General features: G+C 44.0%; 78 protein-coding genes. 24 read left to right on the forward strand and 54 right to left on the reverse strand.

Annotated features, from left to right (window positions below):
• Positions 1-290: 290 nt before the first annotated feature.
• Positions 291-2,261, reverse strand: coding sequence for a monovalent cation:proton antiporter-2 (CPA2) family protein (locus NO992_RS18775; protein ID WP_371379827.1), 1,971 nt, complete (start codon positions 2,259-2,261; stop codon positions 291-293).
• A gap of 153 nt (positions 2,262-2,414) precedes the next feature.
• Here NO992_RS18775 and NO992_RS18780 point away from each other — a divergent pair, with 153 nt between their 5' ends.
• Positions 2,415-3,311, forward strand: coding sequence for a GGDEF domain-containing protein (locus tag NO992_RS18780; RefSeq protein ID WP_010371382.1), 897 nt, complete (start codon positions 2,415-2,417; stop codon positions 3,309-3,311).
• Between the two features lie 32 nt (positions 3,312-3,343).
• Here the strand turns inward: NO992_RS18780 and NO992_RS18785 are convergent, their stop codons facing one another.
• From NO992_RS18785 to rpsB, 19 genes are all read right to left on the reverse strand, one after another.
• Complete coding sequence (locus NO992_RS18785; RefSeq protein ID WP_371379829.1) at positions 3,344-3,691, reverse strand: hypothetical protein; 348 nt, start codon at positions 3,689-3,691, stop codon at positions 3,344-3,346.
• Positions 3,684-4,991, reverse strand: a complete 1,308-nt coding sequence (gene tilS / locus NO992_RS18790; RefSeq protein ID WP_371379831.1) for a tRNA lysidine(34) synthetase TilS — start codon at positions 4,989-4,991, stop codon at positions 3,684-3,686. Before tilS ends, NO992_RS18785 begins: the two co-directional genes overlap by 8 nt.
• An 86-nt stretch (positions 4,992-5,077) precedes the next feature.
• The gene (accA, locus tag NO992_RS18795; RefSeq protein ID WP_010371368.1) at positions 5,078-6,034 is read right to left on the reverse strand and encodes an acetyl-CoA carboxylase carboxyl transferase subunit alpha; all 957 of its coding nucleotides are present in this window, start codon (positions 6,032-6,034) and stop codon (positions 5,078-5,080) included.
• Positions 6,035-6,050: 16 nt separating this feature from the next.
• Positions 6,051-9,542 (reverse strand): DNA polymerase III subunit alpha, encoded by a 3,492-nt coding sequence (gene dnaE / locus NO992_RS18800; protein ID WP_371379833.1) that lies wholly within the window; start codon positions 9,540-9,542, stop codon positions 6,051-6,053.
• A 2-nt stretch (positions 9,543-9,544) separates the two neighbouring features.
• Positions 9,545-10,138, reverse strand: coding sequence for a ribonuclease HII (rnhB, locus tag NO992_RS18805; RefSeq protein ID WP_371379835.1), 594 nt, complete (start codon positions 10,136-10,138; stop codon positions 9,545-9,547).
• Positions 10,128-11,282: a lipid-A-disaccharide synthase gene (gene lpxB, locus NO992_RS18810; RefSeq protein ID WP_305776404.1), complete on the reverse strand. Its 1,155-nt coding sequence runs from the start codon at positions 11,280-11,282 to the stop codon at positions 10,128-10,130. Before lpxB ends, rnhB begins: the two co-directional genes overlap by 11 nt.
• 72 nt (positions 11,283-11,354) lie before the next feature.
• A complete protein-coding gene (gene lpxA / locus NO992_RS18815; protein WP_017216085.1) occupies positions 11,355-12,128 on the reverse strand; it encodes an acyl-ACP--UDP-N-acetylglucosamine O-acyltransferase in 774 nt (257 codons plus the stop codon).
• Entirely contained in the window at positions 12,128-12,580 is a 453-nt protein-coding gene (gene fabZ / locus NO992_RS18820; protein WP_010371351.1) for a 3-hydroxyacyl-ACP dehydratase FabZ, read from the reverse strand. Before fabZ ends, lpxA begins: the two co-directional genes overlap by 1 nt.
• Positions 12,581-12,590: 10 nt before the next feature.
• The gene (gene lpxD, locus NO992_RS18825) at positions 12,591-13,634 is read right to left on the reverse strand and encodes a UDP-3-O-(3-hydroxymyristoyl)glucosamine N-acyltransferase (RefSeq protein ID WP_039497143.1); all 1,044 of its coding nucleotides are present in this window, start codon (positions 13,632-13,634) and stop codon (positions 12,591-12,593) included.
• Entirely contained in the window at positions 13,634-14,152 is a 519-nt protein-coding gene (locus tag NO992_RS18830) for an OmpH family outer membrane protein (RefSeq protein ID WP_010371344.1), read from the reverse strand. Before NO992_RS18830 ends, lpxD begins: the two co-directional genes overlap by 1 nt.
• An 11-nt stretch (positions 14,153-14,163) precedes the next feature.
• The gene (gene bamA, locus NO992_RS18835; RefSeq protein ID WP_253103294.1) at positions 14,164-16,635 is read right to left on the reverse strand and encodes an outer membrane protein assembly factor BamA; all 2,472 of its coding nucleotides are present in this window, start codon (positions 16,633-16,635) and stop codon (positions 14,164-14,166) included.
• Between the two features lie 166 nt (positions 16,636-16,801).
• Entirely contained in the window at positions 16,802-18,154 is a 1,353-nt protein-coding gene (gene rseP / locus NO992_RS18840) for a sigma E protease regulator RseP (protein WP_371379839.1), read from the reverse strand.
• Positions 18,155-18,156: 2 nt separating this feature from the next.
• Complete coding sequence (gene ispC / locus NO992_RS18845) at positions 18,157-19,347, reverse strand: 1-deoxy-D-xylulose-5-phosphate reductoisomerase (RefSeq protein WP_371379841.1); 1,191 nt, start codon at positions 19,345-19,347, stop codon at positions 18,157-18,159.
• A complete protein-coding gene (locus tag NO992_RS18850) occupies positions 19,344-20,210 on the reverse strand; it encodes a phosphatidate cytidylyltransferase (RefSeq protein ID WP_253103296.1) in 867 nt (288 codons plus the stop codon). Before NO992_RS18850 ends, ispC begins: the two co-directional genes overlap by 4 nt.
• 10 nt (positions 20,211-20,220) lie before the next feature.
• Positions 20,221-20,994, reverse strand: coding sequence for an isoprenyl transferase (locus NO992_RS18855; protein WP_017216092.1), 774 nt, complete (start codon positions 20,992-20,994; stop codon positions 20,221-20,223).
• Between the two features lie 171 nt (positions 20,995-21,165).
• A complete protein-coding gene (frr, locus tag NO992_RS18860) occupies positions 21,166-21,723 on the reverse strand; it encodes a ribosome recycling factor (protein ID WP_010371327.1) in 558 nt (185 codons plus the stop codon).
• 92 nt (positions 21,724-21,815) lie between these two features.
• Positions 21,816-22,553 (reverse strand): UMP kinase, encoded by a 738-nt coding sequence (pyrH, locus tag NO992_RS18865; RefSeq protein WP_010371324.1) that lies wholly within the window; start codon positions 22,551-22,553, stop codon positions 21,816-21,818.
• 139 nt (positions 22,554-22,692) lie between these two features.
• Positions 22,693-23,544, reverse strand: coding sequence for a translation elongation factor Ts (gene tsf / locus NO992_RS18870; RefSeq protein WP_010371321.1), 852 nt, complete (start codon positions 23,542-23,544; stop codon positions 22,693-22,695).
• A gap of 220 nt (positions 23,545-23,764) precedes the next feature.
• Positions 23,765-24,493, reverse strand: coding sequence for a 30S ribosomal protein S2 (gene rpsB / locus NO992_RS18875; protein ID WP_010371318.1), 729 nt, complete (start codon positions 24,491-24,493; stop codon positions 23,765-23,767).
• A 279-nt stretch (positions 24,494-24,772) separates the two neighbouring features.
• Between rpsB and map the strand changes: the two genes are divergently transcribed.
• The 3 genes from map (at position 24,773) to dapD (ending at position 29,237) form a co-directional block, all read left to right on the forward strand.
• Entirely contained in the window at positions 24,773-25,564 is a 792-nt protein-coding gene (map, locus tag NO992_RS18880) for a type I methionyl aminopeptidase (protein WP_045964223.1), read from the forward strand.
• A gap of 216 nt (positions 25,565-25,780) precedes the next feature.
• A complete protein-coding gene (gene glnD / locus NO992_RS18885; protein ID WP_010371310.1) occupies positions 25,781-28,399 on the forward strand; it encodes a [protein-PII] uridylyltransferase in 2,619 nt (872 codons plus the stop codon).
• A 10-nt stretch (positions 28,400-28,409) separates the two neighbouring features.
• Positions 28,410-29,237, forward strand: coding sequence for a 2,3,4,5-tetrahydropyridine-2,6-dicarboxylate N-succinyltransferase (gene dapD / locus NO992_RS18890; RefSeq protein WP_010371306.1), 828 nt, complete (start codon positions 28,410-28,412; stop codon positions 29,235-29,237).
• Positions 29,238-29,286: 49 nt separating this feature from the next.
• Here the strand turns inward: dapD and NO992_RS18895 are convergent, their stop codons facing one another.
• From NO992_RS18895 to rpoE, 11 genes are all read right to left on the reverse strand, one after another.
• Positions 29,287-31,341 carry a TonB-dependent receptor gene (locus tag NO992_RS18895; protein WP_371379847.1) on the reverse strand — a complete coding sequence of 685 codons (2,055 nt, stop codon included), beginning with the start codon at positions 31,339-31,341 and terminating at the stop codon, positions 29,287-29,289.
• An 81-nt stretch (positions 31,342-31,422) separates the two neighbouring features.
• Positions 31,423-32,157 carry a pyridoxine 5'-phosphate synthase gene (gene pdxJ / locus NO992_RS18900; RefSeq protein ID WP_371379849.1) on the reverse strand — a complete coding sequence of 245 codons (735 nt, stop codon included), beginning with the start codon at positions 32,155-32,157 and terminating at the stop codon, positions 31,423-31,425.
• Positions 32,158-32,250: 93 nt separating this feature from the next.
• Positions 32,251-32,943, reverse strand: a complete 693-nt coding sequence (gene recO / locus NO992_RS18905) for a DNA repair protein RecO (protein ID WP_010371297.1) — start codon at positions 32,941-32,943, stop codon at positions 32,251-32,253.
• Positions 32,944-33,843 (reverse strand): GTPase Era, encoded by a 900-nt coding sequence (gene era / locus NO992_RS18910; protein WP_010371295.1) that lies wholly within the window; start codon positions 33,841-33,843, stop codon positions 32,944-32,946.
• On the reverse strand, positions 33,833-34,510 hold the full coding sequence (gene rnc / locus NO992_RS18915) for a ribonuclease III (protein ID WP_010371291.1): 678 nt from the start codon (positions 34,508-34,510) through the stop codon (positions 33,833-33,835). Before rnc ends, era begins: the two co-directional genes overlap by 11 nt.
• Positions 34,511-34,512: 2 nt before the next feature.
• Positions 34,513-35,448, reverse strand: a complete 936-nt coding sequence (gene lepB / locus NO992_RS18920) for a signal peptidase I (protein ID WP_010371286.1) — start codon at positions 35,446-35,448, stop codon at positions 34,513-34,515.
• Positions 35,449-35,460: 12 nt separating this feature from the next.
• The gene (lepA, locus tag NO992_RS18925) at positions 35,461-37,248 is read right to left on the reverse strand and encodes a translation elongation factor 4 (RefSeq protein ID WP_017216097.1); all 1,788 of its coding nucleotides are present in this window, start codon (positions 37,246-37,248) and stop codon (positions 35,461-35,463) included.
• A 59-nt stretch (positions 37,249-37,307) separates the two neighbouring features.
• Positions 37,308-37,766, reverse strand: coding sequence for a SoxR reducing system RseC family protein (locus NO992_RS18930; protein WP_010371278.1), 459 nt, complete (start codon positions 37,764-37,766; stop codon positions 37,308-37,310).
• Positions 37,763-38,713: a MucB/RseB C-terminal domain-containing protein gene (locus NO992_RS18935; RefSeq protein WP_010371273.1), complete on the reverse strand. Its 951-nt coding sequence runs from the start codon at positions 38,711-38,713 to the stop codon at positions 37,763-37,765. The genes NO992_RS18930 and NO992_RS18935 overlap by 4 nt, the downstream gene beginning before the upstream one ends.
• Positions 38,714-39,325 carry a sigma-E factor negative regulatory protein gene (locus NO992_RS18940; protein WP_010371270.1) on the reverse strand — a complete coding sequence of 204 codons (612 nt, stop codon included), beginning with the start codon at positions 39,323-39,325 and terminating at the stop codon, positions 38,714-38,716.
• Between the two features lies 1 nt (position 39,326).
• Entirely contained in the window at positions 39,327-39,908 is a 582-nt protein-coding gene (gene rpoE, locus NO992_RS18945) for an RNA polymerase sigma factor RpoE (RefSeq protein ID WP_010371267.1), read from the reverse strand.
• A gap of 296 nt (positions 39,909-40,204) precedes the next feature.
• Here rpoE and nadB point away from each other — a divergent pair, with 296 nt between their 5' ends.
• The gene (gene nadB, locus NO992_RS18950; RefSeq protein WP_010371264.1) at positions 40,205-41,806 is read left to right on the forward strand and encodes an L-aspartate oxidase; all 1,602 of its coding nucleotides are present in this window, start codon (positions 40,205-40,207) and stop codon (positions 41,804-41,806) included.
• A gap of 57 nt (positions 41,807-41,863) precedes the next feature.
• On the opposite strand, the gene NO992_RS18955 is transcribed toward nadB, so the two are convergent.
• Together NO992_RS18955 and NO992_RS18960 are read right to left on the reverse strand one after the other, a co-directional pair.
• Positions 41,864-42,277 carry a protein YgfX gene (locus tag NO992_RS18955; RefSeq protein WP_371379854.1) on the reverse strand — a complete coding sequence of 138 codons (414 nt, stop codon included), beginning with the start codon at positions 42,275-42,277 and terminating at the stop codon, positions 41,864-41,866.
• Complete coding sequence (locus NO992_RS18960) at positions 42,258-42,509, reverse strand: succinate dehydrogenase assembly factor 2 (protein WP_010371260.1); 252 nt, start codon at positions 42,507-42,509, stop codon at positions 42,258-42,260. Before NO992_RS18960 ends, NO992_RS18955 begins: the two co-directional genes overlap by 20 nt.
• Positions 42,510-42,669: 160 nt before the next feature.
• Between NO992_RS18960 and ygfZ the strand changes: the two genes are divergently transcribed.
• The gene (gene ygfZ / locus NO992_RS18965; protein ID WP_371379857.1) at positions 42,670-43,581 is read left to right on the forward strand and encodes a tRNA-modifying protein YgfZ; all 912 of its coding nucleotides are present in this window, start codon (positions 42,670-42,672) and stop codon (positions 43,579-43,581) included.
• 11 nt (positions 43,582-43,592) lie between these two features.
• Positions 43,593-44,078, forward strand: a complete 486-nt coding sequence (locus tag NO992_RS18970; protein ID WP_010371256.1) for a peptidylprolyl isomerase — start codon at positions 43,593-43,595, stop codon at positions 44,076-44,078.
• A 31-nt stretch (positions 44,079-44,109) separates the two neighbouring features.
• On the opposite strand, the gene NO992_RS18975 is transcribed toward NO992_RS18970, so the two are convergent.
• Genes NO992_RS18975 through NO992_RS18985 form a run of 3 tightly spaced genes read right to left on the reverse strand, consistent with a single transcriptional unit; the run spans position 44,110 to position 45,733 of the window.
• The gene (locus NO992_RS18975) at positions 44,110-44,559 is read right to left on the reverse strand and encodes a hypothetical protein (protein WP_371379859.1); all 450 of its coding nucleotides are present in this window, start codon (positions 44,557-44,559) and stop codon (positions 44,110-44,112) included.
• An 11-nt stretch (positions 44,560-44,570) separates the two neighbouring features.
• Complete coding sequence (locus NO992_RS18980; protein WP_010371252.1) at positions 44,571-45,398, reverse strand: YdiY family protein; 828 nt, start codon at positions 45,396-45,398, stop codon at positions 44,571-44,573.
• A 17-nt stretch (positions 45,399-45,415) separates the two neighbouring features.
• On the reverse strand, positions 45,416-45,733 hold the full coding sequence (locus NO992_RS18985) for a DUF440 family protein (protein ID WP_010371248.1): 318 nt from the start codon (positions 45,731-45,733) through the stop codon (positions 45,416-45,418).
• Positions 45,734-45,925: 192 nt separating this feature from the next.
• Between NO992_RS18985 and NO992_RS18990 the strand changes: the two genes are divergently transcribed.
• From NO992_RS18990 to NO992_RS19005, 4 genes are all read left to right on the forward strand, one after another.
• The gene (locus NO992_RS18990) at positions 45,926-46,723 is read left to right on the forward strand and encodes a crotonase/enoyl-CoA hydratase family protein (RefSeq protein ID WP_371379861.1); all 798 of its coding nucleotides are present in this window, start codon (positions 45,926-45,928) and stop codon (positions 46,721-46,723) included.
• Between the two features lie 111 nt (positions 46,724-46,834).
• On the forward strand, positions 46,835-47,203 hold the full coding sequence (locus NO992_RS18995) for a CidA/LrgA family protein (RefSeq protein WP_010371242.1): 369 nt from the start codon (positions 46,835-46,837) through the stop codon (positions 47,201-47,203).
• A 1-nt stretch (position 47,204) separates the two neighbouring features.
• Complete coding sequence (locus tag NO992_RS19000; protein ID WP_248694142.1) at positions 47,205-47,885, forward strand: LrgB family protein; 681 nt, start codon at positions 47,205-47,207, stop codon at positions 47,883-47,885.
• Between the two features lie 17 nt (positions 47,886-47,902).
• Positions 47,903-48,724 carry a mechanosensitive ion channel family protein gene (locus tag NO992_RS19005; protein ID WP_130126045.1) on the forward strand — a complete coding sequence of 274 codons (822 nt, stop codon included), beginning with the start codon at positions 47,903-47,905 and terminating at the stop codon, positions 48,722-48,724.
• 42 nt (positions 48,725-48,766) lie between these two features.
• Here the strand turns inward: NO992_RS19005 and NO992_RS19010 are convergent, their stop codons facing one another.
• Positions 48,767-49,663, reverse strand: a complete 897-nt coding sequence (locus NO992_RS19010) for a mechanosensitive ion channel family protein (protein WP_010606748.1) — start codon at positions 49,661-49,663, stop codon at positions 48,767-48,769.
• Between the two features lie 180 nt (positions 49,664-49,843).
• Here NO992_RS19010 and NO992_RS19015 point away from each other — a divergent pair, with 180 nt between their 5' ends.
• Both NO992_RS19015 and NO992_RS19020 read left to right on the forward strand, forming a co-directional pair.
• Complete coding sequence (locus NO992_RS19015) at positions 49,844-50,368, forward strand: amidase family protein (RefSeq protein ID WP_371379864.1); 525 nt, start codon at positions 49,844-49,846, stop codon at positions 50,366-50,368.
• Complete coding sequence (locus NO992_RS19020) at positions 50,362-51,366, forward strand: amidase family protein (protein WP_371379866.1); 1,005 nt, start codon at positions 50,362-50,364, stop codon at positions 51,364-51,366. The genes NO992_RS19015 and NO992_RS19020 overlap by 7 nt, the downstream gene beginning before the upstream one ends.
• Positions 51,367-51,457: 91 nt before the next feature.
• Here the strand turns inward: NO992_RS19020 and cysS are convergent, their stop codons facing one another.
• Positions 51,458-52,837, reverse strand: a complete 1,380-nt coding sequence (gene cysS, locus NO992_RS19025; RefSeq protein WP_371379868.1) for a cysteine--tRNA ligase — start codon at positions 52,835-52,837, stop codon at positions 51,458-51,460.
• 199 nt (positions 52,838-53,036) lie between these two features.
• Here cysS and NO992_RS19030 point away from each other — a divergent pair, with 199 nt between their 5' ends.
• Both NO992_RS19030 and NO992_RS19035 read left to right on the forward strand, forming a co-directional pair.
• Positions 53,037-53,531, forward strand: a complete 495-nt coding sequence (locus NO992_RS19030; RefSeq protein ID WP_371379870.1) for a peptidylprolyl isomerase — start codon at positions 53,037-53,039, stop codon at positions 53,529-53,531.
• Positions 53,532-53,589: 58 nt separating this feature from the next.
• A complete protein-coding gene (locus tag NO992_RS19035) occupies positions 53,590-54,315 on the forward strand; it encodes a UDP-2,3-diacylglucosamine diphosphatase (RefSeq protein WP_371379872.1) in 726 nt (241 codons plus the stop codon).
• Positions 54,316-54,324: 9 nt separating this feature from the next.
• On the opposite strand, the gene NO992_RS19040 is transcribed toward NO992_RS19035, so the two are convergent.
• Positions 54,325-55,107, reverse strand: coding sequence for a tRNA-(ms[2]io[6]A)-hydroxylase (locus tag NO992_RS19040; protein ID WP_371379874.1), 783 nt, complete (start codon positions 55,105-55,107; stop codon positions 54,325-54,327).
• 209 nt (positions 55,108-55,316) lie between these two features.
• Between NO992_RS19040 and NO992_RS19045 the strand changes: the two genes are divergently transcribed.
• A complete protein-coding gene (locus tag NO992_RS19045) occupies positions 55,317-55,916 on the forward strand; it encodes a Yip1 family protein (RefSeq protein ID WP_010606742.1) in 600 nt (199 codons plus the stop codon).
• 257 nt (positions 55,917-56,173) lie between these two features.
• Here the strand turns inward: NO992_RS19045 and NO992_RS19050 are convergent, their stop codons facing one another.
• The 8 genes from NO992_RS19050 to pspA all read right to left on the reverse strand — a co-directional run bounded on the left by NO992_RS19050 (position 56,174) and on the right by pspA (position 62,799).
• The gene (locus NO992_RS19050; protein ID WP_371379876.1) at positions 56,174-56,515 is read right to left on the reverse strand and encodes a 4a-hydroxytetrahydrobiopterin dehydratase; all 342 of its coding nucleotides are present in this window, start codon (positions 56,513-56,515) and stop codon (positions 56,174-56,176) included.
• 10 nt (positions 56,516-56,525) lie between these two features.
• Positions 56,526-57,323, reverse strand: a complete 798-nt coding sequence (gene phhA / locus NO992_RS19055) for a phenylalanine 4-monooxygenase (RefSeq protein ID WP_010371198.1) — start codon at positions 57,321-57,323, stop codon at positions 56,526-56,528.
• A gap of 255 nt (positions 57,324-57,578) precedes the next feature.
• Positions 57,579-58,757 (reverse strand): PLP-dependent aspartate aminotransferase family protein, encoded by a 1,179-nt coding sequence (locus NO992_RS19060; RefSeq protein ID WP_206471052.1) that lies wholly within the window; start codon positions 58,755-58,757, stop codon positions 57,579-57,581.
• A 190-nt stretch (positions 58,758-58,947) separates the two neighbouring features.
• Positions 58,948-59,973, reverse strand: a complete 1,026-nt coding sequence (locus NO992_RS19065) for a TIGR01620 family protein (RefSeq protein ID WP_371379879.1) — start codon at positions 59,971-59,973, stop codon at positions 58,948-58,950.
• Complete coding sequence (locus NO992_RS19070; RefSeq protein WP_371379881.1) at positions 59,970-61,382, reverse strand: YcjX family protein; 1,413 nt, start codon at positions 61,380-61,382, stop codon at positions 59,970-59,972. The genes NO992_RS19065 and NO992_RS19070 overlap by 4 nt, the downstream gene beginning before the upstream one ends.
• A 48-nt stretch (positions 61,383-61,430) precedes the next feature.
• Positions 61,431-61,832, reverse strand: a complete 402-nt coding sequence (gene pspC, locus NO992_RS19075; RefSeq protein ID WP_371379883.1) for an envelope stress response membrane protein PspC — start codon at positions 61,830-61,832, stop codon at positions 61,431-61,433.
• Complete coding sequence (gene pspB / locus NO992_RS19080) at positions 61,829-62,062, reverse strand: envelope stress response membrane protein PspB (RefSeq protein ID WP_010371190.1); 234 nt, start codon at positions 62,060-62,062, stop codon at positions 61,829-61,831. The genes pspC and pspB overlap by 4 nt, the downstream gene beginning before the upstream one ends.
• 77 nt (positions 62,063-62,139) lie before the next feature.
• Positions 62,140-62,799, reverse strand: coding sequence for a phage shock protein PspA (gene pspA, locus NO992_RS19085; RefSeq protein ID WP_010371188.1), 660 nt, complete (start codon positions 62,797-62,799; stop codon positions 62,140-62,142).
• A 182-nt stretch (positions 62,800-62,981) separates the two neighbouring features.
• Here pspA and pspF point away from each other — a divergent pair, with 182 nt between their 5' ends.
• The 8 genes from pspF to NO992_RS19125 all read left to right on the forward strand — a co-directional run bounded on the left by pspF (position 62,982) and on the right by NO992_RS19125 (position 71,594).
• Positions 62,982-64,073, forward strand: a complete 1,092-nt coding sequence (gene pspF, locus NO992_RS19090; RefSeq protein ID WP_371379886.1) for a phage shock protein operon transcriptional activator — start codon at positions 62,982-62,984, stop codon at positions 64,071-64,073.
• A 2-nt stretch (positions 64,074-64,075) separates the two neighbouring features.
• Positions 64,076-65,683 carry an ABC transporter substrate-binding protein gene (locus tag NO992_RS19095; protein ID WP_371379888.1) on the forward strand — a complete coding sequence of 536 codons (1,608 nt, stop codon included), beginning with the start codon at positions 64,076-64,078 and terminating at the stop codon, positions 65,681-65,683.
• 1 nt (position 65,684) lies between these two features.
• The gene (locus tag NO992_RS19100) at positions 65,685-66,719 is read left to right on the forward strand and encodes an ABC transporter permease subunit (RefSeq protein WP_010371177.1); all 1,035 of its coding nucleotides are present in this window, start codon (positions 65,685-65,687) and stop codon (positions 66,717-66,719) included.
• The gene (locus NO992_RS19105; RefSeq protein WP_010371175.1) at positions 66,706-67,599 is read left to right on the forward strand and encodes an ABC transporter permease subunit; all 894 of its coding nucleotides are present in this window, start codon (positions 66,706-66,708) and stop codon (positions 67,597-67,599) included. Before NO992_RS19100 ends, NO992_RS19105 begins: the two co-directional genes overlap by 14 nt.
• Complete coding sequence (locus NO992_RS19110; RefSeq protein ID WP_010371173.1) at positions 67,599-68,606, forward strand: oligopeptide/dipeptide ABC transporter ATP-binding protein; 1,008 nt, start codon at positions 67,599-67,601, stop codon at positions 68,604-68,606. Before NO992_RS19105 ends, NO992_RS19110 begins: the two co-directional genes overlap by 1 nt.
• Positions 68,591-69,352 (forward strand): ATP-binding cassette domain-containing protein, encoded by a 762-nt coding sequence (locus NO992_RS19115; protein WP_010371169.1) that lies wholly within the window; start codon positions 68,591-68,593, stop codon positions 69,350-69,352. The genes NO992_RS19110 and NO992_RS19115 overlap by 16 nt, the downstream gene beginning before the upstream one ends.
• A 19-nt stretch (positions 69,353-69,371) precedes the next feature.
• Positions 69,372-70,400 (forward strand): helix-turn-helix domain-containing protein, encoded by a 1,029-nt coding sequence (locus tag NO992_RS19120; RefSeq protein WP_371379891.1) that lies wholly within the window; start codon positions 69,372-69,374, stop codon positions 70,398-70,400.
• A gap of 69 nt (positions 70,401-70,469) precedes the next feature.
• Complete coding sequence (locus NO992_RS19125) at positions 70,470-71,594, forward strand: nuclear transport factor 2 family protein (RefSeq protein WP_371379893.1); 1,125 nt, start codon at positions 70,470-70,472, stop codon at positions 71,592-71,594.
• Positions 71,595-71,697: 103 nt separating this feature from the next.
• Here the strand turns inward: NO992_RS19125 and NO992_RS19130 are convergent, their stop codons facing one another.
• The 7 genes from NO992_RS19130 to tig all read right to left on the reverse strand — a co-directional run bounded on the left by NO992_RS19130 (position 71,698) and on the right by tig (position 82,116).
• Positions 71,698-73,005: a polysaccharide deacetylase family protein gene (locus tag NO992_RS19130; protein WP_371379895.1), complete on the reverse strand. Its 1,308-nt coding sequence runs from the start codon at positions 73,003-73,005 to the stop codon at positions 71,698-71,700.
• Between the two features lie 226 nt (positions 73,006-73,231).
• Positions 73,232-75,142: a SurA N-terminal domain-containing protein gene (locus NO992_RS19135; protein ID WP_371379897.1), complete on the reverse strand. Its 1,911-nt coding sequence runs from the start codon at positions 75,140-75,142 to the stop codon at positions 73,232-73,234.
• Positions 75,143-75,315: 173 nt separating this feature from the next.
• Positions 75,316-75,588 carry a nucleoid-associated protein HU-beta gene (gene hupB, locus NO992_RS19140; RefSeq protein ID WP_010371157.1) on the reverse strand — a complete coding sequence of 91 codons (273 nt, stop codon included), beginning with the start codon at positions 75,586-75,588 and terminating at the stop codon, positions 75,316-75,318.
• 216 nt (positions 75,589-75,804) lie between these two features.
• Positions 75,805-78,162, reverse strand: a complete 2,358-nt coding sequence (gene lon, locus NO992_RS19145) for an endopeptidase La (protein WP_017216125.1) — start codon at positions 78,160-78,162, stop codon at positions 75,805-75,807.
• 293 nt (positions 78,163-78,455) lie between these two features.
• Positions 78,456-79,739 (reverse strand): ATP-dependent protease ATP-binding subunit ClpX, encoded by a 1,284-nt coding sequence (clpX, locus tag NO992_RS19150; RefSeq protein WP_010606725.1) that lies wholly within the window; start codon positions 79,737-79,739, stop codon positions 78,456-78,458.
• 122 nt (positions 79,740-79,861) lie between these two features.
• Complete coding sequence (gene clpP, locus NO992_RS19155) at positions 79,862-80,479, reverse strand: ATP-dependent Clp endopeptidase proteolytic subunit ClpP (protein WP_010371147.1); 618 nt, start codon at positions 80,477-80,479, stop codon at positions 79,862-79,864.
• 332 nt (positions 80,480-80,811) lie between these two features.
• Positions 80,812-82,116, reverse strand: coding sequence for a trigger factor (tig, locus tag NO992_RS19160; RefSeq protein WP_371379902.1), 1,305 nt, complete (start codon positions 82,114-82,116; stop codon positions 80,812-80,814).
• Positions 82,117-82,466: the final 350 nt, after the last annotated feature.

Genomic DNA, 82,466 nt, shown 5'->3' on the forward strand with positions numbered 1-82,466 from the left:
CAAGAGCCCGGATATAAGCACGCAATCACACTAATAATGCTAAAAGTGGCTTGTACAATTGGAGGAGTCCATATAAGACGCTTTACGCGGCGAGCAGTAACAACAAAAACAACACGCAAGATCGCAGGGCAAACCTGCTCCTACTCCGTGTTGTAGGAGGCGCTTTACGCGGCGAGCAGTGACAACAAAAAACAATACGCAAGATCGCAGGGTGAACCTGCTCCTACCCCGTGTCGTAGGAGACGCTTTACGCGGCGATCTGTTAAAAAAGTATAATTTAAGAAACTTAATTACGGCAGGCCATCGAGTAAAAACTGCTCCGCACGTTCAACGCGGCGGGGTTTCCCCTTTAACAGCAAAACATCATTAACGCGTAAAATGGTTTGCTCATCTGGTTGAGCAATTTCTTCGCCGTCCCGTCTTAATGCAGTAATATCAACGCGCTTAACCTTGAGCTCAAGCTCAGCGATTGACTTGTTAACGGCAAATGCATGGTCAGGCAAAGCAATGGCATGCAAATATTCTAGTCGCTCGCCTGTGACTTCATGCAGATCACTGCTGTCTCCAGCAAAAAAACCATGTAAATACGGATAACGATTTTCTCGCTCTTTACTGACGCGACGAAAAATCCTGCGCATTGGCACGCCAGACATGTACAGCACATGGGAAACCAGCATCAAACTTGCCTCTAAAGTTTCTGGCACAACTTCTGCGACGCCCATGGCTTTTAATTGCTCCATATAGCTGTCATCTTTCATGCGTACCAAGATCTTCACTTCGTGGGTACGCCGACGAATGGCGTCAACAACGACTTGCGTCTGTTCAAAGTCATCAAAGGTAATGATAACCAAGCGCGCTTTATCAATATTTGCTGACTTTAACAGCGTTTTTTGTGCCGCATGACCAAATAACACGGGCTCACCCGCAATTTGTGCGTCTTGTACAATTTGCGGGTTGCGCTCTACCGCAATATATGGAATAGCCTCTGGACGTAAAAATCGTGCGATAGTTTGACCAACACGCGCGTAGCCAAAAATCACAACATGATTTTTTAAATCAGCCGCGTTATAACCACTTGGCGCTTCGGGTTGCCAGTCTTTTTCTATTCCCAAGATATTGAGAATATGCGCGGTTTTACTAATAAGATAAGGCGTTAACGCCATAGACAACACGCCAAGCGTGATCAAGAAGGACACTTCATTCTTGTCTAATAATTGATGTTTACTGGCAAGAGCAACCAATACAAAGCCAAATTCCCCCATTTGCCAGATCAAAATACCAGCGCCCCAAGCGTCTTTTTTACGCTCTCCCATTAACTGCGCAACGCCAATGATGATCAACACTTTGATCACAAGCACAGCGCCAAGTGCTGCAACAATATAAATAAACTGGTCGAGCACATAAGGAATATCTAGTTGCATACCCACTGTGACAAAAAAGAGTCCCATTAAAATATCTCGAAATGGTCTAATTTCTGCCTCGAGCTGATGTCGATATTGGCTTTCCCCTAACATCATGCCCGCTAAAAATGCGCCGAGCGCCATTGAAAGTCCGAACGCATAAGTGAGCGAACCCGCGCACAGGGCTACAACCAAGGTAGATAAAACAAAGAGCTCATCTGTTCTTACTAATGCGATTTCGTTGAATATTCTAGGTAGTAACCACTTACCTATTGCCCATAAAACCAGACACACAACCGCTCCCTTGGCAAACGCAAAAAGAAGCGCTGACGCCAGCTCTGAATTACTCGCAGAGGAAATAAGCGGAAACGCGATGAGCAGTGGCACAACGGCAATATCTTGGAATAACAACATGCCAATACCGAGCTGACCATGGCGTGTGTTGAGCATCCCCAGCTCTTTTAACAGCTTAACCACAACCGCTGTAGAAGAGAGAGCAATGAGGCTCGCAATCACAAATGCCCCCACCCACTCATATTGCATAAAACGCAACACCAACATACCGATGATCGTGGTCACAATGACCTGCAAACTCCCTAAACCGAATACTACGTTTCGCATTGCCATTAATTTTGACACGGAAAATTCAAGCCCTAAACTGAACAGTAAGAACACAATCCCAAGCTCGGCCATAAAGTGAATTTCTTGGCTGTCACTCATCCATCCAATGCCGTGACTGCCCGCAATGACTCCAGTAAGCAAATAAGCCAGAATAGGCGGCAAGCCAATCCGCTTAAAGGACCAGACTAAAATCACTGCACATAACAGCAAGGCAAAAACCTGCGCGAAGATACTTTGCAATCTGCCTCCTGAGCGAAAAAATTGACGGGGAATAAAGGTGGATTTCTTTTTCTTTCTCTTAAATATAGCAAGCGTTTGTTTTTAAGCCAGTTTAAATTTTTGGCACAAAGTTCGCATATTAATCATGTATTGTTGTATTTAAGGGGAAGAAATATGGAAAATGTCCATATTTTGACACAGAGATTGCCGACCAGAGGCGATTACTTGCCGTTCAATTCTGAACAGTATAGTACGCAAGGCGGTGAACACTACGCGCGATTAGTCGACAAACTTCAGACAACACTCAACATTGAAGAGCTGTTGACTATTTACGCGGAGCATGTGGCAAGAATTTCAAAAATTTCGGGGCTCCAGTTCCACTGTAGCCTTGGCGTCTTTCAGATGAAGGACAGCGATAGCCAATTTCCGGCTAGCACATTTGATCTGGAGCTCGAAAAAGAGCACTTAGGCCAGCTGGTGTATTTCAGTGAGTTTCCATTTAGTGAAGCTATCAAGGCAAAATTGTCAAAATTACACGCCTGTTTAATTTACCCAATGCGTAACGCTTTGATGTATAACCGTGTGTTGCAACTAGCAACCAAGGACTCACTAACTGGACTTTACAATCGCAGTCAGTTTGCTGACAACTTAGAAGAAAAGCTTGAACGATGCCGTCGTCAACATCGTAATTTTAGCCTAATGCTTTTAGATTTAGACAACTTTAAGCAAGTGAATGATGTTCATGGTCATAAAGCCGGTGATGAAGTGTTGGTTGAGTTTTCACGTATTTTACAAACCTCAACACGCGCAACTGATTCGGTATTTAGGTTCGGTGGTGATGAGTTCGCCATTTTAATTGACGACCCTGCGTTTACGACCAACAAAGTGATCGCAGAAAGAATTATGGAAGCCGTAAGAAAGTCGAGCATGTTGGCTAAATATACGGTGACTACGAGCATTGGCTTTACGCTGGCATCGAGCCATGATACTGCCGACAATATATTTGCTCGTTCGGATAGCGGCTTATACCGCGCAAAAGCAGCCGGACGAAACTGCGCTCGCGCAGTATAAAAAACCACTTCCCCTTTGCTCGGCGTTATGCGTTAACGCTGAGCTCCTTTTCCTAAGTAAAGGTACGCCATTAGGGCAAGTGCCGAGCCGTTGAAAAATCCATTTATTACCCATGCAAGCGCAAGGAAATCGGGTAACTCTGAAAACATCACCGCAAGCATTGGCGCAAGTAGGCCAAGAATAAAATACATTCCGCCCTTACCATGCCAATACAATAGTAAAAACACGATACTGATAATGCCAGATGCAGAAGCAAATATTTGATTCAGCCACACCACTTCACTCGACATAAAGAGTACGATAAACACCACCACAGTGAACGCCACCGCATAAGGCGCTTTTTGCGCTAACTGTTGGCCAATCTTTTTACTTTCAGTCATCTTTTACTACCCAAATAATGCCATTGTCCTCTGCGTGCTCGGCACTCACAAACAGTCCGTTCACCGCAACCGGTGTATCATTGTAATAAACAACCGCAATAGAATCACGCTCCCAGCTTGGAATGTGTAAATCTTTTAGCCAATGTTTCAAGGTATTAGAGCCAGGTTTGCCCTGTGGTTTGATTTTATCTTTAAGTCTGCCGTAGCGAATGCTAACGATTTCGTCCGAGAAAGGTTTGCGGAGCCCCTTGCCCGTTTGCATAGCGACAGGTGTACTTTGCCCGCTGAGCTCGTTGAGATTAACGGTCTCAATATCATGCTTTTGGCTACTTTCCGTTACCCAATAAAGTGCATCACGATAACGCCTCACCGCGCCTTGCTTAAAACGTATTTCAAGTTGGCTATCTTGGCGTGATGAAAACGCCTGTTGTACAATTTCATCCAACTGTTTTTGACTCGGCATCTCTATGCCCTGCTTTGATAACCACAGTCTGATGACATTATCTCTTCTTGCACAAGAGAGCTGTTGTAAAGCCGTAATGTTTAGCGCCATCCGACAACGACACTTTTGCAAATCTTCTTCACTCACCTCATCAATTATGGTTTGTTGGCGCTGTAAAATATCGATGCTACGCAATGTACTACCCACGAAACCATTGAATCGAGATTTAAGTAACGGGATCACCTGATTGCGCAAAAAGTTACGGTCAAACGCATCGTCGGCGTTGGACTCATCGGTAATATGCTCAAGGCCAAACTGCTGTGCAAATGCTTCAATCTCGTCGCGACTAACGGCAAGTAACGGACGAATACAATATCGCCCAGATACCAGCTGAGTTGTCGCTCTCATCGCTCCAAGCCCGAGTAATCCAGAGCCGCGCTTTAATCTCAGTAAGAAAGTTTCTACTTGGTCATCGGCATGTTGCCCAAGTACGATTGCAAAACCTGCTTTGGCCGCGTCATCTAAAGCTTGATAGCGAGCTTCGCGTGCTTGCGCTTCAAGGCTAGTACGGGTTTGCCGAGTAATCGAAACCTGTTTTGCAACAAAGGGCACATTGAGTGTTTCGCAAAGTGATTGGCAGAATTGCTGCCACTGCGTAGCGTGCTGTGACAAGCCATGATTAACATAAACCGCTTGGAGTTTAATGTTATGCTTATTTGCATATTCTCGACAAAGATGGAGCAACACAACCGAATCCATACCACCAGATAAGGCAATACATAACCCTTTGGCGTCAATGCTGGAGCTCAATACCTTTAAACTTGACTCTACTTGTTGGTAAACTCGACTATTAATCATGTTTTCTGCAATCAATAAAAAAAGCCGCTCAATAGCGGCTTTTTAACTTAAATTAGCATTGATATCAATACGAGCGGAAACCCGTATTAACAATAACCAAATGACATCAGGCGCTTATAACGCTGATCTAACATCTCTTCGGTGCTTAGTGCTTCAAGATCAGCCAAGTCACGTTTAAGCTGCACTTTCAGGTTTTTCGCCATCGCATCGTAATTGCGGTGTGCGCCACCTAGCGGCTCTTCGATGATGTTATTGATAAGATCCAGCTCTTTTACGCGAGAGGCTGATACACCCATAGCTTCAGCGGCAAGTGACGCTTTGTCTGCACTTTTCCAAAGAATAGAAGCACAACCTTCAGGTGAAATTACAGAATACGTGCTGTATTGCAGCATGTTTACTCTGTCACCAACCCCGATAGCCAATGCGCCACCAGAGCCACCTTCACCAATTACGGTACAAATGGTTGGTACTTTTAGCGCCGCCATCACCTTAAGGTTACGTGCAATCGCTTCACTTTGACCGCGCTCTTCAGCGCCTACACCCGGATAGGCTCCCGGTGTATCGATAAAAGTAATGATTGGCATCTTAAAGCGTTCAGCCATTTCCATTAAGCGCAATGCTTTACGGTAGCCTTCAGGCTTTGGCATACCAAAGTTACGTTTGATTTTTTCAGCCGTGTCACGACCTTTTTGCTGACCGATAATCATTACTGGCTTGTCGTCAAGACGTGCAACACCACCAAGAATAGCCGGATCGTTAGCAAAAGTACGGTCGCCTGCGAACTCGTCAAACTCGGTAAAAATGCGTTCAATATAGTCACGAGTATATGGACGAAGCGGATGACGTGCTAATTGAGACACTTGCCAAGCGCCTAAACCGTCGAAAATTTTCTTTGTTTGCTCAACATTTTTGTCTTTTAAGCGGCTGATCTCTTCTTCAAGGCTAAGATCTAAATCGCCAGAGCGGCTAACGTTTTGTAATTCTTTGATCTTTGCTTCCAATTCAGCGATTGGAAGTTCAAATTCAAGATAATTGAGGCTCATGCTCTAAACTACCTGTTTAGTTAAATTCTAATTCTAATTCCTGCGCCGCCAACAGTGATAAACGAGTTAAAAGCTCATCACTTGGCGTCACACACCATTGTGTTCCTAATGTTAACTCTGCTAATGCATCAGGACGCTGATATTTAATTTTTACCGGACACGTTCCAAATTTATATGGTTCTAGCACTTTTTTGAAATTATCAAAGAAGTTCGCGTCAATTTGAGCCATATTTAGCGTCATTTTTATTGCACTAATACGCTTTTCTCGCGCCTGAGCAATGGTAGAGATTTCTCTTGCGGTCATTGTAATGCCACCAGAGAAGTTATCAAAGCTGACCTGTCCAGATATTACCAAGATTTGGTTAATTTGCAGCATTTCTTGGTACATTTCAAACTGTTCAGGAAATAAGCGTACATCAATTCGGGCACTTTTGTCATCTAAAGTGATAAGTCCCCAACGCGCTCCTTTTTTGTTTATCAAGGTACGAGCATTGATAACCAGTCCCGCCGCGGTTGCTACCGTATCACGATTACCGGGTTGTAAGTCAACTAACTTGCCAGAGGTATAATATTTTAATTCTTTGCGATATTGATTAATTGGGTGGCCTGTTAGATAAAGACCTAAGGTTTCTTTTTCCCCATTTAACCATTCGTTATCGCTAAGCGGCGTGGCTTTGATAAAGGCTTGTTCAACCTCCTCGGGCTCAACCGCTAGCAAACCAAATAAGTCGCTCTGTCCAAGTGATTCGGCTTTGTGGTGCTGCTCTGCCGACTTCATGGCATCCTTTAAGCTTGCCAGTAAAGTCGCGCGCCCTGGCTGATCTCTGTCAGGACCAAGCTTATCAAGCGCTCCTGCGTATATTAGCTTTTCAATCACGCGTTTATTTAGACGCTTTAAATCAACTCGCGCACAGAAGTCGAATAAATCTTTAAATTCTCCCCCTTCGGCTCGCGCTTCAAGGATCGCTTCAACTGGGCCTTCACCCACGCCTTTTATCGCCCCTATACCATAGACGATCTCACCTTGACGATTTACAGTAAATTTGTAAACACCGGCATTCACGTCTGGTGGTAGCAGCGTCAACTTCATGTTTTCGCATTCATCTACCAAGGTTACGATTTTGTCGGTGTTATCCATATCCGCTGACATTACCGCCGCCATAAACTCGGCAGGGAAATGGGTCTTCATCCATAGCGTTTGGTACGACACTAACGCGTAGGCTGCGGAGTGTGATTTGTTAAAGCCGTAACCCGCGAACTTTTCTACCAAGTCGAAGATTTTCATCGCAAGTTCGCCTTCGACGCCATTATCTTTGGCACCATCTTCGAACGTTGCACGTTGCTTAGCCATTTCTTCGGGCTTTTTCTTACCCATCGCACGACGAAGCAAGTCAGCGCCACCTAGGCTATAACCTGCAAGCACCTGCGCTATCTGCATTACCTGTTCTTGGTAAAGGATGATCCCGTAGGTCGGCTCCAGTATAGGTTGTAGACTTTCGTGCTGGTATTGCGCGTCTGGATACGATACTTCTTCACGACCATGCTTACGGTCGATAAAGTTATCTACCATGCCCGATTGCAAAGGACCCGGACGGAATAGCGCAACCAGTGCGATCATGTCTTCAAAGCAGTCTGGCTTCAAGCGACGGATCAAGTCTTTCATACCACGAGATTCCAACTGGAATACCGCAGTGGTTTGTGCGTCTAGTAACACTTTAAAACTTGCAGGGTCATCCAATGGGATCGCAGCGATATCAATCGGCTCACGACTTTCTCTGCCAAGGCGTTCGTTCGCCATGTCGAGCGCCCATTGCAAAATAGTTAGCGTTCGTAGACCGAGGAAGTCAAACTTAACCAGACCTGCGGTTTCTACGTCGTTCTTATCAAACTGGGTAACTGGGAACTTACCTTCTTCGTCGCAATACAGCGCTGCAAAGTCGGTAATGGTGGTAGGCGAGATAACAACACCACCGGCGTGCTTACCCGCGTTACGTGTACAGCCTTCAAGAATGCGACATTTATCAATCAGTTCACGAACTTCTTCATCGCTATCGTAAGCTTCTGGCAGGCGAGGTTCAACATCAAACGCTTTGGCAAGTGTCATACCAGGGTCACCAGGTACAAGCTTGGAAATCCTATCTACGAAGCCATAAGGGTGACCAAGCACACGACCAACGTCTCGAATTACCGCTTTTGCCGCCATCGTACCAAAGGTGATGATCTGAGATACTGCGTCTCGACCGTACAGTTTAGCAACGTGGTCAATTACCTCGTCTCGTCTATCCATACAGAAGTCGACGTCAAAGTCTGGCATCGAAACCCGTTCTGGGTTAAGGAATCGTTCGAATAGGAGATCGAATTCAAGTGGGTCAAGATCTGTGATCTTAAGCGCATATGCCACCAAAGAGCCGGCACCGGAACCACGACCAGGACCTACAGGGATGCCGTTATCCTTACTCCACTGAATGAACTCCATTACGATTAAGAAATAACCTGGGAATCCCATTTGGTTGATAACGTCGAGTTCAACCTGCAGACGGTCGTCATACTCACCACGCTTTTCTTTGCGGTCATTTTCATCAGGGAATAAGAACTGCAAACGTTCTTCTAGACCATCTCGCGATACTTTTACCAAGAAATCTTCAATCGCCAGATCGCCAGTTGGATAATCTGGTAGGAAGTAGGTGCCAAGCTGTACCGTCACGTTACAGCGCTTAGCGATTTCTACGGTGTTTTCTAAAGCTTCTGGAATGTCACTAAAGAGCGCTTGCATTTGCTCAGAAGTCTTTAAATATTGCTCTTTAGAAAAGCGCTTTGGTCGATTTTTGTCTTCTAATGTATAACCATCGTGTATAGCAACGCGAATTTCGTGGGCATCAAAGTCTTTTTCGTGTAAAAACACCACTTCATTCGTCGCCACAACCGGTATATTACGCGCAGCCGCAACCTCTACAGCACCATGGAGATATTCTTCTTCTTGTGCACGTGCAGTGCGTTGCAGCTCAATATAAAAATGGTCGCTAAAATGTTGCTCGTAAAACGCCAGCGTTTCTTCAATTAGCTTAGGATTGCCTTTTAAGATGGCCTTACCTAAGTCGCCATCTTTCGCGCCAGAGATAAGGATCAGCCCTTCTTTGTATTTTGCAAGCCACTCTTTATCAATTACAGGGCGATGGAATACATGACCACGAAGATACGCATCGGAGATCAACAAGGTGAGGTTTTTATACCCTTGATTGTTCTTAGCGAGAACGAGAATTCGGCTTGGTTCATCAGGAAATTGATCTGACTTTAGCCAAAAATCCGCACCAATTATTGGCTTGATCCCTGCCCCGTGTGCGCCACCATAAAAACGCACCAAACCACATAAGTTCATTTGATCGGTGATGGCAAGCGCAGGCATTGCAAGCTCTTCGGCCCTTGCCACAATTGGTTTGGTCTTCGCTAGACCATCCACCATTGAGAAGTCACTATGTACACGCAAATGGACAAACTGCGGGGCTGGCATGCTTACTCCTTCTCGGCCAAAATTCGTTGCACAGGCTTAAAGCTTGTACGATGATGCGGAGTAACACCATGTGCTTCGAGCGCGGCAAAGTGGGCTTTGGTTGGATAACCTTTGTGGCCTGCAAAACCAAACTCAGGATATTCCGCGTCGAGTGCTAGCATCTCATTGTCTCGGGTGACTTTCGCCAATATGGATGCCGCACTTATCTCGGCAACTAGGCTATCCCCTTTTACAACTGCAGTTGCAGAAACACTCAGCTTAGGTAAACGATTTCCATCAACAAATACATGATCAGGTTGAATTTCCAATCCTTCAACTGCGCGTGTCATCGCCAACATTGTTGCGTGAAGAATATTCAAATCATCAATTTCTGTAACTGACGCTCTCGCAATGCAGTAACATAATGCCTTTTCTTTTATTTCTTCTGCCAATGCAATGCGCTTTTTCTCTGACAGTTTTTTCGAGTCGGTTAACCCTACTATTGGTTTGGTTGGATCTAAAATGACGGCAGCGGTCACAACGTCACCCACCAACGGGCCACGTCCTACCTCGTCAACGCCTGCAATATACTGCACATCAGGACGTTCAATTTGCATCTATTAACTCCATTACAGCCTGAGCAGCTTGTTTGCTGGCATTTAGGCGAATGTTCTCATGTATCTCGTAAAACTTTCTAACAAGCTTGCTATTATTGCCTTTTAACATCGGGAAAAGTGCATCAGCGAGTGCGTCAGGATTACACTCTGCCTGTAAAAACTCAGGCACAAGTGGTGCGTCAGCTAATAAATTCGGCAAAGCAAAGTATTTGATGTTAAAGGTAAAAAAGGTATTAAAAATCCAATAACTTTTAGGATTTAACTTATACCCTACCACCATTGGCTTTTTATATAGCATCGCCTCAAGTGTAGCTGTACCCGAGGCCAGTAAAACGGTATCCGCTGCTTGCATTGCCAGTGCTGACTGACCGTCAAGCATAATTGGGTTCAATTCCGGCGCGACTTCTTGCAAGGCTTCCAAAAACTGTGCTCTGCGCTTTTCGTTTACCAAAGGCACGACTATTTTTAAGTTAGGAATTTTATCGACTAATTTTTTTGCAGTCGCAAGGTAAGTGCGGCTCAATAAGCCAACTTCAGAGCCCCGGCTACCAGGAAGCAGTGCTAAAACCGTATCATCTTGACTTAAGTTCAGCAGAGCACGTGCACCTGCAGTGTCCGGCTCAAGTGGAATTTCATCCGCTAGCGTATGACCCACAAATGTACAAGGCACTTCATGTTTATCATAAAAGGCTTTTTCGAATGGCAGCAAAGACAGCACTAAGTTAGTCGCTTCAGCAATCTTATGGATGCGTTTTTGACGCCACGCCCACACACTCGGGCTTACATACTGAATGGTTTTAATTCCTGCCGCTTTCAACGGTTTTTCAACACGCAAATTAAAATCCGGCGCATCGATACCGATGAATACATCAGGAGGATTATCAATAAAGTAGTTCACCAACTGCTTTTTAATTTTTAGCAAGCGAGGTAAGCGACCAAGCACTTCGACTAATCCCATGACAGCCAGTTCATCCATGTCAAACAGGCTTTTACAACCAGCTTGTTGCATTTTAGGACCACCTATCCCGACAAAATTGGCATTGGGGTAATGAAGTTTTAGCGCGTTTATGAGGCCTGCACCGAGTATATCGCCCGATAACTCTCCTGCGACCACGCCAATGGTGATATTTTTTTCGTTAGCCATTGTTATTTTTCAGTATAAAAAAACGCCATACAAAATGTATGGCGTAAGTATAACCTGTATTGCGGTTCAAGTTTAGCGGATCAAACCACGATTAGAAGTCGCAATAAAATCAATCATTTGCTGAACTGCTGCGAACTCAGAAGCATCTTCTTTTAGCGCTTCTAACGCATCTTCTAAACGCAGCCCCTTACGAAACAACGTTTTGTATGCGCGTCTTGTTGCCATGATTTCATCAGACTCAAAGCCGCGACGCTTTAAACCTTCAGTATTAATTGCAACGGGTCTCGCTGGCGTGCCGGTCGTTGTAACAAAAGGCGGCACGTCTTGGTTCACACCCGAGTACATACCAATAAAGGCATGTGAACCCACTTTACAAAATTGGTGTACACCAGAATTACCCGCAAGGATAACCCAGTCACCAATATGTACATGCCCGGCTACACTTGCATTGTTAGCGAAAATCACATTGCTGCCAATGACTGCGTCGTGTGCCACATGGGTGTAAGCCATAAATAGGTTGTTGCTACCAATTCGAGTGATCCCTTCGTCTTGAATTGTGCCACGATGGATAGTCGCACACTCACGAATAACGTTGTTATCACCAATAATTAGCTTGGTTGGTTCATCCTTGTACTTTTTATCTTGGCAGGCTTCCCCTACTGACGCGAATTGGAAAATGTGATTGCCTGAACCAATCTCAGATGGGCCTTTGATCACAACATGTGATTCAATCTTACAGTTATCACCAATGACTACGTCATTGCCAATATAACTATAAGGGCCTACAGAAACATTCTCGCCTAAACGCGCGCCTGATTCGATAATTGCGGTAGGATGAATAGCCATTAAAACTCTCTTCTAGCACACATAATTTCAGCTGAACACACAGTTTTGCCTTCTACTTTAGCTTCAGCACTGAATTTCCAGATGTTACGGCGTTCTTTTTCGAACTTAACGTGCAAATGCATCGTGTCACCCGGTAAAACAGGTTGTTTGAAACGTGCATTATCAATCGCTGCAAATAAGTATAGTTCATTCTCGCTGCGATTCTCGACCGTTTTAAAACCAAGTAAACCGGTTGCCTGAGCCATTGCTTCTAGGATCAACACACCTGGGAAAATAGGTTGTTCTGGAAAGTGACCCGTGAAAATAGGCTCATTAATCGTCACGTTTTTAATCGCGTGAAGATATTCGCCAGGCTTAAAATCTACCACTTTGTCAACAAGCAACATTGGGTAGCGGTGCGGAAGAAGTTTTAAAATCTCTTGGATATCAAAGCTGTTTAATTCGTTAGCCAAAATAGCTTCCTTATTCTACATCAGTATCTTTAAGCTGTGCTGTCAGCAGCTCAAGTGCCTTCAGGCGCGACTTAAAGTCAGATAAATTGCGTAAGTGTGCAATAGACTTACGCCACTCTTTATTCGTTTGGTGAGGTAAACCAGAAGAATAGATCCCTGGCTCAGTAATTCCTTTAGTAACCATGCTCATACCAGTAATGACAACCCCATCACAAATTTCGTTGTGACCATTGATTGCTGTCATGCCACCAATTTGGCAGTACTTGCCGATTTTAACACTGCCCGCCAGTACCGTGCAGCCTGCGATGGCTGTACCGTAACCAACTTCGACGTTATGGGCAATTTGGATCTGGTTATCTAAAATGACGTTGCTATGAATAATGGTGTCTTCTAGCGCACCTCTATCAATAGAAGTACTTGCGCCAACTTCGACACGGTCGCCAATAATTACGGTGCCAACTTGAGGGATTTTAACCCACTCGCCTTTCTCGTTGGCGTAGCCAAAACCATCACTTCCTATTACGGCACCAGACTGGAATAGACACTGTTCGCCTATCTGTACTTCATGATAGACGGTTACGTTTGCCCAGAGTTTAGTCTTTGCGCCTATTTTGGCATGTTTTCCAATGAAACAGCCTGGCCCTATCTCAACATCATCACCAATCACAGCGCCATCTTCAATTACAGCGTTCGCACCCACACTGACGTTTGCACCAAGTGTTGCGGTATCAGAGATAACTGCTGTACGATGAACTCCTGATGCTGCGCTAGGTGTTGAGTCTAGCTTCTGTGCAAGTTTTGCATAGGCTACATAAGGATCTGCGATAATGAGTTTATTACCCGCAAAATAATCCGCGTCTTTTTCACTCAAGATCACGGCCCCCGCAGTCGTGCTTTCAAGCTGACCACGGTATTTGCTGTTGGCTAAAAACGCGATTTGGTCGTCTTTTGCCTGTGCGAGAGTGGCGATATTTCGAATTGATTTATCGCCATCACCTTGCAGCTGAGCACCTAGATACTCAGCAAGTTGAGATAAGGTGTGAAGTTTTGTCATTACTTATTGCTAACCGCTTTTACCACTTCTTCAGAAAGGTCGGCTACTTTATCAGGATTGAAGTAAATTGTCGTATCTTTTACTTTAACTTCGTCAAACTTACCTTTTTTAGCAACAGACTCAATCGCATCTACGATTAGCTTTTGTACTTTAGCAAGCTCTTGGTTTTGACGAACTTTAATTTCTTGCTCTAGTGGACGACCTTTTTCAGCAAGTGTCTTTTGCATGCCTTGGATCTTTTCACGAAGCGCTTCTTTTTGCTCTTCACTCATTGTCGTTGCTTCGCGCTTAAATTTTTCAGCTTCGAAACGAATGTCACCTTGAATTTTTTCAAGTTCTTGACGACGCTCTGCGAACTCAGCTTGTAGTGTCTGTTCAATTTTCGCCATTTGTGGAATTTGCTTATACACTTCCTGCATGTCTACGATGCCTACTTTGTGTGCAAATGCGCTACCTGAAGCACCCATCATTAGTGCTGCTGTCATGGCTAGTGTTGATGATTTAATAAATTTTTTCACAATAAAACTCCTTAGAATGTATTACTGATATTGAAGCTGATCGTCTTCGTATCGTCTTCTTCTTCTTTTTTGAGTGGGTAAGCGAAACTGATCAGCATAGGTCCCATAGGCGAGATCCACTGAATCGATAAACCCGTTGATACTCTGAACCTTGATGGATCAGAGAAATCAGAAAGTAGATTGTATTGATCTTCTGGCAAGTTGTTATAACGGTCTACATCAAACTCAGTATCCCAAACGTTTGCCGCATCGACGAAGAAGCTCGTTCTTACTGAACTCGTGTTTTCTTCGTCTAGGAATGGCGTTGGCACGATAAGCTCAAGACCTGCTAGTGCTTTTGCGTTACCACCGATACGACCACCTAGATTTAGCGTATCAAATTGCTGATCGCCGCCAATACAGCTACCTGTTGTACCATCTGGTTTAGGTGTGCCCGGAATACACTTAGGCGCACGCTGTACCGCTCGAGGTAGAATTGTGTTTCGGTCAAAACCACGTAGTTCTTGCTCTGAAATACGGAAGAACTCTTGGAATGGCAACACTTGCTCAAAGCCATTAGTCTCGCCATAACCATTACCATAGCCTAAACCCGCTCTCGCTGAGAATACCCAACGATGGTCATTACTGATTGGCCAGTAAAAACGTGAATCGTAATTGATCTTGAAGAAATTAAGATCTGAGTTTGGTGTAGTAATACTTAAGTTCAAGCTTTGACGAGAACCTGCTGTTGGGAACATACCACGGTTAACCGTTACACGTGACCAACCTGCACTTAACTCATATTTAGTAAAGTCATAATCGGCATTTGGATCGCTTTCGTTTAAGAAGCTCTCACGAAGTACTCGTGTTTGCTCAAAGTCCGAGATTTGCGAAAGGCTTTCTTCAATCCAACGAATACCAAAGTTAACGCGGTTAATCGCATTGATTGGGAAACCAAAGTTGGTACCGATACCGTAGCTCGTCGATTTGTAATCTACAATCCCAAATTCACTCGCATCGAACTTACTGTAGAAGATACTGCTGCCTTGCGATACACCATCAGGCGTAAAGTAAGGATCGGTATAAGACACACTATAACGCTCAGAACCACGCGAAGTGTTGATATTGAAAGCAACTTGGTTACCAGATCCTAGGAAGTTTGACTCACTGACACCGATGTTAAACTGAAGGCCCGCATAAGAACCATAAGCAACACCTGCTTGGAAACTACCTGCTGGCTGTTCTTTTACTTTAAAGTCAACATCAACCTGATCTTCAACACCAGGAATTGGCTTGACTTCAAACTCTACTGATTCCATATATGGCAAACGTTGAATTTGAAGCTTTGAACGCTCTAGGTTTTGGTTAGACAACCAAGCACCTTCAAGCTGCGTCATTTCACGACGTAACACCTCGTCTGCTGTATTTTGGTTACCGTTCACCACGATACGACGTACATATACGCGCTTTCCAGGATCAACAGATAGTGTTAATTGTACTTCTTTGTTTTCATCATCGATTTCTGGAACAGTTCGTACTTCCGCATTGGCGTAACCAAAACGCGCCAAATAACTCTTAATGAAATCTTCCGTTGCCGTTACAACTGAGCCGTTGTAAAGCTCACCTGCGCGAAGCGGCACAATACCTTTAATTAAGTCTTCACGACCTAATAGGTCGCCAATGAAATCAAACCCTTTAACGGTATATTTTTCACCTTCGGTGATGTTTGCCGTAACATAAACTGATTCACGTTCAGGGCTTACTGAAACCTGTGTTGAATCGATGTTAAAACGTAAATAACCACGGTCTAGGTAAAAACTGCGGATCTTTTCTAAATCGCCTTCAATGGTTTGTTTTTGATAACGGTCATTAGAGAGGAAGCGCCACCAAGGCAAGTCCTGCTGAGATTCAATTAGGTTAAGAAGTTCTTCGTCCGAAAACAGCTCATTACCAACGAGGTTAATTTGACGTACAGAAGCGGCATCACCCTCTTCAAACTTCAGCATCAACTTCACACGGTTACGTGGCAATTCAACAATGCTCACCTCAACCTTAGCGTTGTATTTACCAATACTGTGGAAGAATTCCGTTAAGCCTTTTTCGATACTATCAAGTACCGTTCTGTCTAACGGTTCACCTTGGCGAATATTTTGCTGCTCTAAACTCTCGTTTAGCTGCTCGTCTTTGATGTCTTTGTTGCCATCAAATTCGATTGAGCTGATAGTTGGACGTTCTTTAACCTTAAAAATAATTTGATTACCATCACGGAATACCGCAATGTTGTCAAAGTGGCCAGACTTATATAACGCCTTGATGGTGCGTGAAATAGTAAACTGATCGACATTGTCACCAACGTTGATCGGAATATGTGTCAATGCAGCACCTAGTGCAACGCGCTGCAGCCCTTCTACTTTTAAATCTTCTACGATAAAGGAGTTTTGCCCTAAGGCAGCAAAACTAGCGCCCAGTAAACTGGTTACTGCAATGTGTTTTTTTATAGGCATTTTATTATCTTTATCCTTTACAACAATTTTGGCGCGATACGCTAAGGCCCATTACATCACAACATTCAAACGTTACAGCTTTTGTATTATGTTATCCGTTGTATGCTTGAACAAAAATGCAAACATTTAAATTGCATATAATGTGCGCTTTTTAGCACCGCACGGCTTAAAGCCGAGAAACATCATTAAATAGTGCAAAAAACGTTAAGGCAAGAAGAAGCGCTGCTCCAATCTTAAACCCAAACTCTTGTGTCTTTTCAGAGACTGGTTTTCTGCGAATTAGTTCAATTAAGTAATACATTAAATGCCCACCATCTAGGACAGGGAGCGGTAATAAGTTAAAAACTCCTAAATTCACGCTGATAAGCGCTAAGAAGCCTAAAAATGCAACTAATCCGTAACTAACACTATTTCCGGCACTAACCGCGATCCCCACAGGCCCGCTTAAGTTTTTTACCGAGACTTGGCCCGTGATTAAGTTGCCGATCATGTCGAAACTTAAGGCAATCAAGTCGTAAGTTTTACGAATGCCAAGCACCATACTATCTAGGATGCCGTATTGTCTAGTTTCAATATAACCATTTGGCCATTTTTCCATCACAGGCACAACGCCCAAGTAGCCTTGTACAACACCTTCTGGTGAAGTTTTTGCCTGAGGTGTTACCGTTAGAGTTTGTGGCTGACCATCGCGCAGAATATCAATGCTTATGGCTTGATTTGCAGATTTTTGAACTCGGCTCACCAGCTGTTGCCACGATGCCAATTTGTCACCATTTATCGCAACCAGCGTGTCTTCTACTTGTAAGCCACCTTTGTCGGCAGCTGCACCTTCTTCGATATAACCGAGTTGCAGCGTCAGCGGCGGCCTATATGGCGTAATGCCGACTGAGGTCAGTGGCGCTTCATCTTGCTTTTCCAGTTTCCAATCGCTCAAACGTAGCGTGCGAATCGCCAAACTACCTTTTTCATCTTGTACTTTGGCAACCAGAGATGGTTCACCTAAATGCGCCATCAATTCGAATGTGACGTCTTGCCATGAGTGCACTAACTCATCATTCAGTGCAATGATATGGTCGCCTGATTGAAATCCAGCATCCGCTGCGATACTGGTTGGTGTCACACCACCAACGACGGGTTTTACTGACTGAACCCCTACCATATACATTGCCGCTAACGCGACAATGGCAAACAAAAAGTTCGCAATGGGGCCAGCAGCTACCACAGCAATACGAGAGAGTACTGGCTTATTATTGAAGGCGAGGTGACGCTCCTGCTCTGGCACATCGTCAACGCGTTCATCGAGCATTTTGACATAGCCGCCAAGTGGAATTGCGGCTATAACGTATTCGGTTTGATGCTTGTCATACCACTTGACTAAAGGCTTACCAAAACCAATAGAAAAACGTAAGACCTTAACGCCAGCTTTTCTGGCTACCCAAAAATGGCCATATTCATGAACGGTAACTAAAATCCCTAAAGCAAGAATAAATGAGCCTAAGTGCCAGAAAAATTCAAACATGGTTACCTCAATGTGGCGATAATTTGCTGCGCTCGGTGGCGTGCCGCTCGGTCTGTTTCCATAATAGACTCAACGGATTCTAATACGCCAAGCTCACTTTGCTCAAGCGTTAAGGCATTGACTCGATAGATATCGCAAAACCCTATCTTACCCTCTAAAAATGCCGCAACAGCGATTTCATTTGCGGCATTCACTGTTGTTGTTGCAGCCTGACCACTACGACATGCGTCAATCGCTAATTTGAGGTTGGGATAACGGTTAAAATCTGGTTTGGTAAAAGTGAAATCGACAATCTGAGAAAAGTCTAATGGTTCAACGCCCGCGTCGATTCTTTCTGGGTAGGCAAGCCCATACGCAATCGGCGTTCGCATGTCTGGCTGCCCCATTTGTGCCAACACCGAGCCGTCGCGATACTGCACCATAGAGTGGATCATACTTTGTGGGTGGATCACCACTTCAATATCGTCAGCCGAGCAGTTAAATAACCACTTAGCTTCAATAAACTCTAGCCCTTTATTCATCATAGTTGCAGAATCGACAGAGATTTTTCTGCCCATGGACCAATTAGGATGCGCAACCGCTTCTTCGACTGTTACTGAAGTTAAGGTAGCCAATGAACGCTGCAAGAAAGGTCCACCAGAACCGGTTAATAAAATCTTACTAACACCGCTGTGACTTAGGTTTGAAGATTGTCCAGTTTGAATAGTCGCTGGTAGGCACTGATAAATAGCATTATGTTCACTGTCGATAGGGAGTAAAGTCGCACCATGCGCTTTTACTTTATCCATAAACAGCTGGCCACTCATTACTAACGACTCTTTGTTCGCCAGCAACACTTTTTTACCCGCTTCGACTGCCGCTAAAGTCGGTAACAACCCTGCTGCACCAACGATTGCGGACATCACGATATCCACATCCACATGGCGAGCCATCTCAGCCATTGCTTCAACGCCATGGAGTACTTCAGTGGTAGTGCCCGTCAAACGTTGAGAAAGTTGCTGAGCTGCGTGCTCAGAGCTCATAACCGCGTATTTAGGCTGATGACGTAAACAAAGCTCAGCCATCTTTTCCGCGTTTTGCCCTGCAACTAAGGCAAATACACGATATTGTTCTTTATTGCGGCTAACGACGTCTAAGGTTGATAGTCCAATAGAGCCTGTCGCTCCCAGTACTACCAAGTTTTGCTCGCTCATAGCACAACCGTCCAAGCGTAGCAAAAAGCAAAAATGGGTGCCGCAGCCGTTAAGCTATCAATGCGATCTAGGATACCGCCATGACCTGGCAAACAACGGCCTGAATCTTTAAGACCTACTTCGCGCTTAAACATACTTTCAAGCAAATCACCAACGGCAGAAAATAGCGCGATAATAATGGTCATTGCAGCGTAAATTGGCCACATATTGAGATCAATTGCGGCGAAGTGACAAAACACTAACACAAAAACAACCGCGGTGATCACGCCACCGACTAGACCTTCAATCGTTTTATTAGGACTCACTTTAGGCATAAGCTTATGCTTACCTAAATTCTTTCCAGCGAAGTAAGCGCCAATGTCCGCGCTCCACACTATACCCAATACTACCATGATAAGGACTGAGCCTATGTGCTCGCCATCTTCGTACCCTGCACTACGCATCACGTTTAACGCAAGCCACAGCGGGACTAACGTCAGTACTCCGGCGATGGAGCGCATCATGATCCCTTCATTCCAAGCACGAGCTGCTCGTGGGTATTTAATCACCAAGAAAGTAGCAACCAACCACCACGCAAAAGCGAGCGTAAATACGTAATTAGCATCAGCGACTAAACGCCCTTGCTGCCATAAATCCTGTATTGGCCAATGAGTGTTAAGCAATAGAATTAACACTGCCATAACGCCAACGAAAGTAAAACGCTGACGCTTTTGACAAAGGCCCGCAAGCGCCGACCATTCCCATGCACCAAGCAAAACGATTAGTGCGGCAATCGTACTAAACATTGCCAGCGGTGTATAAAACACCAAAAGTAGAGCCAGAGGTGCAAGCACCGCTGACGTTAGAATACGTTGTTTTAACAAATTTGAACCCTTAACTTGTTGCGTCTTTCTCTGCGAGGAGCTGCTTTATTTGCTCTCCTGTGCATCCGAAGCGTCGCTCTCTAGACACGTAACAAGCAATGGCTTCAGAGAATGCTTGCTCGTCAAAATCAGGCCAAAGCGTGTCGGTAAAATAGAGTTCGGCATACGCAGCTTGCCATAGCAAGAAGTTACTGATGCGGAAGTCGCCTCCCGTTCTGATCAGCAAGTCGAGATTCGCTTGATCGGCCATCGTCATCTGCTCTGTCAAGGCATCTTCGGTTATATCACTTGGTTGCAATTCACCTGCTGCAACTTGTTTTGCGAGGTGTTGTGCTGCCTGTGTGATATCCCAACGTCCACCGTAATTTGCTGCAATGTTTAAGTTAAGCCCTGTATTGTCCTGGGTCAATGTTTGAGCTTCATGAACACGCTTTTGGAGGCTGTCAGGAAAACGAGAAAGATCGCCAATAATGGTTAGCTTTACGTTGTTCTTATGTAATTTTTTAACTTCTTTAGACAGCACATAAATAAATAATTCCATTAACGTGCTGACTTCATCTTCTGGTCTACGCCAGTTTTCACTACTAAAGGCAAATAGCGTCAGAGACTCTATACCTAACTTGGAACAGAATTGTACAGCACTGCGAACCGAATCGACGCCCTTCTTGTGTCCGAAGGCGCGAGGACGCCTGCGAGCTTGAGCCCAACGACCGTTGCCATCCATTATTATCGCAACATGTTTTGGCAATGATTGCTGCGAAATAACCTCTGCTTCTAAAACCATAATTCCAATTTAAGTGAAAAAAAACGCCGCCTAGTATACCCTAGGCGGCGCTTCAAACCTAATAAATTTGTCAGTGTACCCAGCCCAAAAAACGCTAACTGCTCAGAAACAAAGCAGAATTTTCTGCAATACGTAAACAGTGCGTAAACATAAACGCTAGGACATAGACATTTAGATTTCCATCAACTCTGCTTCTTTCGCACTTAGTTGTGTATCCATTTCTTTGATGAACTTGTCAGTCAATTTTTGGATATCATCTTCAGCTTGACGCGCTTCGTCTTCAGAAATTTCTTTGTCTTTTAGCAATGATTTAATATCACCATTTGCATCACGGCGAATGTTACGTACTGCAACACGACCACCTTCAACTTCACCACGTACGATCTTGATGAGATCTTTACGACGCTCTTCAGTTAGTGGAGGAAGTGGAACACGGATCACAGTACCTGCAGACATTGGGTTTAAACCTAAGTCAGAAGACATGATTGCTTTTTCAACCGCCTGTGCAAGCGATTTGTCGAATACGCTGATAGCAAGTGTACGAGAGTCTTCCGTCGTTACGTTTGCTACTTGGTTTAGCGGTGTATCTGCACCGTAGTAAGAAACAGAAATACCATCTAGTAGCGCAGGGTGTGCACGACCTGTGCGGATTTTAGAAAGCTGGCTTCCAAGCGCAGCCACACTTTTTTTCATGCGCTCTTGAGCGTCTTTTTTAATATCTTCGATCACAATACTTTCCTAGTCTGTTCTTGTTATGCCAGATTATACTCGCAATTTAGAGATTCGCTACTTAACTACGAGTTGCTGAAATAGTCGTCAGATTATTCTGCTGCTTGAGAAGAGATAAGGGTACCTTCCTCTTCACCCATGATGACATTTTTCAATGCACCCGGTTTATTCATGTTGAATACGCTGATTGGCATATTGTGGTCACGTGCCAATGTAAATGCAGCTAAATCCATCACTTTCAATTCTTTGTCGATAACTTCGTTGTAAGTCAACGTGCGGTATAGCGTAGCATCTGGGTTTTTCACCGGATCGTCACTAAATACCCCTTCAACCTTAGTGGCTTTAATCACGGTATCCGCTTCAATCTCGATACCGCGCAAACATGCTGCTGAGTCCGTGGTAAAGAATGGGTTGCCCGTACCTGCAGAGAAAATAACAACACGGCCAGATTTTAATAGGCTAATTGCTTCCGCCCAATTGTAAGCATCACACACGCCATTTAGCGGGATAGCAGACATCAAACGTGCGTTTACAAAAGCACGGTGCAGCGCATCACGCATCGCAAGACCATTCATGACGGTCGCTAGCATGCCCATGTGGTCGCCCACAACTCGGTTCATGCCCGCTTCTGCAAGTGAACCACCACGTAAGAAGTTACCGCCACCGATAACCAAACCCACTTCTACGTCGAGCTCTACTAACTCTTTGATTTCTTGTGCCATACGATCCAATACTTTTGGATCGATACCAAAGCCTTCATCTCCCATTAAAGCTTCACCACTAAGCTTTAAAAGAACGCGTCTAAAAACAGGTTTTTTATTGATAGTCATAATATCCGGGCCAATTAAAAGTGAGGTAAAAAATAACCGCGCTTATGCTAGACATAAATGCGCGGTTATTTTAGAGAATTTTCAGCAATGACGCAAAGCTAATGTCAGCTTTTACGTCATTAGGCATCACAATAAGTGATTACTGGCCTTTTGCTGCAGCGATTTGTGCTGCAACTTCTGCTGCGAAGTCTTCTTCTTTCTTCTCGATACCTTCACCTACTTCTAGGCGAACGAATGAAGAAACAGATGCATTCTTCTCTTTAAGGTAGTCACCCACTGATTTCTTAGGTTCCATGATGAAAGCTTGACCAGTAAGAGAGATCTCACCAGTGAACTTCTTCATACGACCAACAACCATCTTCTCAGCGATTTCAGCTGGCTTACCTTCGTTCATTGCGATTTCAACTTGAACCGCTTTTTCTTTTTCAACTACTTCAGCAGGTACGTCTTCTGGGTTTAGGTAGTCTGGCTTAGAAGCAGCAACGTGCATTGCAACGTGCTTAAGTGTTTCTTCGTCAGCATCACCAGCTACAACAACACCGATACGCTCGCCGTGACGGTAAGCAACTAGCTTGTCACCTTGGATGTAAGAAACACGACGGATGTTCATGTTCTCACCGATTTTAGCTACTAGTGCAACACGAGTCTCTTCAAACTTAGCTTGTAAGTCTTCGATAGTTAGTTGCTCAGCTACAGCTGCGTCAGCAATTTCGTTAGCAAATGCAAGGAAGCTTGCATCTTTTGCTACGAAGTCAGTTTGACAGTTAACTTCTACTAGTGCAGCAAAACCTTCGCCTTGCTTGATGATGATTGTACCTTCAGCGGCGATGTTGCCTGCTTTTTTAGCAGCTTTAGCAGCACCACTTTTACGCATGTTTTCGATTGCTTGATCGATATCACCGCCAGTTTCTGTCAGTGCTTTTTTACAATCCATCATGCCAGCGCCAGTGCGCTCACGAAGTTCTTTTACTAGGGCAGCAGTTACAGCCATTAGAATATCCTCAAATCTGAATTCAGTTCTTGATAAAACCAACCTTAGGTTGGCTGAATATCAAATCAAGTACAGCTCGCCTCAATTTGATAAAAATCCGTTATCTTTCAAGGTCTGCTTGGCAAACAACGGGATAAGCAGTTAATCGCTTATAAAGAATATCAAGTCTTCACCAATAATTTGATGAAGACTTGATGACAGCTAATACCTAATCAGGTAATTACTCAGCTTCAACGAAGTCGTCGTTTTCTGCTTGAGCAACGATGTTGCTTTCACGACCTTCAGTGATAGCCGTCGCTACTGCACCAGTGTATAGCTGGATTGCACGGATAGCGTCGTCGTTACCTGGGATGATGAAATCAACACCATCTGGGTTTGAGTTAGTATCAACAACAGATACTACTGGGATACCTAGGTTGTTAGCTTCACGGATAGCGATGTGCTCGTGGTCAGCGTCGATAACGAAGATAGCGTCTGGAAGACCGCCCATATCTTTGATACCGCCAAGGCCTTTTTCAAGCTTTTGCATTTCACGAGTAAGCATTAGCGCTTCTTTCTTAGTAAGCTTCTCGAAAGTACCGTCTTGGCTTTGAGTCTCAAGCTCTTTAAGACGCTTGATTGATTGACGAACTGTTTTCCAGTTAGTCAACATACCACCTAACCAACGGTGATTTACGTAAAACTGCTCACTTTGGATAGCCGCTTCTTTAACTGCTTCGCTTGCAGCGCGCTTAGTACCTACGAAAAGGATTTTGCCTTTGTTAGATGCTACGTTCTGTAAGAACTTAAGTGCATCGTTGAACATAGGAACAGTTTTTTCTAGGTTGATGATATGAACGCGGTTACGTGCACCGAAGATGAACGGCTTCATCTTAGGGTTCCAGTAACGTGCTTGGTGACCGAAGTGAACACCAGCTTGAAGCATATCGCGCATTGAAACGTTTGCCATTGTATTTTTCCTCTAAAAGTTAGGGTTAGGCCTCCACATATCCCATAGCACCAACACGAAGTTTTTATAACTGCATGCACCCAAGTGTATGTGTCGATATGTGTGTGTGTTAATATTAATAAGTGTGTTGTCTTAACTACAAACATTCACTCTCATCGTGTGAGGAAGAATTATTTGTAAAAAGACGGCGCGCTTTATACCATATATAAAGAATTAACTCAATCTTATGCGTAAAATTTGTGCATAATAAATGTTCATCTAAATTGACTTGGAGTCTAAATGAGTGCTGTGATCAAAACCCCTGAAGAAATCGAAAAAATGCGTGTTGCCGGGCGTTTAGCCGCGGAAGTACTGGAAATGATCGAGCCGTATGTTAAGCCAGGGGTGACCACCGACGAATTAAACACCATTTGTCACAACTACATTGTTGATGAGCAAGGTGCTGTTCCTGCACCGCTAAATTATCACGGCTTTCCGAAGTCTATTTGTACCTCTGTTAACCACGTTATCTGTCACGGTATCCCAAACGATAAACCGCTAAAAGAAGGCGACATTATCAATATCGACATCACTGTGATCAAAGATGGTTATCATGGTGATACGTCAAAAATGTTTTACGTCGGTACACCAACTATCCAAGGTAAGCGCTTAAGCGAAATCACGCAAGAGAGCCTATACCTTGCGATAAAAATGGTAAAGCCGGGCGTGCGTTTGGGCGATATTGGCGCTGCAATTCAAAAGTATGCAGAAGGCTTTAACTACTCTATCGTGCGTGAATATTGTGGTCACGGCATTGGTAAAGAATTCCATGAAGAGCCACAAGTAATGCACTACGGCAAACCAGGTACTGGCGAGGTACTTAAAGCCGGTATGTGTTTAACTATCGAGCCTATGGTTAACGCAGGTAAGCGCCAATGTAAGCTACTAAAAGATGATTGGACTGTCGTTACCAAAGACCGTAGTCTTTCGGCGCAGTGGGAACACACGCTGCTTGTCACAGATAATGGCGTTGAGATTTTAACGCTGCGCAATGACGAAACGATAGACCGAGTTATTACGCATTCAGCTTAATTGCAAAAAGCATTTATCAAAGCCAGCCAGATTGCTGGCTTTTTTATTGCACAACTCACGCTACAGCGCTTACAACCCCCTTGTGTTTAGATATCAGTTACACGCGATGCTAGTTGCCCAATCCTTGACCCTTCACCTCCCCGTCACTCGCAATTCTTATTTATTTAGTGTAAAACAGGACTCTACTGTTTTTGCGCGCATGACACAGGATCCTAAGTGGCATTACCGAACAAAGTGAAGACGCTTCTTGATGAAGCACAAGAACTTACCGATTACCGTGATTGTCTTGCTTTTTTCTACAAATGGTTAAGCAATCAATTTGCCAAGCAACCCGTTAGAAATCTAATTAACTCTCGCGCTGAATTTATCGACCGATTGTTGATTAAACTGTTTAATGAAACTGGACTGGCGCATCAACCAGACTTGTCGTTAATCGCCATTGGTGGTTACGGCCGTGGTGAGTTACACCCGTTCTCTGATATCGATTTTTTGGTGCTGACCAAATCCGTTCCCTGTGAAAAAGTGACCAGCAGTTTAGAGCGTTTTGTCACTTATCTATGGGATTTAGGTCTAGATATCGGTCATAGCGTAAGAACCCATGAACAAGTCCTAGAACAAAAACAAAATGACGTTCATTTTGCCACTAGCCTGCTGGAAAGCCGCCTCATTTGTGGTAACCATATTGAATATGAACACCTCAAACGGCATATCGTTGAAACCCCAATTTGGCAATCTAGTGACTTTTTTATCGCTAAGGTCAATGAGCAGAATATTCGCCATAAAAAATGCCATGGTACCGCCTATAACCTTGAGCCTAATATTAAAGAAAACCCCGGTGGCCTGCGCGACCTGCAAACCATTTTTTGGGTCGCTAAAAAGCACTTCCGCGCTGAAACTTTGGAAGAGTTAATCAATCACGGTTATTTGACCCATGAAGAATATCAAGAGCTGTTAGAGTGCATCGAAAACCTGTGGAACATTCGCTTTGCACTACATTTGGCCGCTGGTCGCAGTGAGAACCGCTTACTGTTTGACCATCAACCACATGCCGCAGAGCTCCTCGGTTTCGGCTCTGAAGGTAAAGCTTCAGTTGAGCGTATGATGAAACGCTTATTTAGGATCATGAGCCGAGTGCGCGAAATGAACCAGATGCTGCTCTCCTATTTCGAACAAAGTATTCTTCCTGAGCAGTTGGAACAAGAAGCCGTGCCACTCGACAGAAACTTTGAGCGTATTGGCAATAAAATTCGCGTTAAGAACCCCTCGGTCTTTTTCCGTCGAGAGAATTTGTTTGTCCTCTTTGAACATATTGCAGACAACCCTAAAATCAATCAGATTGACCCAAGTACCATACGTACTATGCGCCAAGTCAGACGCCGTTTATTAGGCGATTTGCAAGATTACGCAGGCTGTCGTGACGCTTTTCTAAGGTTATTGAAACACCCTAATGGCATGGGGCGAGCGTTTACTCTGATGCATAAACACGGGATCATCGCCGCCTATTTACCGCAGTGGCGTAATATTTTTGGTCAAATGCAGTTCGATCTGTTTCACGCCTACACAGTGGATGAGCATACCCATAAGCTCATCAATAACATCTACCGCTATTTCGATAAAGAGCATATTAGTGAATTCCCGATTTGTTCTGAAATTGTTGCCCGCATGGACAAGCCCGAGCTACTTTACTTAGCGGGGATCTTTCACGATATTGCCAAAGGCCGAGGTGGCGACCATTCCGAGCTTGGCGCCGTTGACGCCATGGCATTTACCAAAATGCACGGCTTTACCGCATCCGACGCTAAATTAGTAGCTTGGCTGGTGCAAAATCACCTACTGATGTCTGTCACAGCCCAGCGTAAAGATATTAATGACCCCGATGTTATTGCTGAATTTGCACAAAAAGTGAAAAACGAACGTCAGCTAGATTATCTCTATTGCTTAACGGTTGCCGACATTCGTGCCACCAACGACAACCTTTGGAACGACTGGAAAAACACCCTCTTACGCGAGCTATATCTACATACTCAACGGGCATTGCGCTTGGGCCTTGAAAACCCAATGGATATGCGCGATCAGATCCGTGATAAGAAGCGCCAAGCCAAGCAACGGCTGATTAATTTGGGCTACTTCGAAGAGTACATTGACCTTATTTGGTCACGCTTTAAGGCCAATTATTTTACTGCCTTTAGTGAACAGCAGATCTCTTGGCATACTGAGCACTTATTACAGTCTGATGATTTAAGTCAGCCAAGCGTGATCGTCTCTGACAAGCCCATGCATGGCGGGACGCAAGTATTCGTATACAGTCCTTATGAATCTGCGTTATTCGCCAAATTGGTCAGTGTAATTGGTTCTAAAAAAGCACAGATCCAGCATGCTCAGGTCATGACCACAAAAGATGGCTATGTTGTCTTTAGTTTTGTTATCTTAGAAGTGAATGGCGACCCACTCAGTACTGGCCGTGCAGCTGGGATCAGAAAAGGCTTGGAAACTTTACTGAAAGATCCAAAAAGAAAGATCCGGGTTAAGAAAAACCGCTCACAGAAGTTTAAAGACTTTAATATCAAACCTAAAATTATACTGCGCCCGCATGCACGCGACGATCGCAGCCTAATTGAAATTCAGGCCATTGATATTCCGGGGTTACTGACTAAAATTGCTGAGGTATTTCAGGCCTATTCACTACATATTCATGCCGCGCGCATTACAACCGTCGGCGAACGCGCAGAAGACTTTTTCGTCGTCTCAAACAAAGATTACAAGGCACTGGATGAAGTACAAAAAGCTGAGCTTCATCGCGCCCTACTCAAAAAATTAAATGCAGAAACAGATTAACGAGGAATTTATGTCTGATTTAAAAACGACTATTGAAACCGCGTGGGAAAACCGCGATACCATTACCCCAACAGCGGTATCAGACGAAGTAAAACAAGCAATTGTCAATGCATTGGAAATGCTAGATTCAGGTGCAGCGCGTGTTGCTGAAAAAATTAGTGGTGAGTGGGTTGTACATCAATGGTTGAAAAAGGCGGTACTCCTGTCTTTTAGAATTCGTGACAACCAACCAATGAGCGATGGCGTTAACCAGTTTTACGACAAAGTACCATTAAAATTCTCAGACTACACGCCAGAGCAGTTCCAACAAGGGGGTATGCGCGTAGTACCAAACGCGGTAGCGCGTCAGGGCAGCTTTGTCGGTAAGAACGTGGTCCTTATGCCGTCTTACGTTAATATTGGTGCTTACGTCGACGAAGGCACTATGGTAGACACTTGGGCAACCGTGGGCTCGTGTGCACAGATCGGTAAAAACGTACACCTATCTGGCGGTGTGGGCATTGGTGGCGTATTAGAGCCATTACAAGCCAATCCAACGATTATTGAAGATAACTGTTTCATCGGCGCACGTTCTGAAATCGTAGAAGGTGTGATTGTTGAAGAAGGTGCGGTTATCTCCATGGGTGTCTATATTTCACAAAGTACTCGTATTTACGACCGTGAAACAGGCGAAACCCATTATGGTCGCGTACCAGCCGGTGCGGTGGTAGTACCAGGTTCACTACCAAGCAAAGATGGCTCTCATAGCCTGTATGCAGCAATTATTGTGAAAAGAGTAGATCAGCAAACCCGCGAAAAAGTTGGGATCAATGCACTACTTCGCTCGCTAGACGACTAAATATCACGATAGTTTCACAAAGGGAGCTTTCTGCTCCCTTTTTCATGTATTACCAGCGGTAGTCCAGTGACACTAGAATGTTTCTTGGTCTTCCAGGAAAGTACCTTTCACCACTAAATGAAGTGTAATCGGCACGTTCAGCATAATGTTCGTCGGTTAGATTTTTCACTCTCACTGTCAACGCCAAATGCGGATTTACCTGCCACTTTCCTCGTAAACTCAGTAAATCGTGACCAGAATAACGATGAAGATTTTCGGGGTCAGTAAAATACTCTCCTACATGATGCCAAGCTAAAGACCAACTGAGGTTATCCAGTGCTTGCCAGTGTAATTGGGCGTTAATGACGTTCCTTGGTGCTGAATCTAGATCGTTGCCGTTAATATTGATGCCACCAAGAATATTATCTTGTTCATAGGTATGCTTAGCACGCGTTGCGGCGAGATCTAGTTGCCAATGTGCTGTGAATGAATAACTCAGCTCCAACTCCACACCTCGGTGTCTTGAGCGACCATCGTTGATATAGAAAAAGTCACTATCTCGGAAGATCAAATTTTCTTTTTCCATGTCATAAATCGCGACCTGATAGCCAAGACTATCTGCACTCCCTTTTAGGCCAAGCTCGATATTGTCCGCCTTTTCTTCCTCTAGTGATGCTTTTACCTGCGCTCGCTGCAATTGGTAAAGCTCAGCAGTTTGTGGTGCGCGATAGCCTTTGGACACGTTAGCATAGGCAATATGCAGTTCAGTAAACGCGTAGCTTAAACCAAATTTTGGTGAAAAATGAGCAAAGCTATCTTTACCACTGGCTGGGCGACTATAACGACACCCGCCCATTGCACACTCCGAACCATCTTCTTTGGTGCGCCCATTAGGTAAAAAGTTGCGATAATCGTACTTCATTGACTCAAAACGACCGCCCAGTTCAACTAACCAGTTACCCTGTCGCCAACTGAGATTTGCAAAAGGCGCGAGTTGCCTTGCATCTACTTCATAGTCGTAGTGTTTTCCTGTGGGAATAGTTGAGCGTAAAAATGCAGAGCCTTCAGTCGGCGTAGGCTGATACTGCAACATTTCGCCTTGGGTATATTCCGCATCCATTCCCCAATCTAGTTGTATTGAGTCACTTAATTCAGTGTGTATAAGCGTTTGCAGCCCCACACCAGTTTGACCATTTTCTTCAAACGGCTTACCCGGCAAGAAATGCTTAACAAATTCCATCTCTTGCCAGCGGACATAAGGTTTTATCAGAACGGCGTTGCTTTCATCAAAGTGCCCCGTTATTTCTGTCCAAGCTCTAAATGACTCTGCCTTTCTAAATGCTTCAGGGTTTTCGTTTTGCTTTGCCAATTGCTTATTTTTATAGCTGTCCACTCCTGTTACATAACCTGCAGTTTGCTGATCTAAGTGGGTGTATGTCATTCCAGATACGACACCAAACTTCTCACCTTCATATTGGTGTTTGATGCTCAACTTTTGTTGCTCGACGCTTTCGTCGTCACGATAACCCGTATCTTTTGTGAGGGTTAACGCAGCGCCCAAGCCAAGGGCTTTATCACCAGCTTGCATCCGAGCTCGGCTATAACCATAGGAGCCGACATCTAATGCTACCCTAGGTGTCTTTTGAATGCTGTTTGAAGTGATCACATTAACCACTCCATGCACCGCATTGGAGCCATACAATACGCTGTTTGGTCCTTTTAGCACTTCTATACGCTCAGCGGCTTCAAAATGCGATTCAAAGAGTTCATTAATATTACAAAAGCCTGCGGCTCTGAGTGCAATACCATCTTCAGCCATTAAAATGCCGCCACATGCGCCTGCACCAGAGAGCACTTGTGAACGCAATGCAGGCAGATACTCTTGACCATTACCATGCTGTATATTTGCGCCAGCAACGAGCCTCAACGCCTTTTCGATATGTGTGACACCTATGTCATCTAATTGAGCTTCTGTGAGCGAAGAGAGGCTTACAGGGCGCTCTCCTGCCGTCTCAGCCAATCTAGATGCCGTAGTAGTGATGATTTCAAATTCGTTGTTCTCTGTCGCTTCGCTAAGTTGTGGTGCAAGGGCACAACTTGCAAAGACCAACACCATTTTTTTCATTTTGATACCAATTGTATTAGCCTGATTACAAGGCAAAAAGAAAGGGCTGCACAGCCCTTTCGTATCCTTTACCACTAAGCGTTATGCTTGTCTCGCCTCTAACATCAAACGCTTCATATCTCGTACTGCCTTTTCCAGTCCATCGATTGCCGCTCGAGCAACAATGGCATGACCAATGTTCAGTTCGTAGATTTCTGGCATTTGTGCAATCGGTTTAACGTTATGGTAATGCAAACCATGGCCAGCGTTGACAATAAGACCTAGGCCATGAGCATACTGAACGCCTTCACGAATGCGTTCAAGCTCAGCGGTCATTTCGGTGTCGTTCTCAGCATCAGCATAAGCACCGGTGTGGATCTCAATGTAAGGCGCACCGGTTTGCTTTGCAGCATCTAGCTGCTTTTTATCCGCGTCGATGAACAAGCTTACTTTGATACCTGCATCAGCTAGACGCTGAGTTGCCGCTGTGATCCTATCTAGATTACCCGCAACGTCTAAGCCACCTTCCGTGGTTAATTCTTCGCGCTTTTCTGGCACTAGGCAAACATATTCAGGTTTAACTTCGCAAGCGATGTCGAGCATTTCGTCAGTTACTGCGATTTCTAGATTCATACGTGTTTGGAGGGTTTTTGCCATCACGTAAACATCGCGATCTTGAATATGGCGACGGTCTTCGCGTAAGTGAATAGTAATGCCGTCGGCACCTGCGTGCTCAGCTACTGCAGCTGCATGTGCTGGATCAGGATAGCTAGTGCCACGCGCCTGACGAAGCGTTGCAATATGGTCTACGTTGACGCCAAGTAAAATATCTTTCATCGTTTATCCCTTGATAATATGACGTAGCAAGTGGATTACCCACTTATTACCGCGATACCAATTTACCGATTTATACTTTTGATTAAATTGGTATTATTTCTTTGAAATAAATAGTTCTCTACTTTTCAGCCCTTGCTTACCAACCAGCGGTGCCATTAATTTTCGTGTTAATAGCTTAGCCGCCTTTCTCACGGCAAGGTCTTGGAAATCTTGATTGGCAATGGCCAATAACATACTGCCCGGTATCGTATCAGGTTCACGACCGACTGCAATAAAACCGTACTCAGATACGTACTTATACGCGGCTTTTGGCCGCACTGGATTACCTTCAGCGTCAAACTCCAGTTCCACCCCGAAACCCAATTCACCCAACAATTGCAACTCAAAACTGCGTAAGATAGGTTCCACATCTTCATCTTGGGCCAAACGCATTAAATGTAGTTGATAGAGCGCAAAGATCTGCTCTAGCGGTTCGTTGGTGGGTACCACGCGTTGTGTTAGCTCATTGAGATACAAGCCACAATATAACTGCCGCCCAACGAGTTGGATTTGGTTGTCTGTGGGCTCAAAACGGTTTACATATTTAAAGTCGTATTTGCCTGCATATTGCAGTAAAAGTAATGAAAATGGCCGCAACTGAGCATTATGTTTGAGGGATTGCTTGCCCTTTACTCGGGCAAGCATTTTGAGTTGTCCAACGCCTTCGACCAGCACGTCAAGCAGTACCTGAGAATCGCTGTAAGGTCTGCGATGTAACAGATAGGCCTGTCGAAAGTCGCTATCCAATCAGTCTTCTCCGTACCCTAAGCTACGAAGAGCACGTTCGTCGTCTGCCCAGCCAGATTTCACTTTAACCCAGCATTCGAGATAGACTTTGTTGTCTAGCATATTTTCAAGATCTTTACGCGCTTCGCGACCGATCACTTTGAGCTTTTCGCCTTTGTTGCCGATCACCATGCGTTTTTGCGATTCGCGCTCAACAAGGATCAACGCGTTTATCTGCCAAACGCCGTTGTCTTGCCACTTAAACTGTTCGATCTCAACCGTCACCGAGTACGGTAGCTCATCGCCCATAAAGCGCATCAGCTTTTCACGCACGATCTCTGCCGCCATAAAACGCATTGAGCGATCGGTAACGTAATCTTCAGGGAAATAGAATTCACATGCAGGTAAACGCTTGTGCACTTCTTCTCTGATCATATCAACGTTCTTACCTTGCTTCGCAGAGATAGGTACGATCCCGATAAAATCACCCTGTTCACTCAACCACTGAATATGTGGCATCAACAAGTCTTTATCTTTTACCTGATCGGTTTTATTCATCACCACCAAGATAGGACGACCGCTGTCTTTAACTTTAGCCAGTACCATTTCGTCATCAGGCGTCCAATGCGTCCCTTCTACGACAAAAATAACCAGTTCAACATCGCCGATTGAGCTTGATGCTGCTCGGTTCATTAAGCGGTTAATTGCACGCTTTTCTTCAATATGAAGTCCTGGCGTATCAACGTACACCGCCTGATAGTTACCCTCTGTATGGATCCCCATGATGCGGTGACGAGTGGTTTGTGGTTTACGCGAGGTAATACTTACCTTTTGCTCAACCAATTTATTTAATAGTGTCGATTTACCTACGTTAGGTCTACCGACAATGGCAATCATGCCGCAATGTGTATCAAGCGTCATTCTTTAATATCTTAAGCGCTTTTTCGGCAGCTTTTTGCTCAGCTTTACGTCGCGAGCTGCCTACTGAAATTATACTTTCCATCCCTTCCACTATACATTCGACCGTGAATGTTTGGTTGTGAGCTTGCCCTTTGGTATCTATTACAGTGTAGCCCGGTAAAGGTAATTTTCGAGCTTGTAGATACTCCTGCAGCAGCGTCTTCGGGTCTTTTTGGTTATGACCAGGTGAAATCGCAGTTAAGCGTGATTCGTACCAACTTAGTACCAAATCTCTACACACGTCGATGTCAGAGTCTAAGAAAACGGCACCAATTATGGCTTCTACTGCATCTGCGAGCGTCGACTCACGGCGAAACCCGCCGCTCTTCAGCTCACCTGGTCCTAGGCGCAGATAATCACCCAGCGCGAATTCCACACCGAATTCGGCCAGCGTTTGACCACGCACTAACGTTGAACGCATGCGGCTTAAATCACCTTCACGCGCTTTTGGAAACTTGTGATACAAAGCATTTGCAATCACAAAGCTTAAAATAGAGTCGCCCAAAAATTCGAGACGCTCGTTGTGCTGGCCTTTGTGACTGCGATGCGTCAAAGCCTGCTCAAGCAGCGCCTTATCAGAGAAGTTGTACCCTATTTTATTATAAAGTTCTTCTACGTTTCTTTTCATTTTTACTGAATACTACCTAGGCGTTCAAAACGAACACCAGTTGGAACCCACCCTGGCAAAATGCTGTCTGGGCCATTATCAAAATCAAAACTTAACCAAATAAATACCGCTCTTCCAACCAAGTTTTCATCAGGTACAAAACCCCACATACGACTATCTTGGCTGTTATTACGGTTATCACCCATCGCAAAATAACTTCCCTCTGGTACTACCCACTCATCGCGGCGAGTACCTGGTTGTTGATAGTAGCGATCTGTTAACTCTAACACTTCAGGATTAATTAAAATATCATGTTCTACGTTTGGCAAATGCTCGGTTAGACGCACTAACTGCATTGGACCTTGCGTAAACTCGTCACGATTTACAATGTCTACATCAATCTTGTTATATTCGCCACACGTCAACCCGTTTGCTTCGCTCTGCCCGTCTTCACACTTAGGTTTAATGTAAAGCTGACGATTGCGATAAACAATGTGGTCGCCCGGTAAACCAACAATACGTTTGATGAAATCAATACGCTCGTCTAGCGGAAACTTGAACACCGCAATATCACCGCGCTCAGGGGTACCCGTTTCAACAATTTTGCTACGCCACACGGGGTCTTTAATCCCATAAGCATATTTTTCCACTAGAATAAAATCGCCATCCAATAAGGTTGGCATCATTGAGCCTGATGGAATTTGAAACGGTTCAAAAATAAACGACCGGAAAATCGTGATTGCGGCAATCATAGGAAAAATTGATTTCGCGTTTTCAACAATGGCAGGTTCAGGTGCGATTTCCGCAATGATGTCGGCATCCAACTGAGTGTCAGACGCACCTTGCGCAATAGCAAGCCTAGCTTGTCTTTTTGGTGCATACACCAAATGATCGATCAACCAAATAAGGCCTGAACCGACCGTGAGTAGCACCAATAAAATTGAAAAATAACCTGCCATTTGTATTTCCTGTTACTTACCTACTTTCAATATTGCTAAGAATGCGTCTTGTGGCACTTCAACATTACCAAGTTGCTTCATACGCTTCTTACCTTCTTTTTGCTTTTGCAGTAGCTTTTTCTTACGGCTCACGTCACCACCATAACATTTCGCGATTACGTTTTTACGTAACTGTTTAACTGTACTGCGCGCAATAACGTGATTACCAATTGCAGCTTGAATAGCAATATCAAACATTTGGCGAGGGATCAATTCTCTCAGCGCTTCAGCTAACTGACGGCCACGCGTTTGTGAACCATCGCGGTGAACAATTATTGCAAGCGCATCAACGCGGTCACCATTGATCAGAATATCCACACGCACCATGTCTGATGCTTCAAAACGCTTGAAGTTGTAATCTAGTGATGCAAAACCACGGCTGGTAGACTTCAACTTATCAAAGAAATCCATCACCACTTCCGACATCGGCAATTCATAGGTTAACGCAACTTGCTTACCGTGATAGGTCATCTTGGTCTGCATACCACGCTTTTCAACACACAGCGTGATCACGTTTCCTAAATATTCTTGCGGAACGAGAATATTTGCTTCAACGATTGGTTCACGAATTTCAATAATGTCGTTTACCGGTGGTAAATCCGATGGGTTATCGATTTTCACCACACCGTGCTTAGTTTCTACTTCATAGATTACCGTTGGAGCTGTGGTGATCAGATCCATGTCGTATTCACGTTCAAGGCGCTCTTGAATGATCTCCATGTGGAGCATACCAAGGAAGCCACAACGGAAACCAAAACCTAGTGCTGTTGAGTTCTCAGGCTCGAAGAATAGTGATGCATCGTTGAGGCTCAATTTATTAAGCGCATCGCGGAAGTTTTCGTAGTCATCAGATGAAATTGGGAACATTCCCGCGTATACCTGAGGCTTCACCTTTTGGAAACCAGGCAAACGGTCTGTTGCAGAATCACGAGCCATGGTAATGGTATCACCAACTGGTGCTCCATGGATGTCTTTGATACCTGCGATAACAAAACCTACTTCACCCGTTCTCAACACCCCGGTATTAGTCTGCTTCGGTGTAAAGATACCAACCTTATCTACTTGGTGAGCTTGCTCTGTAGACATGATCTTGATCTTCTCGCCCGCTCTTAATTCACCGTTTTTAATACGTACCAATGACACTACGCCTTGGTACGGGTCAAACCATGAATCGATAATCAGTGCCTGTAGTGGCGCATTTGGCTCACCTTCTGGTGGCGGAATATCACGTACGATCACTTCGAGCACTTCATCAATGCCGATCCCCGTTTTCGCACTACAACGAACCGCTTCTAATGCTTCAATACCAACGATATCTTCAATTTCTTCGGCAACGCGAAGTGGATCAGCCTGTGGTAAGTCAATTTTGTTCAGAACCGGAATAACTTCCAAGTCCATCTCAAGTGCAGTGTAACAGTTCGCTAGTGTTTGTGCTTCTACACCTTGACCCGCATCAACAACCAATAACGCACCTTCACAAGCGGCTAGAGAGCGCGAAACTTCATAAGTGAAGTCAACGTGTCCCGGTGTATCGATAAAGTTTAGCTGGTAGGTTTCGCCATCTTTTGCTTGATAGTTAAGCGTTACACTCTGTGCTTTGATGGTAATACCGCGCTCACGTTCGATGTCCATCGAATCCAGTACCTGCTGCTGCATTTCGCGGTCTGTTAAACCTCCACAAACTTGGATTAAGCGGTCTGATAGCGTCGATTTTCCATGGTCAATGTGGGCAATAATAGAAAAGTTACGGATATGCTTCATATACTGGATTCAATACTTCTGTTAGTCACAAATAGAGATTAAGGCCTCGATTTTACATTTTATTTAGTACAATCACCATCTATTTGCGTTATTGGTAGGCTAATTGGGTAAATTTTTATCACTTTTACCTGATGTTTGAGTTTATCCCCTTGGACTCTGGCGAAAAATAAACCGAGTGCAGCACTCGTAAATGCAATAAGTATCTGCAAAGGTTCATTAAGACCAAGTACGAGAGCTGCGATAAACATGCCGGCAAAAGCAAAAAGCAATGGCATCATGTAAACATAAAACGCATGTTTCACCACATTAGTGTCGTCTAATGCCAACTTAATTTTTTGGCCAATTTCGACAGATTCCGTCAAATCTACAGGGAATTGTTTTTTGTGGGTGCCAAAGAGTTTGGCAAATACTTGGGAGCCGCATTTGCCGTTACAGCCTTCACAAGCGGGTTTTGGCTGTGCTTCTAAGTAGACAGTTGCGCCTTTTATGGCGGCAACTGTCAGAGTTTGTTCTATCATAAAGGTCTTTTCACAGACTCAGCGATTGCTTTTGCGGTCATTGCTGGAATATTTCCAACTACGGATACGTCAAAGGCACCTGTGTTGTGTACGTACACCGTTGTCGCACCTGACGAAAGCGCTCCACTTGGGCGCTGGCCCGGTAAAGGACGTTGTACAAATACCGAAATATCGACAAGGCCGTCGGAAAACAAGTAGTAGTCTGCCAGCTCATTGTTTAAATCTAACTTATGTCTGTCAGATTTTAGCAGCTCAAAGCCCTGAGGTAACCAACCAATTTGCCAATTGTTTTTCGTGCCATTCTCAAGTGTCTTCAACAATCCAGATACGGCTTCAGGAAACTGCTTTTGGGAAAGTTCTAACAATTGCTCAGCTGGGGTTTCAGTCACGCTGATATGGGTAAGCTGAAGCTGTTCTAACAACTCGCCTTGTTGGTTTACATAAGCGGATTTTAGCAACAGAGATGACTCGGTATCGATCCACAACCAATAGTTGTATTTAGCGTCGTCCTTTGCTTCTAATCTGACAAGCTGAGCAGGTCTGTCAACAATCCGACCTTTACCACCTAAGACAAAATCATAACTTTCTTTGAGGCTGTCGATATTTTTGAATAAAACTTCGGGAATAGGGCCTGCTATCGAATCTGTTTGGATGGTGTAAGGCTCAGACTTTGGTTCAAAATAAGTCACTTTGTCACCAATGCGGATCATTTCAAGTCCAGCACCATTGAGCAAACTTAAAAGCTCAAATTCAGTCCCATCTTGGTTACCATGAAGCCAACGGTAAGGCTCCATAGATTTTCCTTTCACCACGACAAACGATGCATCAAAGTTTCTATGATGCACCGCTTCTGCCATGTCTTTTAGCAGTTGTTTGGCTGATACGCTTTCATTTGCCCACAGCCAACTAGAGAAAAATACACTTACTACAACTAACAGTGCTCTCATTTATTGCTCTTTTTCCTCTTGCTTTTCAGCTGTGTTGTTTTCACCAGATTGCTGCAGCGCATATGCCATGCGAGACTGCCTTTGATGCTCTAGCACCAATGCACCAATGCGTTGTTGCTGTAACTCTCTAATGCCTTTAGCCGCTGATTCAAGCGCAGGCTCAGTTGATAAGCTCACAGGAGAAACGCCTCCAGCAAAAGGAGTAGATTGCAACTGTAACGCATCGCCCGCAGGTAAAGTCGTGTCAGTGCTTAGCGTATTAACTCCAAGCACAGCAAACAATGACACACTTGCCGCGATAGCCACTTGTGCAAACGGCTTACGCCATGCACTTAGCTCAATCACATTGCTCTTCGGCGTCGTTTCTTTCACTTGCTCAACGGCCGGCTCACTATACGTTTGCTCTTGTTCAAGTGCCGCTGCAAAGCTGCTGGTGATATCAATGCAAGGTGTGTCTTGCTTTTGACTACGCATTACATCACCAATCAAGGCATACCGAGCAAACTTTTGTTCGTCTAAACGAACATCAGTTTCAGCGTTGAGTGACAGATCACCGTCAAAAATTTGCGATGTCGTTAAATCTTCTGTCACTTGTTTTTCAGCTTGTGCCATATTAAGACTCACCTATTAATGGGTTCAAATTGTTATCTATCGCTTCCCTTGCGCGAAAAATTCTCGAACGAACTGTACCAACCGGACAATCCATAATGACAGCTATTTCCTCGTAGCTCATGCCTTCGATTTCACGCAAAGTAATTGCGGTTTTTAAATCGTCAGGCAAGCGCTCGATAGTTTTGAAAATCACTGCTTTCACTTCGTCGCTTAACAATAGATTTTCCGGTGAAGCGTTCGATCTTAATTGGTCTGCACCATCATAAAACTCAGCTTCTTCCGCATCTACGTCGTTTGCTGGCGGCTTTCGACCAAGCGCCACCAAATAATTTTTTGAACAGTTAACCGCGATTCTATACAACCAAGTATAAAATGCGCTCTCGCCCCTAAAGTTAGGCAACGCTCGATAAGCTTTAATGAACGTTTCCTGTGCCACATCTGCCACATCGCCTTGATTCGCTACATAACGAGAAATTAGCGCTGCGACTTTATTTTGATACTTGGCAACTAACAGGTTGAATGCGTTTTTATCTCCCTGTTGAACGCGTTTAACTATATCTAGATCTAAATCCTGCTCGCTCATTCGAGCCGGTACTCCTCTTTTTGCTTTTCTAAATCGTATCTAGTTGCCATCATTCACAGCTACTCTGACTTAGTACTGAATAAAAAGTTCTGTTTTTTTGTATTTTTTTTTAAAATAAACGAATTCATCCATCTTTGCGTACTAGTTCTTGGCTGCTTTTTCGCATTATTCCATTAGCAGTCACACAAAATGTTCTAAATGATTCTCATTAAACGGAACAAACTCTCTGCCTTCTATGATAGCAGATGTGGTATAAATAGCAGAATTAAACGCAAAAACAGTAAAGATCTTCGAATATGAAAAATACGACTCACCACAATACTGATGTAGTCATTATTGGTAGTGGCGCTGCTGGACTCTCTCTTGCGCTTTCTTTGGCAAACCACTGTAAGGTTACCGTGATAAGCAAAGGGGCGTTAAAAGAAGGCTCCACACTTTATGCTCAAGGTGGCATTGCCGCAGTATTCGATAAGAAAAATGACAGTATTGAATCACATGTCGAAGACACACTTGCGGCAGGCGCTGGTTTGTGTGACCGCGATGCGGTGCACTACACCGCATCAAATGCAAAAAATTGCTTGAAGTGGCTGATTGAACAAGGCGTACCATTTGATATGGAAGTGGATAGCAAAGGGAAAGAGCGCTTTCATTTAACCCGCGAAGGTGGGCATTCACATCGTCGTATATTGCACGCAGCTGATGCAACGGGTAAAGCCGTTCAAACCACATTAATTAGCCAAGTGCAGTTACACCCAAAAATTAATATACTTGAGCAATACAACGCCATCGATCTCATCAAAGATAAACATGGCGACTCAAGCGATATCAAAGGCGTTTACGTCTATAATCGCAAAGCGGATAGAGTTGAGAGCATCTCGGCTAAGTTTGTCGCTTTAGCGACGGGTGGCGCAAGTAAAGTTTACTTGTATACCTCAAATCCAGATGTTTCTTCGGGTGACGGCATCGCAATGGCGTGGCGTGCGGGTTGTCGTGTGGCCAACATGGAGTTTAACCAATTTCATCCAACCAGCTTATACCACCCTGAGCTACAAAACTTTTTAATTACCGAAGCCATGCGCGGTGAAGGCGCGCTGCTTAAACGTCCTGACGGCACACGTTTTATGCCTGACTTCGATGAGCGCGAAGAACTCGCCCCTCGCGATGTGGTCGCCCGTGCCATTGATTATGAGATGAAACGATTGGGCGCAAATTGCGTCTATCTTGATATCTCACATAAAGACAAAGAGTTCATCATAGAGCACTTCCCTACGATTTATGCTAAGTGCTTAAGTGTTGGTTTAGATATCACCAAAGAGCCAATCCCCGTAGTGCCAGCGGCGCATTATACTTGCGGTGGTGTTATGACTGACTTTAACGGTCGTACTGACATCGACAATTTATATGCAATCGGCGAAGTGGCTTACACAGGTCTACACGGCGCAAACCGCATGGCGAGTAACTCGTTGTTAGAATGCATTGTGTTTGCCCACGCTGCCGCAAAAGATATTTTAGCTAAAATCGATAATCGTCCTGAGCCATCTAAGTTACCAGATTGGGACGAAAGCCGTGTCAGCGACTCGGACGAAGAAGTAGTGATTACCCACAACTGGCACGAACTTAGATTGTTTATGTGGGATTATGTTGGCATTGTTCGCTCAACTAAACGGTTAGAACGTGCGCTACGCCGCGTTGAGTTATTACAGCAAGAGATCCATGATTATTACGCCAACTTCAGAGTGAGTAACAACCTGCTTGAATTACGTAACTTAGTACAAGTAGCTGAACTGATTATTCGCAGCGCGTTAGAACGTAAAGAAAGTCGTGGACTGCACTATACCATTGACTTCCCAGACATGGCTGAAAACTCCACACCGACCGTTTTGTCACCGACAAAATAATAATATTTGCATGTAGAGCATGTGCTGATTTTTATCGCCATGCTCTGGTCGCTGTTTCTAATTGGCTTGCAGCGCAGTGCGACAGAGTAAACGCCAGTCCGCTTCTGGTATTGCCTGTCGAGTCAAAAATATCTGCTGCTTAGCTTGGTTCGCATCCATGATTGTTAGCGCTATTTGACTATCAAACCATATGGTCGCACCAATAAGCTGCCCTTTGCAATTTATCGTTTGCGACTGTATTTCAACAAAGTTTTCTTTTGGGAGCATGAGTATAGTACCCGCCTTTGGCGTACGAGATAGAACAGTTTGCCAACTGCAATAACCCGTTACGGCAAACACGATTGCCACTAACCACCACAGCGTAGGAAATAGCAGAAAAAGGATAAAAGCGAGGCAAGAAAAAAGAACCACAAAGAAGGCGTGGTTCTGAAGATTGTGTTGAAAGTCGATTCTATACGCGGATCCGATCAAGGATTAACTTAACCATGCGTTTTAGCTCTGGATCTGGACATTCTTCATGACCCATAAACCAAGCGAATAAATCTGGATCCTCACAGGTAACTAGACGCTGAAACACGTACTTACCTTCGTCGGATAGCGCGTCATAAGCCTGCTCAACAAACGGCTCCAAAATAACGTCCAGCTCTAACATGCCACGACGGCAAGCCCATTTAACTCGAGCTTTAGGCAGTAACTCAACCATAAACTGATTAACCCCTCATAAACTATTGAGAAAATTATACCCACTGTGCAGAACATATGCCATAAAACTTATAGAAATGGCACATTGAAATCGTCCGTCCCTATCTCCACTTATGATTTTACGGTAACATTACGAAAACACTTTAATAGGGATCAATATTATGTCAATTGCTCGTGCTTATGCGCTTCCGTTCAAGGTTATTCGCATTTCAGGACAAGATAAACTTAGCTATTTGCACGGTCAGGTTACTCAAGACATTAACCTTATCAAAGAAGATAATTTTATGTGGTCTGGGCATTGTAGCCCTAAAGGCAAGCTTTGGTCTGTGTCGCGCTTAACTCGCTATCAAGACGACTACTTAATGCTTGCTGGTGTAGCCGAAGCTGAAGCATCACTTCGTGAGCTAAAAAAGTACGGCGTTTTTGCCAAAGTTGACATTGATTTTGCTGACTGCGAAGTCTTTGGCTTAATGACTCAGGACAGTAAAGCGCTTGCTACTGCCTTTGGCGTTGAGCTTTCGTCTGACGCAAGTGCTGTGGATGTTGCCAACGGCAAGCTGCTAAAACTCGCAGACGAGCGCTTTGTTTTCATCGCGTTCGAAGGCGCAAGTTTACCCGCGGACGTGGAGCAACAAAGCAATCCAGCAGCGTTTATTGCGGCCAGCATTTTAGCAGGAGAGCCAAGTCTTGATGCAGATCACGTGGACGAATTTGTACCACAAATGGTTAACCTTCAAGCCCTTAACGGGATCAGCTTTAAGAAAGGTTGCTATACTGGTCAAGAAACCGTAGCTCGTATGCGCTATCTTGGTAAAAACAAACGTGCCATGTACATAGTGACAGGCAATACAGCAGAGCGCATCGAAGAGGCAGACATTGAGCTGCAGATTGAAGACAACTGGCGTCGTGGTGGCAAGGTTATTCAACAAACCTTTGATGCAAGCAGCGGCCGTTATTATGCGCTGGCTGTGATGCCAAATGACACACCACAAGACGCGGTGCTAAGAGCAAAAAATTCACCAGAGGTGAGTCTTACTATTCAACCTCTACCTTATTCTTTAGAAGACAACTAACGGGATCTTATATGATTATTGGCCCTAACTCGGTAGTGACAATCCACTACTCAGTTCAAGACAAAGACAACAACACGATTGATAGCACATTTGATGATGAGCCTGTGATAGCGATGCTTGGCTCAGGCTATCTGATCCCAGGTCTTGATGATGCCCTACAAGGCAAACAAGCTGGTGACACTTTCAGTGTGACCATCGAGCCACAAGAAGGCTATGGTGAACGCTTTGACGAACTGACTCAAGCCGTTCCTAAATCAATGTTTGAAGACATGGAAATCGAAGTGGGTATGCAATTTAGAGCTACCACCGACGAGGGCGACCAAATCGTTGTGATCATTGGTATCGAAGACGAAGAAGTCATTGTTGACGCGAACCACCCGCTTTCTGGGATCACGCTGAACTTTGACGTTGAAGTGCTTGAAGTACGTGAAGCTACAGCTGAAGAAGTTGCCCACGGCCATGTTCATGGCGAAGGCGGTTGTGGTCACGACCACTAAGATTAGTCGAGTTACTAATAGAAAGCGCTGATCATTCAGCGCTTTTTTCTTGTTTAAGTTTACTTTCCATTGCAGTAACCAAGTTGGCTTGGTCATTTGTACCTAAGCGATATTTAGTACCGTCCTTCATCACCACTTCGAGCGCCTTGAATCCAGCAACTGTGTATACCCAACCGTCTGTGCTGATCCGCATGCCAATACCATGACGTAGAGAATTAGTCACAGGCTGAACATAATCGATATCGTCAAACTTTAAGGTCATTTTGGCGACCGACGGTCCAAACCACCAGCTTAACGTCTGTTTTTCTTGGTTCACTTGAATGGTTAAGCCATAAAAAATAAACGCAACAAGCGCGAGGATCACCAAAAAGCTAACAAAGGCAAGATTGCTACCTGTTAGGAAAATTGCCAATATGGTAAAACTGGCGATAAAGGCTAGAAACAGCCATATAACCCATGCAAACTGTGTATTTTTATACATCGATAGTCTTCTTAATCAAAGCTGTAAACTAATGTAGCACCAAGTTCGGTGTCTACCTTTTCTTTTTCATTTTCTGGCTGCGAATTATAACGGTAAATAAACGCAAACTTCAGCGCAATACCACCAATCACTTGTGTGACTAGCGCAGACTCAGCAAACAATCGGGAGTTTAAACCTGACAGCGATTGCTCAAAACTGACGTCTTGATTAAAGCGGGTACGCTTTGAAACGTTTCTTTCCCACTGCAATGCCATACGCAAAAGCTGGCCTTGCTCGGTTCTATCTTCTTCCGGCTCAAGCTCGATTTCGTTGTCCACACGAGAGATAGACATACCGGGACCGATGTCGATATCTACCGTGTTCTTTCGTCCCTCATACACACGATTGCCATAACCTAGCGCAAATGTTGTGGTGTATTCCTTGCCATTAAACCTGTCACGCTCATAGTCGCCGTACATAAAGAACGAGGCGTTATCGTCCCCTAGTTTGTAGTTACCTTGCGCAGAGCCAAAGTAGCGCGACGCAGAGACATCCTCAACATCCGTTTCTGTATTGTGCTCGCGGCGATAAAGGCCATTGAATTTGAATTGATTACGCCACTTGGGGAAATCTTGGTAAAGATTACTTTTTAACTTAAATGACGTGTTTTGCGTATTACCTTTATTAACGATAAAGCCAAATTCAACGTCACCGTACAGCATTTCGCCCTTATGCTTTTGATGAATTTCGTCATCGGGCATTTTGCCATATTCGTGAAAATCTTCGAATGGATCCGTAGCTAAGCTTGGTAGCGAAACCAAGCCAATTGCAAATAAAGCGAAAGTTCTAAAAAACGGCACTGACAACTACTTTCCGGTTATTGCTTCCAAATGATATGACAAAACGGCGCATCTAAATCTCTGCTAATTAGGATCTTTGCGTACACCTGATCTGAGTCATCAAACTCGATACCGACCAAAACCTGAACGAAGTGCTCTGGTTCTGCTTCTTGTTCATAAGCAGTTATGCTCGACCAACTCTCGTCCGGCTCACTTTCTTCAATGAAACCACGATCTTCGCGATGTTCGTTGAACATATTGATATCGTGTTCTTCAAGATTATCAGGGGCCAACTCAAGGAAGATATCATATGCTTGGTGAGTGGCTTCTTCTATGCTACAAAGTCTTGCTGTCATGGACGCTAGCCTGTTGTTTTAAAATTGGCGCAATGATAGCAAAATGAGGTAAAACATAAATACATAGTCGCGATAATCAAACAGAAAATAACGCTAAATGGCGAACAAATTATCAGTAAAAGTTGAATGTTACGTCGCTTTTGAGTTATTACTCTAAAACTATCGCATAAAACCCGCAGGGAGCATCTCATCATGATTTCATTTTCCGAAGCGAACAACATCGCATTTGTGACCTTATCTCGGCCAGAAAAACAAAACGCGCTGTCTGTTGAAATGTTTGTTGGTTTAGATAATGCGATAAAGAAAATTAGAAAAAGCAAATCAATTAGAGCTGTTGTGATCCAAGGAGAAGGCGCACATTTTTGTGCTGGTCTAGATGTAAAAAGCGTACTGAATAAACCTTCTGGGATCATCAAGCTACTTAAAAAATGGTTACCTGGCAATGCTAACTTAGTACAAAGAGTCGTACTCGGCTGGCAAACTTTGCCTGTTCCTGTCATCGCCAAGATCACAGGCAATTGTTTAGGTGGAGGCTGTCATATTGCATTAGGCGCGGATATTCGTTTAGCCGACAGCAGTGCACAGTTTGCCATTATGGAAGCCAAATGGGGACTTTGCCCTGACATGGGTGGCAGCTTACTTTTGCCTGCCACAATGAACAAGGATAAGGCACTGCTGATGACAATCCATGCACAGCGAATAGATGCCCAAAAAGCACTAAAGGACGGTCTCATTACCGAGCTCTGTGATGATGTTGATGCAAGACTCTCAGAGTTACTCACTCAATTTACCGCACGCTCGCCCGATGCCATTGCAGCAATTAAGAAAGTGTATAATCGTGCCTACAACCAGCCCGCCCGTAAACTGTTATGGATAGAAACGTGGTCACAAATCAAATTGCTCGCCGCTAAAAATACCAAAATTGCGATGAAGAATGCCTCTGTAGCTGATGAGAATAAAAAGCCATTTTTGCCTCGCATGAAGTGGTAACGTTAGATTTAATGCTTGTTTGCCCAAAGTATAATGGCCATCGCAATACGAGAGCGTACAATGAGCCATCATACATGTTAGCGCCATTGCAGTGCTGAGGATTTACATTTAATGGTACACAGAGCGAAGTTGATATTACGATTTGCACTAGGCTTTGCCATCATTTTGGCGTGTCTCTTCAGCGCTAAATGGATAATTCAGCTTAGTGCTTTACAGATCCCAGCCGCCTTACTTGGCATGGTGTTTCTTGTCATACTCCTTGCCACAAAAATCATTAAAGTAGAATGGTTAGCCCCCGCAGCTGAGCCCATCTTAAAATATATGGCGCTGTTTTTTATTCCCGCCGGAGTGGGCTTGGTAGAGCATCTCAGTTTGTTTCAATCCCACTGGCTTATGCTGCTGTTATTGCTAGTTGGTGTTCCAACAATAAGTCTTGTATTGTTAAGCCCTATCGTTAAGAGCATAAAGTTTCGTGATTAATATGATTATGGCGTCAGCGCTCACTGTGCTGTTATTTTTTAGTGCACGCAAACTATATCAGCGTATCTCCTTACCGGTATTAAACCCTGTGCTGATCTGCATTTTGGCCATTTCGGCATTTCTACTATTCACGAAGTTCGACTACAAGATATATCAACAAGCAACGCTACCAATTCATTACTTGTTAGAACCAGCGGTCGTTGCACTCGCTTACCCTTTGTATAAACAATTTCACCAAATTAAACCGGTATTTTTTGCATTGTGCTTAACCAGTTGGTTGGGTGTTTCACTGTCTACGTTAAGCGCTTTTCTTATCTGTCAATTTTTTGCAGCCGATCCGCAGCTCTCAGCTTCAATGGCAGCTCTGTCGGTTACAACACCAATCACCCTACTCATTAGTGATTATCTCGGGGGGATCCCCGCTATTGCAGCGATTATGGTGATACTAATTGGTGTATTTGGTGGCGTGTTTGGACTACATATTTTGCACTGGTGTAAAGTTGACCATATGCAAGCGAAAGGCACTGCGCTTGGTGTTGCTTGCCATGCAATAGGCACAGCCGCAGCGATAGAGCATCATCCCATGGCTGGCGCTTTTGCTTCGGCGGCGATGACAATTACCGCCATGATAACTGCACTTTGGGTGCCTTTGTTTTATCATTGGTTGGCTACTCTAATTTAATAACTCGGGATACGACTGTGATCAATCAAGAAATCGAGCAAATAGAACACTATTACAACATTATTCGAGAGTATCTGGTGACGTACAGTTTCCAATTGCTCGCTGCGATATTCATCTTCCTTCTCGGTTTGTGGTTATCAAGAAAGCTGTCTAAAGCGACTGAAAACTTGATGCTAAAACACAATATCGATCCTGCTTTAACCAACTTTATTGGCAATGTGATAAAAGTCCTTATCATCGCCATGTTTGTGATTATTTCTCTTGGCAAGGTTGGCATAAGTATCACACCGTTTGTCGCCGCCATCGGGGCTGCGTCTCTAGGTGCAGGTCTTGCGCTGCAAGGTATGCTAGCAAACTACGGCGCTGGGCTTGCCATCATTGCTACCCGCCCATTTGTGATTGGCGATACCATCAGCATCAAAGGCGTTAACGGCCAAGTTAAAATGATTGAGCTTGGACATACCACGCTCATCAACGAAGACAAAGTAGAGATCACAATCCCAAATAAACATGTGGTGGGAGAAATTCTCCATAACTCGTTTGCAAACTCTTTGGTTAAAGGTGAAATAGGGATAGCCTATGATGCTGATTATCAAGGCGCATTAACACTTATCAATCAGGTACTCGCTGATAATGCTAAGGTCAGTCAAGACCCTAAGCCTCAGGTGGGGATTGAGGAATTTGCCGACAGTGCAGTGATATTGAGCTACCGCTACTGGGTGCCTACGACTTCACTTATCGAAACTAAATTAGAAGTGAATAGAGCGGTGTTTGCCGCGATTAAAAATGCGGAAATCGAAATTCCATTCCCGCAACGAGTGGTTAAAATCATTCAGTGAGTAAACTCAATAACGGCTAGCACCCTAGCCGTTATTCTACCCTCAGTTTTCATCAGGCTTTTCCATAGAAAAGCCACTGCGTAAATGAAGATCGCGCTGTGGAAACGGGATCTCGATTTGATATTTTCGAAAGGCATCATCGATAGCCCAGAGGTAATCAGAAACCAGCGCTGTTGGTCGCTTTACCTGCTCAGGTTGCACCCAAACTCCTAGCGTGAAATTCAAGCTACTATCACCAAACCCTGTCATCCATACCGTTGCTTCTCGCCCCGGCGTATTCAAGGTATATTGGACATTTTTGGCCGCTTCCAATGCGGCACGCTTCACCTTCTCTTTGTCGCTGCCGTAGGCCACCGAAAAAGGAATACGGAAACGACGATATTTATCCGACATTGTCCAATTGGTAATTGTATTTGACACCATTTCCGAGTTAGGAATAAGCAGGTCGACGTTGTCATTTGTACGGATCCAAGTTGAGCGCATGTGAATGGCTATCACTTCCCCAACCACCCCGTTGGTCAGCTCAACAAAGTCCCCAACTTTGACGGTTTTCTCTAGCAGTAACACTAGACCTGAGACAAAGTTATTCACCAGACCTTGTAGCCCCAAGCCAATCCCAACGCCGAGTGCACTGGCAACAAGCGCCAACTCAGTGATCTCTATTCCTAAGGCCGTCAGCGCAATAATAAGACCAATAAATAATACGATGTAGTGAATGATCCTGCCAATCACGTACGCTGAAGTATGCTGGATCACTCCTTGTCTTGACGCGAGACGATTAAATGCTAGTCGTAGGATCTTGGAGATCACCAAAGTTGCAACGATCACCGCGATAAATGAGAGTGCCTCTCCCACCTCTAATGAAAATTTACCTAATGAAAATAGCTTTTGATCAAGCCACGGAATATCTACTTCTATATCTATTGGTGCTTTTATCATGGTTATATTTTTTGTTATCTCGTGAAGTTAAGTGTGTGTGGCGAGCAGCAAAAATACAAGTTTTAAAAACGCCTAAATCATGCTTTGTTCAGGCTACTCGCTTGACCTTTTACAGGGCTCGTGACTAAATAAAGGACAAATAAATAACAATAATACTACTGCGGATTGGTAAAATACGTCATGAAAAAGTCCCTACTCGCTTTAACCACTTGTCTTGCGCTTGCATTGCCAGCTTATAGTCAATCGCTTGCGGACCTTACCACGCTCGAAGCACAAACCAAAATACAAAATCGAACTTTATCTGCAACGCAACTCACTGAGTTTTATTTAAAAAGGATTGCACAACTTGACGACAGTGGCCCTATGCTCAATGCCGTGATCACACTCAATCCCAACGCTTTACAAGACGCTAAAAAGCTTGATGCCGAAATACTCGCGGGAAAATACCGAGGGCCACTTCATGGCCTGCCAGTTATTGTTAAAGATAATATCGACACCAGAGCGCCAATGGCAACAACCGCAGGCGCGCTCGCCCTGCAACACAACGTCAAAACCCAAGCAGCACCACTTATCATCCAGTTAGAGCAAGCCGGCGCTATCATCCTTGGCAAAGCCAATTTAAGTGAATGGGCAAACTTTAAATCAAGTTTCAGCTCGAGCGGCTACAGCACGCTTGGGGCCAAACCAAGAACCCGTATGTGTTAGATAGAACACCATGTGGCTCAAGTTCAGGCTCTGCCGTTGCCGTCTCCGCAGGCCTTGCACTGCTCGCCATTGGTACGGAAACTGACGGCTCTATTGTTTGTCCTTCAGCACATAATGGCGTTGTAGGTATTAAACCGACTGTCGGTTTAGTTTCTGGTGAAGGCATTGTTCCTATCAGTCATAGTCAAGATAGCGCTGGCCCTATGGCAAAATCGGTGATGGGCGCCGCCTTATTACTCAATGCTATTGTTACCAATGCAAAACAGCCGATTGACTTTACCCAAGGCTTAAATACCGCCAGTTTCAAAGGCAAACGAATTGCTATCACCAGTCATCTAGGTCAATTTCCACCTGCAGTTCAAGCGGTATTTGCAAAAGCAGTTGCGACCATGAAAGCAAATGGCGCAGAAATAATTGAAGGGTTAGACTTACCTGAGCTGGAAGCTTTAGGCTCCGCCGAATTGGATATTTTGCTCTATGACTTTAAGCATGATCTCAATGCTTACCTTGCCAAGACACCAGAGCAAGTAAAAGTAAAAAACCTAAACCAGCTCATCCAATTCAACCAGCAACATCCCTCCACCATTAAGTACTTTGATCAATATTTGATAGAGGAAGCAGCAAAGAAAGGCGATATCACAGAACACCGATATCAAGAAGCCCAAGCTTTGGTTAAAGAATTTGCCCGTCGACAAGGCATTGATAAAATAATGCAAGAACATCGCCTTGACGCATTTATCGCGCCAACGAATACCCCAGCTTGGAGTATCGATATCATTAACGGTGATAATTTCTCCGCTTCCTCGTCATCTCCTGCCGCGATTGCAGGATATCCAAGCATTACAGTACCGATGGGTTTTCATCACGAGCTACCGCTGGGTATTTCTTTCTTCGCTGAGGCTTATAGCGAAGCGAAATTAATCAAGCTTGCCTATGCTTTCGAACAGTTGACTAATGCACGCAAAGCGCCTGAGTTTAAGGCAACATTAACGCCATAAAAATAATAGTAACGTTATTAAATAAAAATGCCTTCACATCGCTTGATATGAAGGCATTTTTTATTTGCGTATTTTGTTGGTACCAAGAAGGTTAAGCTTTACGCCAAGTTGTTTTGCCCGCGCTATCTTCTAACACAACGCCTAAGGCAGTTAGCGCATCACGCGCTTCATCCGCTGCAGCCCAATCTTTATTTTCGCGAGCGCTGCGACGCTTTTCAATCAATGCTTCGATTTGCGCCACTTCGTCGTCGTCTTGTTCGCCCTGTAAGAAAGATTCAGGGTCTTGCTGCGCAATACCTAAGACTTCCGCGAGTTTCACAAGAATAAACGCGTGCTCACCAGCAGCTTTTGCGTCACTATCTTTTAAGCGATTCACTTCTTTTGATAATTCAAAAATCACTGGCAGTGCTTCTGGCGTGTTGAAGTCGTCGTTCATTGCTGTCTCAAAACGTTCAGCGTAAGCATTACCTTTAAGCTCGACTTCCACCAGCTCAACGCCACGTAGCGCAGTGTAAATACGCTCAAGCGACGAACGTGCTTGTTCAAGGTTTTCTTGTGAATAGTTTAGCTGGCTTCGATAATGACCATTGATCAAGAAATAGCGTACTGTTTCTCTATCAAAAGCTTTTAGCACTTCACGTACGGTAAAGAAATTGCCAAGAGACTTAGACATTTTCTCTTTGTTAACTTGTACCATGCCGGTGTGGATCCAGGTGTTCACATAACGGCCGTTATTTGCGCAGCAAGATTGGGCAATCTCGTTTTCATGGTGCGGGAATTGCAGATCTGAACCCCCACCGTGAATATCAAAAAATTCACCCAAATGCTTTGAACTCATTGCGCTACACTCAATGTGCCAACCTGGTCGACCTTCGCCCCACGGAGATTGCCACGCAGGCTCACCCGATTTGGCTTTTTTCCACAATACAAAGTCAAGTGGATCATCTTTGTCTTGCGCTACTTCAACGCGTGCACCCGCTTGTAGCATTTCTAAATCTTGCTGAGATAACTGACCATATTGCTCAAACGTTGAAACATCAAACAATACATCCCCGTCCTTCGCAACGTAAGCATGGCCTTTTTCAATCAAGCGCGCGATCATCTCGATGATCTCGTCCATATGCCCAGTTACCGTCGGCTCAATATCCGCAGGCAGCATGTTCAACGCAGTAAAATCTTCATGCATGGCTTTGGTCATGCGAACGGTTAGATCATTAATCGACTCTTTGTTTTCCGCGGCGCGTTTAATGATCTTGTCATCCACGTCAGTAATATTACGAACATACGTGACGTCATAACCTAAATAACGTAAATAACGGTTCATTACGTCAAATGAAACGTAAGTGCGTGCGTGTCCTACATGACAGAAATCATAGATAGTGATACCACACACGTACATATCAACCTTGCCTTCTTTGAGCGGTTTAAAAGGGGCTTTTTGGCGAGTGAGTGTGTTGAAAATCTGCAACATGTAGTTTTCTTCCTAAGTACGGTTCATTTTTTAACAAAAGTGCTTTTAATCATACCACCTGCATAGCAGCGCCTCTAGATTTTAATAACGAATTACGGCAGTTTTTTGATTTTTTACGCTGATTTTTAAGGAATGCTTTTTCACAAAAGCCCAGTTGATATAAAATAGGGTTTTATCATTCAACACGATGGACACTAACATGGTTGTTTTAGAAACAAATCACGGCGAAATCCGTATTAATCTTTTCGCTGACAAAGCGCCTGAAACGGTAGCTAACTTCCTAAACTACGTAAACAGCGAGTTTTATAACGGTACTATTTTCCACCGTGTAATCGACGGCTTTATGGTTCAAGGTGGCGGATTCGCATCGGGTATGGAACAAAAACCAGTTGAAGCACCGATCAAAAACGAAGCAAACAACGGTGTTGCAAACAAAGTGGGTACTCTAGCAATGGCACGTACGCCAGATCCACACTCTGCAACTGCACAATTTTTTATCAATGTTAACGACAATGACTTCCTTAACTTCTCAAGCGAAACATCGCAAGCTTGGGGTTACTGTGTATTCGGTGAAGTTGTTGAAGGCATGGACGTAGTAAATAAGATTAAAGGTGTTGCTACTGGTTCTTCTGGTTTCCACCAAGACGTACCGCTTGAAGATGTGATCATCGAAAAAGCATACGTTGCTGAGTAATATCCTACTTTTTATTCAAGGCCAGTATTTATGCTGGCCTTATTAGTTTTGAGGTCCCATGGGTAAAACCTATTTTATCGCCGACTTGCATTTAACCGAGCACCGCACTGATATCACCGCCGCTTTTTTCGCTTTTCTCGACCATCATATGACCGCCGATGTCGACGCTTTATATATTTTGGGTGATTTTTTTGAAGTGTGGATTGGAGACGATGAAAAAGACCCCTACGCCCTAAGTATTGCACAAAAACTGCGAAGCTTGAGTCACCTTGGCATTCAAGTCTTTTTTATTCACGGTAACCGTGATTTTTTAATCAAACAAGCCTTTGCTGACGAATGCCAAATGACTTTGCTACCTGAACAAGCGGTGATAGATCTATACGGCACACCAACGGTGATTTTGCACGGCGACGAGATGTGTACACAAGACGAAGCCTATCAAAAGTTTCGCAGGAAAAGCCGCGGTTGGTGGTGGCCAAGGCTGATGCTTGCTATGCCACTTTGGTATCGTCGCAGAGTCGCTGCAAATGCAAGACGTAAGAGCATTGAAAACCAAAAAGGCAAGCCCCTCGAGATTCTAGATGTCACCGAAGAAGCAGTGGCAGACATGTTCGCAAAACATGGCGTAGACAATATGATCCACGGCCACACCCACAGACCAAAGGTGCACACATACCAAGGCGGTAAGGTACGCACTGTGCTTGGCGATTGGTATTCACAAAGTTCATATATCGTCGTTGATGACGGTGGCAAACAGCAGCTCCTTTGCCACCCTTTTGAATAAATTTAGTGCTTAAATAGGCGCACCTGAGTGGAACTTGAAATCAAGGTCCGGCGAGCGGATAAGCTCGTTTTCCACTTGCTGAAATAGTTGAATGCGCCCAGCTACATCACAGCGCTTAGGATTGGTTGCGTTGGCAACTTGATGCGCCAAATCAATATAGTCTTGGTAATGTCTGGCTTCAGAGCGCAATAGCGACACATAAAACTTCGCAATTTCTTGATCTAAGTGTGGCGCAAGTTTGGCGAAACGCTCACATGAACGAGCCTCAATGTAAGCACCAATGATCAGTTTATCAACCAGGGCTGCGGGTTCATAAGTGCGAATGTGTTTGATCATTCCAGACGCATAGCGAGATGCTTGTACGTACTCAACAGGAATGTCACGTGCCCTTATGATTTCTAGCACCTGTTCAAAGTGATGTAGCTCTTCTTTGATAAGCCTCACCATCTTACTCAAGATATCTTGATTGTAAGCATATTCAGGTCGTGCAGTTAACTCACCAATCAATTCATTTTTACTGCCTGAAAACTCGCCATCACCAACACTGCGATAAATAAAATCTTCGTAAGGTTGCAACCAACTTAACAATGTTTTTGCAGACGCATCATCTATTGCATATTTACGAATTAAGAAGGCCGCACTTTGCGCCGCTTTTAACTCACAATGCATATGATCGATAAGCAATAATGGTAAGTGCTCGCTTTGCTTTGCTTTTTCAATCCAAGCTTGCGGGGTTTCACAGCCCAAAAACTGGTTAATAGGCGTAAGTAAATCTGTGTACTTTTCTAACATAACAACAAAAGACTAATGTGTTTGCGCCATTTTATCATAACTTCTCGCTGCAAGGTGCACCACAAGGCTATTCCCCAAGAAGTTTTAGATCATTCTGAAAATAGTAATATTGCTATTCAACTACATTTTCTTGACAAAAATTAACTCATCTCTCATAACTTAATTGAATTGTACAAAAATAGTACAAACCTATATTTGAGGGGCTAACTATGATCTTTAATCATCTATGGGGCTTATATGCTCACCCGCACGAAGAGTGGCAAACAATTGATAACCGTCACGAAAGTATGTTTTACAGTTTGTCACATATTGCACTTGTTGCGCTGATCCCAAGCATTATGGGGTATTATTCTTCAGTCTACTTAGGCTGGAGTGTTGGTACAGGGGATGCTGTCTATTTAACTCATGAGTCGGCAATATTAATTGGTGTTGCAATGTACTGCGCATTAATTGCAGGCGTCTTTATTCTGGCATATCTCGCCCACTGGATGGCCATCACTTTTGGCTCAACGCCGACCTATACACAGACTCTAGAGTTATCAGCCTACACAGCAACGCCAATGTTTATGTCGGCATTTGCGGCATTTTATCCTGAACTTTGGTTTGTCGTATCGGTTGGAATGGTTGCACTGGCGTACTCCGTTTATCTGCTTTATACGGGCGTGCCTATTCTTATGCATATTCCTGAAGAGCGTGGGTTTATTTATGCCAGCTCGGTTGTGACTTGTGGCCTAGTATTGTTAGTCATCATTCTTGCTGCAACCGCTATTTTGTGGACTAATGGCATAATTAGCCCTACGTTTACGTAACCTGAGGGCGGGATAAGAAATAGATTAATCTATTTCTGCTAGCGTTAGTTGTATTTGGTTGGAAAACGAAAAGACAAAGCTTTGCTTGGCTTTTATCCTAAATGATGAATAAAAACGGCGCTTGTTCAGCGCCGTTTCTATTTTGTAGGTCGAAACATGGATTTGTCGACATTTACCTTAGCAATATTTGCCGACATTTACCTTCGCACTATTTGCCGACATCTACCTTACCGATATTTGTCGACATAAATGTCGACCTACTGTGCGAATACTTCGTCGGTTTTAGCAGCACAGATAAAATCGTTTTTATGAAGACCTTTAATAGTATGGCTCCACCACGTTACCGTCACTTTACCCCATTCGGTAAGTAAACCTGGGTGATGGCCTTCTTCTTCAGCCATATCACCCACCTTGTTTGTGAACGCAATTGCTTGTTTAAAGTTTTTAAACTTGTAAACACGCTCAAGCTGCATAATACCATCGCGTACTTCAGGTACCCAATCAGGGATCTGTTTGATTAGAACCGCTAGTTCTTCATCTGATACTTTAGGCGCATCCGCACGACACGCTTCACATTTTTGTGCACTTAAATCAGACATTGATAATTCCTTAACTTGCTAGTTTTTCTTTTGGCGGAAACTTAGGTTCAAATAACCCTAGCTCTTTTGCTTGTTCAACCTGCGACATGATATCCATTTTAGAGATCTCAAATAAGTCGTTGATTGAGTTAATTGTATAGTAAACAGGTTGCATAATGTCGATGCGATAAGGTGTACGTAACACATCTAACACTTTAAGCGGATTAATTTCTGGTTTGTCGGAGTAAACATATTGAGTCTCACCTGGGCTTGATAGCACACCGCCACCGTAGATACGTAGACCTTGCTCGGTTTGCATCAAGCCGAATTCGACGGTAAACCAGTATAAGCGTGCAAGGTATACGCGGTCTTTCTTCTCAGCGGCATAGCCTAGCTGACCATACTTGTGTGTAAACTCGGCGAATGCTGGATTCGTTAGCATTGCACAATGGCCAAAAATCTCATGGAAGATATCTGGTTCTTGCAGGTAATCAAACTCTTCTCTTGAGCGAATAAAGGTCGCTACAGGAAACTGTTTGTTGGCAAGTAATCGAAAGAACTCATCGAAATCAATCAATGCCGGCACTGGTGCTACCTGCCAACCCGTTTCTTTCGCTAGTGCTTCGTTTAACTCACTTAGTTGTGGAATGCGGTCTTTTGGTAAGTTAATTTTCTCAAGGCCCGCCAAATATTCATCACAGGCTTTGCCTTCGATACACGCTAGCTGACGTGCAACTAACTCTGACCAAATTTGATTCTCTTCATCTGTCCAAGCAATAACGCCATTTTCATCTGGCTGCTTAGATACATATTTACTTGCTTTAGCCATTTTACATTCTCACTTACTTCACCCCGAGTTTATGATCTTGCAATTTCAATTGCCGTCCTGTTGATGGTTCGGAGCGCTTCAACTTGTGACTTTGATACTAAGTAAAAGTGAAGGAAAGTTTAATAGTGAGCACGTTTATCACATTTCGCACAACAAGCATTTTCGTAAACTATAAAATACACATCTGTAAAATTAAAATTACACACATAATAAAAAGGGGCTAAACCCAACCCCTTCGTAAAAATTAACTTACAGCTATATTTTATCAAACGCCTGCTTAAGATCGTCAATAATGTCTTCTACGTCTTCAAGCCCCACTGAAATCCGAATTAGTCCATCAGAAATTCCCGCAGCTAACCTTTCCTCTTGTGTATAAGGAGAGTGTGTCATTGATGCCGGATGTTGAATGAGCGTTTCTGGGTCACCTAGACTTACCGCTAACGTACACAGCTCAGTCGCATTGATAAATTGTTCACCCTGCTCTAGCGAGCCGTTGATTTCAAAAGCAATTACCCCACCAGCCCCTTTCATTTGTTCACCTAGAAATTGGTAACCAGGATGCGAAGGTAAACCAGGGTAGTAGACTTTATTCACTTTAGGGTGCGCTTCTAGGAACTCTGCTACCGTTTGTGCGCTTTGACAGTGGCGCTGTACACGCAAAGCTAATGTTTTCAACCCTCGATTGATTAACCAAGCATCATGAGGACTGATTGTAGCGCCAATGTCTTTTAACACGGTTAATTTGATAAGTTCTATGTGCTCTTTTGAACCGCACACGAGCCCTGCTACCACATCCCCATGACCATTTAGATACTTGGTTGCGCTGTGCACAATAAGATCAGCACCATAATTCACAGGCTTTTGTAAAAGCGGTGTCATAAAGGTATTGTCAACGACAAACAAGAGCTCGTACTGTTTAGCGATCTCTCCTAACATTTTCAGATCTAATACCGTCATGTTGGGGTTGATCGGCGTTTCGGCAAACAATAGTTTTGTATTTTCCTGTACCGCATCACGTAACGCGTGCTCATCGGTTAAGTCTACAAATGACACCTCAATACCGAATTTAGGCAACATATGCGCAAATAGTGCGAAGCTACAGCCATATAATGCGCTTGATGCAATCATATGGTCGCCTTGCTGCAAAAAGCTCAGCACCGATGCAGACACAGCCCCCATACCAGTGGCGGTCGCCGCAGCATCTTCCATTCCCTCGAGTCGAGCTACTTTTTCTTCTAGCTCTCGCGTCGTAGGGTTGCCTAAGCGAGTATAGATATAGCCGGGCTCTTCACCGGCAAACCGTGCCGCACCTTGCGCTGCGTCTTTAAAGTGGAATGTTGAGGTTTGATACAAAGGAGCTGTTAACGCCCCATGTGGGTCGTCAAAATGATTGGGTCCGTGAATACACTGACTGTCATCTCTTAATTTTTTCATACTTGCCTGCTGATTTTATTATTGCCAACCAAATAAACATGGTAGTGAATTGATTAGCGTCGTTTTTGTGTAATAACCAATATGTAGGGCAGTTTAGAAAAATAGACAAGCATGCCAGATGGGGAGACGGCTAGTTCACTTATTGTGACTAGCCTATTTTACTTAAAGAGGTGTATAAAATTGTTGCCGTTTAGTCTTTTTTGCTACGCCTTAGTAGCACATCAACGACTGAGCTAATCGCACTTTTCAAAAGGCTTTGTTTGTGCTCCAAGCGTGGTAATGGTCGACAAAGTTCCATCGCCTTATAGCCCAAACGAGCTGTGAATATCCCGGCACTCAGGCCCTGTGCTGAACGGGTAGAAAGCTTGCCAAGTAATTCAGCCCCCACACTGGTAGCAGCAAGGTCGCTTACCAGTTCACTTGCGCCAACAAATACCATTTGCTTCAACAACATTTTATATAAGGTGATGCGGCTGCGATACGCTAATCGAATACCATAATGTTTGCTGATCTTTTCTACCAGCACGACTCCGCGCCAAAGCACCGCCAGCATATCCACAAGTGCAAGTGGACTTAAAGCAACTAAGAGCGCCGATGTTGTCGCATGCTCTTGAATTAGCTTCTTAGCTTCAGCATCTTGGCCTCGGAGCAAAGTTTTTTCATATAAAGTGATGACTTCTTTGTCTGTATGGTGAGGCTGTAACGCCTCTTCAAATGCGGCAACCTTTTGTTCTGGATGCGCTTTTAATAGTGGTGCAAGCCAGGCTCGTGCCTCGCCAATTTGGTCACTCTGTAATAAGCGCTGGGCATCATGCTTAATTTGCTGATGTTGTTTAAGTCTGCTAAGTGCGATGACTTCTGAAAATAAGAACTTAAATAGCGCAAGTAAACCAAGGGACAACACGGTGGTGTATAAACTAAACAGCAGAATATTTTGCTCATAGCTTTCTATCAAGGTCAGTGCTGCTTCCACAATAATAAGTACTAATAGCGCGAGCAAAAAGCACTGTTTAAAGCCGAATCGCCAAGGCGATTCGTAAATACGTTCAATTTTCGGTAGCTCGGGTTCAGCCACAGTATCAAGGCTCTCACTCACAACCAGCTCATTGCCGAGAACTTTGCCTTCACCACCCAAATGTTGAGACTCATCTTGGCTTTCAGTGTCGATATTTAAGCGTCTACCCGAACCTTGGTAAGATTTTGTCTGATCTGTCATCTTAATTTATCTCCAATTAAGAACTGCAAAGCATGATCAAGCCTGATATGCAATAAGTTTCCTTGCCTCGCAGGTAGCGGTTCAAACGCTAAAAACTCAAACCCATTTTGAGGCCAAGCCTGCGCTTTTGGGACGTGATCAGGCGGGGTTGGTGGCACATAATTAATAAACTGCTGCTCGCCGACTGGCTTGCCGTAAATACATTGCAGATGTTGCGTCCCCTCTTTCACCGCCCTTGACTCAACACTTCTCACCGAAGAAAGAGACATCGTGTCCACTGTTACCCCGTTAAAGCGAAGCTCATTGGCGCTGTCCACCAGCATTTCATTTAACAACCTTGTCAAATTGGTCTGCTGCTCGTTCAAGACACCATCACATTTGTTGGCGGCAAATAGCACCTTATCTATTTTTGGGTTAAATAAACGAGACAAAAAGCCACTTTTACCATGAGAAAACATGGCGAGGATCTGCTTTAACGCAACTTCTTGCTCTTTCAGTGTGTCATAGCCATCACTTAAGCTACCCAACAGATCAACTAACACGACTTGGCGGTCAAACTGGCAAAAGTAATCTTTGTAAAATGGCGCGATTACTTGCTTTTTGTAGGCTTCAAAACGCTCCACAAGCTGTTGATATTGTGAATGTTCGGTAATGTCGTTTGGGTGAACTTGTACCGGGAAAAACAGCAATATTGGCGCTCCCTCAAGGTCACCCGGGATCAACGCTCGGCCAGGTTGCAAGTTAGATAAACGAGTGTCCCGCTGCAGCTGCGCTAAAAGCGCATGGTAACTTTGTGCAAGCATTTTCAGCTTACTTTCATCCACCGCTTCCGTCCCATCAAACTGCTCGAGTAGCTGTAAAAACGTTTGTGCAAATGGCTGATATTTTGGCTTATTTAATAATGCAAATTGCTGGTCACACCACTCGGGAAAAGTCATTTTAAGCAGTGGCAAGTCCATTAACCATTCACCTGGGTAATCATATAGTTCAAGGTATAGTGTATGGGTTTGCGCTAAGTGCTGTTTGAGTCCGCGTTCACTATGATACCTAAACGCCAGTGTTAAGGTATTGATACGTTTGGTCGACGCAGGCCATGTTGGCGGCTCTTCCAACAAACAAGTTATTGCTTGTTGATAGTCAAAAGTTGGCACCGCCAGCGCCTTCTGCGGCTCAGGGCGACACGCAACAAGACGGCCTTCACTCACGACATCTAAAAACGGTAAGTTGTCGGTGCTCGTTTGAGTAGTCAGATGCTTGATAAGAGCCGTGATAAATGCGGTTTTCCCGCTGCCACTAAACCCGGTTACGGCAAGCTTGATATGCTTATCAAAAGAGCGGTGGAGCGTTTTTTTGGCTTGTTGTTTTAACTTATCTAAGGAAGATGGGGTTCGAAAACGTGACGTAGTCATAAGTAGAAAAGTGCCCCTCAAGAAAATGCCAAGGCGGCCAATACCGCCTTATAGCTTGTCAATTTCTCTGCTAACCGTAAATTCAGGGGAAGTTACGTAGCGTTCCATGTTCTGAATACGACCGTCAAGTCGTGATAATCTGTCTTTTAGGTCATAAAGTGCCTGTCTTGGCGGCTCGCCTTTTTGCCACACCTTAAACTTCACCGATACTTTATCTTCATCTTTCGCATCAGACGAACGGTTTGGCGTCACTTCGCGTTTATCTAGAATAAACCAGCATGCCACATACACGACGATAAATAATGGACCACCTGATAATAGCACGGCTGTGATGAATAAAATCCTAACAAGCCATAACTCCATGTTGAAGTAATCGCTAAGACCTGCGCATACTCCGGCTACCTTGCCGCGACTTGGGTCACGATATAGCTCTCGCTTTAGTCTACTCATAACTTGCGTCTCCATTGTGGTGACTCTTGATCAAGTAAAGCTTCTAACGTTTCAACACGATCTGCCATTTTTTCTGCCTTGCTGGCTAATTCGATAAGCTGACGATGCTCGTGTTCACTTAACCCTTGGCTTACCTGCTTTTTGCTGCGGTAGTGCAAAATTAACCAAAGTGGTGCCACGATGACCATAAAAATAATCAACGGAGCCATCAAAACTTCTGCGTCAAACATAATCTTCTCCTGCCTTCAACCTGGCTGTTATTATTGTAGTTGGTTAGCACCTACCCTGACAGTAGGTGCAATTATTTTCACTTTTCAGCCATTTTCTTTTTCAGCTGTTCAAGCTCATCGTCAATCTTTTCGTTCTTTTGCAGATCAGCAATCTCATCCGCTAAAGATTTCTTACCTAAATCGTAAGATTCGATTTGTGACTCTAGGCCATCGATTTTGCTCTCATAACGTTCAAAGCGATTTAGGGCATCATCTACTTTACTGCTGTCGAGTGCCTTTTTCACCTCTAAACGAGATTCTGCTGAGCGCTGACGTAGTACAATCGCTTTTTGGCGCGCTTTTGCGTCGGCCAGTTTATCTTGTAATGTACTGACTTCTTGCTGCAGCTTTTCAATGTGCGTGTCTACGTGCTCTAGCTCTTTTTCAAGGGCTGCAACATCTTCCGCAGACTTTTGCTTTTCAAGTAAAGCAGCACGCGCTAAATCTTCACGTTCTTTACTTAGTGCAAGCTCTGCTTTGGTTTGCCAATCATCTACCTGTGCTTTTAGCTGATCTAGACGGCGTGTTAACTCCTTTTTCTCAGCGAGTGTTTTTGCTGAGGTCGATCTTACTTCGACTAGTGTATCTTCCATTTCTTGGATAATTAGGCGAACCATTTTTTCTGGATCTTCGGCTTTATCCAAAATAGCATTGATATTAGAATTCACTATGTCTGCAAAACGAGAAAAAATTCCCATAGTGGTTACCTCTTTGGTTAATAGCTAAATTGCTTACTTCTATGTATCAAATAGCTTGCCAACTTTAACAAAATTAAAAACACAATAAAATCATAAGGTTATTTTATTTTCAAAAAGCCTTTAGTTATCCCTTTTTTTGAAATACACTAGTTATTAGTAAAAACCACTAAGAGTTAGGCAATATGAGCCGTTTTCGCCAACAGGATAATTTATTAGGCCAATCTGACAGCTTTTTAGCTGTACTGGACAAGGTTTCACAGCTCGCTCCTTTAGAAAAGCCCGTGCTTATTATCGGCGAGCGTGGCACAGGTAAAGAGTTAATTGCGGCACGTTTGCATTATCTCTCAGAGCGGTGGGATCAGGAATACGTCAAACTAAACTGCGCAGCCCTAAACGAAAACCTCTTAGAGAGTGAGTTATTTGGTCATGAGAGTGGTGCCTTTACTGGTGCAAGCAAGCGCCATGAAGGTCGATTTGAACGCGCTAACAGTGGCACACTGTTTTTGGATGAGTTGGCTAATACCTCTGCAATGGTGCAAGAAAAGCTCTTGCGTGTAATTGAATACGGCGAGTTCGAGCGAGTTGGCGGCAAGCAAACCGTAAAAGTAGATACTCGACTAGTATGCGCTACCAATGAAGATCTCCCCTCTCTTGCCGATGCTGGAGAGTTCAGACACGACTTATTAGACCGCCTCGCATTTGACGTCATCACCTTACCGCCATTAAGAGCAAGAAAAGAAGACATCTTATTATTGGCCGAACATTTTGCGATAAATATGGCTCGGGATTTAGGATGGGAGTTATTTAGCGGCTTTACCCGCAAAGCCATCGAGAAACTGCTTGATTACCCGTGGCCCGGTAATATCCGTGAGCTCAAAAATGTAGTTGAACGTAGTTTATATCGTCATGGCAATGACCAAATTCCGGTTCATGATATTGTGTTTGACCCTTTTGCTAGCCCATTTAGGCCGAGTCAACGGATCAAAGCGCCAAGCGCCCTACCAACAACTTCAGCCACTCATAAAGTTGAGTCTTTGCCTACGGCGCAACCGAGTAATGAACAACAGGCAGATCCAGCCCTCGAATTCGACTTCCCTTGTGATTTAAAATCGCTTTCCAACGACTATGAAATCACAATGCTGCAAAAAGCGCTTGAATTTAGTCAATTTAATCAAAAGAAAACTGCACAAAACCTTGGTTTGACGTATCATCAACTGAGAGGTTATTTGAAAAAATACAACCTACTGGACCAAAACCAAAAACAAGAGGCATAGTGGTGCGTAAATTGTTTTTTGGTGTGCTGTGTACCGCTTTATTTGGCTGTACAGATCAGGCGCCAAATAAAGTGAATGATAAGTCACAAGGCTTAGTATATTGTGCAGAGGCGAACCCTGTGTCATTTAATCCACAAGTGACCACAACAGGGTCTACGATTGATATTATTGCCAATCAGCTTTATGACACCTTGATCAGTATTGATCCTGAAAGCGGCGAATTCTTACCAGAGTTGGCAACGTCTTGGCAGGTCAGCGAAGACGGTAAATCTTTCACTTTTACCCTGAGGGATGATGTCCAATTTCACGATACCCTCTACTTCACACCAACAAGAAAAATGAATGCCGATGATGTGGTATTCTCATTTAACCGTTTATTTGATGTTTACAATCCATACCACTTTGTTGGTGATGCAAATTATCCTTATTTTCAAAGTATTGGACTCGACCAACTGATCCGCCAAGTAAAAAAAGTGGATGAACATACCGTTCGCTTTGATCTGTTCAACGCGGAAAGTAGCTTTTTATCCAATATCGGAACAGACTTCGCTGTCATTCTTTCTAAAGAATATGCCGATCAGCTTATAGAGCTTGAACATAAGCAAGATTTTGATCAAAAGCCCGTCGGCACAGGTCCGTATAAGTACCGTGAATTTTTACGTGATAACCTGATCCGATATTATCGCCATGAGCATTACTGGAAACACCCAGTATACATGGAGCAATTGGTCTACGATATCACCACCAATGGCACTAGCCGCATCGCGAAAATGCTAACAAAAGAATGTGATATTACGGCGCATCCCAGTGCTACCCAGCTCACCGTGCTGGAGCAACGAAAAGACATAGAAGTTGAAAAGGCCGCAAATCTGAATATAGGTTACTGGGCATTCAACACCGAAAAGCCACCATTTGATAATCCACTGGTCCGCAAAGCGCTGGCGCACAGCATAGATTTTGAAAAAATCATGCAAGCGGTATTTTACAACAATGGGATTTTAGCCCGCTCGATGCTTCCCCCTTCTTCATGGGCATTTGAAGCACAGCAAAAAATGCCAACATATGACCCTGAAAAAGCCAAAGAGTATTTGAAACAAGCGGGTCTTGAGGGCGGTTTTTCCATGACCTTATGGGCCATGCCGGTGTCGCGAATTTACAATCCTAACGCGCGGAAAATGGCTGAGCTTATTCAACGTGATTTACGTGATATTGGCGTCAATGCCAAAATCGTGGAGTACGAATGGAATACCTTTATTGAACGCGTTGGCCGCCATGAGCACGATAGCGTATTATTAGGCTGGGCAGCAGATACGCCTGATCCAGACAATTTCTTCAGCCCATTATTGAGCTGCACTGCAACATTTAGTGGCAAAAACCCTTCCAACTGGTGTAATCCGGAGTTTGATTTATTGCTCACTCAAGCTTTAGACACCAACGATATGGAAGAAAGAAAGTACTATTATCAGCAAGCACAAAAAATGGTCATTGAGCAACTGCCTCTCGTTCCAATTGCTCACGGGCTAAGGTTCCAAGCAACTAGCTCTGATATTAAGGGCGTCTCACTACGTCCATTTGGTGGTATTTCGCTCGCTGAGGCAAGGAGAGACTAACATGTTCGCAAAATATGCTTATCGACGACTGAGCTTGCTTTGCTTTATGTTGTTTACCTTGACGATTTTTACTTTTGCCCTCAATTACCTGTTCCCAGGTGAGTTGATCACCAACTTCAGTGGCGAAGTCAACTCAAGTTATGCCCAAACGCAGGCACTAGTTGAAAAATACCGTATTGAAGAAAATATCTTTGTCCAATATGGCGCGTTTATGGCTCGTATGTTTGAAGGCGACTGGGGATTATCTTTATCGTCGGGCCAACCCGTGCTTTCTCATGTGAAACATCTATTTCCAGCAACGCTTGAGCTATGTTTATATGCTTTGACGGTTGCAGTCATTATTGGCGTACCAAGTGGAGTAATAGCCAGCGCTTATCATAAAAAGTGGCCAGATAAGCTCATTAACTCATTAAGCTTGATGGGATTTTCCATTCCAGTTTTTTGGTTAGCCCTGCTGCTTATTATGGCATTTTGTCTGGGTCTTGGGCTTTTCCCCATGTCCGGTAGAATCGGCTTACTTTATGAAATACAGCCCGTTACTCATTTTATTCTGATTGATATTTATCTTGAAGGTTTTCCCTATGGCGGTGCCGCATTTTGGGATGCACTTCATCATTTAGCGCTGCCAACCGTTGTGCTGGCTATGTATCCAACGACAGTTTTGATCCGCTTTACTCGCGACTCTATGCTCGAAGTCCTCGACCAGAACTATATTAAAACAGCTAGAGCAAAAGGCCTTAATCGCAGCCAGCTTATCATTCACCACGCGCTGAGGAATGCGCTGTTACCAGTGATAAAGCAAATTGGTCTGCAATTTAGCACGCTCATCACACTTGCGATGATCACTGAGGTGATATTCTCTTGGCCTGGGATCGGTCGATGGTTAATTGAAAGCATCTATCAACGTGATTTCCCAGCTATCCAAGGGGGACTACTCGCGGTGTCTTTCTTTGTTATTATTGCCAACATGTTGTCTGATTTTATTCATTCGATACTCGACCCGCTCGCAAGGAATCAGGCTCATGGCAAAGTTTAATCTATTTACCGAAGAGTCTAATCGCTCACCTTTATTTAGATTATGGCGTAAATTCCGCTCAAACCACGTTGCGCTAGTGGGTTTGTGGCTGTTTGTTGCCCTGACGGTATTGGCTTTAACAGCGCCGCTGATCGCGCCCTATGGAGTTAACCAGCAGCATGCTGATGCCCTGTTGCTGCCACCTTCTTGGCATGATGATGGCGATGTGCGCTTTATACTCGGTACAGATGATTTGGGGCGAGATATCTTATCGCGCCTAATGAACGGAGCAACTTACACGTTTGGTTTATCTATCATTGCGGCCTTGGTTACCACGGCACTCGGCGTCGTACTTGGTACGCTTGCTGGCGCCAGTCGAGGCTTGAAATCTAGCTTTCTTAATCACTTATTGGATATTACACTCGCCATTCCTTCGTTACTGCTGGCCATTATCATCATTGCTATATTAGGGCCAGGTTTGATGAATACGGTGTGGGCGATTATCTTCGCGCTATTACCACAATACATCCACTCGATTAGAAACTTAGTGGTCACTGAGCTGAGTAAAGACTATATCATCGCCTTTAAGCTTGATGGTGCAACACGCTGGAAACTGCTCGTCCGTGGCATACTGCCTAACATCTACGAGCATATCGTGGTTATCTTCACCATGGCGCTGTCGACTGCTATTTTGGATATTGCGGCACTTGGTTTCTTAAAGCTCGGTGCGCAGCCTCCATCTACCGAGTGGGGTGCTATCCTACAAGAAAACTTAAGTTTAATTTATCTCGCGCCTTGGACTGTAGGCCTCCCAGGTGTATTGCTCTTTTTGGCAGTACTTTCTACCAACTTGGTTGGTGATGGACTGCGTGAAGCACTGAAACAACGTAAGGCAGATTAATGCAATTACTAGACATTAAGAACCTCACCATTGAACTACGTACCGAAGACGGTGTTATTCGCGCGGTTGATAAGGTCAACCTTAGCCTTAAGGAAGGCGAAGTACATGCGCTTGTCGGCGAGTCTGGCTCTGGTAAAAGTCTAATCGCCAAAGCCATTGTGGGGGTGCTCAATCAGCGCTGGACAGTAACCGCAGACCGCATGCATTGGCGTGGTGTCGATCTTATGCGCTTGTCTTCAGAAAAGCGCAGAAAGCTCGTCAGCCAAGATATTGCGATGATTTACCAAGAGCCAAGTCGAAGCCTTGACCCAACCGCCACTATTTTCGACCAAGTCGCGGAATCTATTCCCGATAGCGGCTTAAAAGGTGGCTTTTTTGGTCGTAGAAAAGAACGAAAAGAAAAGGTTCGAGCGCTATTGCACAAAGCAGGGATCCGAGACGATAAAAAGATCTGTAGCAGTTACCCACATGAACTTTCTGAGGGGATGTGTCAAAAGATCATGATTGCGATGGCCATAGCCAGAAGCCCTAAACTACTTATTGCCGATGAGCCTACCACCGCACTTGAGAGTACCGCCCGTGCGCAAGTATTTCGATTGCTCAAGGCATTAAACCAGCTTAAGAACATGTCGATATTAATGATTTCGCATGAGCTGGAAGAGATCTCCGACTGGTCTCATGCAATGCATGTGCTCTACTGCGGACAGATGGTTGAAGCAGGCCCTACTCAGGCTATTTTTAAACAGCCATTACATCCCTACACCCAAGCGCTGGTTAAGAGTTTGCCGGACTTTGGTCAAGGGCTCGGCCATAAAGAAGCATTTTATGCCCTGAAAGGCACTATTCCCCCATTACAGCATTTACCCATAGGATGTCGCTTGGGGCCTAGATGCCCTCAAGCGCAAAAAGAATGTGTCGTCACGCCAAGGCAAAGTCGCTCGCATGGTCATAGTTACGCTTGCCACTTTCCGTTAATTAAGGTGAAGCAAAAATGCAACCCGTCTTAAAAGTACAGTCTTTAAACAAGTCCTACACTTCTCGCCAAGGACTGTTCAGACGCCGCTCGTTGCAGGTACTCAGAGATGTGTCGTTTGCGCTTGCTCCCGGACAAACCCTCGCAATTATAGGCGAGACCGGCTCTGGTAAAAGTACGCTCGCCAAAGTACTTGCCGGTGCCGACATGGCAGACTCTGGACAAATATTACTAAACGGCCAAATTGTAGAAGACGCTGGTATTCGCAATCATGACTGCCGTACTATTCGTCTTATTTTTCAAGACCCAACTCGCTCGCTCAACCCGGGTCTCACCATTGGGGACATACTTGATGATTGTCTGCAATACAATACAGAACTCACCGAAGAGCAGCGCTATAAGAAAATCCGCATCACACTCAGTCGCGTCGGGCTACTTGGCGAACACATAGACTATTATCCTCATATGTTTAGTGGTGGGCAGTTACAGCGGGTTGCCTTAGCGAGAGCCCTTATTTTAGACCCTAAAGTGCTGGTATTGGATGAAGCGTTGTCATCATTAGACCCATCCGTACGCGCACAAACTGTGAATCTGCTGCTGGAATTACAAGCAGCAACGGGACTTGCGTACGTGCTTATCACACATCATTTGAGTTTGGTTCGTCACATGAGTGATGAGATTTTGGTATTAAATCGCGGCAAAGTCGTCGAATATGGCGAAACGGAGTGTGTGTTCAATACTCCAAAATCTAAAACTATGCAGAAGCTGCTGTCAGCTTAATTTCACGAGGGAATGAGAAATGGATTTTAGCGCCCATCTGTTATTTTTCTTCTCACTTGTTGGAGTATTTAACGGCTTTATTCTCAGCGCCCTACTGCTAGTAAAATTTCAGGAGGCAAAGGCACTGCGCTGGGTGTCGGTGCTGCTCATTTTACTTTGTATTCGAATTGGTAAATCAGTCCTTTTTTACTTTAACCCAGAGCTGGATAAAACGATCCTGCAAATAGGTCTGAGTGCCTATTTTTTGCTTGGCCCCTGCCTGCTCAACTTTGTACTTGCAAGCTACAGTAAAACCAAAAATCGTTATCTAACAATACACTTTTTGGCATTAAGCGGTTTTATTATTGGATTTGGTATATTTATGCCCTATCAGCTTCACCCTGAAATTTGGCAAACGTGGGGTTACAAAGGCACATCCTATTTTTGGCTAGGTTATTTACTGATAAGTTCTTATACTTTTTATCGTCTAGCTACGGCCAAAAGCGCCAATAACGACGCCGAGTTTCATCTATCTATGGTTGTTATCTGCGGTTGCTGGCTCATTTGGGCCGCGTATTTCTTTTCGTCATTCACTTCTTACATCACAGGAGCACTCACCTTCAGCTTTGTGCTCTATTTAAGCATCCTTTTCGCACCCAAATTACTACGAAAACCAACTGCTAATGAAACGAAATATGCCAATACGCACATAAGCGACGATGAGTACAATCAGCTCATAGCCAAACTGGAGTCGCTAATGTCAGAAAGCAAGCTATTTACTGAGCCGGATTTAACGCTACCCCGATTAGCCAAACGATTAGGCACGAGCCACAACAAATTATCGCAAATAGTAAATCGCCATTATCATTGTAACTTTAAACAATATCTCAATGGCTTGAGAGTTGAATATGCGAAACACTTGCTTTCGAGCACCAACATGCCGCTGGAACACCTTGCACTGGAGTGTGGTTTTAATTCTGCATCCACATTTTTTGCCGCATTTAAGAAGCTCACAGGGTACTCTCCAAATAACTTTAAGCACTCCGAAAACATACTCTCAGACTCCTAAAATATACTCTAGGTGACTGCTTTAATTAAATAAGTTTATGTTTCTTCTGAGTCATTACAGGAGAAACTTATGACCCTATCAAAACTAGTACCATTGTTATTTTTACTATTTTTTCAAATCAGCAACGCTGTCGCTTTTGAGGATGAGACCGCTAAAATTACCGCTACATTAAACCACTACATCAGTGGCACCGCGAACAACCAGCCTGAAGTGATAAGAAAAGCGTTTCATCCCGACGCGATGCTTATTTTAGAAAAGTCAGACCAAGCGATGTGGCAAGTCCCGTTGAAAGAGTATTTGAGTTGGTATAAAGGCTCGAAAAAAGACACTGGCAGGCGCGCCAAAATTCTAAATATCAGCGTGAATGACCACCTTGCACAGGCCAAAATCCGTATTGATATATTGAAGTCAAACGTACAGTACATCGATCACCTACTCCTAAAGAAAATAGCTGGCACATGGCAAATCATCAGTAAATCGGCGCAGCAAACCACGCTAACTTCCGAGCAAGTAACGAACTTAGGTCGCCGAGTACTCATTGTCGCATCAAGCAAGGCCTTTCACGGCGATAGCAAGCTGCCAGCTGGCACGAGCTTCGAAGAACTACTCAGTGCCTATGACGTATTTACCCAAGCTGGACTAATTGTTGATTTCGTCAGCACACAAGGTGGCGCACTAAACCTGAGCTATATAAATACTTCAAACGGTGAACATAAAAAGTACCTTTACCAACCTGACTATATGTATGCGCTCAGCAACACGATGCGCCCAGCTGAAGTCGACCCTAACCAATATGCGGCAATCTATTATGTTGGCGGCAGCAATGCCATGTATGAAGTAGCGGAAAACTCTACTCTACAGCGTATTGCTATGCATATATATGAACAAAACCAAGGTGTTGTTGCCGCCGTATGCCACGGCACAGCTGGTATCGTTAATTTGCGCTTGAAAAATGGCGAGTATCTCATCAAAGGAAAACAAATCACCGGTTACCCTACCGCATTTGAAAATCCAGATAGAGCGTACTTCAAGCATTTTCCTTTTCAAATTCAGCCTAAAGTGGAAGAGCTTGGAGGGAGTTTTGTGTATGGAGAGCGGGATGCGTCTTTTATCAAAGTAGATAGCCGCATAGTGACGGGGCAGAATTATCAGTCTTCTCAGGCCGTAGCAAGGGCCGTATTAACTCTATTTTGAATATCAGGGCGGCTATAATATTGACCGCCCTATTCAATCACCGTTTTAGTTAACCTTAGGTTTGGATAAGGAATGAACTAACTTATTGTTTTTAAAGTTCAGATTAATTAGTCGTGTTACCCTTAAAATTCATACACTCACTGGTATGACAAAACTTTAAACCTTTCGCACTTGCATAAGCCAATACGTTTTCAAGATTTTCTGGAGTGATATACCACTCATTTCCAGTTTTACCAATGACATGCGTTGCTAAGTATAGAGTCTCACCACCTTTTAAGGTATCAATCGCATTCTGGATTTTGTCCAAATCAAAGCGGTGTGAGTCCATAGATAATCCGGTTGTGATTGGTCTATCACTGCGTTCACCTCTATAAATAACAGAAGACCAAGAAGCAAACTTACGTACATGAGTAAAATATTTCTTGATTTCACGATCAGTTTCTTTCGTATAAGCTCCGAATGGGTACGCATAAGACGTTACCGTCAAGCCATCTCTTCTCATCGCGTCAAGTTGTGGTGTGATATCGTCTGCTATCCACTTCTGAACACCATTTTCTTCGGAGTAAATCTTCGCATGACGATGAATTACTCCATGATGACCGATTTCGTGACCTCGGTTTTCTATATCAGCCACTTTTGAATGATCAATAGTGGAGTAATGGCTAACATAATAGGTAAATGTTGCGTTATATTTATCAAATAGATCAAGGTGATCATGGATAGAGTTTAATGCGCCACCATCGTCAAAAGAAATATTAATCTGTTTAGGCCAAACAGAGCTTTGATTATGATGGAAGTCCTCAACTGCCCCCTGAAGCGCAGCATACTCAAAGTGGCTCTCTGGTATCGCTAAAATCAGCTCGTCATATGCCCACTCATCCAATTTACCATCTTCAAAAAATAAGCCCCGAAGTCCAACTTCCTTCAGTCTATTAGGTGTGAGTAAAGATTTACTATTTAATTCAAAAAGCTCGACAACTTTGCATAATCGATGTTTGAGAGCCGCCAACTGTAATTCATCTTGTGTCGTATTAAAATATCCCTGAATTACAGATAGATTTGCCGCGGTTACACATCCAAATTCAGCAATCTCAAAATCTTTTAAAGCAAGAGAGGTAGTGCTTTCTGCTCCTTGTGCGCTCAGAATACGCTTAATTACCTCTTCATTTGTTTCTTTTGTGGGATTATTAGAATTAGCATTATCTGAATTTGAATCGTCGGTATTGGTATTATCTTTATCTGAATTATCTGTATCCGAGGAGTTATCAGTATTAGTTCCATTATTGTCCGTTGAAGTGTTATCTCCTTGACCTCCCTCTACAGGTAACTCTATAACAGTCTTACTGTCACTGTTACATCCCGATATTGATAGCAATAAGGCTACAATCCATGCGCTATATCTATATTTCATAAAGTTCCTATTTAAAATACACCGTTCCGAAAATCGGACATGTTAAATAAGAGAACAATATTTGTCAACATAGGAACAACCAGGAATTTATTATTATAAATTAAACACCTATAAAATTAACAACAAATATACTCACTAGCAAATAAAATTCAACAAACAAGTATATAGTGAGAGGCCAAAAACAAAAAAGGCGCCGTGTTGGCGCCCTTTTTCTATCTAAAAGCGATTATTGCTGCTCTGTGACCTGTAACTGTGGTCTTTTTACTTCAGACTTAGCTTCAAGTGCTGCTAGTAGCTCAAGATAGTTTTTGTTTGCGTAAGAAGCGGTGATTGACTGCTTCTGCTGTGCATCAACCTTGCCATCAACTTCAGGCGTTGTGACTGACTTCAGCACCACAAATGCCGAATCGCCATTACCAAGCTCTACAAGTGCAGACTCTGTCTCTGCAACACCAGGCTGAGGCAATTTAAATGCTTCAGCTGCAATTGCTGGTGGCACGTCGTAGCTACGACGCTTAAGCTCAGTCACGCTCTTCACTTCGATGCTTTGTGCTTTGGCAATCTCAGCTAAAGTAGAACCACTTTGTAGTTGCTCAAATAGCGACTGTGCTTTCTCTGCAATTAATGTCGACGCTTTTTCATTGCTCAACTGCGTTTTGATCTGCGCACTTACGTCCTCAAGAGGCTTAGTCGCTGCCGCTTTATGCTCAGCAACACGAACCACCACGATATGCTCTGGTGCAACTTCTAACACTTCTGAGTTTACGCGGTCTTCTAGCAGCTCTGGCGTGAAGATAGTATTGCTTATCGCTGGTGAATTAAGTGGCTCAGGAAGCGCATTACGACTTACAAGCTCAGTTGATTTGATTTCAACGCCAGCGGCTTCAGCAGCGTCTTGTAGCGAGTCAGCCATTTCAAAAGCAAGTTCAGCTACACGGGTTTGCTTTTGATAGAACGCATCGATCTTGGCTGCTTTTTCAAGCTCTGCACGAAGGTCGTCTTTTACGTCTTCAAAAGATTGTGCCTGTTGGCGCTGAATGTCTGTTAGCTTGATAATGTGAAAACCAAACTCAGATTCAACCACTTCAGATACATCACCTACCTCGGCAAGCGCAAATGCTGCATCTTCAAACGCCGGATCCATCATGTCTCTTTCAATCCAATCTAGATCACCACCAAGCTCAGCGCTCACCACGTCGTCAGATTTTTCTTCTGCAACAACGGCAAAATCAGCACCGTTATTCAATTCAGCCAGAATTTCATCTGCTTTTTGTTTAGCGGCTTCAGCATCTTCGCTTGCATCAACAAGAATGTGTGACACGCGGCGTCTTTCAGGTTCAAGATATTGGTTTTTTTGCTCTTCGTAATACGTTTTTAACGCTTCTTCAGTCACTGGTTCTGCAGGCGCTAAATCTTCAGCTTTTAGCTCGATATAGTTAACCGCGACTAATTCTGGAGCTTGGAACTGAGTTTGATTCAAGTCGTAGTAGTTCTGAACTTCTTCATCTGATACTGACACTTCATCTTTCACCAACTCTTTGCTTAATACTGCATAGTCGATAGCACGAGTTTGTTGCTGTAGCGCAATAGATTGCTGAAGTTCGTTTTTCAATACAAAATCAGTGCCTGCAACCGCAGAGATTAACTGCGCACGAGTCATCTCGTCACGAAGATATTCGCGGAAGCTATCTGGCTGGAAGTTCATTTGACGGATAACTTGTAGGTAACGGTCGTTACTGAATTCTCCACCAATTTGAAAATATGGCATTTCAACAATCGCTTTTTTAACCTGCTCATCGCTTACACGAAGACCAAGCTCTTTAGCTAGTTGGGTTTGTAATTCTTGTTGTACTAATTGGTCAACAACACCTTGGCGAATTTGCGCCATATAATTAGGATCGGCTGCAATCTGTGCAAAGTATTCGCCAAACTGTTGCTCTAGTCGTGCACGTTCATTTGAGTAAGCACGAGAAAACTTAGTTTGTGAAATCTTTACTCCGTTCACTTCTGCGACAGGCTGCTCTGTGGTTTGACCTAGGTAACCACCGATCCCTGCTAACGCAAAAGATAAGATGACTAAACCTAATACGATTTTAGCCGCCGGGCCTTGCGAGCCTTCTCTGATCTTTTCAAGCATTTATTGTTTCTCTTATCTAAGTCAAAGCACCTAAGCACTTTGTGTTTGCTAGATTTGGGTTAAGCATTACACCAATCAGATTAGTGATGGTATAAAAAAAGCGTATCTTAGCAGATACGCCTTTTATCTTGAAGCAGTTCGCGATGACTCTGCACCGCCTAATTCAAATTGAATTAGTTTACTGCGTCTTTAAGCGCTTTACCCGCTTTGAAAGATGGGATGTTAGCTGCTGCGATTTGAATAGTCTCACCAGTTTGTGGGTTACGACCAGAACGTGCAGCACGCTCGCGCACTGAGAAAGTACCAAAACCTACAAGTGCAACAGAGTCACCGTCTTTTAGTGCACCCGTTACAGACTCAATGAATGAATCTAGCGCACGACCAGCAGCCGCTTTAGAAATGTCAGCATCAGCTGCGATTTGATCGATTAATTGAGATTTATTCACAATATCATCCTCTTCCATAGTTATTGTCAAAAGTTACTTCTTACTGGTAACTTTTGCTATTCATTTAGAGACATCACAGCGACTCTCTAATTCTCGAAATCTTTCTCAAGCCTAGTGATTACGGGGCTTCCGAACCAGTAGGCTTGAATACAGTGCCTAACTTAACACACCTTTTAGATTTGAAAAGCCTTTTCACTCAATTTTTTGGCTTTTTTCTTAGTTTTTTTGCGATTCCACACTAAAACTGTCTATTGGGTGCGCTAACGCCAGTGATAATACCTCATCAATCCATGACACTGCATGAATATCAAGCCCTTCAAGAACATTCTCTGGAATTTCTTTTAAGTCACGCTCGTTCTTTTTCGGTATTAGAACTCGCTTAATTCCACCACGGTGTGCTGCCAATAATTTCTCTTTCAGACCACCGATAGGCAGAACTTCACCACGCAAGGTAATTTCACCTGTCATCGCAACATCTGCACGTACTGGATTGCCAGTAAGGCTTGATACTAAGCCCGTTACCATCGCAATACCGGCACTCGGGCCGTCTTTTGGTGTTGCACCTTCAGGAACGTGAACATGAATATCACGTTTTTCGTAGAAATCGTCATTAATCCGTAGTTTGTCAGCACGGTTGCGAACCACCGTCATTGCCGCCTGAATTGACTCTTGCATCACATCGCCCAGCGAGCCGGTGTAAGCAAGTTTGCCTTTACCTGGTACTGCCGCACATTCGATAGTGAGTAAGTCACCCCCGACTTCTGTCCATGCAAGACCGGTAACTTGACCAACTCTATCGCCATCTTCCGCCTTGCCGTAATCGTGACGTTGTACACCTAAGAAGTCTTCAAGGTTTTCTTGGTTAATCACAACTTGCTTAACATTTTTATCTAGCAAGATGTTCTTAACTGCTTTTCGGCACAACTTAGATACTTCGCGCTCTAGATTACGTACACCCGCTTCACGCGTGTAGTAGCGGATAATGCCAATGATCGCGCTGTCTTCAATATTGATTTCAGACTCTTTTAATCCATTGCGTTTCACTTGCTTTGGAATTAAGTGCTGCTTGGCAATATTCAGCTTTTCGTCCTCGGTGTAACCAGAAAGACGAATGACTTCCATACGGTCTAATAATGGACCTGGAATGTTAAAGCTATTAGAAGTCGCAACAAACATAACATCAGACAGATCGTAGTCCACTTCTAAATAGTGGTCTGCAAAGTTGCTATTTTGCTCTGGATCTAACACTTCTAGTAGAGCCGATGCAGGGTCGCCGCGCATATCCGATGACATCTTATCGATTTCATCCAGCAAGAAAAGTGGGTTCTTCACGCCAACTTTCGACATGCTTTGGATAAGCTTACCCGGCATTGAGCCAATATAAGTTCGTCTGTGTCCGCGAATTTCAGCTTCATCGCGCACGCCACCGAGCGCCATACGTACGTACTTACGACCCGTAGAACGCGCGATAGATTGACCTAAACTGGTTTTACCAACGCCTGGAGGGCCGACTAAGCATAAGATAGGACCTTTAAGCTTATTGGTGCGCTGCTGTACCGCTAGATACTCGATGATACGGTCTTTCACTTTCTCAAGACCATAATGATCGGCATCAAGTATCTTTTGCGCACCAGCTAGGTCTTTTTTCACCTTTGAGCGCTTTTTCCAAGGTACATTGATCATCGTCTCAATGTACGAGCGCACAACCGTCGCTTCCGCAGACATAGGTGACATCATTTTAAGTTTGTTAAGCTCTGAAAGCGCTTTTTCTTCCGCTTCTTGCGGCATATTCGCTTCGCTAATACGCTTTTTCAGGGCTTCAAATTCGTCAGGTACATCATCCAGCTCACCAAGCTCTTTCTGAATAGCTTTCATTTGCTCATTCAGATAGTACTCACGTTGGGATTTCTCCATTTGCTTTTTAACGCGTGAGCGGATCTTTTTCTCTACTTGAAGTAGGTCAATCTCGCCTTCCATCAACGCCATCAAATACTCAAGGCGTTCGGTCACATCGTTAATTTCTAGCACCTTTTGTTTTTCAGGTACTTTAATTGGCATATGAGCAGCCATCGTGTCCGCTAAGCGTGCAGCTTCATCAATACCCGATACTGACGTTAGTACCTCTGGTGGGATCTTTTTATTTAGCTTCACATAGCCTTCGAATTGGCTAATTGCGCTGCGAACTAATATGTCTTGCTCTTGCTCATCTACATCCTGAGATGGTATATACTGAGCTTGCGCCAAGAAATATTCGTCTGTAATTAGAAACTCATCTATTTTTGCGCGTTGAGTACCTTCAACCAGCACTTTCACTGTGCCATCAGGTAGTTTGAGTAACTGTAGTACCGTTGCAATGGTACCAGTCTGATAGACATCATCAGTGCTTGGGTCATCAACTGAGGCGTCTTTTTGCGCAACTAAAAAGATTTGCTTGTCATTGTCCATCGCAGCTTCTAGGCATTTTATTGATTTTTCTCGGCCTACAAACAGCGGGATCACCATATGCGGATACACCACTACATCGCGTAGCGCTAGCACAGGAATTTCTACTCGATCCGTTCTTTCAAGCGTCATTATGTTCTCTTCGCACTTCAATTAATTTTGGGAATACTGAGCTATATGGGGATAACGCAGATAAAGTTCAATAGTTTATAGTAATCCGCATCAAGTAGAGATCAATTTAACGTATAAAAAGCTTAGTGTTGACACTCAATTTACCATGGTGAAATGTATAAAAAATTCACCCTAAAAACGTGTCTCACTATTGCCTTTGATCGTTATAGCAATTTGACTATATTGGTTTCTATCTGATGTGGACTAAGAAATAAAAAGGAGCACTAGGCTCCTTTTTTCAATTTCATACTGAGCTATTCAGACGCCGCTTTTTCTTTACCGTTATTTTCGTAAATCATAATAGGGTCTGATTCGCCTTTGATCACTGTTTCATCAATGACGACTTTACTCACTTCTTCTAGTGAAGGAAGCTCATACATAGTATCAAGCAATACGCCTTCAACAATCGAACGCAGACCACGGGCACCCGTTTTACGCTCCATCGCTTTATGAGCGATCGCTCGTAGCGCATCTTCACGGAATTCAAGGTCAACACCTTCCATCTTAAATAGCGCCGCATACTGCTTAGTAAGTGCATTCTTAGGCTCATTTAAAATTTCAATTAGTGCTTCTTCGTCTAGTTCAGTCAAAGTCGCGACTACAGGCAAACGACCAATAAATTCAGGAATTAAGCCGTACTTAACTAAATCTTCAGGCTCTACGTCTTTAAACGTTTCGCTTAATGAGCGCTCAGAGTCTTTAGATTTAACTTCAGCACCAAAGCCAATTCCAGTATTTTTTGTACTGCGCTGTTCGATGACTTTATCTAAGCCTGCAAACGCACCACCACAAATAAACAAGATCTTAGAAGTATCTACTTGTAAAAACTCTTGTTGCGGGTGCTTTCTACCACCTTGTGGTGGAACAGATGCAACCGTACCTTCAATCAGTTTTAGTAGTGCTTGTTGTACACCTTCACCTGACACATCACGGGTAATCGATGGATTGTCAGATTTTCTTGAAATTTTGTCGATTTCATCGATGTAAACAATACCACGCTGTGCTTTCTCAACGTCGTAATCACATTTTTGCAGAAGCTTTTGAATGATGTTTTCAACATCTTCACCCACATAACCGGCTTCGGTTAATGTCGTTGCATCTGCCATCGTGAATGGAACGTCAAGTAAACGTGCAAGCGTTTCTGCTAAAAGGGTTTTACCACTACCCGTTGGACCAATCAATAGAATATTACTTTTGCCAAGTTCTACATCACCTTTGCCGCCTTGGTTACGCAGGCGCTTGTAGTGATTATAAACCGCAACAGACAAGACTTTTTTAGCGTGGTCTTGACCTATCACATAATCATCTAAGTGATTTCTGATCTCTTTTGGCACAGGTAATTTATCAGACGCGTCATGCTTAGGCGCAATATCTTTGATTTCTTCCCTAATGATGTCGTTACAAAGTTCAACGCACTCGTCACATATATAGACAGATGGACCGGCAATTAACTTACGAACTTCATGCTGGCTCTTACCGCAAAATGAGCAGTAGAGTAGCTTGCTATTCTTATCGCCGTCTGTTGGAGTGTCTGACATTCAGCTACCTCATTCAATTGCTGTTATCTCTAGATAACATCGTATTTCTTTTAACTATACCAAAGAAATTTGGCTTTGGCACAGTAGAAGCCGATGAATTCAATTCATCGGCTAATTCATAATCACTTAAGCTCTCGACGAGAGTGAACCGCATCAATCAGGCCATATTCTAACGCTTGATCTGCAGTCATAAAGTTGTCTCGATCTGTGTCATGCGCAACCACATCATAAGGTTGACCAGTGTGTTCCGCCATTAAGCGATTCAATTTTTCTTTGATCGCCAAGATTTCACGGGCATGAATTTCAAAATCAGAAGCCTGACCTTGGAAACCACCTAAAGGTTGGTGGATCATCACACGAGAATTAGGTAAGCAATAACGTTTACCTTTAGCACCGCCAGATAGCAAAAATGCCCCCATACTCGCAGCTTGACCAACACAAACCGTACTAACGTCAGGCTTGATAAAATTCATCGTGTCGTAGATTGACATCCCAGCAGTCACAGAACCACCTGGCGAGTTGATATACAAGAATATATCTTTGTCAGGGCTTTCTGATTCCAAGAACAGCATCTGCGCCACAATTAGATTGGCCATATGGTCTTCGACTTGACCAGTTAAGAAAATAATACGGTCTTTTAGCAGTCGTGAGTAAATATCATAAGAACGCTCGCCTTTAGCCGTTTGCTCCACGACCATAGGTACTAACGCATTGATTGGATCGATCATACCATCATTCATGTTTTTTATTCCTTATTAGCACAGAATCTATTGCGTATTCGCAACAATTTTATTGGACTTAGCGCGGTCCATAAAAACATTCTGTGATCGGTGTTTAGGCTAATACTTTTTTGAGCGAATTGAAACGAGTAGATATAACTGTAGCAGTAATACTCAACGAAACCTGACTCGTAAAATAAGTATAGCTAATAAAATAAGCCATGCCTCAAGATATAAGTACTTAATGCTTCAATATCAAGGCTTAAAAACAAAAATGGCCCGAATTCTCTATTAGAGTAACTCGAGCCATTTAAACTTCAGCTTAGCTGTAAGTCAATGATTTCTTCAAAGACTTATTGAGCAGCCTGTGGATTCATGATGTCGTCGAATGACTTTTCAACATCAGAAACAGATGCAGCAGCAAGTACTGCTTCAACTGCTAGCTCTTCCATCGCAACGTTGCGCATTTGCTGCATTAGCTGATCGTTTGCTTTGTAGTATGCCACTACTTCACTTGGATCTTCGTATGCAGAAGCAACTGTGTCGATTAGTTCAGCAACTTTATCTTCATCAACTTTGATGTCGTTCGCTTTGATCACTTCACCTAGTAGTAGGCCAGTTTTCACGCGAGTTACTGCTTGCTCGTGGAATAGCTCAGCTGGAAGCTCAGGCATGTTTTGTGCGTTGCCGCCAAAACGTTGTGCAGCTTGTTGACGAAGTGCATCGATTTCTTGGTCGATTAGTGCTTTTGGCACTTCAACTTCGTTAGTTTCTAGAAGACCTTTGATCGCTTGATCTTTCACGTTTGCTTTAACCGCTTGGTTTAGCTCACGCTCCATGTTCTTCTTAACTTCTTCTTTAAGTGCGTCAACGCCGCCTTCAGCAACACCAAACTTAGTTGCGAACTCGTCAGTTAGTTCAGGAAGCTCTTGAACTTCAACTTTCTTCAAAGTGATTGTGAATTGAGCCGCTTTACCTTTTAGGTTTTCAGCGTGGTATTCTTCAGGGAAAGTTACGTCAGAAACAACTTCCTCACCTGCTTTTTTACCAACGATACCGTCTTCAAAACCTGGGATCATACGACCTTGACCAAGCTCTAGAGGGAAGTCTTCAGCTTTACCACCTTCGAACTCTTCACCGTCGATTGTACCAACGAAATCAACCGTTACACGGTCTTTTTCGCCAGCTGCAGCATCGCTCTCAGTCCAAGAAGCGTGTTGCTTACGAAGCGTTTCAAGCATGTTCGCTAGGTCTTCATCAGTGACAGAAACTGCTGGCTTCTCAACCGCGATTTTGTCTAGATCTTTAAGTTCAACTTCTGGGTATACTTCAAAAGTTGCATCGAATTCTAGATCTTTACCAGCTTCTAGTGACTTAGGAGCAAAAGATGGTGCGCCTGCAGGGTTGATTTTCTCAGCAATGATTGCTTCGATATAGTTACGCTGCATCAGATCGCCAGCAACTTCTTGACGTACAGCTGCGCCGTAACGCTTAGTGATGATTGACACTGGAACCTTACCAGGGCGGAAGCCATCGATACGCTGTGTTCTTGACAGTTGTTGTAGGCGTTTTTTAACTTCAGTCTCAACGTTCTCTGCAGGAACGGTGATGGTCAGACGGCGCTCAAGGCCTTGAGTCGTCTCAACAGAAACTTGCATGATTTACCTCAATCTTCATTTTTGGGCGACAAAGCGCCTTCCTTACTAACAAGACAACCATCATGCTTTTTGTGGGCCTTCGGCTAAATTGCCAAACTCTCCGTTGCATGTGACGCTTGTTGCCTGCCCTACGGGCACTACGTTAATTAATAGACGCGGCATTATAACCTATTCAACGACGGAGTCGAGCAATCAGGTTAAATAATTAGGCATATTGGTGCTAATTGATTAAAAGTTAGTAAATTTGAAATAAATGACTGAGATACTAGAGAGAAAGTGGTCGGCGATGCAGGATTTGAACCTGCGACCCCTTGGACCCAAACCAAGTGCGCTACCAAGCTGCGCTAATC

Origin of the sequence: Pseudoalteromonas sp. DY56-GL79 (genome assembly GCF_041414765.1) — a bacterium.
GTDB classification, from domain to species: domain Bacteria; phylum Pseudomonadota; class Gammaproteobacteria; order Enterobacterales; family Alteromonadaceae; genus Pseudoalteromonas; species Pseudoalteromonas piscicida.

Coding starts and splice junctions, on each gene's coding strand:
- NO992_RS18780 (WP_010371382.1), top strand. CDS start 2,415: ATGGAAAATGTCCATATTTTGACACAGAGATTGCCGACCAGAGGCGAT.
- NO992_RS18785 (WP_371379829.1), bottom strand. CDS start 3,691: ATGACTGAAAGTAAAAAGATTGGCCAACAGTTAGCGCAAAAAGCGCCT.
- tilS (WP_371379831.1), bottom strand. CDS start 4,991: ATGATTAATAGTCGAGTTTACCAACAAGTAGAGTCAAGTTTAAAGGTA.
- accA (WP_010371368.1), bottom strand. CDS start 6,034: ATGAGCCTCAATTATCTTGAATTTGAACTTCCAATCGCTGAATTGGAA.
- dnaE (WP_371379833.1), bottom strand. CDS start 9,542: ATGCCAGCCCCGCAGTTTGTCCATTTGCGTGTACATAGTGACTTCTCA.
- rnhB (WP_371379835.1), bottom strand. CDS start 10,138: ATGCAAATTGAACGTCCTGATGTGCAGTATATTGCAGGCGTTGACGAG.
- lpxB (WP_305776404.1), bottom strand. CDS start 11,282: ATGGCTAACGAAAAAAATATCACCATTGGCGTGGTCGCAGGAGAGTTA.
- lpxA (WP_017216085.1), bottom strand. CDS start 12,128: ATGGCTATTCATCCTACCGCAATTATCGAATCAGGCGCGCGTTTAGGC.
- lpxD (WP_039497143.1), bottom strand. CDS start 13,634: ATGACAAAACTTCACACCTTATCTCAACTTGCTGAGTATCTAGGTGCT.
- bamA (WP_253103294.1), bottom strand. CDS start 16,635: ATGCCTATAAAAAAACACATTGCAGTAACCAGTTTACTGGGCGCTAGT.
- rseP (WP_371379839.1), bottom strand. CDS start 18,154: ATGTTTGAATTTTTCTGGCACTTAGGCTCATTTATTCTTGCTTTAGGG.
- ispC (WP_371379841.1), bottom strand. CDS start 19,347: ATGAGCGAGCAAAACTTGGTAGTACTGGGAGCGACAGGCTCTATTGGA.
- NO992_RS18855 (WP_017216092.1), bottom strand. CDS start 20,994: ATGGTTTTAGAAGCAGAGGTTATTTCGCAGCAATCATTGCCAAAACAT.
- pyrH (WP_010371324.1), bottom strand. CDS start 22,553: ATGACTATCAATAAAAAACCTGTTTTTAGACGCGTTCTTTTAAAGCTT.
- tsf (WP_010371321.1), bottom strand. CDS start 23,544: ATGGCTGTAACTGCTGCCCTAGTAAAAGAACTTCGTGAGCGCACTGGC.
- rpsB (WP_010371318.1), bottom strand. CDS start 24,493: ATGGCAAACGTTTCAATGCGCGATATGCTTCAAGCTGGTGTTCACTTC.
- map (WP_045964223.1), top strand. CDS start 24,773: ATGAGTGCTGTGATCAAAACCCCTGAAGAAATCGAAAAAATGCGTGTT.
- dapD (WP_010371306.1), top strand. CDS start 28,410: ATGTCTGATTTAAAAACGACTATTGAAACCGCGTGGGAAAACCGCGAT.
- NO992_RS18895 (WP_371379847.1), bottom strand. CDS start 31,341: ATGAAAAAAATGGTGTTGGTCTTTGCAAGTTGTGCCCTTGCACCACAA.
- pdxJ (WP_371379849.1), bottom strand. CDS start 32,157: ATGAAAGATATTTTACTTGGCGTCAACGTAGACCATATTGCAACGCTT.
- era (WP_010371295.1), bottom strand. CDS start 33,843: ATGACGCTTGATACACATTGCGGCATGATTGCCATTGTCGGTAGACCT.
- rnc (WP_010371291.1), bottom strand. CDS start 34,510: ATGAAAAGAAACGTAGAAGAACTTTATAATAAAATAGGGTACAACTTC.
- lepB (WP_010371286.1), bottom strand. CDS start 35,448: ATGGCAGGTTATTTTTCAATTTTATTGGTGCTACTCACGGTCGGTTCA.
- lepA (WP_017216097.1), bottom strand. CDS start 37,248: ATGAAGCATATCCGTAACTTTTCTATTATTGCCCACATTGACCATGGA.
- NO992_RS18930 (WP_010371278.1), bottom strand. CDS start 37,766: ATGATAGAACAAACTCTGACAGTTGCCGCCATAAAAGGCGCAACTGTC.
- NO992_RS18935 (WP_010371273.1), bottom strand. CDS start 38,713: ATGAGAGCACTGTTAGTTGTAGTAAGTGTATTTTTCTCTAGTTGGCTG.
- NO992_RS18940 (WP_010371270.1), bottom strand. CDS start 39,325: ATGGCACAAGCTGAAAAACAAGTGACAGAAGATTTAACGACATCGCAA.
- rpoE (WP_010371267.1), bottom strand. CDS start 39,908: ATGAGCGAGCAGGATTTAGATCTAGATATAGTTAAACGCGTTCAACAG.
- nadB (WP_010371264.1), top strand. CDS start 40,205: ATGAAAAATACGACTCACCACAATACTGATGTAGTCATTATTGGTAGT.
- NO992_RS18960 (WP_010371260.1), bottom strand. CDS start 42,509: ATGGTTGAGTTACTGCCTAAAGCTCGAGTTAAATGGGCTTGCCGTCGT.
- ygfZ (WP_371379857.1), top strand. CDS start 42,670: ATGTCAATTGCTCGTGCTTATGCGCTTCCGTTCAAGGTTATTCGCATT.
- NO992_RS18970 (WP_010371256.1), top strand. CDS start 43,593: ATGATTATTGGCCCTAACTCGGTAGTGACAATCCACTACTCAGTTCAA.
- NO992_RS18975 (WP_371379859.1), bottom strand. CDS start 44,559: ATGTATAAAAATACACAGTTTGCATGGGTTATATGGCTGTTTCTAGCC.
- NO992_RS18985 (WP_010371248.1), bottom strand. CDS start 45,733: ATGACAGCAAGACTTTGTAGCATAGAAGAAGCCACTCACCAAGCATAT.
- NO992_RS18990 (WP_371379861.1), top strand. CDS start 45,926: ATGATTTCATTTTCCGAAGCGAACAACATCGCATTTGTGACCTTATCT.
- NO992_RS18995 (WP_010371242.1), top strand. CDS start 46,835: ATGGTACACAGAGCGAAGTTGATATTACGATTTGCACTAGGCTTTGCC.
- NO992_RS19000 (WP_248694142.1), top strand. CDS start 47,205: ATGATTATGGCGTCAGCGCTCACTGTGCTGTTATTTTTTAGTGCACGC.
- NO992_RS19010 (WP_010606748.1), bottom strand. CDS start 49,663: ATGATAAAAGCACCAATAGATATAGAAGTAGATATTCCGTGGCTTGAT.
- NO992_RS19015 (WP_371379864.1), top strand. CDS start 49,844: ATGAAAAAGTCCCTACTCGCTTTAACCACTTGTCTTGCGCTTGCATTG.
- cysS (WP_371379868.1), bottom strand. CDS start 52,837: ATGTTGCAGATTTTCAACACACTCACTCGCCAAAAAGCCCCTTTTAAA.
- NO992_RS19030 (WP_371379870.1), top strand. CDS start 53,037: ATGGTTGTTTTAGAAACAAATCACGGCGAAATCCGTATTAATCTTTTC.
- NO992_RS19035 (WP_371379872.1), top strand. CDS start 53,590: ATGGGTAAAACCTATTTTATCGCCGACTTGCATTTAACCGAGCACCGC.
- NO992_RS19040 (WP_371379874.1), bottom strand. CDS start 55,107: ATGTTAGAAAAGTACACAGATTTACTTACGCCTATTAACCAGTTTTTG.
- NO992_RS19045 (WP_010606742.1), top strand. CDS start 55,317: ATGATCTTTAATCATCTATGGGGCTTATATGCTCACCCGCACGAAGAG.
- NO992_RS19050 (WP_371379876.1), bottom strand. CDS start 56,515: ATGTCTGATTTAAGTGCACAAAAATGTGAAGCGTGTCGTGCGGATGCG.
- phhA (WP_010371198.1), bottom strand. CDS start 57,323: ATGGCTAAAGCAAGTAAATATGTATCTAAGCAGCCAGATGAAAATGGC.
- NO992_RS19060 (WP_206471052.1), bottom strand. CDS start 58,757: ATGAAAAAATTAAGAGATGACAGTCAGTGTATTCACGGACCCAATCAT.
- NO992_RS19065 (WP_371379879.1), bottom strand. CDS start 59,973: ATGACAGATCAGACAAAATCTTACCAAGGTTCGGGTAGACGCTTAAAT.
- NO992_RS19070 (WP_371379881.1), bottom strand. CDS start 61,382: ATGACTACGTCACGTTTTCGAACCCCATCTTCCTTAGATAAGTTAAAA.
- pspC (WP_371379883.1), bottom strand. CDS start 61,832: ATGAGTAGACTAAAGCGAGAGCTATATCGTGACCCAAGTCGCGGCAAG.
- pspB (WP_010371190.1), bottom strand. CDS start 62,062: ATGTTTGACGCAGAAGTTTTGATGGCTCCGTTGATTATTTTTATGGTC.
- pspA (WP_010371188.1), bottom strand. CDS start 62,799: ATGGGAATTTTTTCTCGTTTTGCAGACATAGTGAATTCTAATATCAAT.
- pspF (WP_371379886.1), top strand. CDS start 62,982: ATGAGCCGTTTTCGCCAACAGGATAATTTATTAGGCCAATCTGACAGC.
- NO992_RS19100 (WP_010371177.1), top strand. CDS start 65,685: ATGTTCGCAAAATATGCTTATCGACGACTGAGCTTGCTTTGCTTTATG.
- NO992_RS19105 (WP_010371175.1), top strand. CDS start 66,706: ATGGCAAAGTTTAATCTATTTACCGAAGAGTCTAATCGCTCACCTTTA.
- NO992_RS19110 (WP_010371173.1), top strand. CDS start 67,599: ATGCAATTACTAGACATTAAGAACCTCACCATTGAACTACGTACCGAA.
- NO992_RS19115 (WP_010371169.1), top strand. CDS start 68,591: ATGCAACCCGTCTTAAAAGTACAGTCTTTAAACAAGTCCTACACTTCT.
- NO992_RS19120 (WP_371379891.1), top strand. CDS start 69,372: ATGGATTTTAGCGCCCATCTGTTATTTTTCTTCTCACTTGTTGGAGTA.
- NO992_RS19125 (WP_371379893.1), top strand. CDS start 70,470: ATGACCCTATCAAAACTAGTACCATTGTTATTTTTACTATTTTTTCAA.
- NO992_RS19130 (WP_371379895.1), bottom strand. CDS start 73,005: ATGAAATATAGATATAGCGCATGGATTGTAGCCTTATTGCTATCAATA.
- NO992_RS19135 (WP_371379897.1), bottom strand. CDS start 75,142: ATGCTTGAAAAGATCAGAGAAGGCTCGCAAGGCCCGGCGGCTAAAATC.
- lon (WP_017216125.1), bottom strand. CDS start 78,162: ATGACGCTTGAAAGAACGGATCGAGTAGAAATTCCTGTGCTAGCGCTA.
- clpX (WP_010606725.1), bottom strand. CDS start 79,739: ATGTCAGACACTCCAACAGACGGCGATAAGAATAGCAAGCTACTCTAC.
- clpP (WP_010371147.1), bottom strand. CDS start 80,479: ATGAATGATGGTATGATCGATCCAATCAATGCGTTAGTACCTATGGTC.
- tig (WP_371379902.1), bottom strand. CDS start 82,116: ATGCAAGTTTCTGTTGAGACGACTCAAGGCCTTGAGCGCCGTCTGACC.